The 114,630-nt window shown below is 72.8% G+C and carries 98 protein-coding genes, 2 tRNA genes and 1 riboswitch (2 of these 101 cut by a window edge); of the genes, 34 read left to right on the top strand and 66 right to left on the bottom strand.

The window, feature by feature from the left end; all coding sequences use genetic code 11:
* From ACZ518_RS27540 to ACZ518_RS27520, 5 genes are all read right to left on the bottom strand, one after another.
* On the bottom strand, window positions 1–478 hold the 5' portion of the coding sequence (locus tag ACZ518_RS27540) for an FtsB family cell division protein (protein WP_469115685.1). 11 nt of this gene lie to the left of the window's left edge; only the first 478 of its 489 coding nucleotides appear in the window; its start codon is at window positions 476–478; its stop codon lies beyond the left edge, outside the window.
* Window positions 479–603: 125 nt separating this feature from the next.
* A complete protein-coding gene (gene eno, locus ACZ518_RS27535) occupies window positions 604–1,890 on the bottom strand; it encodes a phosphopyruvate hydratase (protein WP_469115684.1) in 1,287 nt (428 codons plus the stop codon).
* A gap of 314 nt (window positions 1,891–2,204) precedes the next feature.
* A complete protein-coding gene (locus ACZ518_RS27530; RefSeq protein ID WP_469115683.1) occupies window positions 2,205–2,954 on the bottom strand; it encodes a transglycosylase family protein in 750 nt (249 codons plus the stop codon).
* Window positions 2,955–2,956: 2 nt separating this feature from the next.
* Window positions 2,957–3,129: riboswitch (cyclic di-AMP (ydaO/yuaA leader) on the bottom strand.
* Between the two features lie 275 nt (window positions 3,130–3,404).
* Window positions 3,405–4,436 (bottom strand): transglycosylase family protein, encoded by a 1,032-nt coding sequence (locus ACZ518_RS27525; protein ID WP_469115682.1) that lies wholly within the window; start codon window positions 4,434–4,436, stop codon window positions 3,405–3,407.
* Window positions 4,437–4,551: 115 nt separating this feature from the next.
* Window positions 4,552–5,844 carry a cytochrome P450 family protein gene (locus ACZ518_RS27520; protein ID WP_469115681.1) on the bottom strand — a complete coding sequence of 431 codons (1,293 nt, stop codon included), beginning with the start codon at window positions 5,842–5,844 and terminating at the stop codon, window positions 4,552–4,554.
* Between the two features lie 122 nt (window positions 5,845–5,966).
* Here ACZ518_RS27520 and ACZ518_RS27515 point away from each other — a divergent pair, with 122 nt between their 5' ends.
* Window positions 5,967–7,166 (top strand): globin domain-containing protein, encoded by a 1,200-nt coding sequence (locus ACZ518_RS27515; protein WP_469115680.1) that lies wholly within the window; start codon window positions 5,967–5,969, stop codon window positions 7,164–7,166.
* 57 nt (window positions 7,167–7,223) lie between these two features.
* Here the strand turns inward: ACZ518_RS27515 and ACZ518_RS27510 are convergent, their stop codons facing one another.
* Window positions 7,224–8,228, bottom strand: coding sequence for a nucleoside triphosphate pyrophosphohydrolase (locus ACZ518_RS27510; RefSeq protein ID WP_469115679.1), 1,005 nt, complete (start codon window positions 8,226–8,228; stop codon window positions 7,224–7,226).
* Window positions 8,229–8,256: 28 nt separating this feature from the next.
* A complete protein-coding gene (locus ACZ518_RS27505) occupies window positions 8,257–8,883 on the bottom strand; it encodes a SurA N-terminal domain-containing protein (RefSeq protein ID WP_469115678.1) in 627 nt (208 codons plus the stop codon).
* A 177-nt stretch (window positions 8,884–9,060) separates the two neighbouring features.
* On the opposite strand from ACZ518_RS27505, the gene ACZ518_RS27500 reads away from it, so the two are divergent.
* Window positions 9,061–11,469, top strand: a complete 2,409-nt coding sequence (locus ACZ518_RS27500) for a YfhO family protein (protein ID WP_469115677.1) — start codon at window positions 9,061–9,063, stop codon at window positions 11,467–11,469.
* A 27-nt stretch (window positions 11,470–11,496) separates the two neighbouring features.
* Here ACZ518_RS27500 and ACZ518_RS27495 read toward each other — a convergent pair whose 3' ends face one another.
* From ACZ518_RS27495 to ACZ518_RS27485, 3 genes are all read right to left on the bottom strand, one after another.
* On the bottom strand, window positions 11,497–13,011 hold the full coding sequence (locus ACZ518_RS27495; protein WP_469115676.1) for a protein kinase domain-containing protein: 1,515 nt from the start codon (window positions 13,009–13,011) through the stop codon (window positions 11,497–11,499).
* The gene (locus tag ACZ518_RS27490; RefSeq protein WP_469115675.1) at window positions 13,008–13,682 is read right to left on the bottom strand and encodes a hypothetical protein; all 675 of its coding nucleotides are present in this window, start codon (window positions 13,680–13,682) and stop codon (window positions 13,008–13,010) included. The genes ACZ518_RS27495 and ACZ518_RS27490 overlap by 4 nt, the downstream gene beginning before the upstream one ends.
* A gap of 106 nt (window positions 13,683–13,788) precedes the next feature.
* Window positions 13,789–15,879 carry an N-6 DNA methylase gene (locus ACZ518_RS27485; protein ID WP_469115674.1) on the bottom strand — a complete coding sequence of 697 codons (2,091 nt, stop codon included), beginning with the start codon at window positions 15,877–15,879 and terminating at the stop codon, window positions 13,789–13,791.
* A gap of 160 nt (window positions 15,880–16,039) precedes the next feature.
* Between ACZ518_RS27485 and ACZ518_RS27480 the strand changes: the two genes are divergently transcribed.
* Genes ACZ518_RS27480 through ACZ518_RS27470 form a run of 3 tightly spaced genes read left to right on the top strand, consistent with a single transcriptional unit; the run spans window position 16,040 to window position 18,511 of the window.
* Window positions 16,040–16,801 (top strand): hypothetical protein, encoded by a 762-nt coding sequence (locus ACZ518_RS27480; protein ID WP_469115673.1) that lies wholly within the window; start codon window positions 16,040–16,042, stop codon window positions 16,799–16,801.
* A 58-nt stretch (window positions 16,802–16,859) separates the two neighbouring features.
* On the top strand, window positions 16,860–17,615 hold the full coding sequence (locus ACZ518_RS27475; RefSeq protein ID WP_469115672.1) for a hypothetical protein: 756 nt from the start codon (window positions 16,860–16,862) through the stop codon (window positions 17,613–17,615).
* Window positions 17,616–17,647: 32 nt separating this feature from the next.
* Window positions 17,648–18,511: a hypothetical protein gene (locus ACZ518_RS27470; protein ID WP_469115671.1), complete on the top strand. Its 864-nt coding sequence runs from the start codon at window positions 17,648–17,650 to the stop codon at window positions 18,509–18,511.
* 13 nt (window positions 18,512–18,524) lie between these two features.
* Here ACZ518_RS27470 and ACZ518_RS27465 read toward each other — a convergent pair whose 3' ends face one another.
* Both ACZ518_RS27465 and mfd read right to left on the bottom strand, forming a co-directional pair.
* Window positions 18,525–19,079: a GNAT family N-acetyltransferase gene (locus ACZ518_RS27465; RefSeq protein ID WP_469115670.1), complete on the bottom strand. Its 555-nt coding sequence runs from the start codon at window positions 19,077–19,079 to the stop codon at window positions 18,525–18,527.
* A 10-nt stretch (window positions 19,080–19,089) separates the two neighbouring features.
* A complete protein-coding gene (mfd, locus tag ACZ518_RS27460) occupies window positions 19,090–22,626 on the bottom strand; it encodes a transcription-repair coupling factor (RefSeq protein ID WP_469115669.1) in 3,537 nt (1,178 codons plus the stop codon).
* 225 nt (window positions 22,627–22,851) lie between these two features.
* Here mfd and ACZ518_RS27455 point away from each other — a divergent pair, with 225 nt between their 5' ends.
* The gene (locus ACZ518_RS27455) at window positions 22,852–24,255 is read left to right on the top strand and encodes a DUF2079 domain-containing protein (protein ID WP_469115668.1); all 1,404 of its coding nucleotides are present in this window, start codon (window positions 22,852–22,854) and stop codon (window positions 24,253–24,255) included.
* A 144-nt stretch (window positions 24,256–24,399) separates the two neighbouring features.
* Here the strand turns inward: ACZ518_RS27455 and ACZ518_RS27450 are convergent, their stop codons facing one another.
* Window positions 24,400–26,973, bottom strand: a complete 2,574-nt coding sequence (locus tag ACZ518_RS27450) for an ABC transporter permease (protein WP_469115667.1) — start codon at window positions 26,971–26,973, stop codon at window positions 24,400–24,402.
* Entirely contained in the window at window positions 26,970–27,746 is a 777-nt protein-coding gene (locus ACZ518_RS27445) for an ABC transporter ATP-binding protein (protein WP_385764792.1), read from the bottom strand. Before ACZ518_RS27445 ends, ACZ518_RS27450 begins: the two co-directional genes overlap by 4 nt.
* Before the next feature lie 392 nt (window positions 27,747–28,138).
* Between ACZ518_RS27445 and ACZ518_RS27440 the strand changes: the two genes are divergently transcribed.
* Both ACZ518_RS27440 and ACZ518_RS27435 read left to right on the top strand, forming a co-directional pair.
* Entirely contained in the window at window positions 28,139–29,797 is a 1,659-nt protein-coding gene (locus tag ACZ518_RS27440; RefSeq protein WP_469115666.1) for an MDR family MFS transporter, read from the top strand.
* A gap of 238 nt (window positions 29,798–30,035) precedes the next feature.
* Window positions 30,036–30,881: a hypothetical protein gene (locus ACZ518_RS27435; protein WP_469115665.1), complete on the top strand. Its 846-nt coding sequence runs from the start codon at window positions 30,036–30,038 to the stop codon at window positions 30,879–30,881.
* A gap of 47 nt (window positions 30,882–30,928) precedes the next feature.
* On the opposite strand, the gene ACZ518_RS27430 is transcribed toward ACZ518_RS27435, so the two are convergent.
* The 3 genes from ACZ518_RS27430 to ACZ518_RS27420 all read right to left on the bottom strand — a co-directional run bounded on the left by ACZ518_RS27430 (window position 30,929) and on the right by ACZ518_RS27420 (window position 32,503).
* The gene (locus ACZ518_RS27430; protein ID WP_469115664.1) at window positions 30,929–31,453 is read right to left on the bottom strand and encodes a hypothetical protein; all 525 of its coding nucleotides are present in this window, start codon (window positions 31,451–31,453) and stop codon (window positions 30,929–30,931) included.
* 206 nt (window positions 31,454–31,659) lie between these two features.
* Complete coding sequence (locus ACZ518_RS27425; protein ID WP_469115663.1) at window positions 31,660–31,902, bottom strand: hypothetical protein; 243 nt, start codon at window positions 31,900–31,902, stop codon at window positions 31,660–31,662.
* A gap of 40 nt (window positions 31,903–31,942) precedes the next feature.
* A complete protein-coding gene (locus ACZ518_RS27420; RefSeq protein ID WP_469115662.1) occupies window positions 31,943–32,503 on the bottom strand; it encodes a CGNR zinc finger domain-containing protein in 561 nt (186 codons plus the stop codon).
* An 82-nt stretch (window positions 32,504–32,585) separates the two neighbouring features.
* On the opposite strand from ACZ518_RS27420, the gene ACZ518_RS27415 reads away from it, so the two are divergent.
* Window positions 32,586–33,446, top strand: coding sequence for an alpha/beta fold hydrolase (locus tag ACZ518_RS27415; RefSeq protein ID WP_469115661.1), 861 nt, complete (start codon window positions 32,586–32,588; stop codon window positions 33,444–33,446).
* Here the strand turns inward: ACZ518_RS27415 and ACZ518_RS27410 are convergent.
* The 5 genes from ACZ518_RS27410 to ACZ518_RS27390 form a co-directional block, all read right to left on the bottom strand.
* On the bottom strand, window positions 33,421–33,945 hold the full coding sequence (locus ACZ518_RS27410) for a hypothetical protein (RefSeq protein ID WP_469115660.1): 525 nt from the start codon (window positions 33,943–33,945) through the stop codon (window positions 33,421–33,423). The genes ACZ518_RS27415 and ACZ518_RS27410 overlap by 26 nt on opposite strands.
* Before the next feature lie 112 nt (window positions 33,946–34,057).
* Window positions 34,058–34,666 (bottom strand): DUF7691 family protein, encoded by a 609-nt coding sequence (locus tag ACZ518_RS27405; RefSeq protein ID WP_469115659.1) that lies wholly within the window; start codon window positions 34,664–34,666, stop codon window positions 34,058–34,060.
* 375 nt (window positions 34,667–35,041) lie between these two features.
* Window positions 35,042–35,896, bottom strand: coding sequence for a cellulose-binding protein (locus tag ACZ518_RS27400; RefSeq protein ID WP_469115658.1), 855 nt, complete (start codon window positions 35,894–35,896; stop codon window positions 35,042–35,044).
* 146 nt (window positions 35,897–36,042) lie between these two features.
* On the bottom strand, window positions 36,043–38,637 hold the full coding sequence (locus ACZ518_RS27395; RefSeq protein ID WP_469115657.1) for an SUKH-4 family immunity protein: 2,595 nt from the start codon (window positions 38,635–38,637) through the stop codon (window positions 36,043–36,045).
* 7 nt (window positions 38,638–38,644) lie between these two features.
* Window positions 38,645–39,640, bottom strand: coding sequence for an SMI1/KNR4 family protein (locus ACZ518_RS27390; protein ID WP_469115656.1), 996 nt, complete (start codon window positions 39,638–39,640; stop codon window positions 38,645–38,647).
* A 228-nt stretch (window positions 39,641–39,868) separates the two neighbouring features.
* Between ACZ518_RS27390 and ACZ518_RS27385 the strand changes: the two genes are divergently transcribed.
* Both ACZ518_RS27385 and ACZ518_RS27380 read left to right on the top strand, forming a co-directional pair.
* Window positions 39,869–40,432, top strand: a complete 564-nt coding sequence (locus ACZ518_RS27385) for a YwqJ-related putative deaminase (RefSeq protein ID WP_469115655.1) — start codon at window positions 39,869–39,871, stop codon at window positions 40,430–40,432.
* 5 nt (window positions 40,433–40,437) lie between these two features.
* A complete protein-coding gene (locus ACZ518_RS27380; protein ID WP_469115654.1) occupies window positions 40,438–40,947 on the top strand; it encodes an SUKH-3 domain-containing protein in 510 nt (169 codons plus the stop codon).
* A gap of 14 nt (window positions 40,948–40,961) precedes the next feature.
* On the opposite strand, the gene ACZ518_RS27375 is transcribed toward ACZ518_RS27380, so the two are convergent.
* Window positions 40,962–42,203, bottom strand: coding sequence for a sensor histidine kinase (locus ACZ518_RS27375; RefSeq protein ID WP_469115653.1), 1,242 nt, complete (start codon window positions 42,201–42,203; stop codon window positions 40,962–40,964).
* Window positions 42,204–42,386: 183 nt separating this feature from the next.
* Between ACZ518_RS27375 and ACZ518_RS27370 the strand changes: the two genes are divergently transcribed.
* The 5 genes from ACZ518_RS27370 (at window position 42,387) to pth (ending at window position 46,600) form a co-directional block, all read left to right on the top strand.
* Window positions 42,387–42,458 (top strand) — tRNA-Gln (locus ACZ518_RS27370).
* Window positions 42,459–42,566: 108 nt separating this feature from the next.
* Window positions 42,567–44,015, top strand: a complete 1,449-nt coding sequence (gene glmU / locus ACZ518_RS27365; protein ID WP_469115652.1) for a bifunctional UDP-N-acetylglucosamine diphosphorylase/glucosamine-1-phosphate N-acetyltransferase GlmU — start codon at window positions 42,567–42,569, stop codon at window positions 44,013–44,015.
* Between the two features lie 133 nt (window positions 44,016–44,148).
* Complete coding sequence (locus ACZ518_RS27360; RefSeq protein WP_362459180.1) at window positions 44,149–45,126, top strand: ribose-phosphate diphosphokinase; 978 nt, start codon at window positions 44,149–44,151, stop codon at window positions 45,124–45,126.
* A gap of 199 nt (window positions 45,127–45,325) precedes the next feature.
* Window positions 45,326–45,910, top strand: a complete 585-nt coding sequence (locus ACZ518_RS27355; protein WP_469115651.1) for a 50S ribosomal protein L25/general stress protein Ctc — start codon at window positions 45,326–45,328, stop codon at window positions 45,908–45,910.
* A gap of 99 nt (window positions 45,911–46,009) precedes the next feature.
* Complete coding sequence (gene pth, locus ACZ518_RS27350) at window positions 46,010–46,600, top strand: aminoacyl-tRNA hydrolase (protein ID WP_469115650.1); 591 nt, start codon at window positions 46,010–46,012, stop codon at window positions 46,598–46,600.
* Window positions 46,601–46,666: 66 nt separating this feature from the next.
* Here the strand turns inward: pth and ppc are convergent, their stop codons facing one another.
* Complete coding sequence (gene ppc, locus ACZ518_RS27345; protein WP_469115756.1) at window positions 46,667–49,360, bottom strand: phosphoenolpyruvate carboxylase; 2,694 nt, start codon at window positions 49,358–49,360, stop codon at window positions 46,667–46,669.
* Between the two features lie 397 nt (window positions 49,361–49,757).
* On the opposite strand from ppc, the gene ACZ518_RS27340 reads away from it, so the two are divergent.
* Both ACZ518_RS27340 and ACZ518_RS27335 read left to right on the top strand, forming a co-directional pair.
* Window positions 49,758–50,729, top strand: coding sequence for an acyl-CoA desaturase (locus ACZ518_RS27340; protein WP_469115649.1), 972 nt, complete (start codon window positions 49,758–49,760; stop codon window positions 50,727–50,729).
* Window positions 50,726–51,400: a TetR family transcriptional regulator gene (locus ACZ518_RS27335; RefSeq protein WP_469115648.1), complete on the top strand. Its 675-nt coding sequence runs from the start codon at window positions 50,726–50,728 to the stop codon at window positions 51,398–51,400. Before ACZ518_RS27340 ends, ACZ518_RS27335 begins: the two co-directional genes overlap by 4 nt.
* Window positions 51,401–51,495: 95 nt before the next feature.
* On the opposite strand, the gene ACZ518_RS27330 is transcribed toward ACZ518_RS27335, so the two are convergent.
* On the bottom strand, window positions 51,496–51,894 hold the full coding sequence (locus ACZ518_RS27330) for a VOC family protein (protein ID WP_469115755.1): 399 nt from the start codon (window positions 51,892–51,894) through the stop codon (window positions 51,496–51,498).
* Between the two features lie 2 nt (window positions 51,895–51,896).
* A complete protein-coding gene (locus ACZ518_RS27325) occupies window positions 51,897–52,754 on the bottom strand; it encodes a trans-aconitate 2-methyltransferase (protein ID WP_469115647.1) in 858 nt (285 codons plus the stop codon).
* A gap of 146 nt (window positions 52,755–52,900) precedes the next feature.
* Here ACZ518_RS27325 and ACZ518_RS27320 point away from each other — a divergent pair, with 146 nt between their 5' ends.
* A complete protein-coding gene (locus ACZ518_RS27320; RefSeq protein ID WP_469115646.1) occupies window positions 52,901–53,398 on the top strand; it encodes a MarR family winged helix-turn-helix transcriptional regulator in 498 nt (165 codons plus the stop codon).
* Here ACZ518_RS27320 and ACZ518_RS27315 read toward each other — a convergent pair.
* The 13 genes from ACZ518_RS27315 to rsmI form a co-directional block, all read right to left on the bottom strand.
* Window positions 53,357–54,136 (bottom strand): LuxR C-terminal-related transcriptional regulator, encoded by a 780-nt coding sequence (locus tag ACZ518_RS27315; protein ID WP_469115645.1) that lies wholly within the window; start codon window positions 54,134–54,136, stop codon window positions 53,357–53,359. The genes ACZ518_RS27320 and ACZ518_RS27315 overlap by 42 nt on opposite strands.
* 461 nt (window positions 54,137–54,597) lie before the next feature.
* Entirely contained in the window at window positions 54,598–55,557 is a 960-nt protein-coding gene (gene galE / locus ACZ518_RS27310) for a UDP-glucose 4-epimerase GalE (RefSeq protein ID WP_469115644.1), read from the bottom strand.
* Window positions 55,558–55,819: 262 nt separating this feature from the next.
* Window positions 55,820–56,533, bottom strand: a complete 714-nt coding sequence (locus ACZ518_RS27305; RefSeq protein ID WP_469115754.1) for a response regulator transcription factor — start codon at window positions 56,531–56,533, stop codon at window positions 55,820–55,822.
* A 133-nt stretch (window positions 56,534–56,666) separates the two neighbouring features.
* A complete protein-coding gene (locus ACZ518_RS27300; protein WP_469115643.1) occupies window positions 56,667–58,337 on the bottom strand; it encodes an outer membrane protein assembly factor BamB family protein in 1,671 nt (556 codons plus the stop codon).
* 53 nt (window positions 58,338–58,390) lie between these two features.
* Window positions 58,391–60,079, bottom strand: a complete 1,689-nt coding sequence (locus ACZ518_RS27295) for an outer membrane protein assembly factor BamB family protein (RefSeq protein ID WP_469115642.1) — start codon at window positions 60,077–60,079, stop codon at window positions 58,391–58,393.
* 187 nt (window positions 60,080–60,266) lie between these two features.
* On the bottom strand, window positions 60,267–62,066 hold the full coding sequence (locus ACZ518_RS27290) for an ABC-F family ATP-binding cassette domain-containing protein (RefSeq protein ID WP_469115641.1): 1,800 nt from the start codon (window positions 62,064–62,066) through the stop codon (window positions 60,267–60,269).
* A gap of 28 nt (window positions 62,067–62,094) precedes the next feature.
* Window positions 62,095–63,462, bottom strand: a complete 1,368-nt coding sequence (locus ACZ518_RS27285; protein WP_469115640.1) for an acyltransferase family protein — start codon at window positions 63,460–63,462, stop codon at window positions 62,095–62,097.
* Between the two features lie 130 nt (window positions 63,463–63,592).
* Window positions 63,593–64,492, bottom strand: coding sequence for a 4-(cytidine 5'-diphospho)-2-C-methyl-D-erythritol kinase (locus ACZ518_RS27280; RefSeq protein WP_469115639.1), 900 nt, complete (start codon window positions 64,490–64,492; stop codon window positions 63,593–63,595).
* Window positions 64,489–65,400: a 16S rRNA (adenine(1518)-N(6)/adenine(1519)-N(6))-dimethyltransferase RsmA gene (gene rsmA, locus ACZ518_RS27275; RefSeq protein WP_469115638.1), complete on the bottom strand. Its 912-nt coding sequence runs from the start codon at window positions 65,398–65,400 to the stop codon at window positions 64,489–64,491. The genes ACZ518_RS27280 and rsmA overlap by 4 nt, the downstream gene beginning before the upstream one ends.
* Window positions 65,397–66,872 (bottom strand): ubiquitin-like domain-containing protein, encoded by a 1,476-nt coding sequence (locus ACZ518_RS27270; RefSeq protein ID WP_469115637.1) that lies wholly within the window; start codon window positions 66,870–66,872, stop codon window positions 65,397–65,399. The genes rsmA and ACZ518_RS27270 overlap by 4 nt, the downstream gene beginning before the upstream one ends.
* Before the next feature lie 180 nt (window positions 66,873–67,052).
* On the bottom strand, window positions 67,053–67,964 hold the full coding sequence (locus tag ACZ518_RS27265; protein WP_469115636.1) for a TatD family hydrolase: 912 nt from the start codon (window positions 67,962–67,964) through the stop codon (window positions 67,053–67,055).
* A gap of 55 nt (window positions 67,965–68,019) precedes the next feature.
* Window positions 68,020–68,511, bottom strand: coding sequence for a hypothetical protein (locus ACZ518_RS27260; protein ID WP_469115635.1), 492 nt, complete (start codon window positions 68,509–68,511; stop codon window positions 68,020–68,022).
* 160 nt (window positions 68,512–68,671) lie between these two features.
* Complete coding sequence (rsmI, locus tag ACZ518_RS27255; protein WP_469115634.1) at window positions 68,672–69,568, bottom strand: 16S rRNA (cytidine(1402)-2'-O)-methyltransferase; 897 nt, start codon at window positions 69,566–69,568, stop codon at window positions 68,672–68,674.
* Window positions 69,569–69,635: 67 nt separating this feature from the next.
* Here rsmI and ACZ518_RS27250 point away from each other — a divergent pair, with 67 nt between their 5' ends.
* The 3 genes from ACZ518_RS27250 (at window position 69,636) to ACZ518_RS27240 (ending at window position 73,792) form a co-directional block, all read left to right on the top strand.
* Window positions 69,636–71,402, top strand: coding sequence for a dolichyl-phosphate-mannose--protein mannosyltransferase (locus ACZ518_RS27250; RefSeq protein ID WP_469115633.1), 1,767 nt, complete (start codon window positions 69,636–69,638; stop codon window positions 71,400–71,402).
* Between the two features lie 79 nt (window positions 71,403–71,481).
* Window positions 71,482–73,128, top strand: a complete 1,647-nt coding sequence (locus ACZ518_RS27245) for a penicillin-binding transpeptidase domain-containing protein (protein WP_469115632.1) — start codon at window positions 71,482–71,484, stop codon at window positions 73,126–73,128.
* Window positions 73,129–73,312: 184 nt separating this feature from the next.
* Window positions 73,313–73,792 carry a YbaK/EbsC family protein gene (locus ACZ518_RS27240; protein ID WP_469115631.1) on the top strand — a complete coding sequence of 160 codons (480 nt, stop codon included), beginning with the start codon at window positions 73,313–73,315 and terminating at the stop codon, window positions 73,790–73,792.
* Between the two features lie 34 nt (window positions 73,793–73,826).
* Here ACZ518_RS27240 and ACZ518_RS27235 read toward each other — a convergent pair whose 3' ends face one another.
* The 4 genes from ACZ518_RS27235 to ACZ518_RS27220 form a co-directional block, all read right to left on the bottom strand.
* Window positions 73,827–75,008 carry a serine hydrolase domain-containing protein gene (locus ACZ518_RS27235; RefSeq protein ID WP_469115630.1) on the bottom strand — a complete coding sequence of 394 codons (1,182 nt, stop codon included), beginning with the start codon at window positions 75,006–75,008 and terminating at the stop codon, window positions 73,827–73,829.
* Window positions 75,009–75,162: 154 nt separating this feature from the next.
* Window positions 75,163–75,966 (bottom strand): energy-coupling factor ABC transporter ATP-binding protein, encoded by an 804-nt coding sequence (locus tag ACZ518_RS27230; RefSeq protein WP_469115629.1) that lies wholly within the window; start codon window positions 75,964–75,966, stop codon window positions 75,163–75,165.
* Entirely contained in the window at window positions 75,954–76,715 is a 762-nt protein-coding gene (gene cbiQ, locus ACZ518_RS27225) for a cobalt ECF transporter T component CbiQ (RefSeq protein WP_469115628.1), read from the bottom strand. Before cbiQ ends, ACZ518_RS27230 begins: the two co-directional genes overlap by 13 nt.
* 1 nt (window position 76,716) lies before the next feature.
* Window positions 76,717–77,778 (bottom strand): energy-coupling factor ABC transporter permease, encoded by a 1,062-nt coding sequence (locus ACZ518_RS27220; protein WP_469115627.1) that lies wholly within the window; start codon window positions 77,776–77,778, stop codon window positions 76,717–76,719.
* 177 nt (window positions 77,779–77,955) lie between these two features.
* Between ACZ518_RS27220 and ACZ518_RS27215 the strand changes: the two genes are divergently transcribed.
* Complete coding sequence (locus ACZ518_RS27215; protein ID WP_469115626.1) at window positions 77,956–78,348, top strand: SsgA family sporulation/cell division regulator; 393 nt, start codon at window positions 77,956–77,958, stop codon at window positions 78,346–78,348.
* Between the two features lie 169 nt (window positions 78,349–78,517).
* On the opposite strand, the gene ACZ518_RS27210 is transcribed toward ACZ518_RS27215, so the two are convergent.
* Together ACZ518_RS27210 and ACZ518_RS27205 are read right to left on the bottom strand one after the other, a co-directional pair.
* A complete protein-coding gene (locus ACZ518_RS27210) occupies window positions 78,518–80,728 on the bottom strand; it encodes an MMPL family transporter (protein ID WP_469115625.1) in 2,211 nt (736 codons plus the stop codon).
* Between the two features lie 185 nt (window positions 80,729–80,913).
* A complete protein-coding gene (locus tag ACZ518_RS27205) occupies window positions 80,914–81,492 on the bottom strand; it encodes a TetR/AcrR family transcriptional regulator (protein ID WP_469115753.1) in 579 nt (192 codons plus the stop codon).
* Window positions 81,493–81,715: 223 nt separating this feature from the next.
* Here ACZ518_RS27205 and ACZ518_RS27200 point away from each other — a divergent pair, with 223 nt between their 5' ends.
* Window positions 81,716–84,979, top strand: coding sequence for a S41 family peptidase (locus ACZ518_RS27200; RefSeq protein ID WP_469115624.1), 3,264 nt, complete (start codon window positions 81,716–81,718; stop codon window positions 84,977–84,979).
* Window positions 84,980–85,218: 239 nt separating this feature from the next.
* On the opposite strand, the gene ACZ518_RS27195 is transcribed toward ACZ518_RS27200, so the two are convergent.
* The 4 genes from ACZ518_RS27195 to ACZ518_RS27180 all read right to left on the bottom strand — a co-directional run bounded on the left by ACZ518_RS27195 (window position 85,219) and on the right by ACZ518_RS27180 (window position 88,973).
* Entirely contained in the window at window positions 85,219–85,407 is a 189-nt protein-coding gene (locus tag ACZ518_RS27195; RefSeq protein WP_469115623.1) for a hypothetical protein, read from the bottom strand.
* A gap of 76 nt (window positions 85,408–85,483) precedes the next feature.
* On the bottom strand, window positions 85,484–86,368 hold the full coding sequence (locus ACZ518_RS27190) for an SDR family oxidoreductase (RefSeq protein ID WP_469115622.1): 885 nt from the start codon (window positions 86,366–86,368) through the stop codon (window positions 85,484–85,486).
* Window positions 86,365–87,336, bottom strand: coding sequence for an alpha/beta fold hydrolase (locus tag ACZ518_RS27185; RefSeq protein ID WP_469115621.1), 972 nt, complete (start codon window positions 87,334–87,336; stop codon window positions 86,365–86,367). Before ACZ518_RS27185 ends, ACZ518_RS27190 begins: the two co-directional genes overlap by 4 nt.
* The gene (locus tag ACZ518_RS27180) at window positions 87,333–88,973 is read right to left on the bottom strand and encodes a flavin-containing monooxygenase (protein ID WP_469115620.1); all 1,641 of its coding nucleotides are present in this window, start codon (window positions 88,971–88,973) and stop codon (window positions 87,333–87,335) included. The genes ACZ518_RS27185 and ACZ518_RS27180 overlap by 4 nt, the downstream gene beginning before the upstream one ends.
* Window positions 88,974–89,206: 233 nt before the next feature.
* Here ACZ518_RS27180 and ACZ518_RS27175 point away from each other — a divergent pair, with 233 nt between their 5' ends.
* The gene (locus ACZ518_RS27175; RefSeq protein WP_469115752.1) at window positions 89,207–89,995 is read left to right on the top strand and encodes a MerR family transcriptional regulator; all 789 of its coding nucleotides are present in this window, start codon (window positions 89,207–89,209) and stop codon (window positions 89,993–89,995) included.
* A gap of 49 nt (window positions 89,996–90,044) precedes the next feature.
* Here the strand turns inward: ACZ518_RS27175 and ACZ518_RS27170 are convergent, their stop codons facing one another.
* The gene (locus ACZ518_RS27170) at window positions 90,045–90,848 is read right to left on the bottom strand and encodes an exodeoxyribonuclease III (RefSeq protein WP_469115619.1); all 804 of its coding nucleotides are present in this window, start codon (window positions 90,846–90,848) and stop codon (window positions 90,045–90,047) included.
* A 38-nt stretch (window positions 90,849–90,886) separates the two neighbouring features.
* Between ACZ518_RS27170 and ACZ518_RS27165 the strand changes: the two genes are divergently transcribed.
* Window positions 90,887–91,393 (top strand): GNAT family N-acetyltransferase, encoded by a 507-nt coding sequence (locus ACZ518_RS27165; protein ID WP_469115618.1) that lies wholly within the window; start codon window positions 90,887–90,889, stop codon window positions 91,391–91,393.
* A 39-nt stretch (window positions 91,394–91,432) separates the two neighbouring features.
* On the opposite strand, the gene ACZ518_RS27160 is transcribed toward ACZ518_RS27165, so the two are convergent.
* From ACZ518_RS27160 to galU, 8 genes are all read right to left on the bottom strand, one after another.
* Complete coding sequence (locus ACZ518_RS27160; protein WP_469115617.1) at window positions 91,433–92,752, bottom strand: CoA transferase; 1,320 nt, start codon at window positions 92,750–92,752, stop codon at window positions 91,433–91,435.
* A 154-nt stretch (window positions 92,753–92,906) separates the two neighbouring features.
* A tRNA-Ala gene (locus ACZ518_RS27155) sits at window positions 92,907–92,980 on the bottom strand.
* A gap of 78 nt (window positions 92,981–93,058) precedes the next feature.
* Entirely contained in the window at window positions 93,059–94,087 is a 1,029-nt protein-coding gene (gene sepX / locus ACZ518_RS27150) for a divisome protein SepX/GlpR (RefSeq protein WP_469115616.1), read from the bottom strand.
* Window positions 94,088–94,240: 153 nt separating this feature from the next.
* Window positions 94,241–94,861 (bottom strand): GNAT family N-acetyltransferase, encoded by a 621-nt coding sequence (locus ACZ518_RS27145; RefSeq protein WP_469115615.1) that lies wholly within the window; start codon window positions 94,859–94,861, stop codon window positions 94,241–94,243.
* Window positions 94,862–94,878: 17 nt separating this feature from the next.
* Complete coding sequence (locus ACZ518_RS27140; RefSeq protein ID WP_469115751.1) at window positions 94,879–95,418, bottom strand: MogA/MoaB family molybdenum cofactor biosynthesis protein; 540 nt, start codon at window positions 95,416–95,418, stop codon at window positions 94,879–94,881.
* Between the two features lie 38 nt (window positions 95,419–95,456).
* Window positions 95,457–95,936: a cyclic pyranopterin monophosphate synthase MoaC gene (moaC, locus tag ACZ518_RS27135; RefSeq protein ID WP_125600577.1), complete on the bottom strand. Its 480-nt coding sequence runs from the start codon at window positions 95,934–95,936 to the stop codon at window positions 95,457–95,459.
* Between the two features lie 80 nt (window positions 95,937–96,016).
* A complete protein-coding gene (gene glp, locus ACZ518_RS27130) occupies window positions 96,017–97,360 on the bottom strand; it encodes a molybdotransferase-like divisome protein Glp (RefSeq protein WP_469115614.1) in 1,344 nt (447 codons plus the stop codon).
* A 4-nt stretch (window positions 97,361–97,364) separates the two neighbouring features.
* A complete protein-coding gene (gene galU, locus ACZ518_RS27125) occupies window positions 97,365–98,267 on the bottom strand; it encodes a UTP--glucose-1-phosphate uridylyltransferase GalU (RefSeq protein WP_469115613.1) in 903 nt (300 codons plus the stop codon).
* Between the two features lie 94 nt (window positions 98,268–98,361).
* Here galU and ACZ518_RS27120 point away from each other — a divergent pair, with 94 nt between their 5' ends.
* Window positions 98,362–98,988, top strand: coding sequence for a 5-formyltetrahydrofolate cyclo-ligase (locus ACZ518_RS27120; RefSeq protein ID WP_469115612.1), 627 nt, complete (start codon window positions 98,362–98,364; stop codon window positions 98,986–98,988).
* A 24-nt stretch (window positions 98,989–99,012) separates the two neighbouring features.
* Here ACZ518_RS27120 and ACZ518_RS27115 read toward each other — a convergent pair whose 3' ends face one another.
* Window positions 99,013–101,904 carry a penicillin acylase family protein gene (locus ACZ518_RS27115; protein ID WP_469115611.1) on the bottom strand — a complete coding sequence of 964 codons (2,892 nt, stop codon included), beginning with the start codon at window positions 101,902–101,904 and terminating at the stop codon, window positions 99,013–99,015.
* Window positions 101,905–102,185: 281 nt separating this feature from the next.
* Between ACZ518_RS27115 and ACZ518_RS27110 the strand changes: the two genes are divergently transcribed.
* The 7 genes from ACZ518_RS27110 to mscL all read left to right on the top strand — a co-directional run bounded on the left by ACZ518_RS27110 (window position 102,186) and on the right by mscL (window position 108,856).
* A complete protein-coding gene (locus ACZ518_RS27110) occupies window positions 102,186–103,646 on the top strand; it encodes a potassium/proton antiporter (protein ID WP_469115610.1) in 1,461 nt (486 codons plus the stop codon).
* Window positions 103,647–104,061: 415 nt separating this feature from the next.
* A complete protein-coding gene (locus ACZ518_RS27105) occupies window positions 104,062–105,381 on the top strand; it encodes an MFS transporter (protein ID WP_469115609.1) in 1,320 nt (439 codons plus the stop codon).
* A gap of 67 nt (window positions 105,382–105,448) precedes the next feature.
* Window positions 105,449–105,760 carry an FmdB family zinc ribbon protein gene (locus tag ACZ518_RS27100; protein ID WP_128636966.1) on the top strand — a complete coding sequence of 104 codons (312 nt, stop codon included), beginning with the start codon at window positions 105,449–105,451 and terminating at the stop codon, window positions 105,758–105,760.
* A gap of 87 nt (window positions 105,761–105,847) precedes the next feature.
* Window positions 105,848–106,681: an S-methyl-5'-thioadenosine phosphorylase gene (locus ACZ518_RS27095; protein WP_469115608.1), complete on the top strand. Its 834-nt coding sequence runs from the start codon at window positions 105,848–105,850 to the stop codon at window positions 106,679–106,681.
* 275 nt (window positions 106,682–106,956) lie between these two features.
* Window positions 106,957–107,514 (top strand): carboxymuconolactone decarboxylase family protein, encoded by a 558-nt coding sequence (locus ACZ518_RS27090; RefSeq protein WP_469115607.1) that lies wholly within the window; start codon window positions 106,957–106,959, stop codon window positions 107,512–107,514.
* A gap of 271 nt (window positions 107,515–107,785) precedes the next feature.
* Complete coding sequence (locus ACZ518_RS27085; protein ID WP_469115606.1) at window positions 107,786–108,223, top strand: hypothetical protein; 438 nt, start codon at window positions 107,786–107,788, stop codon at window positions 108,221–108,223.
* A 123-nt stretch (window positions 108,224–108,346) separates the two neighbouring features.
* Window positions 108,347–108,856 carry a large conductance mechanosensitive channel protein MscL gene (gene mscL, locus ACZ518_RS27080; RefSeq protein WP_469115605.1) on the top strand — a complete coding sequence of 170 codons (510 nt, stop codon included), beginning with the start codon at window positions 108,347–108,349 and terminating at the stop codon, window positions 108,854–108,856.
* A gap of 13 nt (window positions 108,857–108,869) precedes the next feature.
* Here mscL and ACZ518_RS27075 read toward each other — a convergent pair whose 3' ends face one another.
* The 7 genes from ACZ518_RS27075 to ACZ518_RS27045 form a co-directional block, all read right to left on the bottom strand.
* Window positions 108,870–109,091: a hypothetical protein gene (locus ACZ518_RS27075; protein ID WP_469115604.1), complete on the bottom strand. Its 222-nt coding sequence runs from the start codon at window positions 109,089–109,091 to the stop codon at window positions 108,870–108,872.
* 85 nt (window positions 109,092–109,176) lie between these two features.
* Window positions 109,177–110,604, bottom strand: a complete 1,428-nt coding sequence (locus tag ACZ518_RS27070; RefSeq protein WP_469115603.1) for a NarK family nitrate/nitrite MFS transporter — start codon at window positions 110,602–110,604, stop codon at window positions 109,177–109,179.
* Window positions 110,605–110,606: 2 nt separating this feature from the next.
* Window positions 110,607–110,975 (bottom strand): hypothetical protein, encoded by a 369-nt coding sequence (locus tag ACZ518_RS27065; RefSeq protein ID WP_469115602.1) that lies wholly within the window; start codon window positions 110,973–110,975, stop codon window positions 110,607–110,609.
* The gene (locus ACZ518_RS27060; RefSeq protein WP_469115601.1) at window positions 110,972–111,631 is read right to left on the bottom strand and encodes a QcrA and Rieske domain-containing protein; all 660 of its coding nucleotides are present in this window, start codon (window positions 111,629–111,631) and stop codon (window positions 110,972–110,974) included. The genes ACZ518_RS27065 and ACZ518_RS27060 overlap by 4 nt, the downstream gene beginning before the upstream one ends.
* Entirely contained in the window at window positions 111,628–112,227 is a 600-nt protein-coding gene (locus ACZ518_RS27055) for a 4Fe-4S dicluster domain-containing protein (RefSeq protein WP_469115600.1), read from the bottom strand. Before ACZ518_RS27055 ends, ACZ518_RS27060 begins: the two co-directional genes overlap by 4 nt.
* 7 nt (window positions 112,228–112,234) lie before the next feature.
* On the bottom strand, window positions 112,235–114,553 hold the full coding sequence (locus tag ACZ518_RS27050; protein ID WP_469115599.1) for a molybdopterin oxidoreductase family protein: 2,319 nt from the start codon (window positions 114,551–114,553) through the stop codon (window positions 112,235–112,237).
* Window positions 114,550–114,630, bottom strand: the 3' end of a protein-coding gene (locus ACZ518_RS27045; protein ID WP_469115598.1) for an MFS transporter. The gene runs 1,014 nt beyond the window's last position; the window shows 81 of its 1,095 coding nt (coding positions 1,015–1,095); its start codon lies beyond the right edge, outside the window; it ends in the stop codon at window positions 114,550–114,552. The genes ACZ518_RS27050 and ACZ518_RS27045 overlap by 4 nt, the downstream gene beginning before the upstream one ends.

The raw sequence follows: 114,630 nt of genomic DNA, 5'->3' as shown, positions 1-114,630 counted from the left end.
GGCGGTCGGCCTTGTCGACGCCGTCCCAGACGTTGGAGTACCAGGGGCGGTCGGAACCGTCCTGGCCGCCGCGGCGGCGCTCCGGGGCCGCGGCCCCGGGGTCGGTCATGATGTAGCCGATCTCCCCCGGGCGCAGGAAGTGCAGGTGCCTGCGCGCCTGCTGCTCCGCGTACGCGGGGTCCTGCCAGCGGGCCTTCTCGTCGCGGAGCTGTTCGAGCCGCTTGCGCGCGGTGTCGGCGGCCCGCTGCTGGTCCGTGATCTCCGAGCGCTGGGACACGTACTGGCGCATCGGATACGCGAGGGCGACGACCAGCGTACAGAGGACGAGGACCAGCAGTGCGGCGCGGCCGGTGAGCCGGCTGCGGCGGATGTGCCGGCGGGACTGCGAGCGGTAGACGTGGGCCGCGGTCCGCTCGCCGAGCTGTTTGAGACGGGTCGCCGTCGAGAAGGTGGAGAACCGATCCCGGTTCCCGGCCATGGCCCCGCCTCCCCTGTGCGCGCACTACGCAATACGTCCCCGCACACGGTACGGGACCGAGTGCGGGGACGTACGGAGGCTGGGGACCCAGGGGTGTCCCCCCGGGCCGCCGCCCTGAGGCGGTGTCAGCCCTTGAAGCGCGGGAAGGCGCTGCGGCCGGCGTACACGGCGGCGTCGTCGAGGATCTCCTCGATGCGCAGCAGCTGGTTGTACTTGGCGACGCGGTCCGAGCGGGCCGGGGCGCCGGTCTTGATCTGACCGCAGTTCACGGCGACGGCGAGGTCGGCGATGGTGACGTCCTCGGTCTCGCCGGAGCGGTGCGACATCATGCACTTGAAGCCGTTGCGCTGGGCCATCTCGACGGCGTCGAGGGTCTCGGTCAGGGAACCGATCTGGTTCACCTTCACGAGCAGGGCGTTCGCGGAGCCCTCCTCGATGCCGCGGGCGAGGCGCTCGGGGTTGGTGACGAAGAGGTCGTCGCCGACGATCTGGACCTTGGAGCCCAGGCGGTCGGTGATGGTCTTCCAACCCGCCCAGTCGTCCTCGAACAGCGGGTCCTCGATGGAGACGAGCGGGTACGCCTCGACGAGCTCGGCGTAGTAGTCGGTCATCTCGGCGGCCGAGCGGGACTGGCCCTCGAACTCGTACTTGCCGTCCTTGTAGAACTCGGACGCGGCGACGTCGAGCGCGAGCGCGATGTCCTTGCCCGGGGTGTAGCCGGCCTGCTTGACGGCCTCGATGATGAGGTCGAGCGCGGCGCGGTTGGACTCCAGGTTCGGGGCGAAGCCGCCCTCGTCGCCCAGGCCGGTGGAGAGGCCCTTGGTGTGCAGGACCTTCTTGAGGGTGTGGTAGACCTCGGCACCCCAGCGCAGCGCCTCGGAGAAGGACTCCGCGCCGATCGGGGCGATCATGAACTCCTGGATGTCGACGTTGGAGTCGGCGTGCGACCCACCGTTGAGGATGTTCATCATCGGAACGGGCAGCAGGTGCGCGTTCGGGCCGCCGAGGTAGCGGAAGAGCGGGAGGTCCGAGGCCTCGGACGCGGCGTGCGCGACGGCGAGGGAGACGCCGAGGATGGCGTTGGCGCCGAGCGAGCCCTTGTTGTCGGTGGCGTCGAGGTCGAACATGGCCTGGTCGATCAGGCGCTGCTCGGTGGCGTCGTAGCCGACGAGCTCCGGCCCGATCTGCTCGATGACGGCGAGGACGGCCTTCTCCACGCCCTTGCCCATGTAACGGTTGGGGTCACCGTCACGGAGCTCGATGGCCTCGAAGGCACCGGTGGAGGCGCCGGACGGAACGGCAGCACGGCCGGTGCTGCCGTCGTCGAGGCCCACCTCGACCTCGACCGTGGGGTTGCCTCGGGAGTCCAGGATTTCCCGGGCTACGACGACGTCGATGGACGGCACGAGCATCTCCTTCTGGGATGTGACGCTGGGTGTGCGGTGGCGTGTGGACCGTGGGACGGCCCTGCCGACTAGAGCCTAACCGGCTCCGGGGTGTGGGCTGCCCGACCGCCCGGGTCCTGGGACGAAAAAGGGTCCGAATACCCGTCTTCCGGGACATAGGGGCCTTGTTTTCCGGGGCCCACCGGGAGACCGGATGGCGGAAGGCGGTGCTCCGGTTCCGGAATGCGGGTACCGGCGGACGACACGCCGCCGCCCGGCGCGTTGGGATACGCGCCGGGCGGTGGAGATGCTGCGGGGTGCCGCGAGTGTTACGCGGAGGTTCAGCCGAGCTTCAGCTTCTGACCCGGGAAGATCAGGTCGGCGTCGGAGACGGTGTCCTTGTTGAGCTCGAAGAGCTTCTCCCAGCCGCCCTTGACCTTGTTGGCCTCGGCGATGGTGCCCAGGGTGTCGCCTTCCTTGACCGTGTAGGAGCCGTTGCCCGTCTGCGGGGCCTCGGTCTTCGGGGTCGACGGCTTGGCCGGGGTCCAGTTGCCGGCGCCGGAGCCGGAGCCCTTGGTCTCGGTCTCGGTCTTCGGCGTGGACGGCTTGGCCGGAGCGGGCTTCGCCGGGGCCGGCTTGGCCGGAGCGGGCTTGGCCGGGGCCGGCTTCGTCTCGGGCTTCGGCTTGGCCGGGGTGGTGGAACCGCCGCCGTTGTACGAGGAGTTGGACAGGCCGACGCCGCAGTGCGGCCAGGCGCCCTTGCCCTGGCCCTTGAGGACCTTCTCGGCGATGGCTATCTGCTGGCCCTTGGTGGCCTGGTTGGCCTGCGCGGCGTACGCCTTGCCACCGTACGCGGCCCACGTGGAGGACGAGAACTGCAGGCCGCCGTAGTAGCCGTTGCCGGTGTTGATGGACCAGTTGCCGCCGGACTCGCAGGCGGCGACCTTGTCCCACTCGGCCGAGGTGGCGGCGCTGGCGGTACCGGCGGCCATCAGCGGGGCGGCGACGGCGACACCGGCGACACCGGCGAGCGTGACGATGCGGACGGCCTTGGAGCCGCGGCGGTGCTTGCCCTTGCCGGAAAGCAGCATGGATTTCTCCTCACCGACGCCTTCGAGGTGAGCTGTCGGGTTCGGGCGGATGAGTTGCCCGGTCACGCGGCGCGGCGCGTGTCTTCACCCCTAGCCGGTACGCGGGCCGTCTCTCAACGGCCGTTCCCGGCGCCTACCTTGGTTCCCCCGCTCCTGCCTTCGGCGCTTGCGCGACGACTGTTCCCTCCGTCCGCCGGCAGGATTCGGCGATGCGGTCGAAGGAGCCCGCGGTGGCGAGCGATTCAGAAGGTAGACGGGTCTCTCCCCGATGTTCAACGTGTGATTTTGGGGAGAAACCGGCCTACTTGCCTTCCTCAAGAGCACGTTTGTGCAGGTGAGAGGGGGGTTTTCGGAAGTTCCGGAACGAGACACGCCAGTTGTCCGGAAGAGATGCATGTCTCATTTGGCGATAACGGACATTCAACTCTTAATGGATGCCCGAACTGCCCCCTATTTCTTGGTTAGATCCAGGTTCTGTCCGGGCTTGATGAGGTCCGCGTCCCCGCCGATGACCTGCTCGTTGGCTTTGTAGAGCTCGCCCCAGCCCCCCTTGACGCCCTTGGCGTTCGCGATGTCCGAGAGGCTGTCGCCCGGCTTCACGGTGTAGACGGGCTCCGCGGCGGGTGCTGACACCGTGCCAGGGGCCGCCGGTACCTCGACGGCGGCCGGGCCGCGGTGCTTGCCCGAGCCGTCGGCCGCCTCGGCGGACGGGGTGCCCGTCGGGGCACCCGGGGTGGCCGGGGCGGTGGGCGTGACGCCCGGGGCGGGGGTGGCGCCCGGGGTGGCCGGGGCCGTCGGGGTGCCCGGCGCGGCCGGGGTGGCCGGCGCCGTGGGGGTGCCCGGGGCGGGCGTGGGCGTGCCGGGCGTCGTGGGCTGGACCGTGAAGTCCGGCTCGGGCATGACGGGCAGTCCGCTGGAGGGGCCCAGCGGGTAGTCCGGCAGCCCGCTCGGGCTGGACTGGGTGTTCGGCGCCGGGGTCGGGGCCCCGAAGTCCGTGGAGGGCTTGCCCTTGCCCGTCTTCGGCACCGAGGCGTCGGGCCGGGTCGGTGTGGGCGCGACGGGCCCGGGGTTCAGCTTGTCGCCCGGGTCCACCTCGGGGGCGGGGCCCTGCTGGGTCAGCCCGGCCGAGGCGGAGCACAGCGGCCACGCCTGGGGGCCCTGGGAGGCCAGCACCCGCTCGGCGACCGCGATCTGCTGGGAGCGGCTGGCGAGGTCGGGGCGCTCCGCGTACGCGAGTCCGCCGGCGTTGCGCCACTGCTCCAGGGTGAACTGCAGGCCGCCGTAGGCGCCGCTGCCGGAGTTCGCGCTCCAGGTGCCGCCGCTCTCGCAGTCGGCGACCTTGTCCCACGTGGCGGTGTCGGCTGCGTTCGCACCTGTGGCGGCGAGCAGCGGCATGGCCAGCGCGGAGCCGGTGACTCCTGCGGTGACGACGATCGCGGGTACCTGGCGGGGGCGTCTGTGGCGGCCGTTCCCGGGAAGCATGAGACTGCACCTTTCGCATAACGGCGGGGTAACGGCAGAACCTAGCCGCCTTCGAACGGATGTCACAAGTTCGACGGTGGACTGACTTCCGGTCAGTTCGGCTTCGCTCCCGCCCTCATTCGTTCGGGACTGTGAAGCGGACGGGGAGGGTGCGCAGGCCCCGCATGATGAGCCCGCCGCGCCAGCGCAGGTCCGCAGGGGGAATCGCAAGTTCCAGATCCGGCAGACGCTTCAGCAAAGTTCCGAGCGCCGTCTGGCCTTCGAGACGGGCGAGCGGAGCACCGAGGCAGTAGTGGATCCCGTGGCCGTATCCGAGGTGCTGATTGTCACTCCGGGAGAGGTCCAGGGTGTCCGGGTCGGCGAACCGCTCCGGGTCGCGGTCGGCCGCCGCGAGGACCACGAGCACGGGGTCCCCGGCCGCGATGTCCTGCCCTCCGAGGGTCAGCGGCCCGGTGGCGAACCGCCAGGTGGCGAGCTCCACGGGGCCGTCGTAGCGCAGCAGTTCCTCGACGCCGGTCTCCAGCAGCGCGCTCTCCCCGGCCGCGAGGGAGGCCTGGAGGCGCTCGCGCTGGTCCGGGTTCATGAAGAGGGAGTGGATGCCGTTGCCGATGAGGTTCACGGTCGTCTCGAAGCCGGCGAAGAGCAGGATGAAGGCCATCGCCGTGGCCTCGGCCTCCGTCAGATGGTCTCCGTGGTCACTTGCCCGGATCAGATCGGAAATGAGGTCGTTGCCCAGATCATCCCGCTTGCGGTGGATGAGTTCCCCGAGATAGGTGCGCATCTGCTTCACCGAGCGGGCGACCCCGCCGCGCGGCCCGCCGCCGTGCCGGATCATCATCCCGGCCCAGTCGCGGAAGTCGTCCTGGTCCTCGCGCGGTACGCCGAGCATCTCGCAGATGGCGTAGATGGGGAGCGGGAACGCGAACTCGTGGATGAGGTCCGCCTCACCCTTCCCGGTGCCGGACTGCTTTTCGACGATCTGGTCGATGAGGTGGTCGGTCAGCTCCTGGACGCGCGGGGTGAACTCGGCCACGCGCCGCGGGGTGAACGCCTTCGACACCAGCCGCCGCAGCCGGGTGTGGTCCGGCGGGTCGATGTTCAGCAGGTGCGTCATCAGCTCCGCCTTGCGCTCCCCCGGGATCCCGGTCTTGCCCTTGGCGTGCGCCGGCTCCGCGTGGTGCGCCGGGTTCTTGCTCAGCCGCTGGTCCGCGAGGGCCTGGCGGGCGTCGGCGTACCGGGTCACCAGCCACGCCTCGACCCCGCTGGGGAGCCGGGTGCGGTGCACCGGGGAGTTCTCGCGCAGCCAGGCGTAGGCCGGATAGGGGTCGGTCGCGAACTCCCAGTCGAAGAGCGTCGGCCCCTCGGGGAGGGACGGGTCGGGCTGGGCGGCGGAGGTCTGATCGTGCACCCGTCGACCGTATCCCGGCTCGCCGCCGGCCATCCCTTATGGCCGCTTCGTCGCGGCTGTCCGTAGATCGGACATCACTTGACGTCAGGTTCTGCGACATTCCTACTTTCGGTTCTGTGGATGTGAGGATCTTGAAGAGCAGTTTCGCGGTGGTGGAGAGAAGGGCCGAGCACGCGGTCAAGTACTTCTACTCCCACCTCTTCTGGCACAACCCCGGGCTCCGCGAACTCTTCCCGGCCTCCGCCGAGGACATGGAACGCCAGCGCGACCGGCTCTTCGCCGCGCTCACCCATGTCGTCGCCCACCTGGAGAGCGGGACCCTCGTCCCCTATCTGCGCGACCTCGGACGCGACCACCGCAAGTTCCTCGTCGGCCCCGAGCACTACGCGGCCGTCGGCACCAGCCTGATCGCCGCCCTCGCCCAGACCTCCGGCGACGCCTGGACCCCGGCCGTCGAGAAGGCCTGGTACGAGGCCTACCAGGTCATCGCCGACGCCATGACGGCCGGCGCCGCCGACAGCGACGAACCTCCCTGGTGGGAGGCCGAGGTGGTGCGCCACCTCCAGTACGGCGAGGACATCGGCGTACTGACCCTCGCACCGCGCACCCCGCTGCCCTACCGGCCCGGCCAGTACGTCAGCGTGAGCAGCGACCGCGTCCCGACCACCTGGCGCACCTACTCCCTCGGCAACGCCCCCCGCCCCGACGGCACCGTCGACCTGCACGTCAGCCGGATCGACGGCGGCCGGCTCAGCACCGCCCTGGTCCGCGACGTCCTGCCCGGCGAGCTGCTGCGGCTCGGCGCCCCCGGCGGACAGCTCACCCTGCGCCGCGAGGACCGCCCCCTCACCCTCATCGCCGCCGGCACCGGCTGGGCACCCGTCCGGGCCCTGCTGGAGGAACTCCTCCAGCACCCTCCCGACCACGACGTACGGCTCTTCGTGGTCGCCCGGGACGCCGCGCACCTCTACGACCGGCCCCTGATCGACCGGCACGCCGCCGCCTGCCGCTGGCTCGGCGTCACCTACATCACCCCCGCCCCCGGGCAGCACCGCAACCAGGCCACCGACCGGCTGGCGACCGCCCTCGGCAACCGCGCCCTGTGGCGGGAACAGGACGTCTACCTCAGCGGGCCGGCCCTGTTCATCGAGGAGACCTCCTACCTCCTCCAGGAGCTCGGAGCCCGCCCCGACCGTCTCTTCCACGACGCGGTCCCCGTCGCCGGGTCCCAGCGCACCCGCCCGCTGGGCTTCGGCGAGTGGTTCCTGCACCGCCCGGCCCCGCACTGGCACAACCCCTCGGCCCGCGCCCCGCGCGATTAGGCCGCGCCTTGGCCGCGCCTTGGCGTGTCCTGGCCGTGTCTTCCGGGGTTGCTCCGGTTACTCCCCCACGCCCTCGGCCGCGCGGATCGCGTCCCGGTAGACCCGGGCCGCCGCACGCAGCGCCGTCTCGGGGTCGGTCCCCGACGCCTCGGCGCGCGCCGCCAGCTCCAGCAGCTCGTACCCGATGCCCTCGCCCCGGGGCAGCTCCACGGCCACCCCGCCCGTGCGGGCCCGCCCGGCGAGCTTGGCCGCCAGCGCCAGGCCCGGCTGGCCCAGCGGGATCCCGTCGGTGACCGAGTCCCGCTGCTTCTCCACCGCCTTGGTGGCCTGCCAGTGGGCGCTGACGTCCTCCGGGGAGTCGGCCGTGGCGTCCCCGAACACATGGGGGTGGCGCCGGATCAGCTTGTCGACCAGGTCGCCCGCGACGTCGTCGATGGAGAAGGGCTCCGCCCCGTCCTCGCCGCCGCCCTCCTCCTCGGCGATCCGCGCGTGGAAGACCACCTGGAGGAGCACGTCGCCGAGCTCCTCGCGCAGCGCGTCCCGGTCGCCGTCCTCGATCGCCTCGACCAGCTCGTACGCCTCCTCGATGGCGTACTTCACCAGCCCCTCGTGGGTCTGCCGCGAGGTCCAGGGGCAGTCCCGGCGCACCCGGTCCATGACCTGCACCAGGTCCAGCAGCCGCGCCCCCGGCAGGTCGTACGAGCCGGGCAGCAGCTCCAGGTCGGGCATGGCGACCCGGCCCGAGCCGGCCAGCCGGGCCAGCCCGTCCGTCAGCCGCTGGTCGCCCTCGCCGGCCGGCAGCACGACGATCGTGCGACCCCCGGCGCAGGCCTCGACGAGCGCGTGCGCGTCCGGTACCTCGTGCGACACCTCGACCCCCGCCTCGCGCAGGTACGGCAGCTGCGGGTGGCCCGGGTCGGCGCACAGCACCCGGTCCGCGGCGTGCAGGGTCTGCCAGGCCGGCCAGGACAGCAGTCCGGGGGCGACCCGGTGGCTGGCGGTCAGCAGGACGATCCGGCCCGTGGGCTCGGCGGCAGCGGGAGCGGAGGAGGTGTCGTTCACCCCCCGAACCTACCCCCGCCCGCCGCGCTCAGGCTCCGGCGGGTGCCGCCTGCTCGGGGCGGGTCCGCTGGGTGATCCACGGCGTCTCCTGGTCCCCGAGCAGGATCTGCTGCGCGTCCCAGTGGCCGTAGCGCGGGTTGACCTCGATGTGCAGCGCCTTCGCCGCCTCCGCCAGCTTGACCAGTGCCTTGTCCTGGCTGCCGTAGTGCGCGAAGACCTTGTCCCGCAGCAGCTTGAAGCGGGTGTCCGCCTCGATCTGCCCCGGCGCCAGCTGCGCCTGCTGGAGCGCCGCGTCCCGCAGCGCCTTCTCCCCGCCGAGCTGCTCGATCTGCGCCTTGCGGACGTCCTGGACCTCCTTCGGGCTCACGCTCAGCCCGGCGTCCTCGGCGGCCCGCTCCAGGACGGCGCTCTGGATCATCTTGTTCAGCTTCAGCCGCTCCAGCCCGGCGGTCGCGCCGATCAGCTGCGTGCCCTGCTCGGACTTGTTCTGGGCGGCGCGCACGTCGCCGACCTGGGCCTGGAGCGCCGAGGTGGTGATGCGCTCACCCCCGACGACGGCGGCGGTACCGGGCCGGGTCCCACCCGAACACGCGGTCAGCAGGGGGGCCGCCGCGAGCAGGGCGGCGGAGACGGAGAGCGCAGTGCGACGGTGCAAAGGAGCCTCCAGGGCCGGGAGATTGTGCTTCGGTGCACAAGGGCCTTGCGGTGATCGATGGTATGCAGTCAGGGTGGCCCGAGCCACCGGTTCGACCAACGATTCCGGTGGTGTTGGGGTACGAGTTCACCCCCCGGTCACCGCGGAGTCCTTCCTTCCTGAGATCGTCGGTGCACCATGCCGACATCTCAACTCGCCCAGCGTCAGATTCCGGACCGGCCCGCGACACGGGCCCCGCGGGGCTCCGGGCGGGGGGCGGGGGTGCTCGGGGCGGTGTTCGCCTCGCTCGTCACGGCCGTCGCCGTGTGCGGCGGGGACGCCGTCGCGCGGGTGTTCCCGTACGGGCCGCGCCACCGCAGCGTCAACGACCTCGGCAACCAGTTCGTGCCGTTCCACGCGCACCTGTGGGACCTGCTGCACGGGCGGGCCCGGGGCGGTCTCCTGTTCAACTGGCAGTCCGGGTACGGCACCAGCTTCCTGCCCGACTTCGGCACGTACCTGACGAGCCCGTTCGCCGTGCTGGTGGCGCTGTTCCCGCGCGAGGACATCGACCTCGCGGTGTACGTGGTGACCGTGCTCAAGACGGCGGCCGCGGCCGCCGCCATGGCGTGGCTGCTGCGGACCCAGCGGCGCGGGCCGTGGTGGGCGGCGGGGCTGCTGGGGGCCTCGTACGCGCTGTGCGGGTGGTCGGTGATCGAGGCCGCCTACAACCCGATGTGGCTGGACGGGCTCGTCGCCTTCCCGCTGCTGTGCCTGACCGGCGAGTGGGCGCTGCGCGGCCGGCGGCCGGTGCTCGGGGTGCTGGTCGTCGCGGTGGGGTGGACCGCCAACTTCTACACCGCGTACATGGCCACGCTCGGCGCGGCGCTGGTGCTGGTGGTGCGGGTGGTGCTGACCCGGGAGGGGGCGCGCGAGCGGGCCGTGGTGGTCGGGCGGGCGGCGGTGACCACCCTGCTCGGGATCGGGCTGGCGACGCCGGTGCTGGTGCCGCTGTTCCTCAGCACGAAGCAGGCGTACCCGGGCTGGTCCAAGGAGTTCGGGCCGGTGCCGTGGTCCGACTTCTTCGCCCGGCTGCTCCCGGCCACGTACTCCTTCAACTCCCCCGCCGTGTTCGTGGGCACCGCGACCCTGCTGCTGGTGGCGGCCCTGCCGTTCCACCGGGCGCTGCCGGTCCGTACCCGCTGCTGGTGGGCGGGGCTGGTGGTGGCGGTGACGCTGTCCCTGCAGTGGGAGCCGACCCATCTGCTGTGGCACCTCTTCGCCACCCCGAACGGCAGCGCGTACCGGCAGACGTTCGTACTGGCCGGCATCGCGGTGATCGCCGCCTGGACGGGGCTCGCCGCGGGCGTGCCCGGCGTACGGGCGCTCGCGGCGGGCGCCGGTCTGCTGACGGCGGCCGCGCTGTGGGCGGGCGGCAGCCCCCTGGTGACGGCGTGGGGGTACGCGCTCTTCGCGGGCGGGCTGCTGCTGGGCGCCGCCGCCTGGCGGGCGCTGGGCCGGCGGCGGCTGCGGCCGGCGGCCGCGGGGCTGCTCGCGGCGGTGCTGGTGGCGCAGGCCGCGGCGGCCACGGCGTACGGGCACAAGGGCAAGCTGGCCGGGCTGGACGACTACCCCTCCTGGAACCGGGCGCACACCGCGCGCGCCCGCGCCCTGGCCGGGGCCGAGGGCTGGCCGGAGTACCGGACCGACGCGGGCCGGCCGGCGCTGTCGGGCAACGACCCGATGCTGCTGGGCGGTGAGGGCGGCGCGTACTACAGCAGTCACACCCCGGACGTGTTCACGCGGACGATGACGGCGCTCGGCGCGGGCTCGACCTCGCGCGGGCGCAGCGTGCAGAGCCTGGACAACCCGGTGACGGACGCGCTGTTCGCGGTGGGTGCCCGGCTGAAGCCCGACGGCACGGTCGCCCGCGCCGAGGCCCTGCCGCTGGTCACCGTCCGCCCGGCGGGGGAGCCCGGGGCGTACGGGGACTCGCCCTTCGCCAACCAGGAGCTGCTGCTGGGCGCGAAGGTGTACGAGGACCCGGTCGCGCCCGGCATCTGCCGGGCCGGGACGGAAGCGTTCCTGTGGGCGCCGGAGTACAACGCGACGGCCCGTCTGGCGGGCGGGCGCTCCTTCAAGCTGAACGGCAACCCGCCGAAGAACCGGGCGGCGCTCCAGTCGCTGGGGCTCTCGCGCGGGCCCGCCTCGAAGCTCGTCTTCGACCGCCCGGCCCCCGCGCGGTGGGCGCTGTCCTGCCTGGACGGGGCCCGGCTGGGCGCGGCGGTCGCCGAGCTGCGGGCGAAGGCCGCCACCGGCGTCCGGGTCACCTCCTCGGGGCTGACCGCCACCCTGCCCCGGGGCAGCGCCGGCACGGCGGTGGTGGCGGTGCCGGCCATCGCGGGCTGGAGCTGCGACGGCCGCCCGGGGCGATCCCGCCTCGGCCTGCTCGCCGTCCCGCTGGACGGCCGCACCACCACGGTGACCTGCGAGTTCAGCCCGCCTGGCCTGCCGGCCGGGGCGGCCGTGGCGGGGGTGTCCGTACTGGTGTCGGCCGGGCTGGCGCTGCGGCGCCGTCAGCGGGGCGCGGGCGCGGTGGTGCAGTAGCCCGCGGCGTCCGGGCCACCGAACCGGTCACCGCACCTGGCCCAGCCATTGCAGGGTGCGGCGGACCTCCACCGGGAGGGGGTGCGCCGGGCCGTGCACGCGGTCGGCGTCGTAGAGGAGGCGGACCAGGGTGTCGTGGGCGGCGGGCCGGTCGCCGAGGGAGAGCAGCAGGTGCGCTATCCGGCGGCGGACCTCCAGCGGCAGGCCGGGGTCCGGGTTGGCGTAGTGGTTCTCGAACAGGGGCAGCAGCGAGCGGTACTCCGCCAGGGCCGCCGCAGGTTCGCCGAGCTGCTCCAGGCACTGCGCGGCGTCGTAGCGGAAGCGCAGCGACTGGGGGTCCCCGGCCGGGAACTGGTCGGCGAGGCGTCGCAGTTCGGGCAGGGCGCGGCGGTACTGGCCGTCGTCCATCAGGGTGGCGGCGTACTGCTTGCGCAGGCTGCGGACCACCGGGGAGTGCTCGCCGTGCTCGGCTGCGGCCGCCGGGAGGATGTTGCCGAGGATGTCCACGGCCTGGGTGAGCCGGCCCTGGTCCAGCAGCTTGCGGGCCTCGTCGACCGCGCCGGGGATGTCGGGGCGGGGCGGCGCCGGGGGTGCGGTGGGGCGCGGGGGCACGGCGGCGGCCCGGTCGGGCCAGGGGGCCTGGGGGCGGAGGAAGGGCCGGGTGGGGTCGAGCGGGCCGGAGGGGAGGCGGCTGCCGGGGGCCGGGAGCAGCGGCACGAGTGCCTCGTAGACCTCCTGGGCGGAGGCGGGCCGGTCCTGCGGGTCCTTGGCGAGGAGGCGCAGCAGGACCGCTTCCAGCTCCGCGGGGATCTCGGGGCGCAGCGGACGGACCGGGGCGGGGGGTTCGTAGAGGTGGCGGTGCAGGACGCCGAGGGCGGTGGTGCCGGCGAAGGGGACGCCGCCGCTGAGGAGTTCGTACAGCAGCACGCCGAGGGCGTACAGGTCGGTGTACGGGCCCACCGCGCCGCCCATGGCCTGTTCGGGGGCCATGTAGGCGGGGCTGCCGATGGGGGAGCCGGTGCTGGTGAGGCGGGTGGTGTCGGTGTCCATCACGGAGGCGACGCCGAGGTCGAGGACGAGGACGGTCCCGTCGGGGCGGATCATCACGTTGCGCGGCTTGAGGTCGCGGTGGACGATCGGCACCGCGTGCACGGCGGACAGCACCGCGCACAGCTGCGCCACGACCGCGACGGCCCAGGGCCAGGGGTAGGGGTCGTGTTCGGCGAGGTGGTCGGCGAGGTCGGAGCCCTCGACGTAGCCCATGACGAGGTACAGCTCGTCGCCGTCGCTGCCCGCGTCGTGGACGGTGACCAGGCCGGGGTGGTCGACCTGGGCGGTGACCCGGCATTCGCGCACGAAGCGGCGGCGCAGCTCCTCGGCGACGGTGCCGGGGCCGGCGACCTTGTCGGGGCGCAGCAGCTTGACGGCGACGCGGCGGTCGAGGCGGCGGTCGTAGGCCGTCCACACCTGGCCCATGCCGCCCTGGCCGAGGACGGTGGCGAGCTGGTAGCGCTCGCCGATGAGGCGTTCAGGCTCGGTCACCGCTGCGGGTCCTGGAACGCCGTGGTGTTCGGGTCCTGGTAGGGGCCGCCGGGCTGCGGGGGCCGGGGCGGGTTCTGCTGGCGCAGGAGTTCGCTGAGCTCGTCGAGTTCGGCGCGGACCTGCCCGAGGCGCGGGGGCTGGGCGGGCTGCTGCGGGGGTACGGGCGGCTGGGCGTTCTGCGCGTTCTGCTGTCCGGTCGGCGGGTAGCCGTAGCCCGGCGTGGTCTGGTGCGGCGGCTGCGGCTGGTGGTGCTGCGGCTGGTGGTGCTGGGCGTACGGGGCCTGCGGCGCGGGCGGGTACCAGGGCGCCGGGGCCAGGGCCTTGGCCTCGTGGTGCTTGATGTCGGCGACGAGGTAGTACACGCAGATCGCGAAGCCGGTGAAGATCGAGCCACCGGCGCCGAGGTTGCCCTGCCAGCCGTCGGTCTTCTCCGTCGGGTCGAGCCCGATGAAGGTGATCCACGCGACCGACAGCACCAGGCTGAGCACGAGCAGCGCCCAGTCCCGGGCCTTGCGGGTGAGGATCGCGAGCCGCAGCATCGAGCCCCAGGCGAAGAAACCGCAGCTGAGGACGGGCAGCGCCGTGAACAGCACGCGCAGCGTCATCGCGGCCCCGGAGAGGGGCCGGTGGCCGTGGGGGCCTTGCTGCGGCGGGATGCCGGGGCCGTGCATCGGTGCTCCTGACGGGCCGTGCGGAAAGGTGACGGCTCGAAGCGTATACAGCGTTTCCGGCCGTTCGTGAGGGGATGGACCCAACCGTTGCAGGGTCGCAGCACGGTCAGTCCGGTGTGACGCTGCCGTCCGACAGCCCGTCGTAGAGGCCTTGTACGAGCTGCTCCCCCAGGCGTCCCGCCAGCCTCAGCGCGTCCTCGAACTCGGCGAGCGCCCGGAAGCGGGCCCCGTAGCGCCGCTGTTCGGCCGGGGGCAGCCGGGGCAGCTGGAGCCGGCGCACGTCGAGGCGGGTGGCGGTGGAGGCGTGGCTGCTGGCGCGGCGGGCGTTGGCGGTGCCGCGCAGGAACCCGGCGAGGAACCAGGGGTCGAGGGCGGCCGGGTCGGGGCGCAGCAGCTGGAGGTTGCGGCCGATGACGGCGCCGGCTCCGCTGGCGGGGTCCCCGGTGACGACGCGGGCGGCGGAGAGGGCGCCGACGACGGGGACGACGACGTCGCCGGGTTCGGCGACCAGGGTCTCGCCGGTGTCGGGTCCCGGGGTGGCCACGGTGCCGGAGGGGGCGGTTCCGGCGTAGACGTCGTACTCGGTGAGGACGGGCAGCTCGCCGCTCCCGGTGCCGGTGCCGGCGCGCAGCAGCAGGGCTCCGGCGCGGGCGAGCTCGCCGACGGTGGTCTGCGGGAGCGGGGCGGCCGCCGGGGCCGCGGATCCGGCGGATCCGGCGGATCCGGCGGCGGAGCGTCCGGCGGGGAACGCGGGCGGCGGGTTGAGCCGGGCCGCGCGGGCGAGGGTGGCGTCGAGCCGCTCGCGTACGGCGGCCAGCTCGGCGAGGCCGCCGCCGGCGGCGGGCGGGGGCAGGTGGCGGGCGGGGGTGAGGTCGACGTCGTCGTCGAGGAGTTCGATGACGGGCACGACGCGGCTGACGCCGGGGGCCTCGGGGGTCGCGCCGGTGCGGTCGTAGGCGGTCCAGGTGGCGAGGACGGCGTCGCGTACGTCGGGCCAGGCGGCCCGCGCCTGCGCCGGCCCGTCGGGGTCGAGGCCGGCGGTGTCCACGAGCAGCAGCCCGGCCGGGGCGGCGGCGCCGGGGGCGGGCTTGCGCAGCACCCACAGCTGGAGCGGGATCCCGTACGGGGGCGCGGCGCCGGCGGGGAGGGAGACGACGGCCCGCAGGGCGCCGCGGCGCAGCAGGTCGGCGCGGATCCGGCGGCCGGAGCGGCGGGCCGCGGCGGCTGGCGGCATGAGCAGCACGGCGGTGCCGCCCTCGCGCAGTCGGGCCAGGGCGTGCTGGATCCAGGCGAGTTCGGATTCGGTGCGGGCGGGGAAGCCGTACTCCCAGCGGGGGTCGTAGGCGAGTTCCTCGTGGCCCCAGTTGCGTTCGTTGAACGGCGGGTGGCAGAGCACGGCGTCGACGGCGGCGTCGGGGAACGCGTCCGCGCGCAGGCTGTCGGCGGCGGCCGCGCGGACCTGGGCGGAGCCGTGCAGGGCGAGGCGGAGCGCGGCGAGCGCGGCCAGTTCGGGCGAGGCGTCCTGGGCGTGCAGGACGGCGGCTCCGGTGAGGGCGCGCAGCGGGCTGCCGGTGCCGCAGGCGGGGTCGAGGGCGGTGCGGACGCCGGGTCCGGCGAGGCCGGCCATCAGTTCGGCGCAGCCGTCGGGGGTCAGCGTGTACTGGCGGGGGTTGGCCTCCAGGTGGCGGCCGAGGAGGAACTCGAAGGCCTGGCGGGCGCCGAGTCCGGCGGCGAGTTCGGCGACGGCGCGCAGCAGGGTCACGGCTCCGGCGGCGGGCCGCACGGTCACCGGGTGGCCGGCTCCCAGCCGGGCGGTGAGCGCCTCGTCCCGTACGGCGGGCAGCCGCTCGGCGAGCCGGTCGTCGGGGAGGGCGGCGAGCTCCAGCCACCGCGCGGGGCGGTCGCGTACGACGAGCAGCGCGGCGCCGGCTTCCACGAGCGCGGCGACGGCCCCGCCGGGGTGGGCGGTGATCTGCTGCCAGACGCGTTCGCGCAGCGGGACCTCGGCGAGTTTGCCCTGGGCCCGCAGCCACTCCTCGACTTCGGGCAGCGCGAAGGAGGGGCTGGTCTCGGTGCCGCCGACGGGCTTGGGGAAGTCGGGGTGGCGGCGGCGCCAGTTGCTCACGGCGGCCCGGCCGACCCCGGCCAGGCGGGCGATCTCGGCGGCGGTGACCTCGGGGACGTTCTCCTCCAGCATGCCGGGAGCATACCGGTACACAGCCGGGAATCCACTTCACAGCGTGAATCCAATCAATCCTGTGAATCGTGTTGACTCGGTTCACAGGCTCTGTTGTGATGTTCCCGTCAACAGCGGAGAACGCCGGCCGCACCGAGAGATCCGAGACAGGAGCACACCCATGTCCCAGTCCTCCACCCCGCGCCACAGCTGGATCGCCCGCCACAAGGTCCTCACGGGCACCGGCGCGCTCGTCGCCCTCGTCGCGGTCGGCGCCTGCACCGGGGGCGGCGGCACGGGCGGCTCGAAGGACTCCGGCGCGAAGAAGCCGGCCGCGTCCGGCAGCAGCAAGCCGGGCAGCGGCAAGCCGGGCGGCGGCCAGACGAGCGGCGGCAAGACGAGCCAGAAGCCGTCCGAGCCGAAGAAGGACGGCACGAAGGCGGCGATGCGCGGCAACGGCACCTTCCAGGCCGGCTCCGGCCTCCAGCCCGGCACCTACCGCACCACCGGCAACAAGGGCCTGGGCTGCTACTGGGAGCGCGCCAAGGACGCCTCGGGCGAGGTCGAGTCGATCATCGCCAACGACAACGTCGTCGGCACCAGCTACGTGACCATCGAGGCGGGCGACAAGCTCTTCAAGTCCAGCGGCTGCAACGACTGGGAGACCGTCGACCCGAAGGCCGTCTCCGACGCCCCGAAGACCGAGGCCGCGGGCGACGGCGGCATGTTCAAGGTGGGCCTCGACCTCGCCCCCGGCACCTACAAGTCGAGCGGCCCCGCCGAGGGTTCGGCCGGATGCTACTGGGAGCGGGCCAAGAACGCCGCCCACGACGTCGACTCCATCGCCGCCAACGACAACCCCACCGGCCCGGCCGTCGTGACGATCTCCGCGCAGGACGGCTACTTCAAGACCACGGGCTGCGCGACCTGGAAGAGGTCCTGACTCCAGCGCGGCCGGATACCCTCCGGGCTCCTGAACGATCCCAGGGGGGGACCAGCTCATGCGCACCACCATGCCCGCGACCATGTCCGCGACCGCGACCGCACTCGCCTGCGCGGCCCTGCTGACCGCCACCGGCTGCGGCCCCGGGACCGGCGCGGCGGCCGGGTCCCCGGCCTCCTCCGCGGCACCCGACCCGCTCGCGGGCAAGGACCCGGCCGCCGTCCTGCGCGCCGCGTACCAGGAGACGGACGGGGCGGCCTCCAAGTCCGCCGTGGTCCAGCGCACGATCGGCGACCGCGAGATCACCGCGGAGCTGACCTTCGAAGGGGAAAGCGGCTGCTGGGGCAAGGTCACGGTCGCGCGCGCCGGAGTGGGAGAGGTCCTCATCGACGACGGCAGGCTCTCCTTCAGGGGGGACGAGGGCTTCCTGAAGAACCAGTTCGGGGACGCGCCCGTCACGTCCCCGGACACCGACGAGGGCTGGATCGACGTGCGTCCGAGCGACCCTTCGGTCGCCCACCTCCTCGCCCTGTGCGAGGAGGGGTACCCCGCCGACACCTTCCCCTCCGCGCTCACCGGCATCCGGCGGGAGGCGGACACCTCCCAGAACGGCAAGCCGGTGGCGGTGTTCAGGTCGAAGGCGCCCGGCGGCGCCGACATCACCGACCACGTCCTGCTGGACGCGGTGCCGTACCTGGTCAAGCACCGGCAGCAGGGACCTGACCCGCGCTCGGTCGAATACCGGGGCGTGCGCCCGCCCGCCGCCTCCCCGTCCCGGGCGGTGTCGGACGCACCCCCTACCCTCGGGTCCTGAGTCCTGATCACCAGTCCACGGGGGGAATCCACATGCGCAGCCGTACGAAGACCACCGCGTCGGCGGTCGCCGCCGCGGCCCTGATCGGCGTCGGGCTGGCGGCGTGCGTGCCCGCCGACGGCCGGGCCTCCGACGTCGGGAGCCGCGCCCGCGCCGCCCGGACGCCCGCCGCGTCCGCGTCCCCGTCCGGGCCCGCGTCGCCCTCGGTCCCGTCGGACGCCAAGGGCGAGCGGGCACTGGCCGACCTGTCGGGGGCGGAGGTCCTCACCCGGGCCGGTGAGGCCACGCGCAAGGCGCAGTCGCTGCACGTCACGGCCACGGTGGAGTACGAGGCCAAGCCGATGAGGATCGACCTCTCCCTCGACAAGAAGGGCAACTGCAACGGCGCCGTCCGCCTCGACGGGATGGGCCGGCTGGACATCATCAAGTCCGCCGAACTCGTCCACTTCCGGGGCGACGCCGCCTACTGGCGGGGCGCGGCCAGGCAGAAGCACGCCCCGCAGAAGCAGGCGGACCAGATGGTCGCCACGCTCGCGGACCGCTGGGTGAAGATCCCCGCCACCGACCCCCGGGCCGCCCCGATGACCGGCAGCTGCGACCTCGGCAAGCTGACGGGGGACCTGGGCAAGAGCAGCCCGCTCGCCCGCAAGGGCGCGACCGGCGCCATAGACGGCAAGCCGGCCCTGTCGATCACCTCCCCGGCCCGGCAGGGCACCCAGACCGACTGGGTCGCCACGCAGGGCGAGCCGTACATCCTCAAGTCGACCGTCAGCGGCGACACCACGGGCGAGGCCCTGTTCTCCGCCTTCGGCGTCCCGGTCGACACCGCCTCCCCGAAGGACTCCGACGTCCTGGACCTCTCCAAGATCGGCGGCCCGGCGGCCGAAGCGGTCTGACCGGGCCCGCCGCTCAGGCCCCGGCGGACCGCACGTGCAGGTGGCCGCTGAGCGGGAACTCGGGCGGGGCCGCCGGGAGGGTGGTGCGGAAGGCGTAGCCGCTCTTCTCCGCCACCCGGCAGGAGGCCGCGTTGTCCTCCTGGTGCAGCAGTTCGAGGCGTTCCAGTCCGGAGCCGGCGAAGGTCTCGAACGCCCAGGCCGTGAGGGCCTCCAGGGCGCGCGGGGCGACACCCCGGCCCCGCGCGCGGGCGGCGGTCCAGTAGCCGACCTCCGCCGAAGGGCCGTCCGGCACGGGCCTCTTGAGGACCGCTCCGCCCACCAGCCGGCCCGGCTCCCCCTCCAGTACCGCGAACCCGAACCGCAGGCCCGCCTCCCAGTCCCGCAGCTGCTCCGCCACCCGGCGCAGCCCGTCCGCCGTGTCGTCCGGGGGCTCCGCGGTCCAGCGCCGCAGGGCGGGATCCGCGTACGCCTCCACGAGCGCGGGGACGTCGCCCTCGCGCCAGGGGCGCAGCGACAGGGCCGGGAAGTCCGCCGTCGCGGCGGACCGGAGGGTCGTCGGCTTGATCATCACTGGTCCTTCAGGAGCCGAGGATCGTGGTGAGGAACTCACCGGTCCAGGCCAGCAGTTCACGGCCGACCAGCGGCTTGCCGCCGACCTTGGCCGTCTTCGGCCGCGGCACCAGCACCTGCGAGGTGGCCGGCTTGAGGACCGTCCCCGGGTACAGGCGCTTGAGGCGCAGCTCCTGCGACTCCCGCAACTCCACCGGCCCGAAGCGGATGTTCGGCCCCTGGAGGGTGATGTCCCCGACCCCGCAGGCCCGCGCCAGCATCCGCAGCCCCGCCACCAGCAGCAGGTTCTCCACCGGCTCCGGCAGCTTGCCGTAGCGGTCCGTCAGCTCCTCCCGCACGGCCTTGATGTCGGCCTCGGAGTTCGCCGCCGCGATGGACCGGTACGCCTGCAGGCGCAGCCGCTCGCCGGGCGCGTAGTCGTGCGGGACGTGCGCGTCGACCGGCAGCTCGATCTTCACCTCCAGCGGCGGCTCCTCCTCCGCACCGCCGCCCTCGACGGCGGCCCGGTAGTCGGCCACCGCCTCGCCGACCATCCGGATGTACAGGTCGAAGCCGACGCCCGCGATGTGCCCGGACTGCTCGCCGCCCAGCAGGTTGCCCGCGCCGCGGATCTCCAGGTCCTTCATCGCCACGTACATGCCGGCGCCCATCTCGGTGTGCTGGGCGATGGTGGCCAGCCGCTCGTGCGCGGTCTCCGTCAGCGGCTTCTCCGGCGGGTACAGGAAGTACGCGTACCCGCGCTCGCGGCCGCGCCCGACACGGCCGCGCAGCTGGTGCAGCTGGCTCAGGCCGAAGTTGTCGCCGCGCTCCACGATCAGGGTGTTGGCGTTGGAGATGTCGATGCCGGACTCGACGATCGTCGTCGAGACCAGCACGTCGAACTTCTTCTCCCAGAAGTCGACCACGACCTGCTCCAGGGCCTGTTCCGACATCTGGCCGTGGGCCGTCGCGATCCGCGCCTCGGGCACGATCTCCCGCAGCTTCGCGGCCGCCCGGTCGATGGACTCGACCCGGTTGTGGATGTAGAAGCACTGGCCCTCGCGCAGCAGCTCGCGCCGGATGGCCGCGCCGATCTGCTTCTCCTCGTACGGGCCGACGAAGGTGAGCACCGGGTGGCGCTCCTCCGGCGGGGTGGTGATCGTCGACATCTCGCGGATGCCGGTCACCGCCATCTCCAGGGTGCGCGGGATCGGGGTCGCGGACATCGTCAGCACGTCCACGTTGGCGCGCAGCTTCTTCAGCTGCTCCTTGTGCTCGACGCCGAAGCGCTGCTCCTCGTCGACGATGACCAGGCCCAGGTCCTTGAACTTGGTCTCCTGCGAGAACAGCCGGTGCGTACCGATGACGATGTCCACCGAGCCCTCCTTGAGGCCCTCCAGCGTGGCCTTGGACTCGGTGTCGGACTGGAAGCGGGACAGCGCCTTCACGTTGACCGGGAACTGGCTGTAGCGCTCGGAGAAGGTCCCGAAGTGCTGCTGCACGAGGAGGGTCGTGGGGACCAGGACGGCCACCTGCTTGCCGTCCTGCACCGCCTTGAAGGCGGCCCGGACCGCGATCTCCGTCTTGCCGTAGCCGACGTCGCCGCAGATCAGACGGTCCATCGGGACCGACTTCTCCATGTCCTCCTTGACCTCGGCGATGGTGGTGAGCTGGTCGGGCGTCTCCGCGTACGGGAAGGCGTCCTCCAGCTCGCGCTGCCAGGGGGTGTCCGGGCCGAAGGTGTGGCCGGGGGCCGCCATGCGCGCGCTGTACAGCTTGATGAGGTCGGCGGCGATCTCCTTGACCGCCTTCTTCGCCCGCGCCTTGGTCTTCGTCCAGTCGGCGCCGCCGAGCCGGTGCAGGGTCGGGGCCTCGCCGCCCACGTACTTGGTGACCTGCTCCAGCTGGTCGGTCGGGATGTACAGGCGGTCGCCGGGCTGGCCGCGCTTGGCCGGCGCGTACTCGACGAGCAGGTACTCGCGGGTGGCGCCCTGCACGGTGCGCTGCACCATCTCGATGTAGCGGCCGACACCGTGCTGCTCGTGCACGATGTAGTCGCCGACCTCCAGGGTGAGCGGGTCGACGGACTTGCGGCGCCGGGTCGGCATCCGGCCGAGGTCCTTGGTGGCGGTGCGCTGCCCGGTCAGATCGGTCTCGGTGAGGACGGCCAGCTTCAGCGCCGGGTCCACGAAGCCGTTGTCGATCGAGCCGCAGGCGACGTGGACGATCGAGGGCTCCAGCGCCCCCAGCCGCGGCTCCAGCCGGGCGGCGATGCCCTCGCCGCCGAGCACCTCGACGGTGCGGGCGGCCGGGCCGTGGCCCTCGGTGAGGTAGACGGTGTGCCAGCCGTCGGAGATCCAGCCCTTGGTGTCGGCGAGCGCGCGGGCGGTGTCGCCCCGGTAGGCCTCGGGGGCGTGCATGCCGAGCTTCAGCACGTCACCGCCCACCACCTCTTCGCCGGCCGCGAAGGGGGACACCGACCACCACATCATGCCGATCTCGCGCGCGTGCTCGCGCACGTCCGCGATCCCGCGCAGCGAGGCCGCGCCGACGTCGATCGGGGCCTCGCCGCCGCCGGCGGTGGCCGCCCACGAGGCCATCAGGAACTCCTGCGAGGTGGCCACCAGGTCGGCGGCGCGGGTGCGCACCCGCTCCGGGTCGCAGACCACGGCCATCGCCCCGGCGGGCAGGACGTCGATCAGCAGCTCCATGTCGTCGACGAGGACCGGGGCGAGGGACTCCATGCCCTCGACCGCGATCCCCTCGGCGATCTTGTTCAGCAGCTCGCCGAGCTCGGGGTGCTCCTCGGCCAGCGCCGCGGCCCGCTCGCGCACCTCGTCCGTGAGCAGCAGCTCCCGGCAGGGCGGGGCCCACAGACCGTGCTCGGCGATCTCCAGGGAGCGCTGGTCGGCGACCTTGAAGTAACGGATCTCCTCGACCTCGTCGCCCCAGAACTCCACGCGCAGCGGGTGCTCCTCGGTGGGCGGGAACACGTCGAGGATGCCGCCGCGCACGGCGAACTCGCCGCGCTTCTCGACCAGCTCGACACGGGCGTACGCGGCCGCCGCCAGGGCCTCGGTGATCACGCCCAGGTCGGTGGTGTCGCCCTGCCGCAGACTCACCGGCAGCAGGTCCCCCAGCCCCTTGACCTGCGGCTGGAGCACGGAACGGATGGGGGCGACGACCACCGAGACGGGCCCGGCCGCCGGGTCCTCCTTGCTCGGGTGCGCGAGCCGGCGCAGCACCGCGATCCGGCGGCCCACGGTGTCGCTGCGCGGGCTGAGCCGCTCGTGCGGCAGCGTCTCCCAGGCCGGGTAGTCGACCACCTCGTCGGGGGGCAGCAGGGAGCGCAGGGCGGCGGCGAGGTCCTCCGCCTCCCGCCCGGTGGCGGTGACCGCGAGCACGGTCCGCTCGGTACGGGAGGCCAGCGCGGCGATCGCGAAGGGCCGGGCGGCGGGCGGGCCGACGAGGTCCACGTGCATGCGGTTGCCGTCCCCGGCCGCGGTGACCGCCTCGGCGAGGGCGGGATCCCGGGTGACGGCGTCGAGCAGTCCGTGCAGGCTCATGAGACAGGCTTTCCATCCGGTGAGGGGTACCGAGGGCAACGCGAAGGACCCGACACGTGAACGGGCCGGGGGTTCCCACCCTATGACGCCGCTCCCCCGGCCGCGCGGGGCATTGGAGGGTGTGGCGGGGGACGGACGGTGCGGGAGTGCACGGAGAGTCGCGCGCGGGACCGGGGCCAGGGGGCCGGAGGGAGGCATTCCGGTCGGGGGTGAGAATCTGTCCGGATGCCGATATCCGGAAGCACCCCGAGCGCCGGCGACCGCGCCGGGCGGGCCGCGCGCCGGGCCCCGTACGCGCTCACCGCCGCGCTGTTCCTCGCGTACGCCGTGCTCTCGGTGACCCGCTACCGGCGGATGGAGGAGACCTCCTGGGACCTCGGGATATTCGAGCAGGCGGTCAGGGCCTACGCCTGGCTCCGGCCGCCCCTGGTGGACCTGAAGGGCCCGGGCTTCAACATCCTCGGCGACCACTTCAGCCCGGTCATCGCCCTGATCGCCCCGCTCTACCGTATCTTCCCGACGCCCGTCACCCTCCTCGTCGTGCAGGCGGCCCTGCTCGCGCTGTCCGCGCTGCCCGTCACCCGGGCCTCGGCCAAGCTCCTCGGGCAGGCCCGGGGGCTCGCGCTCGGGGCGGCGTACGGGCTGTCCTGGGGGATCCAGCGGGCCGTGGAGTTCGACTTCCACGAGATCTGCTTCGCCGTACCGCTGCTGGCCTTCGCCCTGGAGGCGCTGCTCGCCCGGCGCTGGCGGGCCGCCCTCGGGTGGGGGCTGCCGCTGCTGCTGGTCAAGGAGGACCTCGGGGTCACCCTGGCCGCCCTGGCCCTCGTCACCGCCTGGCGGGCCCGGCGCGCCGACCCGCGGGCCGCGCGGCTCGCGGCGGCCGTCGCCGTGGCGGGAGCGGCCGCCGCGGCACTGGTGTTCACCGTGGTGATCCCCGCCTTCGCCGCCGACGGCTACGCCTACTGGGAGAAGCTCGGCGGCGGCGAGGGCGGCGGCGGCCCGCTGAGCGGCCTCGGCACGAAGCTGACCACCCTCGGCTGGGTGCTCGTCCCCACCACCGGGCTCCTCGCGCTGCGCTCCCCGCTGCTGCTGGTGGCCGCGCCCACCCTGGGCTGGCGGTTCCTGTCGGGGGACCCGTACTACTGGTCCACCTCCTTCCACTACAGCGCCGTCCTGATGCCGGCCGTCGCCCTGGCCCTGGCCGACGCCCTCGACACCGCCCGGCGCAGCCCCCGGCCGCGGGTGCGGGCGTACGCCCACCAGCTGCCCGGCGCCGTGCTCGCGGCGGCCCTCGCGCTGAGCGCGACCACCCTGCCGCTGGCCCGGCTCGGCGAGCGGTCCGCGTACGAGAAGCCCGCGCGGGTGGCCGCCGTCGAACGGCTGCTGGCGCAGATCCCGGACGGGTCGCGGGTGGAGGCGGTCTACGGGCCGCTGACCCGGCTGACCTCGCGCTGCCAGGTGTACTGGCTCGGCGCCGCCGAGGGGGTGCCGCCGGCCTTCCTGGTCTTCGACAACTCCGCGGGCGGGGTCGGCGACCCCGTCGCCTACGCCGAGGGGCTGCACCCGGGGTCGCGCTGGGCGCCGGGGGGCGAGGCCGGCGGGTACGTCCTGCTCCAGCGGGTGCTGTGAGCCGCTGACGTACGACGACGCCGGCCCCGGACCGTCCCTGCGGACGGTCCGGGGCCGGCGCGTTCCCCCGTACTGCTCCCCCGTGGTTCCCCCGTTGCTTCCCCCGTTCTCTCCCCCGTTGCTTCCCCCGTACGACCGCCCCCGCTATTCGCTGGCGATCGCGTTCAGAACGTTCATCCGCCCCGCCCGGAAGGCCGGGACCAGTGCGGCGAACAGGCCCACCAGGGCCGAGCCGGCGAAGACGCCGATGATGGTCGGCCACGGGATCTCCAGCACCTTCAGCCCCTGGAGGGCGAGGAGCTGCTGGGCGGTGGCGCCCCAGCCCATGCCCAGGCCGAGGCCCAGCAGGGCGCCGAAGAGGGCGATGACCACCGACTCCAGGCGGATCATGCGGCGCAGCTGGCGGCGGGAGAGGCCGATGGCGCGCATCAGGCCGATCTCGCGGGTCCGCTCGACCACCGAGAGGGCCAGGGTGTTCACGACACCCAGCACCGCGACGATGATCGCGAGGGCGAGGAGCCCGTAGACCATGTTGAGCAGCTGCCCGACCTGGTCCTCCAGGTCCTTCTTGTAGTCGGTCTGGTTGAGCACCTTGTACTGCGGGTACTCGGCCATGGCCGCCTTGACCGCCGTGTACGCGCTGTCGGCCTGCCCCTTCTCGGCCTTGGCCAGCAGCATGAACGGGCGGGCCAGCCGGTCGGCCGGGATGTTGGCCTCGGCGGTCGCGGTGCTGATGTACTTCACGCCCTTGTCGAGGTTGCCCTCGTCCGAGGTGATCGCGGCGACCTTCAGCCTGACGGTCTTGCCGCCGTTGAAGGCGACCGTCAGCTCGTCGCCGACCTTGACGCGGTGCTTGTCGGCGTAGAGGGAGCCCACCGCCATGGAGCCGGCCGCGTACGCGTCCTTGTGCTCGCCCGCGGTCATCTTGCGGCGCACGTCCTGGGCGTAGGTCGGGTCGGTGGCGCTGAGGCGGTCCTGGGCGGACGTGCCGTCCGGAGCGGTGATCTTCGCCTCGACCTCGCGGTACGCGGTGACGTGGTCCAGGCCCTTGGTGGCCCGCATGGCCTGCTCGGCCTGCGGCATCATCGGCTGGCCGCCCTGCGAGGCGACGATGTAGTCGGCGCCGACGGTGCGGTCGAGTTCGTCGGTGGCGGAGGCCACCATGGAGGAGCCCACCACCGAAAGGCAGGCGACCAGCGCCAGTCCGATCATCAGCGCGGCGGCCGTGGCGCCGGTGCGGCGCGGGTTGCGCAGCGCGTTGCGCTCGGCGAGCCGGCCGACGGAGCCGAAGGGCCGCAGCACCGGGGCGGCGAGCACCCGGACCACGACACCGGCCAGCAGCGGGCCGATCACGATGAAGCCGATGAGGCTGAACAGCACGCCGACGGCCAGCCACAGCGAGCCCACGGAAGCCTTCTCGGCGGACCCGGCGAGGAACAGGGCCGCACCGCCGATGCCGGTGAGGACGAGGCCCAGCACCGCACGGACCGTACCGGCCCTCTTGTCGCCGGGGGTTCCGGCATCGCGCAGGGCGGCCATCGGGGAGACCTTGCCGGCCCGGCGGGCCGGGACGTAGGCGGCGACCACGGTGACGACGACGCCCAGGACCAGGCCGACGACCGGGGTCGTCCACTTGACCGTCAGATCGGCGGTGGACAGCTCCATGCCCATCTGGCCCATGAGCTTCATCAGTCCGACGGCCAGGCCCACGCCCGCCGCGACTCCGGCGAGCGAGCCGACGACGCCGAGCAGGAAGGCCTCGATGAGGACCGAGCGGTTGATCTGGCCCCGGTCGGAACCGATGGCGCGCATCAGGCCGATCTCGCGGGTGCGCTGGGCGACCAGCATCGAGAAGGTGTTGAAGATCAGGAAGATGCCGACGAGGAAGGCGATGCCGGCGAAGCCGAGCATCACGTACTTCATGACGTCGAGGAAGCCCATGTCCTTCTTGTTGGCGGCCGCGGCTTCCTTGGCGGTCTGCAGCTTGTACGTGTCGGCGCCGACCGCGGCCGCCACGTTCTTCTTCAGCTGCTCGTGCGTCACGCCGTCCTTGGCGGTGACGTTGACGTGGGTGAAGGTGCCGGCGGCGCCGAGCAGCTTCTCCTGGGCGGTGGCGGTGTCGAAGTAGACGATGGCCGCGCCCGGGTTGGTCACGGTGAAGGAGGCGATACCGCTGATCTTCGCCCGGATGTCACCGGTGACGGCGATCGTGCGCAGCTCGTCCCCGAGCTTCAGGTGGTGCTTGTCGGCGGTGTCGGCGTCGACCATCACCTCGGTGGGGCCGCGCGGGGCGTGACCGGAGGTGATCTTCATCGACTTGAGCTCGTTGTCGTTCCAGCTGCCCGCGATGGTCGGGGCTCCGGTGGTCGACCCCATGTTCTCGTTCTTGGCGTTGACGACCGTCACGGCCATCGAGACGACGCCGCCCTCGGCGGACTTGACGCCCTCGGCGCCGCGCACCTTCTCCACGACCGAGCCGGGCAGCCCCTCCGGCCTGCCGCGGCTGGAGATCTCCTCCCCTTCCTCGGCCTCCTTGGGGCTGACGGTGACGTCGGAGCTGGTGACGGCGAACAGCTTGTCGAAGGTGGTGTTCATGGTGTCCGTGAACACCAGGGTTCCGCAGACGAAGGCGACCGAGAGCAGCACGGCGACGGCGGAGAGCGCCATCCTGCCCTTGTGCGCGAGGAAGTTTCTCCGCGCGGTCTTCATGACGGTCACGAGGTCCGCCCGCGCGCGTCGAAGTCCTTCATCCGGTCGAGCACCTGGTCGGCGGTGGGCCCGTACATCTCGTCGACGATGCGGCCGTCGGCGAGGAAGATGACGCGGTCCGCGTAGGAGGCGGCGACCGGGTCGTGGGTGACCATCACGATGGTCTGGCCCAGCTGGTCGACCGACTGGCGCAGGAAGCCGAGGACCTCGGCGCCGGCGCGGGAGTCCAGGTTTCCGGTCGGCTCGTCGCCGAAGATGATCGCCGGGCGGGCGGCGAGGGCGCGGGCGACCGCCACGCGCTGCTGCTGGCCGCCGGACAGCTCGGTCGGGCGGTGCTTGAGGCGGCCCGCGAGGCCGACCGTCTGGACGACCCGGTCCAGCCACTGCGGGTCCGGCTTGCGGCCCGCGATGTCCATGGGGAGGGTGATGTTCTCCAGGGCGTTGAGCGTCGGCAGCAGGTTGAACGCCTGGAATATGAAGCCGATCTTGTCCCGGCGCAGCTGCGTGAGCTTCTTGTCCTTCAGGCCGGTGATCTCGGTGTCCTCCAGGTGGATCTGCCCGCCGGTCACCGTGTCCAGCCCGGCCAGGCAGTGCATCAGCGTGGACTTGCCGGAGCCGGAGGGGCCCATGATCGCGGTGAACTGGCCGCGGTGGATGTCCACGTCCACGTGGTCGAGGGCGACGACGCGGGTCTCGCCGGAGCCGTAGGCCTTGACGACCTGGCGCGCCCGGGCCGCGACGGAGTTCTGTCCCCCGCCGCTCCCGTGCCTGGTCTCGGTCATCGCCGTTGTCACGGTGCTGTCTCCCCTGTTGGTGTGCGTGTGCGTTGCGCCGCCCTGGGCGCGGGTGGCTCTGTCGTACGCGTACGGGCGCGTCCGCTCCGGTACGTGCGTCGCCGTCGAAGTCTGCGGTGCGGGAGGTGCCGGGCGCGCTGGTGCCCATCGCCGTATCCACCGGGGGGTTAACCCCACCCCGCCCCCCGGCGGTCCCGCTCGTATGAACCAGTTAAGGACCTCGCGGGCCTTCGGTCCTCCTCCCCCGGGACGAACGTCCCGTGGGCCCAAATGCTGAGTCTCCCCTAGGGGTTGTCCACCCTCCGGCGGACCAGGGGTAGGGGGCACGGACGGACCGGGCGCCCGTGAGACGGGGATTCCGCCCGGAGCGGCCCGGTGAGATGGTGTTCCCCGCAGACGAGGGGAACGTGGTGGAAGCAGGAGAAAACGGGGCGAAAGGCTCCGCCGAGGGGACGGCTGAACCCGCCCGCCCCACCGGGGGAAAGGCTTCCGCCGGCGGCCCCGGGCCCGGAACGGCCTCGGGGCCGGACGCCGGGGCCGACGGGGGCGGGCGCGGGCGGCCGCCCACCCGGGTGGTGGTGTCGCTGATGCTGAGCATGGCCCTGGTCGCGCTCGACAGCACGATCGTCTCCACCGCCGTCCCGCAGATCGTCGGGGACCTCGGCGGGTTCTCCGTCTTCTCCTGGCTGTTCTCCGGCTACCTCCTCGCCGTCACCGTCACCCTCCCCGTCTACGGCAAGCTCAGCGACACCTTCGGCCGCAAGCCCGTCCTGCTCTTCGGCACCGCCCTCTTCCTCGTCGGCTCCCTGCTGTGCGCGTCCGCCTGGAACATGGCCGCGCTCATCGCCTTCCGGATCGTCCAGGGGCTGGGCGGCGGGGCCCTGCAGAGCACCGTGCAGACCCTGGCCGCCGACCTCTACCCGCTGCGCGACCGCCCCCGCATACAGGCCCGGATGACCACCGTGTGGGCGAGCTCCGCCCTGCTCGGTCCGGCGCTCGGCGGAGTGCTGGCCGGGTACGCGGGCTGGCGCTGGACCTTCCTGATCAACGTGCCGCCGGCCGGACTGGCCCTCTGGCTGACCGCCCGCCACCTCGTGGAACCCGTACGCTCCCCCGGCCGCCGGGGCCCGGTGGACTGGGCGGGGGCGCTCGCCGTCTTCGCCTGCGGCGGGCTGCTGCTGTTCGCGCTGGTGCAGGGCGGGGTGGCCTGGCCCTGGCTGTCTGCGCCCTCGCTGGGACTGCTGGGCGCGAGCGCGGTCCTGGCGGTGGTGGTGGTCCGGGTCGAGCGCCGGGCCGCAGAACCGATCCTGCCCGGCTGGGTGTGGCGCCGCCGCACCATCGCCGCCGTGAACCTGGCGATGGCGGCGCTGGGGCTGCTGATGGTCGCCCCGATGGTGTTCATGCCGACCTACGCCCAGTCCGTGCTCGGGCTCGGGCCGGTCGGGGCCGGGCTCCTGACGGCCCTGATGACGCTGAGCTGGCCGCTGTCGGCCGCCTGCTGCCAGCACGTGTACCGGCGCATCGGCTTCCGCGACACCGCCGCCCTGGGCATGGGGCTGGCGTCCGTGGTCCTGTTCGCCTTCACCCTGCTGCCGTACCCGGCGCGGCCGTGGCAGCCCGCGCTGGTGATGCTGCTGCTGGGCGCCGCCCTCGGGCTGTTCCAGCTGCCGCTGGTGGTCGGGGTGCAGTCCACGGTGGGCTGGGCCGAGCGGGGGACCACGACGGCCTCGGTGCTGTTCTGCCGCACCGTCGGGCAGAGCGTGGGGGCCGCGCTGCTGGGGGCGGTGGCCAACGCGACCGTCGCCGGCCGGCTGGCGGGGACGCCGCTGCCGGGGCTGCCGGAGCGCCTCGACGACGTGTCGCGGGCCCTGGCGGAGCCGGGCGGCCTGGCGCCGGCCGCCTCGGAGCACCTGCGGGGGGCGGTGGCGGCGGCGGTGGAGCACATCTTCCTGGGCGCGACGGCCGCCGGGGTGGCGGCGGTGCTGGTGCTGCTGCTGGTGGCGCCGCGCAGGTTCCCGGTGCTGCCGGAGCACGAGTAGCCGGGGGCGCGGGGGCGTGGGCGGGGCGGCGGCACGGGGGGCGGGGCCGCGGCACGGGGGGCGGGGCGGCGGTACGGGGGGCGGGGCGGCGGTACGGGGGGCGGGGCGGCGGCACGGGGGCGGGGCGGCGGTACGGGGGCGGGGCGGCGGTTCCGTCCGCTCCGGCCCGCGAGCCGGGTTGTCATGTTCGGGCCCAGTGGGTGACCCTCTTGCCCAGGACCGATTCCGGGGGGACGACATGGCATCCGCACTCTTCGCGCTCGCGTTACTGGCCGCCCTGGCCGGACCGGTGGCCCTGCGCCTGCGCCGCAGGCCGGGCTTCGTCACCGGCCGCGACGGCCGACTCTCCACCTCCACCACCCTCGCCCTCGCCTGGACGGTGGTCCTGGTCTGGCTGCTGCTCACGATCCTCGCGTACGGGCTGACGGCCGGCGGCGGCGTCTCCTACTTCCGCGGCACCGGCCCCGACGGCCCGCTGTCGTCCCTGACCTCGGTGTACCTGCCGCTGCTCGGGGGCCCGTACGCGGCCCTGATCGCGGCGAAGGCGGTCGTCGGCTTCCGGGTGGAGAACGGCAGCATGGCCAAGCCGGCCCCCAAGCCCACCTCCGGCGGGCGCCGCCCGCTGCGGGAGCTGATCGCGAACGACAGCGGCCGGACCGATCTGGTGGACCTCCAGTACGTGGTCCTGAGCGCGGTCACGATGCTCTACGTCGTCCTCTTCTTCCTCTCCGACGTGGGCGGCGGGCTCCCCCGGCTGCCGTCCGAGATCTGGGCCCTGACCGGCGCCCCGGCGGGGGCCTACCTGGTGAACAAGATGGCCACCCGCGCCAACCCGGTGATCACCGACGTCACCGTCTCCCCCGACGGGCAGCTCCGGGTGGAGGGCGGCGGCTTCACCGAGCCCCGCCTCACGGTGGACGGCACCCTGCTCGAGGTGACACCGGATCCGGCGACCGGCGCCCTGACCGCCCGGCTGCCGGAGGCGGCGAAGCCGCCGTTCACGGTGGTGGTCGTCTCGCGCGGGCTGCGGAGCGACCCGTACCGCTACGAGGCCGCGCCCGCGGTCCCGGCCCCGCGGGCATGACAGGGGCCCGGCACCCTCGGGTGCCGGGCCCCCTCGTCAGGGAAAGATCAGCCCAGCGTGCGGAACGGGGACTCGAAGTAGTCGGACTCCTCGTCGTCGGAGGCGTCGCTGCTGTCACTCTCGGCCGGGGCCTCGACGGGGGCCTGGGCGGCCTCCTCGCGCTTGTCCTTCTGGCCCTCCTCGGCCTTCTGCCCCTCCTCGGGCTTCTGTCCTTCCTCGGCCTTCTGTCCTTCCTCGGCGGCCTCGAAGACGACGGCGATGGCCTGGAGGTCGCCCGCCTTCTCGCCCGGGCCGGCGGCCGCGACCGGCTCGCCCGTGCAGTCCTTGTTGTCGAAGAGCAGGGCCACCTTGTCGGTCTCGTTGGCGACCTCCTCCAGCGAGGAGGCGTCGGTCACGGCCAGCGGGTGGCACTTGCCTTCGGCCAGGTCGCTCACCTGCCCGGTCTTGCTTTCGCCGTTCTGGACGAAGCTGTAGCTGAGGGCCTGGCCGTCGTCCGCGAGCGCGGTGGCGGCGGTCGGCAGGACGAGGGTGAGGGCTCCGGCGAGGGCTACGGCGGTGGTGCGAAGACGCATGAGGGGGTTCCGTTCTTCTCTTCCACGGGCGGATGCCGGTCCGGTGGCATCCGGGAGGGAGCGTAGGAGCGCGACGCGTTGGCGAAACCTTTCCTCACCGGGAGCGCGCCCCGAGGTTCACCCACCCTGCCCCCCACGGGCTCATCCCGCCCCCTCCTCCTGGGCGATCCGGCCGACCCGCCGGCCCTCGGGGGTCCCGGTCGGCTTCAGGGCCCCGATCCAGCCCGTTCCGCCCTCGGGGTACTCCCCTTCGGCCGGGTCCGCCGGCACCTCCGGCAGCCCTCGCGCCCGTCGGGCGCGAGCCACGGGGCCACCCCGCGCACCTCGCCCCCCCGGTCGACGAGGTCGAGCAGGATCGGGGCCGGCCCGGCCGCCGGCAGCTCCTCGTCCTCCTCGGCCAGGCCGCCCCGGACGCCGGGCAGGATGCCGACCCCGAAGGCGTTGATCATGAAGGCCCGCCGGCTCTCGGTCAGCGACTCCCCTCGCGGCTCACGCGCCCTCCCCCTTGTGCCGGGCGTAGTAGCGGGCCACCCGGGCCCGGTTGCCGCAGGCCGAAGCCACGCACCAGCGGCGGCGCGGGTGCGCCGGCAGGAAGAGCAGCACGCAGTCCTGCGCCTCGCACTCGCGCACCGCCGTCACCCGGGGGTCCGTCAGCAGCAGCACCACGGCCTCCGCGAGCTCCGCGGCGAGCCGCTGCGCCGGGGCGGCCTCCCGGTACGGGGCCGCCGTCATGCCGGTCAGCGCGGTCCAGGCCAGCTCGGTGCGGGCCGGGGCGGCGGCGAGGATCCCGTTGAGCGCGGCCAGCTCGCCGGCCGGGGGCCGCTCACCCCGCCGGACGGCGGCGAGCAGCGGCCCGGCCGCCTCCCGCACGGCGTGCACGGCGGCCACCTCGGCCTCCCCGACCTCCGCGACGTGGCTCAGCCGGCCGGGCTCCTCGGCGAGCCAGGCGGCGAGTCCCGCCCGGTCGGCGATGAGGTCGCCGGCACCGGCGGGCCGGGTGTTCAGCAGGTCGAGGGCGAGGGGCTCGCCCAGCAGCGGAAAGACGTTCACGCCGCTAATGCTAGCAATCCCTCTTGACCCATTAGCCACACATCCCGCAGACTAATGCCACCGAAGCCCAAGGAGGCATGTGATGATCGCTCACCGCACCGTCGACGTGGACGGCGTGACCGTCGCCTACCGCGAGAGCGGCCCGGCCGACGGCCCGGTCCTGCTGCTCCTGCACGGCTTCCCCACCGCCTCGCACCAGTTCACCCGCCTGATGGACGCGCTCGCCGGCACCCCCTACCGGCTGATCGCCCCCGACTACCCCGGCTTCGGCCGCACCACCGCCCCGCACGGGTTCACGTACACCTTCGACCGGCTCGCCGACATCGTGGAGGGGTTCACCGACGCCCTCGGCCTCGACCGCTTCGCGCTGTACGTCTTCGACTTCGGCGCCCCCGTCGGGCTGCGGCTCGCCACCCGCCGGCCGGACCGCGTCACGCACCTGATCGTCCAGAACGGGAACGCCTACGACGAGGGCCTCTCCGACGCCGCCCGGGAGTTCGCCGGGCTACGGCGCGAGGTACCCGGCAACGAGGAGCGCGTCCGCGCCCTTTTCACCGAGGAGGGCACCCGCTTCCAGTACGAGACCGGCGTCGCGGACCCCGCCCTGCTCTCCCCCGACAACTGGACGCTCGACGTCCACTACCTCGGTCTGCCCGGCCGCGCCGACGCCCAGGCCGACCTCGCCTTCGACTACGCCTCGAACTTCACCCACTACCCCGCCTGGCAGGCCTGGCTCCGCACGGCCGCCGTCCCGGTGCTCGTCGCCTGGGGCGCCGGCGACCCCTTCTTCACCCCGGCCGGCGCCAAGGCGTACCTCCGCGACGCGCCCCACGCCGAGGTCCACGTCTTCGAGGGCGCGGGCCACTTCGCCCTGGAGACCCACCTCCCCGAAATCGCCCCGCTGATCCGCGACTTCCTCACCCCCACCGCCGCCGGCCGGTGACGCTCCCCGGGCGACGCACCGCGTGCACCCCCGCCCCCGCCTGATACGACGCGGCGACGACAGCGACGCTGTTGTCCAAGGCCAGCGCGGTGAAGCCGGGGCGGCCGGCGCCCACCCCAAGAACCGTTTCCGCACCGGCCCCCATGAGGTCCCACCGCTCCGACAACCGCACCCGGTGCCAGCGCCGCTCCCCACCGGGCAGCATCAGAAGGAACTCACGGTCCTCACCGAACAGCCCCTCGGCCACGGCGAGGCGGTACCAGCACTCGTTGAGCCCCTCCACGAGCCGCGGATCCGCGTACCGGACGTAGACGCCGCCGAACACCTCCCCCGGCCCGTACCCGTCGACGGACGCGACCACCGGCTCCGGCACCCCACCGGACACCACCTCGACGCCGACCCCCCTCAACACCTCGCGCACCCCAGGGGGTGTCTCGTGGGTCATGCCGGGGTCGCGGCGGCCGGCGCCGCGCCTCGCCGCGTTCTCGTCGGTCGCCAACGTCCCCCAGCTACCGCTGGGAGGTGCCCCGACCGCGTTGACTCCCTCCTCGGCCTTGGGTGCACGGCACCAGCCGCCGTTCCCTGATCCGTCCTGACCCACGGCACACCCCCTAGGACCTGAACCCCACGATCCCGAACCCGGGCCGCGCCTCGACCTGCCGCAGCCACCCCAGCACGTCCTGGACGGCCTCCGCCACCTCGCTGTCCAGCAGCGGAACGCTCCCCTGCCGCTTGGTCTCCTCGAACTGCTCCAGCGCCTTCACGCACTGCTCGTACGTCCACTCGCCGCAACCCGGCGTGTACGTGGACGGCAGCCCGCCGGGCAGATCCGAGAAGTCGAAGTCCTCGACGGAAACGGCGTCGACCTTCAGGGCGCGCAGCCCGGCGTCGACCATCGACAGCCAGTCGCCGCGGTACGGGGAGAAGGAGGAGTTGTCGAGGAACGACCCGGTCAGGTCGCAGAGCCGCTTGTAGGCGTAGGCGTACTGGAAGGCGTGCTCCCGGTCCTCACTGAACGGACCGCCGTACACCACCGCGCGCAGCGCCTCGTACGCGCTGGGCGCGCCGTTCTCGATCTCGGAGTCGAACCAGTCGTCGTCGTGCGCGAGGTCGGCGGCGAACCTCTCCCGGACGATGTCCAGGAGCGCATCGTCGCGGGAGCCGACGAGGGCGTGGACGGCGTTCAGATCGAGCAGGTACACACTCAGCGAAGAACTCATACCGCGAGGCTAACGCCGCCCACTGACAACCCACTTGGCACCGCCATGAGGTGTGGGAAGGGCAGCGGCCCTTCGGGGGCCGGGTCCGGCTGCGATACGTGAGGGGTCGGGGGCGGGGTGGGGTGCCGGCCGGGACCAGAACGAGATGATTTCGGCGCGCGGTACCGCTCACCAACCGGACCCGGAACAGGCGCCGAACATCGAAGCCCGTCCCGGACGACACCCCACCCCGCCCCCGGCCCCGGCCCCGGCCCCCGCAGCACGCACCCCGCGACCCCGCCCAGCAGGGCAACGCCCCGAACCGACAACCGCCCGGCCCGGCCCGGGCAACGGCAACGGCAACGGCAACGGCAACGGCAACGGCAACGGCAACCCCTACCCCTCCGCCGGCGCCGCCCGCCCCGTCAGCGCCGCCAGGCTGGAGCGGACGTGGCTCATGTGGGCCCGCATCTCCTCCTGCGCCTCCTCGTGCTCCCGCAGGATCCGGTCCGTCTCGCGCGCCGTCCGCTCCTCCAGCACCCGCGCCTGCGCGACCAGCTCCTCCGCCCGCGCCTCCGCGTCCTCCTGGCCGTGCCGCGCCGACTCCTCCGCCTCCGCGTAACCCCGCCGCGCCTCCGCCAGCCGCGCCTCCGCGTACCGCTCCAGCTCCGCGTACCGCGCGTCCTGCTCGTCCGCCCGCGCCGCCAGCTCCCGCCCCGACGCGTCCCACCGCTCGACCTGCTCCTGCTCGCGCTCCGCGAGCAGCGCCCGCGCCCGGCGCCCCGTCTCCGCCAGCGCGGCCTGCGCCTCGGACCGCCAGCCCGCCGCGTCCTCCCGCGCCTCCGCCCGGAGCCCGTCCGCCTCCCGCTGGGCCCGCAGCAGCCCCTGCCGCGCCCGCACCTCGGTCTGCTCCCGCACCGCCTCCGCGTCGTGCCGCGCCAGCTCGGCCACCCGGCCGGCATGCGCCTCGGCCGCGCCCGCCGCCTCCGCCGCGTCCGCCCGCGCCTCCTCCCGCAGGACCTCCGCCTCCTCCTGCGCCAGCTGCAGGATCCGCCGCGCCCGCTCGCTCAGCTCGTCGTACGTCTGCGGAGCCAGCGCGGCCACGACCGCCCGCAACCGTTCGGCCTCCGCCTCCATCTGACGGGCCAGCACGGTCAGCCGCGCCACCCGTTCCCAGGCCTCGTCCCGGCTGCCGGACAGCCGCGCGAGATACCGGTCGACTTCGTCCGTCCGGTAGCCACGACCGCGCACAGTCGCAAAGGGTGCAGTCATCCTGGGAGCGCCTCTCTCGCGGGGATTGCTGTCAAGGATGCGTCATTTGCTCGCAGAAGCCGGAATGGCCGGGCCGGGTCCCCCACACGAGGAGACCCGGCCCGGCCACGCACACGGTCATACCGTCAGAGCAGTCCGTCCCACATCTGCTCCAGCAGCACCGACCACCAGCTCTCCGGCGAGGCCAGCGCCGCGCTGTCGAGACCGGCCAGATTCGCCTGGAAATCGACGGTCCAACGCCCCGCCTGCTCCGGCGTCAGATGCTGGCGCAGCCGCCACATGTGACCCAGCATCGCCAGCGAACGCGCGAACTGCGGCAGGCTCGAATTCACGAACTGCGGCGGCACGGGCGCCCCGCCGGGACCGGCCTCCACCGGCACCGCCACTATGTGCGCGGTCCCGTACTGGACGCACAGCGCCTTGCCGAAGTCGCTGCCGACGACCAGGTACGAGCCCGCGTCGGACGCCGGCTGCACCCCGCGCTGCGCGGCCAGCTCGGCCAGCGTCGGCACCGGCTGACCGGGCACCGCCTGCGCCCAGAAGAACGGCCCGAAGTCGACGGGCAGACCCGCCCACATCAGGGTCTGCGCCACGATCTCCGGCACGCCCTGACGCGACACCGCCCGCTGGTCGTAACGGAACACGCCCTGCGGCCCGAAGGCGCCCGCCAGCTCCTGCGCGATCGCGTCCATCGGGATCGCCGGCTGCAGCGGGACCTGCGGCAGCGGCGCCCGGACCGGCGCGGGGCGCGCGGGGCCGTCCGCCACCTGGTGCAGCTCACCCTGATGGGTGAGCAGATGGCGCATCCCCTGCTGACGGCCCGCGTGGTCGGTCCCGTACGGGGCCACGCTGGTGATCCGCACCTGCGGCCAGGTCTCCCGGATCATCCGGGCGCAGTAACCGCCGGGCAGCTCACAGGAGGCCAGCTCCGTGTGCAGCTCCAGCACCTGCTGCGGAGGCACGTTCATCGCGCGGAGCTCGTACAGGATCTGCCACTCGGGGTGCGGCGTACCGGGCGCCGAGCGACGGATCAGCTGCTGCTCGGAGCCGTCGGGCGCACGGTAGCGGAGCACGGCCTGGTAGCCGGGGCCGACCGTGGGCGCGCCGGACGGGGCCTGCGGCTGCCCCACGGGGCCGGGCGGCGGGCCGGGGGGCGTGCCGGGCGGACCGGGCGGCTGCACCGCACCGGGACCGGCCAGCATGGTCGCGGCATGGTGCGCGCCGGCGCCGGGAGCACCGGGAGCACCAGGCGCACCAGACGCACCAGGCGCACCAGGAGCACCGGGAGCGCCGGGAGGCCCGGGCGGCTGCACGACGGCGGGACCGGCGAGCATCGTCGCGGCATGGTCCAGCCCCCCGCCCAGCGAACCGGACGCACCGGGAGCACCGGGAGCCCCCGGCGGGCCAGGAGGCGTCGGCGCACCGGGCGGACCGGGCGGACCGGGCGGCTGCACCACACCCGGCGCCGCCAGCATGGTCGCGGCATGGTGCGCACCGGCACCCGGAGCACCGGGCGCACCGGGCGCACCAGGAGGCGCCGGCGGAGCCGGAGGCCCGGGCGGCCCGGGCGGACCGGGAGGCGCAGGCGGGCCGGGCGGCTGCATTACGGCCGGACCGGCGAGCATCGTCGCGGCATAATCCAGCCCCCCGCCCAGCGAACCGGACGCACCAGGAGCCGCGGGAGCACCCGGAGCCCCAGGGGCCCCGGGCGGACCGGGAGGCGCCGGCGGCGTCCCCGGAGGCACCGGCGTCACGCCCGGCGCGGCCAGCATCGTGGCGGCGTACTGCGCCCCACCACCGGGCGCACCGGGCGCACCAGGCGCACCAGGCGCACCAGCCGACGGGACCGGCGGTGCCTGCGGAGGCTGCGGTGCCTGCGGAGGCTGCGGAGGCTGCGGAGGCTGCGCGACCCCGCCCGGCGGGGAGACGCGGGCCCGGCTCGTCGGCGCGTCGGCGATGGCCGCGGCATCCGCCGGAACCGCCAGCGCCGGAGCCACGGTCGTCTTCGGCAGCTGGCTGCCACCCGCCATCAGCGTGGTCTTGGCCTCCGGGGCCACCCCCGAGGCGGAGGGCGCGTCGTCCAGGTCGGAGCCCGACAGCGGCGGCGCGAACACGGTGGCGGGCAGCGGCACGGAACCGTCGTCGGCACCGGAGTTCACGTCCGTCCCGGCCCACGGCGTGGACCCGGCCGGCACCCCGTCGTTCGCGGTCGGCTCGTAGGGCACCTCACCCCCACGACCGAGCGGAACCGGACCCCCCGAACCAGGAGCCGAACCCGCACCGGCACCCGCACCGGCACCCGCACCCGCACCGGAAGAACCCGGAGCGGCACCCGCCGGCGGGATCCCCGCCCGGTCCGCCGCCTCCTGCAGCCACTGCGGCGGCGTCAGCATGAACGACGTCTGCTCCGAGTCGATCCGCGGCGGCGGAACCGAAGCCTCCGAAGCCGCCGACGCGGCAGCGGCCCCGTACTCCTCCTCGTACCGCCGGATCACCTCACCCACCGGCAGCCCCGGCCACAGCGTCACCTCACCGCTGTCCCGCGCGATGACCAGCCGCTGCCGCCCACCGCCGGACACCGGACCGGCCGTCCGGTCCTCGGCCCACACCACGAACCCGAGCCCGAACTCCCGTACGCGCACCTCACGATGCTGGTACGCGGGCACGTCTCCGTTGATCCACTCTTCGGCGCGCTCCTGCGCCTGCGCAAACGTCACCACGACGCCGTCACCCCTCACCCATACCGGCGCCGGACACTGCAACCGAACGCGCGAATCCGCCGTCCACCATCAGACCGGCCACCGTCTCCAGCTCCGGCGGATTACCCGCCAACCGCTCCAGGAAGGCATCGAAATCGGCACCGCACGGCAGCAACAGACGCTCCACCCGCTCCTGCACCGACCAGCCGTCCCGGTCGCGCGCGTCGTCGTACGGGGAGAACCAGACGGAGCCCACGCCCTCGCCCTTCACCTTCACCGCGAGCAGCCCGCCCTGCACGAAGGCCACGCACAGGTAGTCCTTCGTCAGGTGGTCCCGCAGACACTTGTTCACGTACACCAGGTCGTTGACCGCCGCCTCCTCACGCACCGTGAAGAACGGCTGGTCCACCAGCAGCCCCAGCTCCACCAGCAGCCCCGCGCCCACCGGCGCGCAGCCGCCCGCCGCCTTCAGGAAGGACCGGTACGCCTCCGGCAGCCGGTAACCGAGGTCCTCCTCGACGCCCTGCACCTGGAGCTCCGACACCGACACCAGGGCCTTCGGCAGCCCCAGGTGCGCCGGACGCGCCTCCTGCAGCGGCCGCGCCCCGCGCTTGTCGTGGTCCACCGGGGCCGTCGCCAGACCCGCGTGGTGCCGCAGCAGCGCCTTGACCTCGACCGGGACCAGCTCCATCCGCCGCGAGCCCGCGACGTGGTGCCAGGTCCAGCCGTGCGGGGTCGCCACCGGACCCACCGTGTCCCACAGCGGGTGCGCGGCGGCGCGCATCGCCGCGTTGGCGGACACGAAGTCCGTCAGGCGCAGCTCGTCCACGCCGAAGCCCTCCGGCGGCTCGGCGATCTCCACGGCCGCGCGCGCGTAGCGCGAGAAATCGGGATGACCGTTGCCGTCCATCCGCACCCCGTGGGGATGCCGAGCAGCCCGGACCGGGTCCGGGAATTGCACGACCTGCCCCGAGTAAGCGGCGTTGGGTGGCGCGGCCTGCTGCCCGAGCCGACCTGTCGTCATGGCGGTAGCCCCCTGCTGGATCTGGCTGGTTCACCACAGCCTATGTGCTCCGGCAAGACCCTCACCCGCCCCCGAGCCCCGCGTGCGCCGACGGGGCGGGAACATCCGAATTGATACGAATATTCGACCCCGCTTCCGCGCGACAGGTGACATTTGACAGGCTGTCCCGCAGCACGGGGGCGTGCGCGACAGCGACCACCACCGCCGCCACGGGAGGGAAGAGCAACCATGCAGACCGCGACCACACGGACCGCGACCACACAGAACGCGGCACTCGGCACCGGCCGCCCGCAACCGGCCGACGCCGGCCCCGTCGGCGACCCCCGCCTGCGCTGGAGCAGCACCGGCACGGCCCAGACCACGCCCGTGCTCCGCTTCCGCCGGGACGGCATCCTGCCCACCGTCGCCGCCGCCCTCTCCGTCCGCGGCGAAACCCTCACCGGCACCGCCGGCAAGGGCGACCAGCCGCCCGCCCTGCACCCCCTCGTCCAGGACTTCCTCGACACCCTCACCAGCGGCCAGCGCGAACGCTTCACCGGCCGGTGCCCCGAAGCGATCCTGCTCTCCCGCCACCTCGCCGCCGTCGAGGGCGCCCGCAGCAAGCGCGCCTCCCGCAAACCCCTCTCGGCGAGCGAAGCCCGCCGCTCCCTCAAGCACGCCCGCATAACCGCCCGCCACATCCGCGAGGACGGCGACCCCCTCCACGGCATCTACGCGCCGCCCTGCCGCTCCTGCGACGCGCTCCTCAACCACTTCGGCGTACGCCCCGTCGACCTCACCCACCCCGAGTAGCCACCATGACCGCGTCCTCCGCCTCCTACGACCGCTCCTCGGCCACCCGGTTCCCCGGCCCCGTGGACTCCGCCCTGCGCACCGCCGGATGGGAACCCGGCCGCTGGGACATCAAGCAGGCCGAATACTGGGCCGACGCCCTGCGCGACCACACCACCCCCGCCGGCCACCGGCACACCGTCTTCCCCGCCGCCGTCGAGGCCTGGGCCGAATTCGGCGGCCTCACCCTCATCGCCCCGGGCCCCGGCCGCCAGATAGCCCCGACGCCCGTACGCGTCGACCCGCTGACCGGCCTCCACCTCGCCCGCACCTTCGCCGACCTCGGCCGCGCCCTGTCCACCCAGCTCTGCCCGCTCGGCGCCGGCACCGACGGCGGCTCCCACCTCGCCATCGACCGCGAGGGCCGCGTCTACCTCGTCGACCACACCGGCGACTGGTACCTCGGCGCCGGACTCGACGAGGCCCTCACCCTCCTCCTCACCGGCCTCCAGCCCGCCCGCCTCACCACCGGCTGACGGACCCGCCGCCACTACCGGGCCGGCAGCACCGCCGACACCTTGAACCCGCCCCCGTCCGTCGGCCCGGACACGAACACCCCGCCCAGCCCCAGCACCCGCTCCCGCATCCCGACCAGCCCGTTCCCCCCACTGGGCAGGTCGGCACCCCGCACCTCCCCCTCACACGGCCCGTTCTCCACCTGCATGGCCACCTCCCCCTCCCGGTGCGCCAGCCGTACGACGACCCGCGCGCCCGGAGCGTGCTTGTGGCAGTTGGTCAGCGCCTCCTGCACCACCCGGTACGCCGTCTGCTCCACCTCCGGCCGGTAGCCCCCGCCCTCGCCCTGCACCAGCACCTCCACGACCATCCCGGCCGCCCGCGACTGCCCCACCAGCGCCTCCAGCTCCCCGAGCGAAGGCCCCTCCTCCAGGGCCACCGGCGCGGACACCTCCCGCACCGGCTGCTTCTCCGGAGCCCGCAGCACCCCCAGCATCTCCCGCAGCTCCGTCAACGCCTGGCGTCCCATGTCACCCACCAGCGCCGCGTTCCGCACCGCCTTCACGGGATCCTTCGCCGCCACCGCCTGCAGCGCCGCCGCGTGCACCACCATCAGCGACACCCGGTGCGCCACCACGTCGTGCATCTCCCGCGCGATGCGCGTCCGCTCCTCCTGGCGCGCCCACTCGGCCCGCTCCTCCGCCCGGTCCGCCAGCAGCGACAGCTCCCGCTCCAACGAGTCCGCCCGCTCCTGCAGGCTCTCCATCAGCCGGCGCCGCGCGCCCACGTACAGCCCGAGCAGGACCGGCGGCACCGTCAGCGCCACCGCCATGAACACGGACAGCACGATCACGAGCGTGCCGTCGGCCTCCACGTCCCCGCGGGTCTGCACGTACGTCACCACGAACGTCCCGGCCAGCGACATCGCGGCCAGCGTCGCCAGGATCCGCCGGGGCACCTCGCAGGCCGCCAGCGTGTACAGCCCCACCACACCGAGCAGGAAGCCCATCGTGGCCGGCGTGACGGCGATCCCGACGAGCACCACCGCCACGGGCCGGCGCCGGCGCAGCACCAGCGCCGACCCCGCCAGCGCCCCGAACACCACCCCGGCCCACACCGGCAGCCCGGCCTCACGCGCGGTCGGCACCCCCTCGAAGGCGCACTCCACGGCCGAGGCCACCCCGAGCCCCACGTCGAGCACGGCCCCCCGCCGCCGCTCCCACCACCAGGGCCCGTCCCGGCCCGTCCCCTCGCGCTCATCCCCCGTACCGGTCATGCCGTCCAGCGTACGCAGCGGCCCCAGCACGCCGGCCCGCCCTTTCCGGAGAAACGCCGGCCTCCGAAGACGCCCGCCGGCACCGCCACATTGACCGTCGCATTGAGGGGGCAGGGTGCGGCATAGTAGGAGCGATCAACTTGGAGCGGCAGGGCTTGATGTCCGATTTAGGTTGATTAGCTATCCCCTGTGGTGTAATTGGCAGCACTGAGGCTTTTGGTGCCTTATGTCCGGGTTCGAGTCCTGGCGGGGGAGCTCGGCACGCACGGGTCCTGACCTCACGGTCGGGACCCGGCCTCGTTTTCGGACTGTGGCCCCCCGCTATCCTTCACGGGTCCACCCCCGAAGCCGAAGGGCCCACCCGTGAGCGCAACCCGCCCGGCAGCCGTCGTCGTACTCGCAGCGGGTGAGGGCACCCGCATGAAGTCGGCCACACCCAAGGTTCTGCACGAGATCGCCGGGCGCTCGCTCGTCGGTCACGTGGTCGCGGCCTCCCGTGAGCTGGACCCGACCCACCTCGTGGTCGTCGTGGGCCACGCCCGCGAGCAGGTCACCGCGCACCTCGCCGGCGTCGACGCCGGCGTCCGCACCGCCGTCCAGTACGAGCAGAACGGCACCGGCCACGCCGTCCGCATGGCCCTGGAGGAGCTCGGCGGCCAGCTGACCGGCACCGTGATCGTCGTCTGCGGCGACACCCCGCTGCTCACCGGCGAGACCCTGCGGGCCCTCGCGGCCACCCACGAGGCCGACGGCAACGCCGTCACCGTGCTCACCGCCGAGGTCCCCGACTCCACCGGCTACGGCCGCATCGTCCGCGACCCGGCCACCGGCGCCGTGACCGCCATCGTCGAGCACAAGGACGCCACCGACGCGCAGCGCGCGATCCGGGAGATCAACTCCGGGGTCTTCGCGTTCGACGGCGCGCTCCTCGCGGACGCGCTCGGCAAGGTCCGTACGGACAACAGCCAGGGCGAGGAGTACCTCACCGACGTGCTCGGGATCCTGCGCGAGGCGGGGCACCGCGTCGGTGCGGCGGTCGGCAGTGACCACCGGCAGATCCTCGGGATCAACAACCGCGTGCAGCTGGCGGAGGCGCGGGCGCTGCTGAACGCGCGTCTGCTGGAGCGGGCGATGCTGGCGGGCGTGACGGTCGTGGACCCGGCGGGGACGTTCGTGGACGTGACCGTGACGTTCGGGCAGGACGCCGTGATCCACCCGGGTACGCAGCTGCTCGGCGCGACGCACATCGGCGAGGGGGCCGAGGTCGGCCCGAACACCCGCCTGAAGGACACCCGCGTGGGTGCGGGGGCCCGGGTGGACAACGCCGTGGCGGACTCGGCGGTGATCGGGGACCTGGCTTCGGTGGGTCCGTTCGCGTACCTGCGTCCGGGTACGAACCTGGGTGTGAAGTCGAAGGCCGGCACGTACGTCGAGATGAAGAACGCGACGATCGGCGAGGGCACGAAGGTGCCGCACCTGTCCTACGTGGGTGACGCGACGATCGGCGAGTACTCGAACATCGGCGCGGCGAGCGTGTTCGTCAATTACGACGGTGAGCACAAGCACCACACCACGGTCGGCTCACACTGCAAGACGGGTTCGGACAACATGTTTGTGGCTCCCGTCACCATCGGGGACGGTGCCTACACGGCCGCCGGCTCGGTGATCACGAAGGACGTGCCGCCCGGCGCGCTGGCCGTGGCCCGTGGCCAGCAGCGGAATATCGAGGGTTGGGTGGCCCGCAAGCGTCCCGGCAGCGCGGCGGCGACGGCCGCGCAGTCGTCGGCGGAGAAGGACTCCGGCAGCCATTGAGGTGAACTGACCGGAAACAGGTACGCCCAGGACGGCGTACCGTGATAGGTGCACGCAATTCGGCTGGCTCACCGTGTGCGGGACGGACGCACACGGGGGCGAGCAGCTTTCACACGTCTGAGGAGACAGTGCTGTGACCGGGATCAAGACGACCGGCGAGAAGAAGCTGATGCTCTTCTCCGGCCGCGCCCACCCCGAGCTGGCCGAGGAGGTCGCGCACCAGCTCGGTGTCGGCCTCGTGCCGACCAAGGCTTTCGACTTCGCGAACGGCGAGATCTACGTCCGCTTCCAGGAGTCGGCTCGCGGCGCGGACTGCTTCCTGATCCAGAGCCACACGGCTCCGATCAACAAGTGGATCATGGAGCAGCTGATCATGATCGACGCGCTGAAGCGCGCGTCGGCACGCTCCATCACCGTGATCATCCCGTCCTACGGGTACGCCCGCCAGGACAAGAAGCACAAGGGCCGCGAGCCGATCTCGGCCCGCCTGGTGGCGGACCTGCTGAAGACCTCGGGTGCGGACCGCATCCTGACGGTCGATCTGCACACCGACCAGATCCAGGGCTTCTTCGACGGTCCGGTGGACCACCTGTCGGCCCTGAACGTCCTCGCGGACTACGTGGGCGCCAAGGTGGACCGCTCGAAGCTGACGGTCGTCTCCCCGGACGCCGGCCGCGTGCGCGTGGCCGACCGCTGGTGCGACCGTCTGGACGCGCCGCTGGCGATCGTGCACAAGCGCCGTGACAAGGACGTCGCCAACCAGGTGACCGTCCACGAGGTCGTGGGTGAGGTCAAGGGCCGCGTCTGCGTCCTGGTCGACGACATGATCGACACGGGTGGCACGATCTGCGCCGCCGCCGAGGCGCTCTTCGCGCACGGCGCGGAGGACGTCATCGTGACGGCCACGCACGGCATCCTGTCGGGCCCGGCGGCCGACCGCCTGAAGAACTCCAAGGTCAGCGAGTTCATCTTCACGAACACCCTGCCGGACCCGTCCGACCTGGAGCTCGACAAGATCACGGTCCTGTCGATCGCCCCGATGATCGCCCGCGCGGTGCGCGAGGTCTTCGAGGACGGTTCGGTGACGAGCCTGTTCGAGGAGCAGCAGTAGGCCTGACGGCCCTGCGCCGGCCTGCGGGCTAGATCCTTTTGGGAGCGGCCTCCCTCCCGGGTACACTCGACGAGTTGCTCGGCGAGGGAGGCCGTACCTGTTTTCCGGTACGGATGCTCCGTTATCGACGCGCTCTTCGTAGCAGGCCGTTTCGGCCGGGTGACCTCTGTCCGTTTTCGTCACCCCACGAGGAGTGAACATGTCCGAGATCAAGCTTTCCGCGAAGCTCCGCGACTCTTTCGGCAAGGGCTCTGCCCGCCAGTCCCGCCGCGACGCCCTGACCCCGGGTGTCATCTACGGCCACGGCACCACCCCGAAGCACGTCGGTGTCGAGTCGCACGCCCTGATGATGGCGCTGAAGACCCCGAACGTGCTGCTCTCCCTGGACATCGACGGTGACAGCACCGAGCTGGTCATCCCGAAGGCCGTCCAGCGCCACCCCCTGCGTCGCAACATCCTGCACGTCGACTTCCTGATCGTCCAGAAGGGCGAGAAGGTCACGGTCGAGGTTCCGGTCGTGACCGAGGGCGACCTGGCCGCCGGCGGCAACCTGCTGGAGACCCTGCTCTCGACCATCACGGTCGAGGCCGAGGCCACCCACATCCCGACCGAGGTCACCGTCTCCATCGCGGGCCTGGAGGCCGGTGCCTCCATCCACGCCAAGGACCTGGTCCTGCCGGCCGGCACCACGCTGGCCGTCGACGGCGAGACCGCCGTCCTGCAGGTCGTCGCCCCGCAGGCCGAGGAGCCGGCCGCCGAGGCCGCCGAGGGCACCGAGGCCTGAGCCTCGCCCCACCCCCTCAGCAGTTGCTGACCGACCGCCGTCCGGCTCCACTGGAGCGGGACGGCGGTCGTTCTCGTTCACGGGCTTAAGGAGCTTTTGATGTCGGACGACGCGGCGCCGTGGCTGATCGTCGGTCTCGGTAACCCGGGGGCGGAGTACGCCGGCAACCGCCACAACATCGGATTCATGGTGGCGGACCTGCTGGCGGAGCGGATCGGCGGGAAGTTCAAGGCGCACAAGGCGCGGGCGCAGGTGGTCGAGGGCCGGATGGGGCCGCCGGGGCCGCTGAACCGCCGGGTGGTCATCGCGAAGCCGATGTCGTTCATGAACCTGTCGGGCGGGCCGGTGACGGCGCTGCGGGACTTCTACAAGGTGCCGCTGGAGCGGATCGTGGCGGTCCACGACGAGCTGGACATCGACTACGCGACGCTGCGGCTGAAGCTGGGCGGCGGCGACAACGGCCACAACGGGCTGAAGTCGATGACGAAGTCGATGGGCGCCGACTACCACCGGGTGCGGTGCGGCATCGGCCGGCCGCCGGGCCGGATGCAGGTCGCGGACTTCGTGCTGAAGGACTTCTCCTCCACGGAGCGCAAGGAGCTGGGCTGGTTCGTGGACCGGTCGGCGGACGCGGTGGAGTGCCTGGTCCAGGAGGGCCTGGAGCGCGCCCAGTCGGCGTACAACTCCTGACGTACGAGGAAGCCCCCGCCGGACGGCGGGGGCTTCCTGCGTTCTCGGGACGGCGTACGGGGCCGGTCAGCCGGTGTTGCGCAGGCCGGCGGCTACGCCGTTGACGGTGAGCAGCAGGGCCCGGGCCAGCAGCGGGTCCGGGTCCTCGCCTCGGGCGGCGGCCTGGCGCTGGCGGGCCAGCAGGGAGACCTGGAGGTAGGAGATCGGGTCGAGGTAGGCGTCGCGGACGGCGAAGGTCTGCTGGAGGACGGGCTGGGAGTCGAGGAGCTGCTTCCCGCCGGTGATGCGCAGGACCTCGCGGACGGTGAGCTCGTGCTCGGCCTGGATGCGGTCGAAAACGTGCTTGAGTTCGTCGGGGACGAGGGTGTCGACGTAGTGGCGGGCGATCCGCAGGTCGGTCTTGGCCAGCGTCATCTCGACGTTGGACAGGAAGTTGCGGAAGAAGTGCCAGCGGTCGCCCATCTCGGTGAGGACGGTGTCCTGGCCGGCCTCGCGCAGGGCCTTGAGGCCGGAGCCGACGCCGTACCAGCCGGGGACGATCTGGCGGGACTGGGTCCAGCCGAAGACCCACGGGATGGCGCGCAGGCCGTCGAGGCCGGCGCCGGAGTCGGGGCGGCGGGAGGGGCGGGAGCCGAGGTGCAGGTCGGCGAGCTGGTCGACGGGGGTGGCCGCGAAGAAGTACGCGGGCAGGTCGGGGTCCTCGACGAGTTCGCGGTAGGCGCCGTGGGCGGCGTCCGAGACGATGTCCATGGCCGCGTCCCAGCGGGTGAGGGCGTCGTCGGACTGGCGGGGGGCGGTGTGCAGGGCGGAGGCCTGGAGGGTGGCCGCGACGGTCAGTTCCAGGTTCTCGCGGGCCAGGGAGGGGACGAGGTACTTGTCGGAGATGACCTCGCCCTGTTCGGTGACCTTGATCTCGCCTTCGAGGGTGCCCCAGGGCTGGGCGAGGATCGCGTCGTGGGAGGGGCCGCCGCCGCGGCCGACGGTGCCGCCGCGGCCGTGGAAGAGGCGCAGGCGTACGCCGTGGCGGTGGGCGACGTCGCGGAGCCGGCGCTGGGCGCGGTGGATCTCCCACTGGCTGGTGGTGATGCCGCCGAACTTGCTGGAGTCGGAGTAGCCGAGCATGACCTCCTGGACGTCGCCGCGCAGGGAGACGAGGCGCCGGTAGGAGGGGTCGGCGAGCATCTCGTCGAGGATGACGTCGGCGGCGCGGAGCTCGTCGGTGGTCTCCAGGAGCGGGACGATGCCGATCTTGGCCCAGCCGCCGTGGAGGTCGATGAGGCCGGCTTCGCGGGCGAGGACGGCGGCGGCGAAGACGTCGTCGGCGCCCTGGCACATCGAGATGATGTAGGACTCGATGACCTCGGGGCCGAACTTCTCGAAGGCGTCCTTGATGGCGGTGAAGACGCCGAGGGTCTTCTGGCCGGCCGCGTCGAGGGGGGCGGGGGTGGGCGCGAGGGGGCGGCGGGAGCGGAGTTCCTTGGCGAGGAGCTTCTGCCGGTAGTCGCGCGGCATGTCGGCGTAGCGCCAGGACTCCTCGCCGAGGCGGTCGAAGAGCTGGCCGAGGGCGTGGTGGTGGGCGTCGGCGTGTTCGCGTACGTCCATGGTGGCGAGCTGGAGGCCGAAGGCGGCCAGGGTGCGGATGGTGCGGTCCATGCGGCCGTCGGCGAAGAGGGCGCCGCGGTGCTCGCGCAGGGAGGTCTGGATGAGGGTGAGGTCGGCGAGGAGCTCGGCGGTGCCGAGGTAGTCGCGGCCTTCCTCGTGGGGGGTGCCCTTGGCGAGGCGCTCGCGGGTGTTGAGGAGCTTCTGCCGGATGCAGGTGGCCTTGAGGCGGTACGGCTCTTCGGCGTTCAGCCGCTTGTAGCGGGGGCTGATCTCGGGGAGGCGTTCCAGGTCGGCCTGGAGGGAGGCGAGGAGCTCCTCGGTGGCGCCGGCGATGCGGATGGAGTTGGAGAGCAGGCTGCGCAGGAAGTCGACGAGTTCGAGGGCGTCGGTGATGCCGTGCTCGTGCTGGAGGATCAGGACGTCGCGGGTGACCTGGGGGGTGACGTTGGGGTTGCCGTCGCGGTCGCCGCCGATCCAGGTGCCGAAGGTGAGGGGTCGGGTGCCGGCGGGCAGTTCGACGCCGACGCGCTGGAGCTCGGCGGCGAGGTCCTCCAGGACGTCGCCGACGGCGCCGGCGTGGAGCTCGTCGAGGTAGTAGATGGCGTTGCGGGCCTCGTCGGCGGGCTCGGGGCGGACGACGCGCAGTTCGTCGGTCTGCCAGACGAGGTCGATGTTCTCGGCGAGGCGCAGGTCGTGGCGGCGGCGTTCGCCGGCGCCGGAGACGGGCTCCTCCAGCAGGGCGGCGATGCGGCGCAGCTTGTTCAGGACGCTGCGGCGGGCGGCCTCGGTGGGGTGCGCGGTGAAGACGGGGCGGACGTTGAGGTTCTTGACCGTCTCGCGCAGGTGCTCGGGGTCGGCGTCCTTGAGCATGTCCGCGGTGCGGGCGAGGAGCCCGCCCTCGGCGGCGCGGTGTGCGCGCAGTTCCTTGCCGCGGTGCACCTGCTCGGTGACGTTGGCGAGGTGGAAGTAGGTGGAGAAGGCGCGCACCAGCTTGGCGGCGGTCTCCAGGTCGATGTCTCCGAGGAGGGCCGCGGCGGCCTCGCCGTCGGTGCGGGTCAGGGCGCGGACCCGCTCGACGAGGTCGAGGAGTTCCTGGCCTTCCTGGCGGACGAGGGTTTCGCCGAGGAGGTCGCCGAGGCGGCGGATGTCCGCGCGCAGCTCCGCGTTCGCCGTCTCCGCCGTCCGCGTCGCGGCGGAGGGGTCGGCGGGCTGGGTGACGGGGGCCTGGGCGGCCTGGTCAGCACTGCTCACAGGTGCGGCTCCTTGCAGTGTTCGAGCGCTACTGGGCTGTGGGCTCCCGGGGGGTGCGCGGCCATGCCGGTCGTGCTGCGCAGCCCGGGCTGCCCGTGCGGACCGCGCTGTCCGACGACACCAGGATAGGTGGCGAGTCCCTGTGCCCTGGCAGAGCGCCCGCTCTTTGGACTCGGGTCGCGCGGGTGGCGTCGTCCTGTTGCCGCGCGGGCCGTGTTTGCCATACTTACGATGCCGTAGGTTACGGATCCGTAGGTCCGTGCCCCGGCGCCTGCCGGCTTCTCACCCCCCAGGGGACCCCACCATGGCCATCAGTCCCGAATTGATCGAGGACTCCTCGGCGCCCTCGGCGCCCACCGCGACGCGCGGTGGTGAGCGGAAGCGCTCCGTGGAGCAGATCGCGCTGCTGCTGTTCATCACCGTGCCGTTCCTGGCGCTGCTGGCGGCGGTGCCGCTGGCCTGGGGCTGGGGGGTGACCTGGCTGGACCTCGGCCTGATGGTGTTCATGTACTTCCTGGCGTGCCACGGGATCACCATCGGCTTCCACCGCTACTTCACGCACGGTTCCTTCAAGGCGAAGCGGCCGCTGCGGATCGCGCTGGCGGTCATGGGGTCGATGGCGGTGGAGGGGCCGCTGGTGCGGTGGGTCGCCGATCACCGCAAGCACCACAAGTACTCCGACCACGAGGGCGACCCGCATTCGCCGTGGCGGTTCGGGGAGACGGTGCCGGCGTTGATGAAGGGCCTGTGGTGGGCGCACATCGGCTGGTTGTTCGACGAGGAGCAGACCGATCAGCAGAAGTACGCCCCGGACCTGATCAAGGATCCGGCGATCCGGCGGATCAGCCGTGACTTCGTCTTCTGGACGATGCTGTCGCTGGCGGTCCCGCCGTTGGTGGGCGGTCTGGTGACGATGTCCTGGTGGGGTGCGTTCACGGCGTTCTTCTGGGGTTCGCTGGTGCGCGTGGCGCTGCTGCACCACGTGACGTGGTCGATCAATTCGATCTGCCACGCGGTGGGCAAGCGGCCGTTCAGGTCGCGGGACCGCTCGGGCAACGTGTGGTGGCTGGCGGTGCTGTCGTGCGGGGAGTCGTGGCACAACCTGCACCACGCGGACCCGACGTCGGCGCGGCACGGGGTGCTGCGCGGCCAGGTGGATTCGAGTGCGCGGCTGATCCGCTGGTTCGAGCTGCTGGGGTGGGCCTCTGACGTGCGCTGGCCGTCGGGGGCGAGGATCGAAGCCCGGCGCAGGGAAGAGACGCCGAACGCGGCATGATGGGGGACGTGGCGATCGACGGCAGCAGTTCCAGCAGCGACAAGCCCAGGCGAGGACGCCGGGTCCGGATGACGGGCGCCGAACGGCGCCAGCAACTGCTGGACATCGGCCGCACCCTGTTCGCGGAGAAGGGGTTCGAGGGCACTTCGGTGGAGGAGATCGCGGCGAAGGCCGGGGTGTCCAAGCCGGTGGTGTACGAGCACTTCGGCGGCAAGGAGGGCCTGTACGCGGTGGTCGTGGACCGCGAGATGCGGCAGCTGCTGGAGGGGGTGACGGGCGCGCTGACGGCCGGGCATCCGCGTGAGCTGCTGGAGCAGGCGGCGTTCGCGCTGCTGGACTACATCGAGAACTACACGGACGGTTTCCGGATCCTGGTGCGGGATTCGCCGGTGGCGCAGTCGACGGGCACGTTCGCTTCGCTGATCAGTGACATCGCCACGCAGGTGGAGGACATCCTGGGGCTGGAGTTCAAGGCCCGGGGCTTCGATCCGAAGCTGGCGCCGCTGTACGCGCAGGCGCTGGTCGGGATGGTGGCGCTGACGGGCCAGTGGTGGCTGGAGACGCGGCGGCCGAAGAAGGCGGAGGTGGCCGCGCACCTGGTGAACCTGGCCTGGCACGGGCTGGAGAACCTGGAGGCGCGGCCGCGGCTGGTGGGCCACCGCAAGAGCTGAGGTCCGCAGGGGCCGCGCGGCGGCGCCCCGTCACCGGTGTTCCGGTGGCGGGGCGCCGCCGCGTCGTGCGGGGCCGTGCGGGGCCCGTCGGTCCGTCAGCCGGCCGTCGGGCCGCCGGCGACGGGGGCGTGGGTGGCGTGGGGCTCCAGGAATTCGAGCCGGTTGCCGACGGGGTCGTGGGAGTAGAAGCGCCGGTGGCCCGGCAGGTTGTCGTCCCAGACGACGTCGGCGCCGCGTTCACGGAGTCTGTCGGCGTACTCCTCGATGCCGGTCACCCGCAGCCCGGGGTGCGCTTTGCGGGCCGGCCGGAAGTCTTCTTCCACGCCCAGGTGCAGCTGCACGCCTCCGGCGGTGAACCAGCAGCCCCCGCGCGCGGCGAGGACGGGAGGTTTGGAGATCTCCCGCATGCCCAGGACGTCTTGGTAGTAGGCACGCAGCTTGTCCTCCGATCCGGGCGGCGCGGCGAGTTGGACGTGGTCGACTGCGGTCAGCACGGTCATGCCTCCTTGTGGGCGACGGCGAAGATGCGGCGAAACGGGAAGACGGTACCCCGGGGGCCCGGCGGGTAGGCGGCGCGCAGGGCCTCGCGGTATTCGGAGAGGAAGCTGTCGACGGCGTCGCGGTCGTCGCCGAGGGCGGTGAGGACGGGGCGCAGGGCGGTGCCCTTGACCCAGTCGAGGACGGGGTCGGCGCCCTGGAGGAGCTGGGAGTACGTGGTCTCCCAGACGTCGACCGCGCAGCCGAGTTCGGTGAAGCGGGCCAGGTACTCGGCGGGTTCGAGGATGTGGATGTAACGCGCGCCGTGTCCGGCGAGGCGGTCGCGCCAGCGCGGGGTGTCGCACAGTTCGGCGAGGAGCCGGTGGCTGGGGGCGGTGAAGTTGCCGGGGATCTGGAAGGCGAAGGTGCCGCCGGGGCGCAGGCCGTTGATCCAGGCGGCGAAGGAGCCGGGGTGGCTGGGCACCCACTGCAGGGCCGCGTTGGAGACGATCAGGTCGTACGTCTCCTCGGGCATCCAGTCGGCGAGGTCGGCGTGGCGGAAGTCGAGCAGGCCGCCGCCGGGGGTGGGTCCGGCGTACTCGGCGGTGGCGCGCTGGAGCATCTGCGGGGAGAGGTCGAAGCCGGTGATGCGGGCCTCGGGCCAGCGGTCGGCGAGGAGCGCGGTGACGTTGCCGGGGCCGCAGCCGAGGTCGGCGATGCGTGCGGGCCGGTTGGGGAGCTCGGGTATGCGGTTCATCAGGTCGAGGAAGGGGCGCGTGCGGTGGCCGGCGTGGCGAAGGTACTGCTGGGGGTCCCAGACGGGTGCGGAGCCGTCCAGGGCGTGGGGGCGCACGGCCGGCGCGATATCGGAATGCATGTTCGAGCCTCCCTACTGGTGGGGCGGTCGGAAGTGGAAGCCGTTCCGGCCACCTCCATGCCCCATGCTCGTCCAGACTATATCTCGACGTCAAGATTCTCGATTTGAAGAGACTTCATGTCGACAGACCCCGTACACTGATCGGCATGGAGGACGAGGTCGACCGACTGGTCGCGGCATGGCGGCGAGAGCGCCCTGACCTCGACGTGGAACCGCTCGAAGTGCTCAGCCGCGTCAGCCGGCTCGCGCGCCACCTCGACCGGGCCCGCAGGCTCGCCTTCTCCGAGCACGGCCTGGAGCCGTGGGAGTTCGACGTCCTGACCTCGCTGCGGCGCGCGGGCGCGCCCTACCAGCTCTCCCCCGGACAGCTGCTGACGCAGACACTCGTCACCTCCGGCACCATGACCAACCGCATCGACCGGCTGGCCAAGAAGGGCCTCGTCGAGCGGCTGCCCGACCCCAGCGACCGGCGCGGGGTGCTGGTCCGGCTGACGCCCGAGGGGCGCGACCGGGCGGACCAGTCCCTGGCGGGACTGCTGGCCCAGGAACGCGCGATCCTGGCCCAGCTCTCCGCGATGCAGCGGGGCGAGCTCGCCGGGCTGCTACGCCAGTTGACCGCTCCGTTCGACAACGTCCCCGGCTAGCTCGGCGGGGCGCACTCCGGCCCGCCGGGCCAGTGCCACGGCGGCCAGGGTGGAGTGCACCCCCAGCTTGCCCAGCACGTTCTGCATGTGGGTGCGGACGGTGTGCGGGGACAGGAACAGCCGCGCGGCCACGTCCTTGCGGCCCAGCCCCGCCACCATGCAGCGCAGCACCTCGTGCTCGCGCGGGGTGAGGGACTCCACGAGCCGCTCGCTGTCCGTACGGTGCTTGCGGGCGGCGGTCAGCTCCCGCAGCACCCCGGTGAGCAGCGCGGGCGGCAGGTGGGTCTCCTCGCGCAGCACTCCGCGGATGACGGCCAGCAGCCGTGAGAGCGAGCAGTCCTTGGCGACCCAGCCCGAGGCACCCGCCTGGAGGGCCAGCGCGGCCCGGCGGGGGTCGTCGCGCTCGGCCAGGACCACGGTGCGCACGCCGGGGTGCGCCACCCTCACGCCCGCGACGAGGGCGATCCCGTCGGCCGGCGGCGGGGCCGGGCCGGAGCCCGGTTCCCGCTGGCCGGGCACGGCCCCCGACGCGGCCGCCGCGCCGGTGCCGAGGTCGGCGTCGACGAGCAGCACGTCGTAGCGGCGGCCTTCCGCCACCGCGCGCTCCAGGCAGCGCGAGGCCGCGGGACCGCTGCCGGCCGCGGACACGTCCACGTCCGGCTCGGCCGCGAGCGCGGCTGCCAGAGACTCGGCGAAGATGCGGTGGCCGTCGACCACCAGGACCCGGATACGAACCACAAAACCCCCAAGGGTCGGGGAACGGACGACTACGGGTACGGCGCCCGGCCGGGTGGCCCACAGCCCCCGCGGCCGCCGCCGCGACATCTGTGCACTACCCCGGACCGGACGCCGTACCCGGCGTGTCTCGACCCCTGAATCAACACCGGCCCCCACCGGTGTCACGCATCAGCGTAGAACGGGCGGAGTCTCGCGGTTGGCCGAATAGCAGAAGTTTTTCGAGCAGTTTTCCGGTGGGACGGTCCGCAACGGCTGTCGCGGTGGCTTGTTTTCAACCCTTCCGGCGGCCCCGGAGGCGGATTTCCGACCAGCGTGTGCCGCGGGCAGTTGCACGGGGGGCATTTCACCCGGCGTACGCACGCCGGGCGCCCGCGCGCGGCGCCTGCCCGCCGCGCCCGGCCCCAACGCGCGCGCCCCCCGCACCTTCTGGTGCGGGGGGCGCGCGACGGGGAGCCGGGGCGTCAGGAACGCTGCTCGCGGGCGAAGTTCCAGGCGTCCGTCACGATGTTGGTGAGGTCCGAGCGGGTCGGGGTCCAGCCGAGGCGCTCGTGCGCCGTCCGGGCGGAGGCGACGAGGACCGCCGGGTCCCCGGCGCGGCGCGGGGCGACGACCTCGGGGATCTCCCGGCCGGTGACCTTGCGGACCGTCTCGATCACCTCGCGGACCGAGAAGCCGCTGCCGTTGCCGAGGTTGCACACCAGGTGCTCGCCCTCGGCGGCTACGCGCAGCGCGGCCAGGTGGGCCTCCGCGAGGTCGGCGACGTGGATGTAGTCGCGGACGCAGGTGCCGTCGGGGGTCGGGTAGTCGTCACCGAACACCGAGATGGACTCGCGCTCCCCGAGGGCGACCTGGAGCACCAGCGGGATCAGGTGCGTCTCAGGGTCGTGGCGCTCGCCGAACTCGCGGTAGGCGCCGGCCACGTTGAAGTAGCGCAGCGAGACGGCGGCGAGGCCGTGCGCCGCGCACTCCCCCGCGATCATGTGGTCGACGGCCAGCTTCGAGGCGCCGTACGGGTTGGTCGGCGCGGTCACCGAGGTCTCCGTCAGCACTCCGCTGGAGGGCTCGCCGTAGGTCGCGGCGGTGGAGGAGAAGACGAGGCGTCGGACCCCGGCCTCGCGCATCGCGGTCAGCAGGGCGAGGGTGCCGCCGACGTTGTTGTCCCAGTACTTGCCGGGGTTCACCACGGACTCGCCCACCTGCGAGGAGGCCGCGAAGTGCAGTACGGCGTCGTAGGAGGAGTCCAGGTGGTCGGCGGCGTCCTGGATCCGGCCGTCGATCAGGGTGGCGCCCGCGGGGACGCCCTCGGTGAAGCCGGTGGAGAGGTTGTCGAGGATGGTCACCTCGTGTCCGGCCTCCAGCAGATGGGCGGCCACGACGCTGCCCACGTATCCGGCACCACCGGTGACCAGGTACTTACTCACTCGCACTCCTCTTTCTCGCGCAGGCACGCGAATGCGCGTGCTCTGGTGACTGGCTTACCGGATTCCGCGCTTCCGAGGAAATCGCGTCCTCCGGGCACGGTACCCGCCCGCCCGGACAGGACTTCGCGGGCCTTGCCCGCGGCGGCCCGGGCGCGGGGCGTGCCCGGCGGGGTCAGTGCCCGGGGCCAGTGGCAGGCGTCACTGCCCGGCGTCAGGGCCCGGCGTCAGGGCCCGGCTCAGTGCCCGGGGTCAGTGCCCGGGGTCAGTGCCCGAACGGCTCGGCCCCGGCCTCCTGCGGCCGCTGCCGCACGGGCAGCGCCGCCCGGTCCAGGAGTCCGGTACGCGCGGCCAGCGCGGCGGCCTCCAGCCGTGACCCCACGCCGAGCTTCATCAGTACCCGCTGCACATGTGTACGGGCTGTGCTCGGCGCGATGGCCATGCCGGCCGCGATCATCCGGGTGTCCTCGCCCTCCGCGACCCGGACCAGCACCTCGACCTCCCGCGGCGTCAGCAGCCGCAGCAGCCGGCTGCCCTCGTCGTCGGGCTGCGCCGAGGGGTTCAGCAGCTCCGCGAAGGCCCCCTGGAGGAGCTGGGGGGCGATGGCGACCTCTCCCGCCCGGGCCTTGGCCAGGGCCCTCTCGACGCCCTCGATGCGCTCGTCCTGGCGTACGTACCCCGAGGCGCCGGCCGCGAAGGCCGCGGCTATCCCGCGCGGGCTCGGCACGGGGCCCAGCACCACCACGGCGATCTGCGGGCGCTCCCGCTTGATCCGCACCACCGGCTCGAAGACCCCGGGCTCCGCCGGGGCGGCGGTACCGAACAGGCACACCTCCGGGGCGCGGCCGATGACCAGTTCGGCGGCTCCGGCCGCCGGCGCGGCCGCGGCGAGCACGCGGTGCCCGCGCAGCTTCAGGGCCGAGGCGAGCGCCTCGGCCAGCAGACGGTGCTCGTCGACCACCATGACCCGTACGCCCATCAAGGCTCCCACCCCAGATCCTTCTGACCCGGCAAGCTACACGCTTGTTCGACGGGGCGTGCCGGATACCGCGCGAAAGCCCCCGATCGGTGGGTACCGTCCGGGGGCTCTCGGCGTCGGGGAGGGGCGGGCGTCAGCTCGCCGCGAAGGAGACGAAGAGGAACTCGGGGTCGGACTTCTCCGAGTACGGCTTGCGCACCGTGGTGCGGGCGATGAACAGGCGCCCGTTGTGGTAGCGGAACTCCGAGTGGTCCAGCGAGAAGGCGGTCTCGATGCGCTGGCTGGCCTTGTCCACCGGGTTCTGCATCAGCAGGGTCTCCTTCATCGTCTTGCCGTCGATGCTGACGACCTGGCCGCCGCCGTCGTACGGGGGCACCTTGTAGGCGATGATGTTGGACCCGTCCATGCGCAGCGGGTACATGGTGTACTTCTCGCCCGCGTCGGCGCGGTCGCTGGTGGCCTTGCCGGTCTCCAGGTCGAAGGAGACGATCTCGTTGGTGCGGCCGACGGAGGACGTGCCCTGGTGCTCGTACGACGGCAGGTAGACCTTGCCGTTGCCGACGACCATCTTCGAGCACTGCTCGACCTCGGTGGCGGGGCACTTGGGGGCGTAGCTGCCGGCCGAGAGGCCGATGCGGGTCTTGAGCTGGCCCGCGTCGTCGACGACGAACAGGTCGCTGACGTTGGTGGCGTTCTTGGCGGTGTTGCCCACGTTGGCGGCGATGATGAGCGGCTTGGTGGAGATGATGCCGGCCCATTCGATGCCCGCGGACAGCTTGTACTGGTACTTCGGCGCGCCGGTGGCCGGGTCGAGGGCCTGCGCGTACAGGGTCGGGCTGGAGCCGCGGCCGCACTTGCGCAGGACGGCGAGGGCCTCGCCGCCGGCGTAGCCCATGTCGTAGCAGCCTTCGCCGTCGGTCTTCGGGGTCCACAGGGACTTGCCGTCGGCGAGGTTCCAGGCGGCGCCGCCGGAGAGACCGCCCGCGGCGACGGTCTGGCCGCTGATGGTGACCTCGCTGAAGGAGACCGGCTTGTCGCCGCCGGTGGCGGACTTGGCGTTGGCGGACCAGAGGAGCTTTCCGGTGTTCAGGTCGATGACGCCGACCTGGGTGCACTGGGGGTACTTCTTCTCGTTGGTCGCCATGCCCTCCTCGAAGAGGATGGCGGTCTTGTTGTCGCTGATGTGCTTGGTGGCGCCGCAGACGTTGGCGGGGAGCGGGAGCTCCCACTTCTTGCCGCCGTCGACGAGGTTGTAGCCGACGACCTTCGCCAGGTCGGACTTGACGTAGGTGGTGTCGGTCAGCCAGGAGCCGTCGACGGAGACGACGTCGGCGGGGGCCGGGCTGGGGACGTTGACGAGCGACTTCGACTTGGGGTTGGACGGGACCTTCTCGCTGCCGGGGGTGCCGGCGGGGGCCTTGTCGCCGTCGGGGGAGCCACTGGCGCCGTTGGCCGTGGGCTGTCCGGAGCCGCCGTCGTCGCCGGAGACGTACCAGAAGCCGCCGCCGATGATGAGCGCCATGGCCAGGACGGCCGCGCCGACGATCGCCAGCTGGTTGCGCTTGTCGTTGCTGCCGCCGCCCGCGGGTGCGGGGTACTGGGGCTGCGCCGGGGCCTGGAGCGTGCTGGGCTGCTGCTGCGGGTAGCCGTAGCCGGGCTGTGCCTGGGGCTGCGGGTAGCCGTAGCCGGCCTGGGGGGCCGGGGCCGCGGGCGGCTGGGCCGGGGGCTGCGGGGGGCCGGGCGGCGGCGGGGGGCCGCCGAAACCGCCGGAGGGCGGCTGGCTGGGGGGCGGCGGGGTACTCATCGGTTGCTACTGCCTCTCGGTGGGGCGCTCGGTGGGACGCTCGGTGGGCTCGTTCACTTGCCGAAGGCCATCAGGAGCCGCTCCTCCGTGTTGTTGCCGTTCAGCCTGGTGGTGGAGGTGAAGTACCGGCCGTCCTCGAAGGCCCGCACCTGGAAGGTGACCATCGAGCTCTCGATGTTCGCGGAGGGGCCGGAGGGCATGCGCAGCAGCGTCTTGGGCTGGCCGCCCGCGGCCGCCATGGAAACGATCTCGCCGGGTTCGCGCAGGGCTCCGGCGCGGTAGGCGATGAGCTGGCCGTTGCCCGCCTTGACCGGGTACCAGTTGCGCTTGTCGCCGGCCTTCTGGCGCCACTTGGCCTTGCCGGTGCCGAGGTCGAAGGCGACGACCTCGTTGTCGAAGCCCTTGCTCGTGGTGGTGCGCAGGTAGAGGGTGTCGCCGTCGACCACGGAGTTGCCGCAGCCCTGGAGGTTGTCGGAGCTGCCGGCGTTGCAGTTGGTCTCGAAGGAGCCCTCGGCGGACATGCTGGCGCGCTTCTTGCCGTCGGGCGTCAGGGAGATGATGGCCCGCTTGGTGTCGTCCGCGTTCTCGAGGTTCCGGTTGGTGATGTCGAGGACGATCGGGGAGACGGACAGGACGCTGCCGACGCGCCAGCCCTTGGGCAGCCGGTAGGACCAGGTCTTCTTGCCGGTGACCGGGTCGGCGTCCTGGATCTCGATGGTCTTGTCGTCGTCCATGCACAGGGCGACGGCGAGCAGCTTGCCGTTGCCGGCGGCGTACTGGCTCGGCTGGCAGCCCTCGGGGGTGTTGCCGGAGAAGAGCTTGTCGCCGGTGCCGAGCTTGTGGACGGTGGTGTTGGCCATCCGGTTGACGACGAAGACGTCGCCGGTGAGGGCCATGGAGACGGAGCCGCCGCCGTCGAAGAGGTTCTCCTTGGCGAGCTCCTTGGTCCATCCCTCCTTGCCGGCCTTCAGGTCGACGAGCTTCATCTGGTTGCAGGTGGCGTTGGAGCCCTCGCCGTCCTTGATGGTGAGGACGGTCTTGCCGTCGGGGGTGGTCTGGTCGGCCCAGCCGCAGATCTCCGTCTTGAAGTCGAGCTTCCACTTCTCCTTGCCGTCGGTGACGGCGTAGGCGATGACGGACTTGTCGACGGTCTTGACGACGGTGTCGCCGGCCACCCACATCGCCGGGGTGGAGATGCCCGTGTCGCCGCCGGCCAGGAGCTTGGCCGTCTTGAGCCACAGCGCCTTGTCCTCGCCGGGCTTGCGGCCCGCGTTGAGGTCGGTCTGCTCGCCCATGCCGTTGCCGCTGCCGTCGCCCTTGTCCACGGACGGGGAGGCCGCGGGCTTGGGGTCGGCGGGCGCGGAGCCCTGCGCGGCGGGCTTCTTGTCACCCTCGTCGTCACTCAGGAAGGTGAAGTAGGCGCCCGTGCCGAGTACGAGGACACCCGCGACGGCCGCCGCGACGACGACCGCGCCCTTGCGCCGGCCCCGTCCGCCGGGTGCCGGCGGGCCGGGGGGCATGCCCGGCCCGGGCGGCGGGAAGCCGTACCCGCCCTGCTGGGACAGCGGCTGCGGCACCGTCGCCGGCTGCTGGACGGGGTGCTGCGGCACCGTCGGCGGCTGCTGCGCGTACGGGTTGGCGCCCTGCGGGGGGTACCCGTAGCCCTGCTGCGGCGGCCCGGGCAGGTGCCCGTAACCGGAAGGGGACGGCGGCTGGTTCGGCGGCTGGGGCGGCTCGGTCATCAGCGCATACCTTCGGGTTCGAGCGGTGGGGGCGGTCCGGGAGATCGAAAAGAACCGACCCTTTCTATCACTCGTGGCCGGTACGCACCGGGCCGGTCGCACCCCTGTTCCCAAGGGAGGACCGGCCCGTGACACGGCCGTTATCCACCCGGCCCCCGCTTTTCGGGGCCCCCGCGGCCCCCTGGACTCAGGCCTCCTCGGCCAGTTCCAGCCAGCGCATCTCCAAGTCGTCGCGCTCGGAGATCAGTTCCCGCAGCTCCGCGTCGAGCTTGGCGACCTTGTCGTAGTCGGTGGAGTGCTCGGCGATCTGCGCGTGCAGGTTCGTCTCGCGGTCCGACATCTTGTTGAGCTGCCGCTCGATCTTCTGGAGCTCCTTCTTCGCGGCGCGCGAGTCCCCGGAAGAGGTCGACTTGGCGGCGGCGGCCGGGGCCGGCGCCGGGGCGGCCGCCTCGATCATCCGCTGGCGGCGCTCCAGGTACTCGTCCAGGCCGCGCGGCAGCATCCGCAGGCTCGCGTCGCCGAGCAGCGCCATCACCGTGTCGGTGGTGCGCTCGATGAAGAACCGGTCGTGGGAGATCACGATCATCGACCCCGGCCAGCCGTCGAGGAGGTCCTCCAGCTGGGTGAGGGTCTCGATGTCGAGGTCGTTGGTGGGCTCGTCGAGGAAGAGGACGTTGGGTTCGTCCATCAGCAGGCGCAGGATCTGCAGCCGGCGCCGCTCACCGCCGGAGAGGTCGCCGACCGGCGTCCACTGCTTCTCCTTGGTGAACCCGAACTGCTCGCACAGCTGGCCCGCCGTCATCTCGCGGCCCTTGCCGAGGTCGACGCGGTCGCGGACGCGCTGGACGGCCTCCAGGACGCGCAGTGACGGGTCGAGCTCGCCGACCTCCTGGGAGAGGTAGGCCAGGCGCACGGTCTTGCCGACGGTGACGGAGCCCTCGGCGGGCTGGGTCTCGCCCTGGGTGCGGGCGGCCTCGGCGAGGGCCCGCAGCAGGGAGGTCTTGCCGGCGCCGTTGACGCCGACGAGGCCGACGCGGTCGCCGGGGCCCAGGTGCCAGGTGAGGTGCTTGAGCAGGGTCTTGGGCCCGGCCTGGACGGTGACGTTCTCCAGGTCGAAGACGGTCTTGCCGAGGCGGGCGTTGGCGAAGCGCATCAGCTCCGACTTGTCGCGCGGCTCCGGCACGTCGGCGATCAGCTCGTTGGCCGCCTCGATGCGGTAGCGGGGCTTGGAGGTCCGGGCGGGGGCGCCGCGGCGCAGCCAGGCCAGCTCCTTGCGCATCAGGTTCTGCCGCTTGACCTCTTCGGTGGCGGCGATCCGCTCGCGCTCGGCGCGGGCGAAGACGTAGTCGCTGTAGCCGCCCTCGTACTCGAAGACGTCACCGCGCTGCACGTCCCACATGCGGGTGCAGACCTGGTCGAGGAACCAGCGGTCGTGGGTGACGCAGACGAGGGCGGAGCGGCGGACCTGGAGGTGGCCGGCCAGCCAGGAGATGCCCTCGACGTCGAGGTGGTTGGTGGGCTCGTCGAGGACGAGGAGGTCCTGGTCGGCCATGAGCAGCTTGGCGAGGGCGATGCGGCGGCGCTCGCCGCCGGACAGCGGGCCGATGACGGTGTCCAGGCCCTGGGCGAAGCCGGGCAGGTCCAGGCCGCCGAAGAGACCGGTGAGGACGTCGCGGATCTTGGCGTTGCCGGCCCACTCGTGGTCGGCCATGTCGCCGATGATCTCGTGCCGGATGGTGGCGGCCGGGTCGAGGGAGTCGTGCTGGGTGAGCACGCCCATCTGCAGGCTGCCGCTCTGCGTGACGCGGCCGGAGTCGGGCTCCTCCAGCTTGGCCAGCATCCGGATCAGGGTGGTCTTGCCGTCGCCGTTGCGGCCGACGACGCCGATCCGGTCTCCCTCGGACACGCCGAGGGAGATGCCGTCGAGCAGGGTACGGGTGCCGTACACCTTGCTGACTGCCTCGACATTGACCAGATTGACGGCCATCAGACGCGCTCCAGGGAAAGGGTGTGGATCAGCCCCTCAGCCTAACCCTCCGGGCCGACGCGGAACGTTCCACCAGCCAGGCGCCCCCCACTGCCATGCCGATGGCGGCGGGCGCGGTCACCGGGAAGGCGATCAGGACGGCGGTGTGGCCCTCCAGGAGCCCGCCGAGGCCGGTCATGGACAGGCCGAGGATCCCCAGCAGGCACAGGGTGGTGCCCAGGGCGGCGGCGGGCCCGCTGCCGGGGGCGGCCGCCGTGGTCCGGGGCGGTCCGCCCGCCGGGGCGGCGGGCACGGCCCGGGCCGCGGCGGGCGCCTCGAAGCGGCGGAAGCAGGCCACGAGCGCGGCGGTGAGGGCGGCCGCGAGCAGGATCCGCGGCGGTACCTGCGCCCACCAGGCGGCGGTGGCCGGCTCGGGCAGCGCCAGGCCGGCGCCGAGCTGGGCGGCGTACACGCCGAGCATGGCGGTGAGGTGCCACAGGAAGGCGGTCATGGCGACGCCGTTGGCGGCGACGACCCCGCGCCACACGCGCGGCCGGGCCAGCCACGCCGTCGCGGGCCGCACGAGCAGCTGGACGGCGCCGACCAGCCACATGCCGTGGCAGAGCAGGGCGAGGGTGGGCGGGGCCATGTTGGAGACCTTCTCCCCGGGCATCCCGACCATGGACAGCGGGTACGGTCCGGCCGCCACGAGCAGCACGGCCCCGGCGAGGCCGGCGGCGCCGAGGAGCGCGGGACGGGTGATGCGGCCGTCGGCGCGCAGGAAGCCGAGCTGGTGCACGGCGAGCCAGACGAAGGCGAAGTTCAGGAACTCCGCGTAGGGGACGCCGAGCGCGAAGCGCAGTACGTCGACCAGGGCCGCGGCGCCGGCCAGGGCGGCGAAGGCCCCCCACCCCCAGCGGGCGTGCAGCCTCAGCAGCGGCGGGGTGAGGGCCACCATCGCGAGGTAGATCCCGATGAACCACAGCGGCTGCGTGACCATCCGCAGCGCGGCACCGGCCAGCCGGCCGCCGTCCGCCCCGGCGAGCTGCACGAGCAGCGCGAGTGCGGCCCAGACGAGGACGAAGACCAGGGTGGGCCGCAGCAGCCGCTGGAGCCGGGCGCGCAGGAAGGCCGCGTAGACGGGCCGGCCCTCGCCGCGGCGTTCCAGCGAGCGGTACGACAGGGCGTGCGAGAACCCGCCGACGAAGAAGAACACCGGCATGACCTGGAGCCCCCAGGTGAGCAGCTGGAGCGGGGGCACCAGCGCGAGCAGGTTCCCTATGCCGTCGGTGCTGACGGCGGCCATCAGCCAGTGCCCGCACACGACGGTGGCGAGCGAGGCGACCCGGAGCAGGTCCACGTACCGGTCGCGGGAGGCGGGCGTGGCGGCGGCCATGGCGCGTGCGCTGACTGTCATGCCCACTACGGTCGCGGCCGCACCCCGTGCCGCGACAGGGTGCGGATACTCATCCCGCGCCTAGGTAGCCGGGCACGGAGACCCGCCGCCCCGCTGGCGGCCCGCTGCCGGCCCGCCGCCGCCCCGCGCCTCAGGAGACGGCCGTGGCCCCCGGGGCCGGGGAGGAGGTGACCCGGGTGGCACGGCAGGTGCCGGAGGCCTCCAGCGCGGCGGCGACCTTCGCGGCGGACTCCGCGTCCCGGACGAGGAACGCCGTCGTCGGCCCCGACCCGGACACCAGCCCGGCCAGCGCCCCCGCGTCGGCGCCCGCCGCGAGGGTGGCGGCCAGCTGCGGGCGCAGCGACAGCGCGGCGGCCTGGAGGCCGTTGGAGCCGGGCAGTACGGCGGCCAGCGCGTCGGCGTCGCCCGAGGCGAGGGCCGCGAGCAGCGCCGGGGAGGCCTCGGGCGCGGGCACGTCCGTACCGGCGGTCAGCCGGTCGAACTCCCGGAACACCGCCGGAGTGGACAGGCCGCCCTCGGCGACCGCGAACACCCAGTGGAAGCGGCCGGCGTCCACCGGGGTCAGGAACTCGCCGCGCCCGGTGCCGAGCGCGGCGCCGCCCACGAGGCTGAAGGGGACGTCGCTGCCCAGCTCCGCGCAGATCTCCAGCAGCTCCCCGCGCGGGGTGTCCAGCTTCCACAGCAGGTCGCACGCCAGCAGCGCGCCCGCCCCGTCGGCGCTGCCGCCGGCCATGCCGCCGGCCACGGGGATGTTCTTCGCGATGTGGAGGTGGACGGCCGGCTCGATGCCGGCCCGGGCCGCGAGGAGCTCGGCGGCGCGGGCCGCGAGGTTGCTGCGGTCCAGCGGCACCTGGTCGGAGTCGGGGCCCTCGCAGGTCACCGTCAGCCCCTCGGCGGGGGTCGCGGTGACCTCGTCGAACAGGGAGACCGCCAGGAAGACGTTGGCGAGGTCGTGGAAGCCGTCGGGGCGGGCCGCGCCCACCGCCAGCTGGACGTTGACCTTCGCGGGGACGCGTACCGTCACGCTCACAGCGCGGGCCTCTCGATGGCCGGCTTGTGCTCGGCGATCGCCGCGAACTGCTCCACCGTCAGCGACTCGCCGCGCGCGAGCGGGGCGATACCGGCGGCGACCAGGGCCTGCTCGGCGGCGGCGGCCGAACCGGCCCAGCCGGCGAGCGCGGCACGCAGGCCCTTGCGGCGCTGGGCGAACGCGGCGTCGACGACCGCGAAGACCTCGGCCTTGGAGGCGGTGGTCTTCACCGGTTCCGAACGCCGTACGAGGGACACGAGTCCGGAGTCGACGTTCGGCGCGGGCCAGAAGACGTTGCGGCCGATGGCCCCGGCGCGCTTGACGTCCGCGTACCAGGCGGCCTTGACCGAGGGGACCCCGTACACCTTGTTGCCGGGGCGGGCGGCGAGCCGGTCGGCGACCTCGGACTGCACCATGACGAGGGTCCGCTCGATGCTCGGGAAGCGGTCGAGCATCGTCAGCAGGACCGGCACGGCCACGTTGTAGGGGAGGTTCGCGACGAGCGCGGTCGGCGCCGGGCCGGGCAGCTCGGTGACGAGCATCGCGTCGGAGTGGACCAGCGCGAACCGGTCCTTCTTGTGCGGCATCCGCGCCTCGATGGTGGCGGGCAGCGCGGCGGCGAGGACGTCGTCGATCTCGACGGCGGTCACCCGGTCGGCGGCCTCCAGCAGGGCGAGCGTCAGCGAGCCGAGGCCCGGTCCGACCTCCACGACCACGTCGTCCGGACGCACCTCGGCGGTGCGCACGATCCGGCGCACCGTGTTGGCGTCGATGACGAAGTTCTGGCCCTTCTGCTTCGTCGGGCGGACGCCGAGGACGGCGGCCAGCTCTCGGATGTCGGCCGGCCCGAGGAGGGCGTCGGAAGGGACCTCGGAGGTCTCGTGGGGCTGCTGCTCTGCGGTGCTCACCGCTCAAGCCTACGGCCGCAGTGCGGCCACGGACTCGCCCCCCGCTGCACGTAGAGCTTCTTCGCCCGGTACGTCTGCTCCGAGGCCGGTGCGTCCTGCGGGCGGCCGCTGCCGCCGAGGGCCTGCCAGGTGCTGACGTCGAACTGGTAGAGGCCCCCGTAGGTGCCCGAGGGGTCGGTGGCGGAGGGGCGCCCCCCGGACTCGCACTGGGCCAGCGCGGACCAGTTGAGGCCGTCGGCGCCGACGACGGAGGTGGGCAGCGGCTTCGTGCCGACCAGGACGCGCTGGCTGACGGGCTCCCGGACGACCTCCTCGGCGATCTTCCGGGGCTGCTGGCGGACCCCGTTGACGGTGCGCAGGGCGTACGTGACCCGGCGCGCCCCGGGCCGCCCGACGCGCTCGACGACCTCGGTGCCGGCGAAGAGCCCGTCGTCCTCGACGCGTTCGGTCTCGTAGGGGATGCGCTCCTCGCGGACCTCGCGGGTGCCGGTGATCCGCAGCACGGTGACGGTCTGGCCGTCGCGGGGGAAGGAGTCCGGGGGGACGGAGGTGGTGTCCTGGCCGTGGAGGGTGATGCCGGCCTGGTCGAGGGCCTCCTGGACGGTGGCGGCGTTGGTGCGGATGGTGCGTTCGCGGCCGTCGGCCATGAAGGTGACGCCGCGTTCGGTGCGTACGCCGAGGGTGAGGCCGGAGCGGGGGACGGGGGCGGTGCGGGGCGTGGAGAGGTAGGCGCCCTCGACGCGGACGCCGAGCTGGCGCAGGGCGCCGTCGACGGTGCGGGCGGTGGTCCACATCTGGCGGGTGGTGCCGTCGAGGGTGAGGCGCAGGGGGCGGCCGTAGCGGACCACGACCTGCTGGCCGTCGTCGAGTGCGGAGCCGGGGGCGGGGGCGACGAGGTCGTGGGGGCCGACGCCGAGGCCTTCGGCTTCGAGGAGTTCGTCGATGCTCCCGGCGAAGGTGTGGAGGGTGCGGGGCACTCCGTCGACGGTGAGCCGGACGGCCTTGTCGGCGGCGACGAAGGCGGTGGTGCCGCCGGCCAGGAAGGCCACGACGAGGGCCTGGGGGAGGATGCGCCGCCAGCTGTCGCGGGCGGTGGCGGTGGCGCGGCCGGCCGGGGCGGGGGCGGAGCGCCTGCGGCGGCCGGAGCCTGCGCCGGACGGGCGGCCGGGGGCGGGGTCGGCGCCGGGGGCGGGCGGGGGTGGCGGGGGCGGGGGTTCGGCGGTGGTGGTGCGCCGGCGTCCGCCGGCGGGGGCCGCCGCGCGGCGCCGGCCGGCCCGGCGGCCCTCGCCGCGGGGGGCGGGGACCTGCGGCTCGGGGGCGGCGGGGCCGTGCTGGTCGGCGTACGGGGCGGCGTGCTGGTCGGCGTACGGGTCCGCGTACGGGGCGTCGTACGGCGTCGTGTCGTAGGGGCCCGGGTCCGGCGCGGTGTCCGGCCAGGAGGCACGGCGGTGACTGCCCTGCGTTTCACTCACGTCGCTCGCTCCACTGGTCCGGCCCCCGGCTGCTCGGGCACGGCACCCTAGCGGCACGGGGCATCACGCACCAAAGCCGTTCGACTACTCAGCGTGTCGGGCGAACGGCTGCGCGAACCCGCGCGGGGCGGGCCGGGGTGGGGGCAGGACAGGGCTGGGGCGGGGCGGGCGAGCGGCGGGTCAGTAGTCGAAGGCGCGCGCCGTGTTGGCGGCGAGGGCGGTGGCCATGGCGTCCTCGTCGATGCCGCGCACCGCCGCCATGGCCCGGACCGTCAGCGGAATGAGGTACGGGGCGTTGGGCCGTCCGCGGTAGGGCGCCGGGGTGAGGTACGGGGCGTCGGTCTCCACCAGCACCAGTTCCAGCGGGGCCACCGCGAGGGCCTCGCGCAGCGGCGCGGCGTTCTTGAAGGTGACGGTCCCGGCGAAGGACATGTAGTAGCCGGCGGCGGCGCACTCGCGGGCCATCTCGGCGTCGCCGGAGTAGCAGTGGAAGACGGTGCGCTCGGGCGCGCCCTCCTCGCGCAGCACGCGCAGGACGTCGGCGTGGGCGTCGCGGTCGTGGATGACGAGGGCCTTGCCCTGCCGCTTGGCGATCTCGATGTGGGCCCGGAAGGAACGCTCCTGCGCGGCCATCCCCTCGGGGCCGGTGCGGAAGTAGTCCAGGCCGGTCTCGCCGACCGCCTTGACGTGGTCCAGGGCGGCCAGCGCCTCGATCTCGGCGAGCGCGTCGTCGAGCGCCGCCTGGCCGCCGCCGGGCCGGGCGCCCTGCCGGGACCAGCCGTCGGGGTCGCCGTGAACGATGCGGGGGGCCTCGTTCGGGTGGAGCGCGACGGCGGCGTGGACATGGGTGTGTGCGGCCGCGGTCTCGGCGGCCCAGCGCGAGCCCTTCACGTCACAGCCCACCTGGACGACGGTGGTCACCCCCACGGACGCGGCCTTCGCGAGGCCCTCCTCGACGGTGCCGGACTGCATGTCGAGGTGGGTGTGCGAGTCGGCCACCGGCACCCGGAGCGGCTCGGGCAGCGGGGGCGGGACGTCCTTCGACGCGGCCTTGGCGGCGGCGGCCGGGGAGGAGGAAGGGCTGGGGCTCATGAGCCGATCTTATGACCGCTCCCGCGGCCGCTCCTACGGCTGTCTACGGCTGTTCCTACGACCGCCCGAACAGCCCGAGGAGGCGGGAGAGGAGCCCGCGGCGCCGCTCGGACGCGTCCACGGCCACCGGTCCGGGCGAGTCGTGCGCCGGTACCCGGCGGGGCATCGGCGGGCGGGGGGCGTTCTCGCCGGCCGGTACCGGTCCGGCGATCCCCGGGGCGATGCGGTGGTGGTAGAGCCGGTCGATCGTGCCGAGCACCGTGGAGACCTGGCCCGCGCGCATGATCCGTACGACGTGTCCGCCGCAGTTGAGGCAGGTCGGGTTCGACAGCGGGGAGGGCACCCGCTCGCCGTTCACCATGTACATGATGAACGGCTCGCCCTTGCCGTCGACGTGGTGCTCTATCGCGTACGCCTGCTCCCAGCCGTAGCCGCACTTCATGCACGCGAAGGAGTACGCCTCGTGCACGGTCTGTACGCCGGAGGTGGGAACAGGGGCCGGTCCCGCGGCCGTGACGGGTACCGGGGTGTCTGCGATCTCACTCATGCCAGCTCCTCTTGTTCCACTGGTGCCATTGCCAGTGGACGCCTCTTCGGGCGGGAGCGCATCAGGCCCTGTCCAGTAATGGACGGCCTTTGGCCGAGTCATGCCCAAAGGGGCCGGTGCGCGGTCTGAGCTTTGCTTTTCAGGTTAGCTCTTTACCGACTTACGGCATCTTTTGTGTCGCATTCTTTGCCGCGACCACCGCGTCGAAGACCTCGCGCTTGGGTACCCCGGCTTCCGCCGCGACCGCCGCGATGGCCTCCTTGCGGCGCTCGCCGGCCTCCTCGCGCACGCGCACGCGGCGCACGAGCTCCTCGTCGTCCACGTCGCCGGGCGCGGCCGCGGGAGCGCCCTCGACCACGACGGTGATCTCGCCGCGCACACCCTCGGCCGCCCACTCGGCGAGCTCGCCGAGTCCGCCGCGCCTGACCTCCTCGTAGGTCTTGGTCAGCTCGCGGCACACGGCGGCCCGCCGGCCGGCGCCGAACACCTCGGCCATGGCCGCCAGGGTGTCGTCCAGCCGGTGCGGGGCCTCGAAGTAGACGAGGGTGCGCCGCTCGCCCTCCACCTCGCGGAGCCGGCCCAGGCGCTCGCCCGCCTTGCGCGGCAGGAAGCCCTCGAAGCAGAAGCGGTCCACGGGCAGCCCGGACAGGGCGAGCGCGGTGAGCACGGCGGACGGCCCGGGCACGGCCGTGACCTTGATGTCCTTCTCGACGGCGGCGGCCACCAGCCGGTAGCCGGGGTCGGAGACCGAGGGCATTCCGGCGTCGGTCACCAGCAGCACCCGCCGGCCGGCCTCCAGGGCCTCGACCAGTTCGGGGGTGCGGGCGGACTCGTTGCCCTCGAAGTACGACAGGACGCGCCCGGTGGTGTGCACGCCGAGCCCCTGCGTGAGCCGGCGCAGCCGCCGGGTGTCCTCGGCGGCGATCACGTCGGCCCGCTCCAGCTCGGCCGCGAGCCGGGGCGGGGCGTCGGCGAGATCACCGATGGGGGTCCCGGCGAGGACGAGTACGCCGTGGGAGGAGGGGGCTTCGGCACCGCGGGGCTGGTCTGCTGTCACCGGCTCATCCTCTCATTGGGGCTCGTGGGGGCTGGGGCTCCACAGGGGCGTTCCCTACGATGATCCGGTGACCAGTACCGCGACGCCGCCGCCCAGCCCCGCGGGGGCCCCGCCCGTCCCTCCGGGCGGAGGCGACTCCGACTACGAGCCGCCCGTGTGGCTGCGCCGCCTGCGCGGGTTCGGCTACGCGCCGGCCGCGCCGGTGGCCGACGTCCGCACCCGCCTCGTGCCCCCGTACGCACGGCCCTCCGCACAGCTGTGGACGGCGCTCGGGATCCCCGAGGAGGGCCGGCGGACCTGGCAGCGGGTGATGGCCTGGGCGGGGCCGCTGCTGATCACCCTGGTGGCGGGGGTGCTGCGGTTCACGCACCTGGGCAGCCCCAAGGCGGTGATATTCGACGAGACGTACTACGCCAAGGACGCGTGGGCCACCATCAAGCAGGGCTACGAAGCCAGCTGGCCCAAGGATGTCGACAAGTCGATCCTCTCGAATCCCGACGCGGTACCGCTGCCCCTGGACCCCGGCTACGTCGTGCACCCGCCCGTCGGCAAATGGGTGATCGGCCTCGGCGAGTGGATGTTCGGATTCACCCCCTTCGGCTGGCGGTTCATGACGGCGGTGCTCGGCACCCTGTCGGTGCTGATGGTGTGCCGCATCGGCCGGCGGCTGTTCCGCTCCACCTTCCTCGGCTGCCTCGCGGGCGCGCTGCTGGCGGTCGACGGGCTGCACCTGGTGATGAGCCGGACAGCGCTGCTCGACCTGGTGCTGATGTTCTTCGTCCTGGCGGCGTTCGGGGCGCTGGTCGTCGACCGGGACAAGGCGCGCGCCAGGCTCGCCGCCGCCCTGCCGGTCGACGAGGAGGGCCGCGCCCACCCCGACGTGAGGGTCGCGGAGACCCTGCGGCTGGGCTGGCGCCCGTACCGGCTGCTGGCCGGCGTCTGCCTGGGCCTGGCCTTCGGCACCAAGTGGAACGGCCTCGTGGTGCTGGCCTTCTTCGGGATCCTCACCGTCCTGTGGGACGCCGCCGCCCGCCGCACCGCCGGCGCGGGTGCCCCGTACGCGGCGATGCTGCGCCGCGACGCGCTGCCCGGCTTCCTGTCGACGGTGCCGGTGGCAGTCGCCGTCTACCTGGCCTCCTGGACGGGCTGGATCCTCAGCCCGGACGACGGCAAGGGCGGCTACTTCCGCGACTGGGCCGCCAAGTCCGACCAGAACAGCGCGCTGTCCTTCCTCCCGGAGTGGCTGCGCAGCCTGTGGCACTACGAGACGGAGGTCTACAAGTTCCACGTGGGCCTGACCTCCGGCCACACCTACGAGTCGAACCCGTGGAGCTGGCTGGTCCTGGGCCGCCCCGTCTCCTACTTCTACGAGTCCCCCTCGCCCGGCACCGACGGCTGCCCGGCGTCCGCGGCCGGCAAGTGCGCCCGCGAGGTGCTGGCACTCGGCACGCCGCTGCTGTGGTGGGCGGGCTGCTTCGCACTGCTGTACGTGCTGTGGCGGTGGTTCTTCCGCCGCGACTGGCGGGCGGGCGCGATCGCGTGCGCGCTGGGCGCCGGCCTGCTGCCCTGGTTCAACTACCAGGAGCGGACCATCTTCTACTTCTACGCGGTGGTCTTCGTCCCGTACCTGTGCCTGGCGGTGGCGATGATGGCCGGCGCCCTGCTGGGCCCGGCGGGCTCCTCGGAGCGGCGGCGCGCGGTGGGCGCGATCGGCGCGGGCGTCCTCGTCCTCCTCATCATCTGGAATTTCATCTATTTCTGGCCGATCTACACCGGTCAGACCCTGCCCATGGACTCGTGGCGCGGCCGGATGTGGCTGGACAGCTGGATCTGAACCGTTACTGAGCGGTAAGGTCCCCTCACAGGTTCTTTGAACATGTTCAGAGAACGGGGGTTCCTGGGGAGGGGACGCAGTGAACGGGGCAGCGAAGGGTGCCATCGTCGGCGGGGTGTTCCTCGCGATGGTCGGCGGCACCGCGTACGGGGTGTACGCACTGGTCGGGGACAGCGGTGACGGCGGCTCGGGCACCCGCGGCGCGGCGAACAGCGCGTCACCCGCGTCGAAGGGGAGCGGGCCGGTCACGGACAAGGAGGCGGCCGCCACCGCGAAGGCCTTCCTCGCGGCGTGGGCGGCCGGCGACGACCGCACGGCCGCCGAGCTCACCAACAACGCGCAGGCCGCGCAGACCGCGGTGGCCGACTACCGGGCCAAGGCGATGGTGTCCAAGGCCGTCATCACCCCCGGCACCGCGGAGGGCACCGCGGTGCCGTTCAAGGTCGAGGCGGAGATCAGCCACCAGGGCACGACCAAGCCCCTCGTCTACGACTCCCGCCTGACGGTCGTCCGGGGCATCGACAGCGGCAAGCCGCTCGTCGACTGGCAGCCCTCGGTAATCCACCCGCAGCTCCAGAAGGACGAGAAGCTGCGCGCGGGCACCCCGGCGAGCCCGCCGGTCAAGGCGGTCGACCGCAACGGCAAGGAGCTGACGCCCGAGCAGTACCCGTCGCTGCGGCCGGTGCTGGACTCGCTGCGCAAGACCTACGGGGAGAAGAGCGGCGGCACGCCCGGCGTCGAGCTGTGGATCGAACCGGCGGCCCAGGACGCGCCGAAGCGGAGCCTGCTGACGCTGGTGGAGGGCAAGCCGGGACGGATCCAGACCGTGCTGGACGCCGACGTGCAGGCGGCGGCGGAGAAGGCGGTCGCGCAGCACCCCGAGGCGTCCGTGGTCGCCGTCCAGCCGAGCACCGGCGACATCCTGGCGGTGGCCAACCACCGCAGGGACGGCTTCAACGCGGCGATGCAGGGCCGGCGGGCCCCGGGCTCGACGATGAAGATCGTGACGGCGGCGATGCTGCTGGAGAAGGGCCTGGTGGCGGCGGACCGCCCGGCGGACTGCCCGCAGAGCGTCTCGTGGGACGGCAAGGTCTTCCACAACCTGAACAACTTCTCGCTGAAGGGCCAGCCCTTCTCGACCAGTTTCGCCAAGTCCTGCAACACGGCCTTCATCGGCCTGATCAACGAGGTCGGCGACAACGGCGCGCTGCCGAGGGTGGCCAAGGAGGCCTTCGGCATCGGGCTGGACTGGAAGACCGGCATCCCGTCCCAGGACGGCAGCGTGCCGGTGACCTCCGGTCCGGCGGCGGCCGCGGAGTACATCGGCCAGGGCGCGATCCAGATGAACCCGCTGAACGTCGCGTCGATCACGGCGACCGCCCGGACCGGGATGTTCCGGCAGCCGGTGCTGGTGAAGGCCTCGCTGGACGGCCGCACCCTGGCCGCCGCCCCGCGCTCGCTGGCGCCCGGGGTGTCGGCGCAGCTGGTGCGGATGATGAAGCAGGCCGCCGGCCCCGGCGGCACCGCTGCGGGCGCCATGGCGTCCGTCGGCGGCTCCGACAAGGGCGCGAAGACCGGCTCGGCGGAGGTCGACGGCGCGGCGGCGCCGGACAGCTGGTTCACGGGCTTCCGGGGCGACGTGGCGGCGGCCGCCATGGTCGAAGGCGGCGGCCACGGCGGCGACTCGGCGGGGCCCATCGTCGCGACGGTCCTGAACGCCTCCTGACGGGGGCGGGGGCCGACGGCGGCCGCGCCGGTAGGGGGCGCGCCGGTACGGGGCGAGGTACGGGGCGAGCGGTACGGGGCACGGCGTGCGGGGGCGGGCCCGGCCCGCGCTGGCCCGGCCCGCCCCGCCCGGCGCCGGGCAAAAGGCGTGGCCTCCGGGCCCCGCGCGGCGCTAGCGTCCGGGCATGACGACCAGCACCCCGCACCCCCTCTTCGCCCGGGCCCTCAACGAGCTGGGCCTCGACCTCGACGTCCGCGCGTTCCCCGAAGGGACCCGGACGGCCGCCGACGCCGCCGCCGCGATCGGCTGCGAGCTCAGCCAGATCGTGAAGTCGCTGATCTTCGCGGCGGACGGGGTCCCGGTCCTGGTCCTCATGGACGGCGCCTCACGGGTCGACGTCGAGGCCGTACGGCGTCAACTCGGCGCCGCGAAGGTCACCCGCGCCGACGCCACGCTCGTCCGCGAGACCACCGGCTACGCCATCGGCGGTGTCCCGCCCTTCGGCCACCGCACCCGCACCCGGGTACTGGCCGACCGCTCGCTGCTGGAGCACGACGTGGTCTGGGCCGCGGCCGGCACCCCGCACACCGTCTTCCCCATGGCCCCGAAGGAGCTCATCGAGCACGCCGCGGCCGCACTGGCCGACGTACGCGAAGGCGCCTGACCGCGCCCGGCCTGCCCGGAGCCGCCGCAAGGCGTCAGAGGCAGGACCGCAGCGCCCGCACCAGCGCCTGCGCACGCGGGTCGGCGGTGACCGACTTGGCGTGGGCGTTGGTGACGTAGCCGAAGCCGATCCCCGACTCCGGGTCGGCGAAGGCCAGGGACCCGCCCCGCCCGGGGTGGCCGAAGGAGGCCGGGGACAGCAGCGGGGACGCCGGCCCGTGCAGCATGTAGCCCGGGCCGAAGCGGGTGTTCACGACCAGCACCCGGTCCGGCCCGGACGCGAACTCGGTGCCCGCCAGCGCGGTGGTGGCGGGGGTGAAGATCCGGGCGCCGTCCTCCACCACGCCGATGGTCGCCCCGTAGAAGCGGGCCAGGGCCCGGGCCGTGCCGATGCCGGCGGAACCGGGCAGCTCGGCCGCCTGGTAGACGGGGTCGTTCTCGTCCGGGATGGGGTCGATGGCCGCGAAGGCGCGCCGGGTGAGGGAGTCCGGGTCGGCGTATGCCTCGGAAACGTTCCTCCTCGGCCGGGTCTTCAGCAGCCCCGCGCTCGCCGGCGGCTCCACCGGCGCCACCCGGCCCACCCGCGGCGCCTCGCTCTCCGGCAGGCCTATCCAGAAGTCCAGCCCCAGCGGCTCGGCTATCTCCTCCGCCAGGATCCCGCCGACGGTGCGGCCCGTCGCCCGCAGCACCAGCTCGGAGACCAGCCAGCTGAAGGTCTGCGCGTGGTAGCCGTGCTCGGCGCCCGGCTCCCAGAAGGCCCGCTGCGCGGCGACCGCGCGCGCCCCGCTCACCCCGTCGGCGGCCTGCGCCGTGGTGAGCCCCCGGTCCAGCGCGGGCACGCCGGCCTGGTGGGCGAGAAGGTGGCGGACCAGCGTCTTCTCCTTGCCGCCCGCCTTGAACTCGGGCCAGTACGAGCCCACCGGCGCGTCCAGGTCCAGCAGTCCGCGCTGGTGCAGCAGCAGCGGGACGGCGGCCGCCACGCCCTTGGTGGCTGAGCGCACGATGGTCACGGTGTCCTCGGTCCAGGGCCCGGCGGCGTCGCCGTCCGCGTCCTTCGTGCCGGCCCACAGGTCGACGACCTTGCGGCCGTCCCGGTACACGGCCACGGCCGCACCACGGTCCCCGAGGACCTCGAAATTGCGCGCGAAGGCGTCTCTGACGGGCTCGAAGCCCTCGGTCACCACACCCTGGATGTTCACGAGCCGTCCAACAACCATCGGCCGCCCCTTATGCCGCCGACCACGCACCTTCCGTGCACCCCGCCGGCCAGCGCCGCCGCCCGACACCACCGGCTAATGCCACATCCCCACTCTGTGGCATTAGCCGACCGCATTGCGTCACCGCCGGCGCCGTCCGCCCGGCGCCGCCTCCCTACGCGGCCGCCACCGACCGCGGGTCGAAGCCGAACGGCAGCTCCAGCCGGTGCTCCCGCATCAGCGTGTCGTCGCACAGCAGGTCCCGGGTGCGCCCGTCGGCGGCGATGACCCCCTCGCTCAGGATCACCGAGCGCGGGCACAGCTCCAGCGCGTACGGCAGGTCGTGGGTCACCATCAGCACGGTCACGTCCAGCGACCGCAGGATGTCGGCGAGCTCGCGCCGCGAGGCCGGGTCCAGGTTGGAGGAGGGCTCGTCCAGGACGAGGATCTCCGGCCGCATCGCCAGTACGGTCGCCACCGCCACCCGTCGGCGCTGTCCGAAGGACAGGTGGTGCGGGGGCCGGTCGGCGAAGCCGGCCATGCCGACCAGTTCGAGCGCCTCGCGGACCCGCTCCTCCAGTTCCGCGCCCCGCAGACCGGCCGCCGCCGGGCCGAAGGCCACGTCCTCCCGCACGGTCGGCATGAACAGCTGGTCGTCGGGGTCCTGGAAGACGATGCCCACCCGGCGCCGGATCTCGGCGAGGTTCCGCTTCTCCACGGGCAGCCCGGCCACGCTCACCGAGCCGACCCCGCCGCCGAGGATGCCGTTGAGGTGCAGCACGAGAGTGGTCTTCCCCGCGCCGTTGGGGCCGAGCAGCGCGACCCGCTCCCCGCGGCCGACGGTGAGGTCGACCCCGAAGAGGGCCTGGTGCCCGTCCGGGTATGCGTAGGCGACCCCGGACACCTCAAGCGAGGGCGCCGAGGAGGAAGGGGAGGCGGAAGGGGAAGAGGAAGCGGAAGGAGACGTCACAGCGTCCATCCCATCAGACAGACGGCGAGGGCCGTCACGGGCAGCACGGCCGAGTACGCCCACTGGGCGCGGGTGGCCGTGACGTCGTCGATCACCGGCATGGAACCGGCGTAGCCGCGGCTGACCATGGCGAGGTAGACCCGCTCGCCGCGTTCGTAGGAGCGGATGAAGAGGGCGCCGGCCGTCTTGGCCAGCACCCCCCAGTGCCGGACACCGCGCGCCTCGAACCCGCGCGAGCGCCGGGCGATGGACATGCGCCGCAGCTCGTCGGTGATGACGTCGCCGTACCGGATCATGAAGGAGGCGATCTGCACGAGCAGCGGCGGCAGCTTCAGCCGCTGGAGTCCCAGCAGCAGGGCGCGCAGTTCGGTGGTGGAGGCGAGCAGTACGGAGGCGGCCACGCCGAGGGTGCCCTTGGCCAGGACGTTCCAGGCGCCCCAGAGGCCGGACACGCTCAGGGACATGCCGAGCACCTCCACCCGTTCGCCCTGGGACACGAAGGGCATGAGCACGGCGAAGAGCACGAACGGCACCTCGATCAGCATCCGCCGCAGCATGAAGCCCGCGGGGATCCGGGCCGCCGCCGCGACGGCGGCGAGGAGGACCGCGTACCCCGCGAAGGCCCACATGGCCTCGCGCGGGGTGGACACGACGACGACCACGAACGCGAACGTCGCGGCGATCTTGCAGTGCGGCGGCAGCTCGTGCACGGGCGAGTGCCCGTGCCGGTAGAGCTTGTGCGCGTGGCCGGCCCCCATGTCAGCCGGCCGTCGGGGCGGCCGTGGACGTCGCGGTCAGCTCCTGCGCGCGGCGGCGGCGCACGGCCCAGAACACGCCGGTGCCGACGGCCACGGTCGCGCCGACGCCGATGACGCCCGCGAGGCCGCCGGACAGGCGGGCGTCGGAGACGTCCTTGACACTGTAGTCGGCGAGCGGGGAGTCGGCTGCGGCATGTTCCTCGACCTTGGTGTCGATGCCCTTGTCGGCGGCGACCTTCTCCAGGCCGTCGGGGCTGGCGGAGGCGTAGAAGGAGACGAAGCCGGCCAGGACGAGGGCGGTGGCCAGGCCGGTCAGCCAGAGCGTGCGGGTGGAGCGGGCGGCGGCCGGCACCGGCGTGGCGGCGGGCGCGGGGGCGTCGACCAGCTCACCGCCGACGCGCAGCTTCAGCGGGGCGGTCAGGCGGCGCGCGCCGTGCACCAGGTCGGGGCGTACGGCGATCACGGCGCCGACGGTCGCGGCGGTGATGGCGGCCTCGCCGATGCCGATGAGGACGTGGACGCCGACCATGGCGGTGACGACCTTGCCGATCGGGACGTCGGTGGTGCCGCCGAGGGCGTAGAGGACCGTGAAGGCGGCGGCAGCGGCGGGCACGGAGAGCAGGGCGCCGGTGAAGGCGGCGACGGTGACCGAGCGGCGGCCGGCGGGCAGCAGCTTGAGGAGCCCGCGGAAGACGGCGTAGGCGACGACCACGGTCACCACGGCCATGTTGAGGACGTTGACGCCGAGGGCGGTGAGGCCGCCGTCGGCGAAGAGGATGCCCTGCATCAGCAGGACGACGGAGACGCACAGCACGCCTGTGTACGGGCCGACGAGTATGGCGGCGAGGGCCCCTCCGAGGAGGTGGCCGCTGGTGCCGGCGGCGACCGGGAAGTTCAGCATCTGCACGGCGAAGATGAAGGCGGCGACGAGGCCGGCCAGCGGGGCGGTGCGCTCGTCGAGCTCACGGCGGGCGCCGCGCAGGCTGACCGCGACAGCGGCGGCGGCCGCTACTCCTGCGGCAACCGAGACGGGTGTGTTGATGAATCCGTCGGGCACATGCATGGAGAAGCTCCGCTTCCTCTTTCTCGCACAAGTCTTTAGCCGTTCAAGAGTAGTGCCCAGTTGCAAACCGTTGGCAAGAGCAGCCAGGTCACAAATAGATCCGTGCGATTTCGTCGGAATGTGCGAGGCTGGACGGACAAACGGACGCAAATGTTCCGATTTAGAGGAGTCTTGTCGATGTCAGCCACCGCCGAGAATCCAGCAGCCACCGCCACCCCGACCGCCGTCGAGGAGCGGGTGCGCGCCCGCGTGATCACCGACGACCCCCTCTACCGGGCCATTCCGGTGGCCCTGCGCTTCACCCCCGCCGAGCCGCTGGCCATGCGCGTGGTCTTCCCCGCCGAGCTGTCCCCCGAGGACACCGACAACGAGTGGGTCTTCCCCCTGGCCCTCCTGGAGGCCGGCCTGCTGGCCCCGTCCGGGAGCGGGGACGTGCGCGTCTGGCCGTGCGGGCGCGTCCAGGCGGTGGTGGAGTTCCACTCGCCCGAGGGGGTCGCCGTCCTCCAGTTCGACAGCGCCGCGCTGCGCCGCTTCCTGCGCCGTACGTACGCCACCACCCGGACGGCGTAGCGGAACGCCACCGGCCCCGCACCTGGGGTTCCAGGTACGGGGCCGGCGTTCAGCAGGTGTGACTTTCCGGGCCTGATGTTGACCCGGGAAGTTGACCGGGCGGTGGCCCGGGCTGCGGCCCGGACCGTGGCCCAGGCCGTGGCCCAGGCCGTGGCCCTTGCGCGCGACGTCAGGCGTTGACGAGCTCGCGCTGCTTGTCGGGGTCCTCCGGCGAGCCGGCCTCGGACCCGGACTCGCCCAGGTGCTTGCGCAGGCTCTCGCCCTCCACGTCCACGTTGGGCAGGATCCGGTCGAGCCACTTCGGCAGCCACCAGGCCTTGTGGCCGAGCAGCGCCAGCACTGCCGGAACGATGGCCATGCGCACCACGAAGGCGTCGAAGAGGACGGCGACGGCCAGGCCGAAGCCGATCATCTTCACCATCGAGTCGCTGGCGCCGAGGAACCCGGAGAACACGGCGATCATGATGACGGCGGCGGCCACGACCACGCGGGCGCTGTACTGGAAGCCGGTCACCACGGCCTGCCCCGGCCGCTCGCCGTGGACGTACGCCTCACGCATGCGGGTGACCAGGAAGACCTCGTAGTCCATGGCCAGGCCGAAGACCACGCCCACCATGAAGATCGGCATCATCGACATGATCGGACCGGTCTGCTCCACGCCGAAGAGCGAGCCGAGCCAGCCCCACTGGAAGACCGCGACGACCGCGCCGAGGGCCGCGACGACCGACAGCAGGAAGCCGAGCGCCGCCTTGAGCGGGACCAGGACCGAGCGGAAGACCAGCATCAGCAGCAGGAAGGCGAGGCCGACCACGAGCGCAAGGTAGGGCAGCAGCGCGTCGTTCATCTTCTGCGAGAAGTCGATGTTCATCGCGGTCTGGCCGCTGACGAACACGTCGTTGCCGTTGCCCTCGCGGATCGCGTGGACCAGGTCCTCGGTCTCGGTGGAGGACGGCCGGTCCTTCGGGATCACGCTGACGATCGCGGCGTCCTTGGCCTCGTTCTGGAGCGGGGGCATCACGGCCGCCACCCCGTCCAGGCCCTTGATCCGGTCGGCGGTGCTGTCGGCCAGCGCCTTGTCGCCGTCGACGACCACCATCAGCGGACCGTTGAAGCCGGGGCCGAAGCCCTCGGACAGCATGTCGTACGCCTTGCGCTGGCTGGTGGAGACCGGCTTGGCGCCGTCGTCCGGCAGGCCCATCTCCAGCTTGCTCGCCGGGATCGCGATGGCGCCGAGGCCGATCACACCGGCCAGCAGCACCGTCACCGGACGGCGCAGCACGAAGCGGGCCCAGCGGGTGCCGCCGTTGGCCTTGGGCTCGGCGCCGGCCGGGCGGCCCTTGCCGAACAGCTTGCTCTTCTGGCCGGCGGGCAGCACCTTCTTGCCCGCGAAGCCCAGGATCGCCGGGACCAGCGTCAGGGCGACGAGCACCGCGATGACCACCGTTCCGGCGGCGGCGACACCCATCTTCGTCAGCATCGGGATGTTGACGACGGCCAGGCCCACCAGGGCGATGACCACGGTCAGGCCGGCGAAGACCACGGCGGAGCCGGCGGTTCCGGCGGCGCGGCCGGCGGCCTCGTCGCGCTCCCGGCCCTCGGCGAGCTCCGCGCGGTAGCGGGAGACGATGAAGAGCGCGTAGTCGATGCCGACCGCGAGGCCGATCATCATCGCGAGGGTGGAGGTGGTGGAGCCGAGGTCCAGGACGTTGGCGAGCGCGGTGATCGAGGAGACGCCGATGCCGACGCCGATCAGCGCGGTCAGCAGCGGCAGCCCGGCGGCGATCAGCGAGCCGAAGGTGATGACGAGGACGATGCCGGCGATCAGGATGCCGATGGCCTCACCGGAGCCCGTCTCCGGGGCCTCCATCAGCGCGTCGCCGCCGATCTCCACCTGGAGGCCGGCCTTCTGGGCCGCGTGGCCCGAGTCCTTGAGCGCCTCTCGGGTGTCGTCCTTCAGCTCCATGCCGCTGACCTTGTACTTCACGCTGACGTAGGTGGTGGAGCCGTCCTGGCTCACCGCCTTCGTCTGGTACGGGTCGTCGACGGTGGCGATCTGGGCGGCGCCGTCGCCGCTCTTCAGGCCGGAGATGAGCTTCTCGACCTCGGCCTTGGGGCCCGGGTCGGTGACCTTGGCGCCGGCCGGGGCCTTGACGACGATGCGGGCGGTCGCGCCGTCGGCGGACATGCCCGGGAACTTCTCGTCCAGCAGGTCGAAGGCCTTCTGGGCCTCCGTGCCGGGTATCGAGAACGAGCCGGAGGTGGGCGCGGAGGCCGTCGCGGCGCCGAAGCCCGCGGCGACGAGCAGCGCCACCCATACGAGGGCGACCAGGCCGCGGCGCCTGAAGGCGCCGCGGCCGAGCCGGTAGAGGAAGGTGGCCACGTCGTGGTTCTCCCGTTCAGGTCGTGGGATGGATCCGGGACGGATCAGGGCGTGGAAAGCCGGCCCGACGACGAGAGCGGCGTGTCAGGAGCAGCAGGTAGGACGTTCTGTACTTCTGGGGAGCTGTACTTCGCACGGTCGTGCGGCCGGGGAGCCGGCCTCGGGCGAAGTACCCGGGCGGGACGTCAGACGCCGAGGGCGGGGAAGACCACGGCGTCGATGAACTGGCCGAGGAAGGCCCGGTCGACGGACCGGTCCTCGATCAGCGGTAGTGCGATGAACGCCCCGATGAGCATGTGCGGCACGAAGTCCAGGGCCGGGCAGTCCGGCCGGATCTCGCCCCGCTCGACGGCGCGCTGCAGCATCACCTGGAGACCGTTGATCTCCGGGTCGACCAGCAGGTCGCGCAGTGCCCGGTGCAGCTCCGGACTCGCGTGGACGGCATGGGCCAGGCCCCGAATCAGCGCGGTGTCCTTGGCCATCTGCGCGTCGTCGGAGCACTCGACCATCATCGCGAAGTCCCCGCGCAGGGTGCCCGTGTCGATCTCCCGGAGGGAGACCGGCTGGGTACACCGCAGGGCCTTGGCGACCAGCTCCGGCTTGCTCCCCCACTGGCGGTAGAGGGTGGCCTTGCTGGACTTCGTACGGGCGGCGACGGCGTCCATGGTCAGCGCCTCGTAGCCGACCTCGCGCAGGAGGTCGAGGACCGCCTCGTGGAGTTCGGCTTCCCGTTCGGGGGTGATCCGGCTGCGGCGGGCCGACATGACGTCGGTCACCATGCAACTCGCCTTCATCGTGACCTCCTCCGAACGAAACGGTTCCGTACTCTTCAGAGCCTACCTCCCCGACTAACGAAACGAAACCGTTCCGTTTCGTTAGCGCAGTGGCGTGGGTCACGCCGCCCACCCGCCGCACATCACCCGCACGAGCGCCACTTGGTCACCTGTACGAGTTGCCGGGCCCCCTCGGCCCGGAAAGCATTGGGGGGTGAGTCACGACGTCGCGTACCTCCGCTTCCCGCACCTGCACGACGACCTGCTGTGTTTCGCCACCGAGGACGACCTCTGGGTCGCCCCCCTGGTTCCCGAGGGCCAGACCCCCGGCCGCGCCTGGCGCATCACCGTCGACCGCACCCGGGTCGGCCACCCGCGCTTCTCCCCCGACGGCCGGCACATCGCCTTCACCACCTGGCGCAGCCTCGACCCGGAGATCCACCTCGCCCCCGTCGACGGCGGCCCCGCCCGCCGGCTCAGCCACTGGGGCTCCACCGACACCCGGGTCTGCGGCTGGGACCCGGACGGCAACGTCCTGGCCGTCTCCTCGCACGGGCAGCCCTTCTCGTACTACTCCTGGGCGTACAAGCTGCCCACCGACGGCAGCCCCGGCGGCCGCCTCCCCTGGGGTCCGGTCTCCGACATCCAGGTCGCCGACACCGGCGGCGAGCACCGCAGCCTGCTGCTGACCGGCAAGCCCCCGCACGAGCCCGCCGCCTGGAAGCGGTACCGGGGCGGCGCCACCGGCCGGCTCTGGCTGCACGGGCAGCGGCTCCTGGAGGACATCGAGGGCCACCTCGAATCCCCGATGTTCGTCGGCGGCCGGATCGCCTTCCTCTCCGACCACGAGGGCATCGGCAACCTGTACTCCTGCCTGCCCGACGGCACCGGACTGCGCCGCCACACCGACCACGACGAGTTCTACGCCCGGCACGCCTCCAGCGACGGCTCCCGCGTGGTCTACCAGTGCGCGGGAGACATCTGGCTCGTGGACTCCCTCGCCGAGGGGGCCTCGCCGCGCAAGCTGCCGGTCCGCCTCGGCGGCCCGCGCGCGGGGCGGCGTACGTACCAGGTGCCGGCCGCCAGCAACGTCGACTCGCTGTCCGTGGACACCACCGGCCGGGCCAGCGCCGTCGTCGTACGCGGCAGCCTGTACTGGCTCACCCACCGCGACGGCCCGGCCCGCACCATCGCCGACACCCCCGGCGTACGGGTACGGCTGCCCGAGATGCTCGGCAGCGGCGGGCAGGTCGCCTACGTCACCGACGCCGAGGGCGAGGACGCGATCGAGATCGCCTACCTCCCCCGCGCCTCCGGCGACCGCGAGCCCCGCCGGCTCGCCTCGGGCGAGCTGGGCCGCGTCACGGAACTGCTGTCCGACCCCGACGGCGAGCGGCTCGCCATCGCCTCCAACGACGGACGGCTGCTGCTGCTCGACGCGACGGAGGAGTCCAACGGCGAGGTCACCGAGCTCATCCGGTCCATCAACGGACCCGTCACCGACCTCGCCTTCTCCCCCGACGGCTGCTGGCTGACCTGGTCCCACCCGGGCATCGGACGCTCCCTGCGGCAGATCAAGATGGCGAAGATCTCCGGGCCCGGCGCGCGCGTCGTCGTCGACGTCACCAACGGCCGCTTCGAGGACGAGAACCCGGTCTTCACGCGGGACGGGCGTTACCTCGCCTTCCTGTCCTGGCGCGGCTTCGACCCGGTGTACGACGTGCACACCGGCGACCTCTCCTTCCCGCTCGGCTGCCGCCCCTACCTGGTGCCGCTGTCCTCGGCCACCCCCTCCCCCTTCGCCTTCTCCCCCGACGGCCGGCCCGCGGCGGGCGGGCTCGACCCGGTCGAGAGCGAGCCCGGCGAGGGCGACGGAACGGTCACGGTGGAGGTGGAGGGCCTGGAGAACCGGGTCACGCCCTTCCCCGTCGCCGCGTCGAAGTACTCGGCCCTCCACCCGGTGCACGGCGGCGGACTGGTCTGGCTGCGCTGGCCCATCTCGGGCGCGCTCGGCGAGACCTTCGCCAACCCGGCCGACACCAGCGGCAAGCCGACGCTGGAGCACTTCGACATGACCAAGGCCCGCAAGACCGAACTGGCGTCCGGGCTGGACTGGTTCGCGGTCAGCGGCGACGGCACCCGGCTCGTCGTCAACGACGACGGTGACCTCCGCGCCGTGCCGGCCACCGAATCGGGTGACGGCGACTCCACCGTCTACCTCGACCTGCGGCGCATCCTGCACGAGGTGGACCCGGCCGCCGAGTGGCGCCAGGCCTTCGAGGAGGCCGGCCGGCTCATCCAGGCCTACTTCTGGGAACCGAAGATGTGCGGCATCGACTGGGACGGCGTGCTGCGCCAGTACCGCCCGCTCGTCGAACGCGTCGCCTCCCCCGACGAGTTCGCCGACCTGCTGCGCGAGGTCCTCGGCGAGCTCGGCACCTCGCACGCGTACGTCTCCCCCGCCCGGCGCAACGAGGGACCGCCCCACTACCAGCGGGCCATCGGGCTGCTCGGCGCCAACCTCGTGCACCGGGAGGAGGGCTGGGTGGTCAAGCGGATCCTGCCCGGCGAGTCCTCCGACTCCAAGGCCCGCTCCCCGCTCGCGGGCACCGGCATCCGCGAGGGCGCGGTCCTCACGCACGTCGACGGCCGGCCGGTGGACCCGGTCGCCGGCCCCTACCCGCTGCTGTCGGCGGCCGGCGGCACCACCGTCGAACTCACCTTCCAGCCCGCCGAGGGCGAGGGCCGGGCGCGGCGGGTCGCGGTCGTGCCGCTGATCGACGAGCGTCCGCTGCGCTACCAGGACTGGGTCTCCAAACGCCGCGCGGTGGTCCGCGAGCTCAGCGGCGGCCGCTGCGGCTACCTGCACATCCCCGACATGGGCGGCTCCGGCTGGGCGCAGTTCAACCGCGACCTGCGCATGGAGATGTCCCGGCCCGCCCTGATCGTGGACGTACGCGGCAACGCGGGCGGGCACATCAGCGAGCTGGTGGTGGAGAAGCTCACCCGTTCGATCCTCGGCTGGGACCTGACGCGCAACGCGCAGCCGGTCTCGTACGCGTCCAACGCGCCCCGCGGCCCGATCGTGGCGCTGGCCGACGAGGCGACCTCCTCCGACGGGGACATGATCACCGCCGCGTTCAAACTGCTGGGCCTGGGCCCGGTGGTGGGCCAGCGCACCTGGGGCGGGGTGGTCGGGATGACCGGCCGGCACACCCTGGGCGACGGCACGGTGATCACCGTGCCGATGAACGCGGCCTGGTTCCCGGAGTACGGCTGGTCGGTGGAGAACCACGGCGTGGAGCCCGACCTCGCGATCCTGCGCACCCCGCTCGACTGGGCGGAGGGGCGGCACGCGCAGCTGGACGACGCCGTGCACCTGGCGCTGGAGCTGCTGGAACAGGACCCGGCTGCCGTGCCGCCCGGCTACACCGACGTACCGGACCGCCGGCGTCCGAAGCTGCCGCCGCGGGGGTAGGCGTACGGGGCTGCCGCCACGGGAGTAGGCGTACGGGCGGCAGGCGGTGTGCGGGCGGCATGTGGGTGGCGTACGCGGAAACGCGGAAGGGGCGCGGTCCGTACCTCCTCGGTACGGACCGCGCCCCTCGGCGCTGTGTGCTGTGCGCTGTGTGCGACGGCGCCGTGTGCGTCGGCGCCGGATGCGCCAGGGCCTGGTAGCAGTCAGGCCCGAAGGTTCGTTCCGGTCACTCCCGGACCTCAGGTCCGGTCGTCGAGTTCGCCCCTGATGTCGTCGGCCGACTGCTGGGACTTGGACTTCATGTCCTTCTTCTGCTGCTTGGCCTTCGCGCTGCGCTCGGACATCTCGTCCTTGGCGCCCTGCTTGGCCTGGTCCGCCCGTTCCTTGATCTCGTTGGCCTTGTCCTGGAACTGGTCCTTGATACCCATGCTTCTCACTCCGTACGGGGTGTCGGTGGTTGGGCCTCGACCAGACTGACACGGGGGAACAAAGCACGCATTTCGATCAGCGACGCCCGGAACGCTCCTGTTCGTCGGCCGCCCCGCCGGCCCCCACGAGCCCCTTGGAGACCTCGGCGAGCCTCGGTTCGAAGCGCTTCATCTCGCGCTTCCCGGCCGCCGCGATGACCGCCGGCAGGTAGCCGCGGGCACCCTGCATGCCGCGCAGCCACCACTGCGCGTACACGTGCGCCGAGCGCCGTTCGATGCCGGCCACGATCCGGTCGACCGCCGGCCCCAGCGGGTAGGTGCGGTTCGAGGGCCAGGGCAGCCGCCGGCGCAGCTCGCGCATGACCTCGTCCTGGTCGGCGCCGCGCACCATGTCGGTGTCGGTCCAGGAGAGGTAGCCGACGCCGACCTTGACGCCCTTGTAGCCGACTTCGGCGCGCAGGCAGTGCGCGAAGGCCTCGACGCCGGACTTGGAGGCGCAGTACGCCGTCATCATCGGCGCCGGGGTGATCGCGGCGAGCGAGGCGATCTGGAGGAAGTAGCCGCGGCTCTCCATGAGTACGGGCAGGAAGGCGCGGGCGGTGACGGCGCCGCCGATCAGGTTGACCTCGATGACGCGGCGCCAGGCCACGGGGTCGGAGTCCCCGAACGGACCGCCGGCGGCGACGCCCGCGTTGGCGACGACGATGTCGACTTTTCCGAAGCGCTCCTTGACCTCCCGCGCGACCCTGGCCATGGCCTCGTGGTCGGTGACGTCCGCGTGCCAGTGGTCGCTGTCGGTGTGCAGCCGGCCGGAGACCTCCTTGAGCGCCTCCGGCTCCAGGCCCACCAGGGCGATCCTGGCGCCGCGCGCGGACAGCTTGCGGGCGAGCAGTTCGCCGACCCCGCGGGCTGCGCCGGTGACCACGGCGACCTGCCCTTCCAGACTCCTGCGAGCGCTCACGCGGTCTTCTCCTTCTCTGCCTCTGCGACGGATGAGGCTGGTGTGCCGGACGGTTCGGAGGTGGTGGCGACGAGGTAGCGGCCCGTCAGCTCGCGGACGGCGGCGGTGACGGCCTCGGGGGCCTCCACGGGGGTCATGTGCCCCATGCCGGTGAGTTCGGTCAGGCCCACGCAGTGCGGCAGCGCCACCGCGAGCCGCCGGGCGTGGGCTACGGGGGTGAGCCGGTCGTCCCGGCCGGCGATGACGGCGGTCGGCACGGTCAGCCGGGCCAGTTCGGCGTCCAGGTCCAGCCCCGCCAGCACCTCGGACCAGGCGCGGCGCACCCCCGCCGGGCAGGCGTGCACGATGCGGGCGCAGGCCTCCACCCGGTCCGGTGCGGACCCGGGGCCCATGGTGGCGTACTTGAGCACCGCGCGGGCGACGGGCGTGACGGGCCCGAGAGGGGCGCGCGAGCCGAGCACGGCGCGGGTCGTACGGGTCCTCGCGCGCCCGGCGCGCAGCGGCAGTACGGTCGCCTCCGCGACCAGCCGCGAGCTGCCGGTGCTGCACAGCAGGGCGGCCGCGGCGTGCTCGGCGAACTCGGGGCGGCCGGCGGCGGCCATGACGGTCATACCGCCCATCGAGTGCCCGGCGACCACGGCGCGCTCCCCGGGGGCGAGGGCGGCCTTCAGCACGGCGGCCAGGTCGTCGGCGAGGGCGGAGGTGCTGTAGGCGGCGGCCGCCGGGCTGCGGCCGTGGCCGCGCTGGTCGTAGGCGACGACCCGGTGGTCGCGGGCCAGGTCGCGGATCTGCGCCGCCCAGAAGGCGGTGGAGCAGGTCCAGCCGTGGGAGAGGACGACGGCCGGGGCGCCTTCCGCGCCGTGCACCTCCACGTGCAGCCGGGACCCGTCGGCGGATACGGCGACCAGCTCACGGGCGGCGGCCGGGGGCGCGTACCGCCCGGCGGTGACGTGCCCGGGCCGGCTCACGCGGCCCCCTCCGCGGCGGAAGCGGGGGCAGCGGCGGAAGCGGGGGCGGAAGCGGGGGCGGCGCTCGACGGAGCGGCCGCGGCGACGGGGGCCTGGACCCGGCCGCGCTCGCGGTCGCGTCCGCGTACGACCTCGTACTCGGCCAGGTCGACCGTGCGCGTCTCGCGCCGGAACTCCCCGGTCGTCCCCGGCCAGACGGTGGTGTTGCGGCCCTGGGAGTCCAGGTACCAGCTGGTGCAGCCGCCGGTGTTCCACACCGTCCGTTCCATCCGCGCCTGGACTCGCCGGTTCCACTGGTTGACGGCGGACGGCCGGGCCGCGAGCGCGGTGCGCCCGCCCGGGCCGCCGCCGTCGAGGAGGGAGAGCTGGCGCAGGTAGTCCGCCATGTAGTTCAGCTGGGACTCGATCATCAGGATCATCGAGCTGTTGCCGAGGCCGGTGTTCGGTCCGATGATCGTCATCCAGTTGGGGAAGCCGGCCGCGGTCGCCCCGCGCAGCGCCTGCATCCCGTCCTTCCAGGAATCCGCGAGGGTCTGTCCGTCGGCCCCCACCACCCGGTCGGCGACCGGCAGTTCCGTGACGTGGAAGCCGGTCCCGAAGATGATCGCGTCCACCTCGGTCTCGGTCCCGTCGGCGGCGACGAGCACCGAGCCCCTGATCTCCTTGAGCCCCGAGGCGACCACGTCCACGTCGGGCCGGGCCAGCGCCGGGTAGTACTCGCTGGAGAGCAGGATCCGCTTGCAGCCGATCCGGTACGAGGGCGTGAGCTTGGCCCGCAGCTCCGGGTCCTTGATGGAGCGCGCCATATTGGCCTTGGCCAGGGATTCGATGAGCCCGAGCTGGTTCGGCCGCTTGGTGAACGCACTGACCTGGAGCTCGCGGATCCCCCACAGCAGCCCGCGGCGGGCCGACCGGGTGAAGGGCAGCTGCCGGTGCAGCCAGCGCTCGGCGGTGCTGATGGCGCGGTCGGTGCGCGGCATGACCCACGGCGGGGTGCGCTGGAAGAGCGTCAGGCGGGCCGTCCGGGGGGCGATGGCCGGCACGATCTGGATCGCGGAGGCGCCCGTACCGATCACGGCGACGCGCTTGCCGCTCAGGTCGTAGTCGTGGTCCCAGCGGGCGGAGTGGAAGACCTTGCCGGGGAACTCCGCGAGTCCGGGGATCTCCGGCATCTTGGGGTCGGACAGCGGACCGGTCGCCGAGACCACGACGTCGGCGGTCAGGTCGCCCGCCGAGGTCTCGATCTCCCAGCGCAGCTCCTGCGCGTCCCAGCGCATCATCAGGACCTCGTGGCCGAGCCTGATGTGCGGGCGCAGCCCGAAGGTGTCGGCGACGTGCTCCAGGTAGGCGCGGATGGCGGGCTGTCCGGAGAAGGTCCGCGGCCAGTCGGGGTTGGGGGCGAAGGAGAAGGAGTACAGGTGCGAGGGCACGTCGCAGGCGCACCCGGGATAGCTGTTGTCGCGCCAGGTGCCGCCGACGGAGTCGGCCCGTTCCAGTACGACGAAGTCGGTGATCCCCTCGCGCCGCAGCCGGACGGCCGCGCCGAGCCCGCCGAAGCCGGACCCGACCACCGCCACCCGTACGTGCTCGCGCGCGCCCTTGCCGACCTTCCTGCCCTTGCCGACCGTGCCGCCCATGCCCGCCGCCTTCCGCACCGCAATCCGAACCGCAACGTTGCCAGCAATCACTGGCACAATCGGGAGGGTAGAGCAGCTCCGTACCCATGGGTAGGGGTCGCGCCCGGAAAGTTACCGCGAGTACCCCCTACGGACGCCCCGCGGATCGAACCCGGCGTGATCCACAGGGCACCCCCTAGGCTGCGGGTGTGGACAGACCGGTGACGAGAGGAGCGCGGCCCGCCGTGGAGCCCGTGGAGCACGAGTGCCGGCGCGAGTACCGGACGGAGGAACTGGCCGTGGCGGCCGGCATCCCGGTGCGCACGCTGCGCTTCTACCGCGAGCGCAAGCTGCTCCCGCCGCCGCGCCGCGAGGGCCGTATCGCCTGGTACGACGAGCGCCACCTGGCCCGGCTGCGCACGATCGCCGCCCTGCTGGACCGCGGCCACACCCTCGGCGGCATCGCCGAGCTGACCGCCGCCTTCGAGAAGGGCCGCGACGTCGGCCAGCTCGGCGAGCTGCTCGGGATCGGCGGGTCGGAGGAGACGCCGGTCCGGCTCTCGCCCGAGGTGCTCGCCGACTACTTCGAGGGCGAGGTCACCCCCGAGAACCTGGAGGCCGCACTCGACCTGGGCTACGTCGCCACCGACGGCGAGGAGATCGTGCACGTCAGCCGACGCCTGCTGGACGTCTCCTCGGCACTGGTACACGAGGGCGTGCCGCTGTCGGCGGTGCTGGAGACGGGCCGCCGGGTCCGCGAGCACGCGGACGCGCTGGCGGAGCTGTTCACCGGGCTGATCTCCGCCCACCTCGGGCAGGAGGCCGTCACGCGGCTGCGCCCGCTGGCCAAGAGCGTGGTCGAGGCGGAGCTCACGATGGCGATGGACCGCCTGCACCAGCAGCGCGCCCAGGCACCCGGGCCCGAGCAGCCCCAGGATGCCCGGGCACAGCAGGCACCCCAGGCGCCTCACGCGCCGCAGGCACCGCAGCCGCCTCACGCACCGCACGCACCGCAGCCGCCGCACGCACCGCACGCGCCGTAGCCGCCACAGGCACCGCAGAGGCCGCAGACGCCGGAGCCGCCGAAGCCCCTCAGACGCCGAGCTCGTAGGCCACCGTCACCGGCGCGTGGTCCGACCAGCGCTCGGGGTGCGTCTCGGCGCGCTCGACGAACGCCTTCACCGCCTTCGCCGCCAGCCCCGGGCTCGCGACCTGGAGGTCGATCCGCCAGCCCGCGTCGTTGTCGAAGGCCCGGCCCCGGTAGGACCACCAGGAGTACGGCCCCTCCGCGTCCGGGTGCAGCCCGCGCACGACGTCGACGTAGCCGGCCTCCGCGTACACCTTCCCCAGCCACTCGCGCTCCTCGGGCAGGAAGCCCGCGTTCTTGCGGTTGGTCTTCCAGTTCTTGAGGTCGGCCTCCTGGTGGCAGATGTTCCAGTCGCCGCACACCACGACCTCCCGCCCGTCGGCGGCGGCCCGCGCCTTCAGCTCCCCGAGGTAGCCCAGGAACTCCTCCATGAACCGGTACTTCTCGTCCTGCTTCGCGGTGCCGGCCTCCCCGGAGGGCAGGTACAGGCTGGCGACGGTGACACCCGGCAGGTCGGCCTCGATGTAGCGCCCGGAGGCGTCGAACTCGTCACTGCCGAAGCCCACCCGCACCCGCTCGGGCTCGCGCCGCGTGTACAGCGCGACACCCGCCCGGCCCTTGGCGGCGGCCGGCGCGAACACGGTGTGCCAGCCCTCCGGCATCCGGGCCTCCGCCGGAATCTGCGCCTCCTCGGCGCGCACCTCCTGGAGGCACACGACGTCGGCGTCGGATCCGGCGAGCCACTCCACGAACCCCTTCTTGGCGGCGGCGCGGATCCCATTCACATTCACGGAGGTCACGGTGAGCATCCCTGCACCATAGCGGGATGGATCCGTACGATATTCGAATGTCTCACGGTATAAACATCCGCGCCGTGCCGTACGACCACGCGGACGCGGCGGCGCTCGACGCGCAGGTCCAGGTCGAGTACCAGCAGCGCTACGACGGCGAGGGCGACGCCACCTTCCTCGACCCGGCGATGTTCCTCCCGCCGAACGGCCTCTACCTGCTCGCCTACGACGCCGCCGGCACCCCGGTGGCCAGCGGCGCCTGGCGCTGCCAGGAGAAGAACGAGGAGGGCTACTCGGACGGCGACGCCGAGATCAAGCGCATGTACGTCGTCCCGCAGGCGCGCGGCCTGGGCCTGGCCCGCCGCATCCTGGCGGAGCTGGAGGCCGACGCCCTGGCGGCGGGCCGCACCCGCATGGTCCTGGAGACCGGCGACAAGCAGCCGGAGGCCATCGCCCTCTACCTCTCGTCGGGCTACGCCCTGTCCGAGAAGTTCGGCTACTACCGCGACTACCCGTCCAGCCGCTGCATGGCGAAGCCGCTGCGGGCCACCGTCAGCTCCTGACCGGCGCCTCCCGACCCCCCGCGGGGCCGTTCCACCAGGTCAGCGGCCGAGCCAGACGGCTCCGTCCGTACCCCACCGGGACGGCCCCCGCCCCCAGTCCCCGAACGGGCTCGCGGCGTACCGCAGCACCCCGTACCCGGACTCCGCCTCCCGCAGCCACGGCTCCGGCGCGTACCCCGGCACCGCCGCCCCCGCCGCCGGCACCTCCCGCACCAGCCACGACGCCGTCCCGGCCAGGGAGAACCGCAGCGCCCGGCCGCCGCCCTCCGCCAGCGCCCGCAGCACACCCGCGGCCACCAGGTACCCCGTGCCGTGGTCCAGCGCCTGCGCCGGCAGCACCCCCGGCTTCCCGTCGTCCCCCGCGCACCGCGCGGCGATCCCGTACCCCGCCTGCACCAGCGAGTCGAAGCCCCGGCGCCCCGCCCAGGGCCCGCTCCACCCCCATGCGCACAGCTGCGCCACCACCAGCCGCGGGAACCGCTCCAGCAGTTCCCCGGCGCCCAGCCCGAACCGCTCCAGCGCGCCGGGCCGGTACCCCGTCACCACCACGTCGGCGGTGCCGAGGAGCCGTTCCAGCGCCTCCCGGCCGGCCGCGTCCCCGAGGTCCAGCAGCGCGGAACGCTTCCCGAAGCCGGTGTCCGCGTGCGCGTCGTCCGCCTCGCGCAGTGCCGGGGAGTCGATCCGCAGCACGTCGGCGCCCAGCAGCCCCAGCGTCCGGGTCGCGACGGGCCCGGCGATGACCCTGGTCAGGTCCAGCACCCGCACCCCGGACGCGGGCAGCGCGCCCGGGCCCGGCGGCCGGCCGCCCCCGGGGCCCCGTACCCACTCCACCAGCGGCTGCGGCTCCCCGTACTCCGGCGCGACCGCGACGGCGAGCCCGCCCTCCGCGTAGACCGCCTCCTGCGCCCCGGCAGCGCTCCGGCCCGCGAGCGCCTCCCGTACCGCCTCCGGGGTCCCGGGCACGCCGAGCGCCCGCACCAGGGCCGCCTGGTGGTGCGGGTAGTTGGCGTGGGTCCGCACCCACCCGTCGGCCGCCCGCCAGAACCCGGACAGCGGCGCGAAGCTCACCGGCGCCCGGCCGTCCACCCGCAGGTGCCGCTCGCTGACGAAAGCCGTGGCCACGGCCCCCTCGTCCACCACGACCGGGGCCGCGTCCAGCGCCGTGCCCCCGGCCCGTACGGCGGCCAGCTCGGCCGCCGCCAGCCCGCACGCGCCGACGCAGGCCCGCGCCAACTCCCGCACCGGCAGCGGGCCCTCCAGTCCGCTCGGCCCCCGGAATCCGACCCGCCCCGCCAACTCGCCGTCGCCGCCCAGCGCTTCCCACGCCTGCGCGACGGCCCCGTCCCCGTTCTGCACCATGCGGCCCATTGTCGCGAAGTCCGCGTGCCGCCCCACCGGCCGGGTTCCCGGCGGGTTTCGGCGACGACCCCGAAAACGCCGAGATCCCGCCCGGTCTTTCGACCGGACGGGATCTCGTGACGATTCCCGGTAGCTATCCGAGAACTGTCGTCTGTGGACCTGTGGGGATTTGAACCCCAGACCCCCTCGATGCGAACGAGGTGCGCTACCAGACTGCGCCACAGGCCCTTGCGACGTGTGAAACATTAGCATCCCCGCGCGGGTGCTCCAAAACGCGTTGTCCGGAGGGTCCGCGCAGGTCACCCGTCACTCGTTCGCGGCGCGCGGGCGGTCGTCGCTCTCGTACTGGTCGAAGAGCGGCGTGCGGCCGAGGTCGCGGCCCCGGGGGCGGGGCGCGGTGGGCTGCGGGCCCGGGTCGGGCCTCGGTACGGCCGGCTGGGCGCGCAGGCGGGGGTCGGTCGGCTCGGCGGTGCTGGAGCGGGCCGCGCTCCAGCCGTCCGGGTTGACCGGGCCGGTGGCCCGGGGGGCGACCGGGGCCGTCACGTACGTCGGCAGCGGGACCGGTACCGGCTCCCAGCTGTCGCCGCGGGCCGGTCCGCGCTCGCGCTCGCGCTGCTGGTCCACCCACTCGGCGTGGTCGGTCTGCTCGACGAGCGCCCGGCGCCCGGCCTCCTGCGGGGAGACCGGCGGAGCGGGGTCCGGTTCGGCGCCACCGACGGCGGCGGCGGGCTCGGGCTGCTCGCGGTGGCGCTGGGGGCGGTTCTCGCGCAGGCTGCGGGCGGCCGCCTCGGCGCGCCGCCGGTCCATCGTGAACTCGTAGCGCCGCCGCTCCTGGACCCGCAGGTGCACGATGTAGGCGCTCAGCAGCAGGGCCGGGACGGCCGGGGCCCACAGGTAGCGGATCCCGCCGACGGCCGCGGCGACCGCGCCGCCGCTGAAGACGAGGAAGAGGAGCGCCGTGGTGCGCCGGCGGCGCGCGAGCACCTGGAGGCGCTGCTGCCGGCGGACCCGTTCCACCTCGATGGATCTCGGTTCGGCCCTGGTCGGGGACACGCCGATGGCCCGGGCGTCGGCGTCCACGGAATTAACCGTTTCCGTCGCCGCGTCCGGGTCCGCGTGGGGCTGGGCCTCCGCCTGATCCTCACCGCGCTCACGCAGCCCCTTGGCGTAACGGCGCTCCATTCCCGCCCGGCCGGAAAGCAGCCGGATGGCGGTGGAGAAGCGTTCCGTCGGACGCGCTTCGTTCAGCTCGTCCTGCCTCCGGAGCCACATGGGCACCAAGTAGGCGGCCCAGGCCCCGACAATGACTGCGTAGATGAGGCCGCTGCTGCTCACACCCACACCGTAGAGGGGCGCGCCCGGGAGGATCAGCCAATTGGGCCGGTGTGTCGCACGATCCGGCTGATATCACCGACTTTTTTTGTGATTCTTCGGATCAGGTTATGGGCGAATCGGCCAGAAATTCGAACGCTTTTTCGATTACCTGCTTTACGGCGCGTTCGCCGGCGGCGGACTTTCCCGCTTGCGCGTGCGGTGCCAGCGGCGCAGCAGCCCCTGCGGGACCTCCTCGGCCGTCAGCGCGAAGACCAGATGATCGCGCCACGCCCCGTCGATATGCAGATAACGCGGCCGCAGCCCCTCCTCGCGGAAGCCGAGCTTCTCCACGACACGGCGGCTGGGGCCGTTCTCGGGACGGATGCACACCTCGATCCGGTGCAGCCCGACCTTCTGGAAGCAGTGGTCCACGGCGAGCGCGACCGCTGTCGGCATCACCCCGCGGCCGGCCACGTCCCGGTCCACCCAGTAGCCCACGTGGGCGGCGCACATCGAGCCCCAGGTGATCCCGGCGACCGTCAGCTGACCGACCAGCCGCCCCTGGTACTCGATGACGAAGGGCAGCATCCGGCCCGCGTTCGCCTCGGCCCGCAGGTGGCGCACCATCTGCCGGTACGTCGGCCGGTGGATCACCGGCCCCCACGGCGCGGGCGGCGGGATCGTGGCCTCCCACGGCCGCAGCCAGTCGCGGTTGCGCTGGTTGACCTCGCGCCAGGCGCCCTGGTCCCGCAGCTTTATCGGCCGGAGCGTGACATCGCCGTCCGCCAGTACCACCGGCCAGGAGGGGCCGTTCAGCTCGGGCTCCCGGGCGCCGCGTCAGGTCTGGGGTGGTCGCCGCCCCGGAGCTGGTCGACGGCGTGGGGCAGGATCCGCGACAGCACCGCCAGGCCGTCCTTCACCCCGCCCGTGGAACCGGGCAGGTTCACGATCAGGGTGCGGCCGGCCACGCCCGCCAGGCCCCGCGACAGGGCGGCGGCGGGTACCTTCGCCAGGCCCTCCGCGCGGATGGCCTGCGGGATGCCCGGAACCTCGTAGTCCAGTACGCGGGCGGTGGCGTCCGGGGTCCGGTCGGTCGGCGAGATGCCGGTGCCGCCGGTGGTCAGGATGACGTCGTAGCCGCCGGCCACGCCCTCGCGCAGCGCCCGCTCGACGGGGTCGCCGTCCGGCACCACGCGCGGGCCGTCCACCGTGAAGCCGAGCTTCTCCAGCGCCTCGGCCAGCAGCGGGCCGCCCTTGTCTGCGTACACGCCCTGCGAGGCCCGGTTCGAGGCGGTGACGACCAGGGCGCGCCCCACCGGAGGCTGCGGGGCCGTGTCCGCCGACGCGGTCACGTGGCTGTGGCTGTGGACCTCGCCGCCGCGCGGGGGGTTCACGCGCGGGTCCAGTCGCCCGACTTGCCGCCGGTCTTCTCCTCCACCCGCACGTCGGTGATGACCGCGCCCTTGTCGACGGCCTTCACCATGTCGATCACGGTGAGGCCGGCGACGGCGACCGCGGTCAGCGCCTCCATCTCGACGCCCGTGCGGTCGGCGGTCTTGACGGTGGCGAGGATCTCGACGGCGTCGTCGGCGACCTTCAGGTCCACCTTCACCCCGGAGACCGCGAGCGGGTGGCAGAGCGGGATCAGGTCGGGGGTCTTCTTGGCCCCCATGATCCCGGCGATCCGCGCGGTGGCGAGGGCGTCGCCCTTCGGCACGCCCTCGCCGCGCAGCAGCTCGATCACCCGCGGCGAGACGAGGACGCGCCCGCTGGCGCGCGCCGTCCTGGTGGTGACGTCCTTCTCGGAGACGTCGACCATCCGGGCCGCGCCGGCCTCGTCGATGTGCGTCAGCCTGCTCTGCGTACTCATATCTGCGTGCCGCTCCCGCTCCGGGCCCCCTGGAGCCTGGGGCCTGTGTGATGCAACACGCTACCCGCACCGGGCGCCGCTCAGCCGAGCAGGATCACTTCCAGCTCGGCCCCGGGCTCCACCGAGGTGACGTCCTCCGGTACGACCATCAGCGAGTCGGCGTGCGCCAGCGCGGCGATCAGGTGCGAGCCCGATCCGCCGACCGGGGTGACGGTGCCGGCCTCGGCGTCGTACTTGCCGCGCAGGAACTGGCGGCGGGCCGCCGGGGAGCCGAGCGGCTCGTCGGCCTTGAGCACGGCGCGCACGCTGGGCCGGGACACCTCGGACTCCGGCAGGCCCATGAGCGTGCGGATCGCGGGGCGCACGAACAGCTCGAAGGAGACGTACGACGACACCGGGTTGCCGGGCAGGGCCAGCAGCGGGGTGTGGTCGGGGCCGACGGTCCCGAAGCCCTGCGGCTTGCCGGGCTGCATGGCGAGCTTGCGGAAGTCGACGCCGCCGCCGGAGAGCTCGTCGCCGTCACCGGAGCCGGCGGCGGCCAGGGCCTCCTTGACCACGTCGTACGCGCCGACGGAGACCCCGCCGGTGGTGACGAGCAGGTCGGCCCGGATCAGCTGGTCCTCGATGGTGGAGCGCAGGGTGTCGGCGTCGTCGGCGACCGCGCCGACGCGGTAGGCGATGGCGCCGGCGTCGCGGGCGGCGGCGGCCAGCGCGAAGCTGTTCGAGTCGTAGATCGTCCCGGCGGTCAGCGCCTCACCCGGCTGGACCAGCTCGCTGCCGGTGGACAGGACGACCACGCGCGGGCGCGGCCGGACCCGTACGGTGCCGCGTCCGATCGCCGCCAGCAGCGCGATCTGCGGCGGGCCGAGGACGGTGCCGGCGGCGAGCGCCAGGTCGCCGGCCTGTACGTCGCTGCCGCGCGAGCGGACGTGCGCCCGGGCCTCGGCCGCGCGGTGGACGCGTACCTCGCCGGCCGCGCCCTGGGGCGCGGCGCTGGCCGGGGTCATGCCGGAGGCGGCGCCGCCGCCCGTGCCGCCGTCGGTCCACTCGACCGGTACGACGGCCTCGCTTCCCGGAGGCAGCGGGGCGCCGGTCATGATGCGGGCGGCCTGGCCGGGGCCGACGGTGGGCAGCTCGCCGCTGCCCGCCGCCACGTCGCCGATGACGGCGAGCACCGCGGGGAACTCCTCGCTCGCACCTTGGACGTCGGCCGTGCGGACGGCGTACCCGTCCATCGAGCTGTTGTCGAAGGGCGGCAGGGCGACGGGCACGGTGACGTCCTCGACCAGGACACAGCCCTGGGCGTCCAGCAGCTGGAGCTCGATGGGTTCCAGCGGCCGGACGGCGGCGAGTACGTCCGCGAGGTGCTCGTCCACCGACCACAGACGGTGCCGGCCGGTGTCCTGCGGTGCGGAACTGCTCAAGGTGCTACATCTCCTCCGTGACGTAACGGCGAAGCCAGGTGCGGAACTCCGGGCCCAGGTCCTCACGTTCGCACGCGAGTCGGACGATGGCCCGCAGGTAGTCACCCCGGTCCCCGGTGTCGTAGCGGCGGCCGCGGAAGACCACGCCGTGCACCGGGCCGCCCACGCTCTCGTCGGCGGCCAGCTTCTGCAGGGCATCGGTGAGCTGGATCTCCCCACCGCGGCCCGGCTCGGTCTCCCGCAGTATGCCGAAGATCGCCGGGTGGAGGACATAGCGTCCGATGACCGCGTAGTTGCTGGGCGCCTCGGCCGGCTCCGGCTTCTCGACGAGTCCGGTGATCCGGACGACGTCGTCCTCGCCGGTCGGCTCGACGGCGGCGCAGCCGTAGAGGTGGACGCTGGACGGGTCGACCTCCATCAGTGCGATGACCGTGCCGCCGGTGCGCGCGTGGACGTCGACCATCTGCCGCAGCAGCGGGTCGCGCGGGTCGATCAGGTCGTCGCCGAGGAGGACGGCGAAGGGCTCGTCGCCCACGTGCGGCTCGGCGCACAGGACGGCGTGGCCGAGGCCGCGCGGGTCGCCCTGGCGGACGTAGTGCATGGTTGCCAGGTCGCTCGATTCCTGGACCTTCTTCAGCCGGTCGTCGTCACCCTTGGCGATCAGAGCCGATTCGAGCTCGTAGTTCCGGTCGAAGTGGTCCTCCAGCGCCCGCTTGTTACGGCCGGTGATCATCAGTACGTCGTCCAGGCCGGCGGAGACGGCCTCCTCGACGACGTACTGGATGGCCGGCTTGTCCACGACCGGGAGCATTTCCTTGGGGGTCGCCTTGGTCGCCGGGAGGAACCGAGTGCCGAGCCCCGCAGCCGGGATGACGGCCTTCTTGATCACTGGGTGCGACTGAGTCATGGGCAGAACGATAGTGGGTCGTACACGAGACCCAACGGGGTTCCGGTGAATATGCCCGACTTGATCCATATGCGAAAGGAATTGTGACGAGACTGTGGTAGAAAATCCGCCCGAAAACCACCCCTTCGCACCCGAAAAGGCCTCCCTGCGCCGGGAACTCCTCGCCGCCCGCCGGGCCCTGTCCCCCGGGGCCCGCGACGCCGCGGCCCGCGCGCTCTCCCGCTCCGCCCTCACCCTGCCCGAGCTCGACGGCGCGCACACCGTCGCCGCCTACGTCTCGGTCGGCGCCGAACCGGGCACCCGCGAACTGCTCGACGCGCTGAAGGCGGCCGGCAAGCGGGTGCTGCTGCCCCTGCTGCTCCCGGACAACGACCTGGACTGGGCCGCGTACGAGGGCCCGGACAGCCTCGCCGAAGCCGCGCACCCGGGGAAAATGCGGCTGCTGGAGCCCTCCGGCACCCCGCTCGGCCCGGACGCCGTGACCGGCGCCGACGCCGTGCTGCTGCCCGGGCTCGCGGTGGACGGGCGCGGGATGCGGCTGGGCCGCGGCGGGGGCTCGTACGACCGGGTGCTCGCACGGCTGGAGCGGGCCGGCGCGCATCCCGCGCTGGTGGTGCTCCTGTACGACGAAGAGGTGGTCGCGCGGGTCCCGGAGGAACCGCACGACCACCCCGTCCAGGCGGTGGCCACCCCGTCGGGGGTGGTCCGCTTTACCGCGTGACCGGGCGGCCGTCCGGCGCCGCTCTCACGGCTTGAGCGTCAGGGTGTCCACTGTCGACTTGTCGACGGCGCCCTTTCCGAAGGGCCACTCCAGCAGTTCGCCCTTGGCCCACATCTCCGTCTGGTCCGTGTACGTGCCCGCGTACGCGTGACCCGAGGCGCCGGTCAGGTTGATCCACCGGGACTTGTCCAGGTCGCCGAGGTTGACGACCATCCGCATCGACGGCACCCAGGTGACCTCGTAGCCGCTGGAGGCGTTCCAGCCGGTCGCGTTGACGGTGGCCTCGCCGCCGCCCACGTTCCACGGGCCGCGGTTGAGGAGCCACTGCATGAAGCCCGGGCCCTCCTTGCCGATCGTCTGGTTCTTCAGGGTCAGCTGGTGCAGCCGGCCCCAGCTCCACGTCGACTGGTCCTTGCCGAGCTTGGCCGTCAGCTCCCAGCGCGCGTCCTCCATGGCCCGGGCGAAGAGCTCGTCACGGGTCTTGATCGGCTTGTCGTGGACGGTCTTCGGGGTGGCGGTCCACCACGGCGACTTCTCGTCCTTGACCAGCCGGCGGACCACCTCGAACCAGCGGTCGCCGCCGTCCGGCTGCGCCGAGTCGGGGCCGCGCGTACCGCACTCGCGGACCGTCTTGGTGAGGTCGTCGTTCGGGCCGGTGCTCTCCTCGCTGACGTTCATGCAGCTGCCCTCGACCCGCAGCTCCTGCGGCATCTTGTCGCCGAAGGCCAGCTTGAGGATGTTGCGCCAGACCGCGTTGAAGTACGCGGCCGCCGCGGAGTCGGGCTCCTGCGTGTAGTTCCAGCCTTCGAGCAGCTTCTGCGCCGAGCGCACGTCCGGGTCCGAGACCTGGATCTTGGCCAGCATCGGGGTCAGCAGCGCGGCGATCTCGCTGCTGTTGTCCATCTGCATGGTGCGCATGTCGTCGGTGGAGATCTTGCCGTTGTCCTTGGTCTTCGCCTCGATGAGGTCGTTGATCCGCTGGCTCCGGGCGCCGTAGCCCCAGTCCGTGGTCAGGACGTACGGGTACTTGCCGGCACCGGTGCCGGACTCGGTGACGGCCTGGTTCGCGGTGACGATGTAGCCGCGCGCCGGGTTGAGCTCCCAGGGCATCTCGTTCTGCGGGATGTAGCCGGCGTTGCCGTCGCGGCCGCCCTTCCAGGCGTACTTCGGGTCCCAGCCGGGCGCCGGCAGGCGTCCGTCGCCCTGGTTGCGGATCGGGATGCGGCCCGGGGCCTGGTAGCCGATGTTGCCGTTCGCGCCCTTGTTGTCGGCGTAGATCAGGTTCTGCGAGGGGACCTCGAAGTCGGCCGCCGCGGCGCGGAAGCTGCTGAAGTCCTTGGCCCGGTCGAGCTTGAAGACCGCGTCCATCGACTTGCCCGGGTCCAGGGCGGTCCAGCGCAGGGCGACGGCGTAGCCGTTGCCGCGGTCGGGGGCCGAGCTGGGAACGGGGGCGCGGGAGCCGACGGTCTCCAGCTCGTCGCTGCGGTCGGAGATCAGCGGCCCGTTGTTGGTGGTGCGGACGGTGATCTTCTTGCTCTTGCCGCCCGCCACCTTGATCTCCTCTTCACGGGTGGTGAAGGGGACGACCTTGTTGTCGTAGACGTAGCCCTCGGGACGGACCTGCTCCAGGTAGAGGTCGGTCACGTCGGCGCCGAGGTTGGTCATGCCCCAGGCGATGTCGGCGTTGTGGCCGATGACCACGCCGGGCATGCCGGAGAAGGTGTAGCCGGCCACGTCGTACTGGCACTGGGGCGAGACGGCTCGGCAGTGCAGGCCCATCTGGTACCAGACCGAGGGCAGCTGCGGCGAGAGGTGCGGGTCGTTCGCGAGGAGCGGCTTGCCGGTGGTCGTGTACTGGCCGGAGACGACCCAGGAGTTCGATCCGATGCCGCTGCCGTTGGGGCCGAGGATGGCCGGGATCTCGTCCAGGGTCTTGGCGAGGGAGCCGAGCTGCGTGCGCAGGCCGACGGTCGCTCCCTGGGCGGTGGCGTTGTCGGCGAGGCCGGTGGCGGTGCCCCCGTTGGGAGTGGCCTGCGAGCCGGCGCCGGGGGTGGTGCCCGCGCCGGTACCGGTGCCCGCGCCCTGGGCGGTGCCGTTGCCCGTACCGGTGCCCGTGCCCCTGCCGGTGCCGGTCGAGCCGGCGCCGGGGGTGCCCTGGGGCGCGTACTTGCCGCCGGCGACGGTGCCGCCCTCGACGATCGGCTTGTTCCGGTCGAACGGGTACGGCGGGTAGAGCTCGTCGATCTGCGCCTGCGAGAGCTTGTTCGTCATCAGCGAGCGGTCGATCTCGTCCTGCATGTTGCCGCGCAGGTCCCAGGCCATCGCCTTGAGCCAGGCCACCGAGTCCACCGGCGTCCACTGCTCCGGCTTGTAGTCGTCGGTCAGCTTGAGGGCGGCGTGCTCGACGGAGAGGCCCTTGCCGGACTTCCCCTTCAGGTACGCGTTGACCCCGTCGGCGTAGGCCTGGAGGTACTTCTTCGTCTCCGGCGAGAGCTTCTTGTCGTACTCCTCCTGCGCCACCTGGCGCCAGCCGAGGGTGCGCAGGAAGGCGTCAGTCTCGACCTGGCCGGAGCCGAACATCTCCGACAGCCGGCCGGAGGTCATGTGGCGGCGGACGTCCATCTCCCAGAACCGGTCCTGGGCGTGCACGAAGCCCTGGGCGCGGAAGAGGTCCTCGTCGTTGTCGGCGTAGAGCTGCGGAATGCCGTGCTCGTCGCGCTTCACATCGACCGTCCCGGTCAGGCCTGGGACCTTGAGGGAGCCGGTCGTCTGCGGGAAGGAGGCGCGCACGGTGTCCACGCTCCAGTACGCGCCGTAGCCGAGGCCCGCCAAGAGCGCCAGGACCATGACGAGCACGAGCAGGCGTGCGCGTCGTCCCTTCTTCTTGACGGAAGGTCCGGATTCATTGGCGGGCATCGCTGTCCTTAGAGGGGCAGGGTGGTCCTGGGATTGCTGGGAGCAACCATAGGCGCAGGACCGCCTTCGTTGATCCGCCAGGGGTCGAGGTCCGTAGGACAGGCGGGAACCGGCGTTTCACAATGTGGTTATCGCGTAAAGAGTCCGTCAAAGATTAGGTAAGGTAACGAAGTACTTGCCGAATGCGCCGCCGGAGGAACGATCCACCAGGCGCGCTCTGAGGAAAGGGCCGCCCGCTGACTGTCCACACGCTCAATGAGCTCCTGCTGGTCTGTTCGCTCGTGCTGCTCGTCGCCGTGGCGGCGGTGCGCATCTCTTCACGCAGCGGCCTCCCCAGCCTGCTCATCTACCTCGGCATAGGCGTCGCGATAGGCCAGGACGGCATAGGCAACGTCGTATTCGACAACGCCGAACTGACACAGGTCATCGGTTACGCGGCGCTGGTCGTCATCCTCGCCGAGGGCGGTCTGGGCACCAAGTGGAAAGAGATCAAGCCCGCGCTGCCGGCGGCGGTGGTCCTGTCGCTGGTCGGCGTCGCGGTCAGCGTGGGGGTCACGGCGGCGGGCGCGCACTACCTGGTGGGGCTGGAGTGGCGCCAGGCGCTGCTGATCGGCGCGGTCGTCTCCTCGACCGACGCGGCGGCCGTCTTCTCCGTACTGCGCAAGGTTCCGCTGCCGTCGCGGGTCACGGGTGTGCTGGAGGCCGAGTCCGGCTTCAACGACGCCCCCGTCGTGATCCTGGTGGTCGCCTTCGCGGCGGTCGGACCGGTGGACGAGTGGTACGTGCTGCTCGGCAAGATCGCGCTCGAGCTGGCGATCGGCGCCGCGATCGGCCTGGCGGTGGGCTTCCTGGGGGCGTACGGGCTGCGGCACGTGGCACTGCCCGCCTCCGGCCTGTACCCGATCGCGGTGATGGCGATCGCCGTGACCGCGTACGCGGCCGGCGCGATGGCGCACGGCTCCGGATTCCTCGCGGTGTACCTGGCGGCGATGGTGCTGGGGAACGCGAAGCTGCCGCACTGGCCGGCCACGCGCGGGTTCGCGGACGGGCTCGGCTGGATCGCCCAGATCGGCATGTTCGTGCTGCTGGGCCTGCTGGTCACCCCGCACGAGCTGGTGAACGACTTCTGGCCCGCGGTGATCATCGGACTGGTGCTGACCATGGTGGCGCGGCCGCTGGAGGTCTTCGTCAGCCTGCTGCCCTTCCGCATTCCCTGGCAGGAGCAAGCCCTGATGTCGTGGGCCGGCCTGCGCGGCGCCGTGCCCATCATCCTGGCGACGATCCCGCTGGTGACCGGGATCGAGGGCAGCGACCGGGTCTTCAACATCGTCTTCGTGCTCGTGGTCGTCTACACGCTGGTGCAGGGGCCGACCCTGCCGTGGCTGGCGCGCAAGCTGAACCTGCGCGACACCGACGAGGCGGCCGCCGACCTCGGGATCGAGTCGGCGCCGCTGGAGAAGCTGCGCGGACACCTGCTGTCCTTCGCGATCCCGCCCGCCTCGCGGATGCACGGCGTGGAGGTCGGCGAGCTGCGGCTGCCGGCGGGAGCGTCGGTGACGCTGGTGGTCCGGGACGCGAAGAGCTTCGTGCCGGCGCCGTCGACCGTGCTGCGGCACGGGGACGAGCTGCTGGTCGTCGCCACGGATCCGGTGCGGGACGCGGCGGAGGCGCGGCTGCGGGCGGTGGCGCGCGGCGGCAAGCTGGCGGGGTGGCTGGGTACCGGTGGCGGAACGTCACTCTAGGTGGCGGAGGGTGCCCGGAGCGCCGCTCGAATGATCATTTTTAGTTAGAGTGGCACTCTAATTCGGCCATTTTCGCTGGCTTGTGACCGTGCTTGCACCCATTTCATCGGGCGCGGAATGCAAAGTTCCAGTTAATCGCAGGTGAAGACATGTCTTGTCACCGTAATCACAGGGCGTGGTAGTGGATTCCCCTGTACGATGAAGGCACACCAGATCGAACCAACTCTGCCTGACGCAGAGCTGGCGCGACCGCAAAGCGGCCGTGGCTCCCTCCCGCAGTGGGCGCCCAGGTATCACTCGGTTCTGCGCAAGAGGACAGCTCTCGGGGCTCCCACATGTACGGGTGCGGTCGCTCACAAGGCGGCGCACCGTCCGCAGACGGGGACGCTCTACCAGGCAGCGGAAAGGCCAGGCCGTGACATCCGCGGTCACGACCGACACGTCCGCCCGACCCGGCTACGGGCAGCTGCTGCGCACGCCCGGCGCCCTCTCCTTCGTCCTCCCCGGCTTCGCCGCCCGTCTGCCGTTCGGCATGCTGACCATCAGCATCCTGCTGCTCGTCCAGCACGCCACCGGCTCCTACGGCGACGCGGGCATCGTCGCCGCCGTCACCGGCGTCTCCATGGCCCTCTTCGCGCCGGTCATGGGCAAGTTCACCGACCGCCGCGGCCAGAGCGCCGTCCTCGTGCCGGTCGTCCTCGCCCACGCCGCCGCGGTCTCCGCCCTGACCGCGCTGGCACTCCTCGGCGCCCCGCTGTGGGCGCTCGCGCTGGCCGCCGTCCCGGCCGGCGCCTCCGTCCCGCAGGTCGGCCCGATGGTCCGGTCCCGCTGGGCGGCCAAGCTGGAGGGCTCCCCGCTGCTGCCGACGGCCGCCGCGTTCGAGTCCGTCACCGACGAGTTCACCTTCGTCGTCGGCCCGGTGCTCGCCACCGCGCTGTGCACCGGCGTCCACCCGGCCGCCGGTCTGGCGACCGAGGCGGCCCTGACCCTGCTCGGCGGCCTGTTCTTCGCCGCGCAGCGCGCCACCGAGCCGAAGGTCACCCCGCTCTCGGCGGCGGGCGGCAAGCACCAGTCCGCCCTGTCCTTCCCGGGCCTGCGCGTCCTGATCGTCGCCTTCATCGGCATCGGCGCCGTCTTCGGCGGCATGCAGGTCTCGCTCGCCGCCTTCTCCAACGAGATCGGCAACCCGGGCGCCAACGGCCTGCTGTACGGCATCTTCGCGGCCGGCAACATGGTCGCCGGCATCACGATGGGCGCCGTCGCCTGGAAGATCGGCCCGCGCCGCCGCCTGATCCTGGGCTACGTCGGCCTGACCGCCGCCGCCTCGGTGCTGTGGGCCGCGCACTCGATGATCCTGCTGGGCGCGCTCGGCCTGGTCGTCGGCCTGTGCATCGCCCCCGCGCTGATCACCGGCTACACGATGATCGAGCAGCTGGTCCCGGCCGCCTCGCGGACCGAGGCGTTCACCTGGCTGACCGGAGCGGTCGCCTTCGGGCAGGCCGCCGCCGTGACCCTGGCCGGCCGCCTGACGGACGCGCACGGGTCCTCGTACGGCTTCCTGGTGCCGCTGGTGGCCACGGCCCTCGCCCTCGTCACGCTGGTGGCGCTGCGTGCGAAGCTGGCTCCCAAGGCCCCGAGCCGGATCGTGAACTCGTCCGCGCCCGCCGCGCCGGCCGCCCCCAACGGGGCGAACGAGCGTGGGATCGGTCACCGGACGCCTGTGACGGTGGACTGATCCGCCGGAATACGTCACCATGGAGCGTCGTTAGCACTCATTGAGTGAGAGTGCCAGGAGGAAATTCGTGCCGACCTACCAGTACCAGTGCACCGAGTGCGGTGAGGGCCTTGAGGCCGTGCAGAAGTTCACCGATGAGGCACTGACCGTGTGCCCGAGCTGCGACGGACGCCTGAAGAAGGTGTTCTCCGCGGTCGGCATCGTCTTCAAGGGCTCCGGTTTCTACCGGAACGACAGCCGTGGTGCCTCGTCGAGCAGCACGCCTGCCTCGAAGTCGTCCTCGTCGTCCACGACGACGTCGACCGCTGCCGCAGCCCCTGCCGCTTCGACCTCCTCGGCGACCTCGAGCACGGGCAGCAGCTCCACCTCGGCCGCCTGATCCCGTAGTACGTCTTCTGCTTTCCGCAAGGCCCCGCCGCCCTACTTGGGCGGCGGGGCCTTGTGCGTCCCCCGTTAGGGTGAGGCCATGGTGAACGCAGAGATCGGTGTAATCGGCGGGTCGGGCTTCTACTCCTTCCTCGAGGACGTCTCCGAGATCCAGGTGGAGACGCCGTACGGGCCCCCGAGCGACTCCCTGTACGTGGGTGAGCTGGCCGGACGCCAGGTCGCGTTCCTGCCGCGGCACGGGCGCAGCCACACCGTGCCGCCACACAAGATCAACTACCGGGCCAACCTGTGGGCGCTGCGCTCGGTCGGCGTCCGCCAGGTGCTGGGCCCCTGCGCGGTCGGCGGCCTGCGGGCGGAGTACGGCCCCGGCACGCTGCTGGTGCCGGACCAGCTGGTCGACCGCACGAAGACCCGCGTGCAGACCTTCTTCGACGGTGAGCCGCTGCCTGACGGGACCGTCCCGAACGTCGTGCACACCACCTTCGCCGACCCGTACTGCCCGGTGGGCCGGTCGGTCGCGCTCGCGGCGGCGCGGGGGCGGGAGTGGGAGCCGGTGGACGGCGGCACCATGGTCGTCATCGAGGGGCCGCGGTTCTCGACGCGGGCGGAGTCGCGGTGGCACGCGGCGGCCGGCTGGTCGGTGGTCGGCATGACCGGGCACCCGGAGGCGGTGCTCGCTCGCGAGCTGGGGCTCTGCTACACCTCGATGGCCCTGGTCACGGACCTGGACGCGGGCGCCGAGACGGGTGAGGGCGTTTCCCACACGGAGGTCCTCAAGGTGTTCGGCGAGAACGTCAGCCGGCTGCGCGAGGTCCTCTTCGACGCGGTGGCGGCGCTGCCTCCGACCGAAGCCCGCGACTGCCTGTGCACCCACGTCCACGACGGCTGGGACCTGGGCATCGAACTGCCGTAGCGGCGGCTGAGGGCCGGTGGAGCCCCTGCGTGGCCCATCCGTGCCGCCTACCGGGCTTGCCCGGCCCCTCGCCGGCCCCTGACCGCCCCGCCGGCCCCTCCCGCCGACCCGCGACGGGCCGGCGGGGCGGTCCCGGGTCCCCCGTTTCGGCCGCCTGCCGGGCGCGCGGGCAGCGCCCAGCGGAAAAAATTCCGGGGCGGTGTCACATTCCGCGGGGCTGGCCTGTCTCCAGGGCGAAGGGGTCACCAGGACCCCCGAGCCGGAAGAGGCCAGTCATGCCGCGCATCTCGCTCACCCCGCCCCGCACCCTTCTCATGCGCATCGGCGCCTGGTACTCGCGCCGCACCTACGGCAAGGTGCTGGACCCGGGCCAGGCGTACGGGCACAACTCGCGCGTGTTGTTCTCCTACGTGCGCCTGGAGCAGCAGGCGGCGAAGTGGAACAAGCTCGACGCCGGCCTCAAGCACCTGGCGGTGATGGCTTCGGCCGCGCGCATCAACTGCTCGTGGTGCATGGACTTCGGCCACTGGGAGGGCCGTGAGAAGGGGCTGTCGCCGGAGAAGATCGAGCGGGTGCCGCGGTGGCGGGAGTCGCGCGAGGTGTTCACCGAGCTGGAGCTGCTGGTCATGGAGTACGCCGAGGCGATGACCGAGACCGAGCCGTCGGTCACGGACGAGCTGGCCTCCGAGCTGATCGCCCGGCTCGGTGAGGCGGCGTTCGTCGAGCTCACCGCCATGGTCGCGCTGGAGAACTGGCGCTCGCGGGTCAACAGCGCCTTCGGTCTGACCAGCCAGGGCTTCTCGGAGGCCTGCCAGGTGCCGGCGGGGCGCTGACGCCTGAGGGTGACGGCGTTGTCCACAGGCTGGGGATTGTCCACAGGTCGGAGCGGGCCCTGGCGGGGCGGCGGATCGTGAGGGAGGTCCGGGCATTGGGCCCGGACCCCGGATCACGACCAGCTTGGCGGTGCCCATCATGTCCAGGACCTCTCCCCCGTCTCCCGTTTCCAACCCGTCCTTCGCTTCCCCCGCTGCCGCGGGCTCCCGCCCCGTCTGCTCTTCCACGTGTCCCCCCGCACGCCCCGTGCCTCCCTTTCCCCCGCTCCGAGTGGGTCGTGCCGGAGGCCGGCTGCGGCGCGCGGTGCGCCGCAAGCGGCGGGTCGCCTCGGCCGGGCTGGCCGTGGTGGCGGCCGCCCTGGCGGTCGGTGGAGCGGAGGCCCAGGCCCCCCGGGGTGCGCCCCCGTCCCCGCCGCCCGTGGTGAAGCCGGCACCCGCGGCGGTACGGATGGTGTCGGCACCCGTGCGCATCGCGGATGCCGGGACGGTGCGGCTGTTGCGTCCCGGTGACCGGGTCGACGTGGTCGCGGCGGAGCGCACCGGGCCGCCCCGGGTGGTGGCGACGGGTGCCCGGGTGGCTGAAGTGCCCGCTGTGGAGGCGGGTATCGGGGACGGTGGGGCGCTGGTGGTGCTGTCCGTACCCCGGGACACGGCGCGTGCCCTGGTGGGGGCGGGTGCCGTGGCGCGGCTGGCGGTGACGGTGTGCTGATTCGCACTGAGGAGCAGTCAAGTCGCCCTGGAGTGGGCACTGACTGGACACGCCGTGCTGTGCCTGCCGTAGCTTTCGGAACCGTTGGCTCCGTCTACAGCAGGCACAAAGAAAGGCTCAGTGGTGAGCGAGAAGAAGAAGGAGAGCGTACTGGCGGGCTTCAAGGCCTTCCTGATGCGCGGGAACGTGGTCGACCTGGCCGTGGCCGTGGTCATCGGCGCGGCGTTCACGAACATCGTGAACTCGATCGTCAAGGGCATCATCAGCCCTCTCGTGGGCGCCATCGGCACCAAGAACCTGGATGTCTACACCTCGTGCCTGAAGGCACCTTGTGGGGTCGACGCGAAGGGCGAACCGACCGGCGTCAACATCATGTGGGGCTCCGTACTGAACGCCGCGCTCAGCTTCCTGATCACCGCAGCGGTCGTGTACTTCCTGATGGTCCTGCCCATGGCGAAGTACCTCGCCAGGGTGGAGGCGCGCCGCAAGGCCAAGGAGGGCGTGCAGGAGAGCATGGAGATCACCGAGCTGGAGGTGCTCAAGGACATCCGCGACGTCCTGGTCGCGCAGCGGAGCGGGAACGGCGAGGGCATCCGGGCACAGGGGACGCCAGGGGCGCGCGACGCCTTCTGACGGCCGCGGAGGGTCAGATGTGGTGCGGGGGCTTCTCGTCGAGGAAGCGGGCCAGGTCGGCCGCGCCCCCTCCGGCGGGCGGCCGCTCGCCCCAGCCCCGGTCGGTGTCGTCCGAGGACTGCTGGTCGAGCGGATCGTCGAAGACGAGCTTCGGCCTGGGCTTCGGCTTCGTCTCGGGCTTCGCCCCGGCTTCGGGCTTCGGGGACTGCGGGTCGGAGGCGGGGGCGGTGCTCATGCCCCAAGGGTACGGCCGCCCGCGCCCCCGGCCCCGGTCCCTGCCGGTGCCGGTGGCGCTGCCGCTGCCGCTGCCGCTGCCCGGGTCAGCTGGGGGCTTCCGCGCCCTTGCGGGCGTAGAACCACCAGCAGACCGCGAGGCAGGACGCGTAGAAGCCGATGAACAGCCACAGCGCGTGGGTGACGGCCATGGCGGCGAACATCGCGGGGATGAAGAAGAAGCCGTAGGCGGCGATGGCGGAGGAGAAGCCGGTGACGGCGCCCGCCTCCATCTCCGACTGCTTCAGCGCGGCCGCCTGCGCCTGGGGGCCCTGGCCCTCCGCCTGGCGCATGTGCTGATCCCGGAAGATCACCGGGATCTGCCGGAAGGTCGAGCCGTTGCCCAGTCCGGAGAAGGCGAAGGCCGCCAGGAAGCCGATGAAGAACGCCCAGAAGCTTCCCTGGTCGCCGCCGGACGGCAGCGCGAAGATCACGAACACCAGGGCTGCCGCCATGCCGACGAAGGACAGCATGGTCACTCTGGCGCCGCCGATCTTGTCGGAGAGCCAGCCGCCGGCCCAGCGCATGAGCGCGCCGATGAAGGGGCCGATCCAGGCGTAGGTGGTGGCCTGGTAGCCCTGCGTCTCGAAGTTGTTCTTGATCAGCAGGGGCAGGCCGGCGGCGAATCCGATGAAGGATCCGAAGGTGCCGACGTAGAGCCAGGTCATCAGCCAGTTGTGCTTGCGCTTGAAGATGACCTTCTGCTGGCTGAAGGGGGCCGCTGCCACCTTGAGGTCGTTCATCAGGAACCAGGCGAGCAACGCCATGATCACCAGCAGCGGCACCCAGAGGAAGGCGCCGTTCTGGAGCCAGATGTCCGTGTTCTCCTTCGCGTCGTGCTGCGGGCCGCCCGCCGGGGCGCCGAGCACGGCGGCGGTGACCACCAGCGGCGCGACCAGCTGGACGACGCTCACGCCGAGGTTGCCGAGGCCGCCGTTGAGGCCGTTGGCGCTGCCCTTCTCCCGCTTGGGGAAGAAGAAGCCGATGTTGGCCATGGACGAGGCGAAGTTCGCGCCGCCGATGCCGCAGACGGCCGCGATGAGGGCCAGCTCCCAGTACGGGGTGCCGGTGTCCTGGAGCGCGAAGCCCAGCCACAGCATGGGGCCGATCAGGATCAAGGTGCTGAAGGCGGTGAACTTCCGCTCGCCGAAGATCGGGCCGATGAAGGTGTAGAGGATCCGGAAGGTGCCGCCGGTAAGGCCGGGGATGGCGGTCAGCCAGAACAGCTGCGACTTGGAGAAGCCGAAGCCGACGTCGTTCAGCTTGACCACGGTGACCGACCAGACCTGCCAGACCACGAACCCGAGCATCAGCGCCGGGATGGAGACCCAGAGGTTGCGCTGGGCGACCCGGCGGCCGGTGGCCTGCCAGAAAACCTCGTCCTCGGGACGCCAGTCGCCGATGACGGCGCCGGGCTTGTAGGTCTCCGCACGGTGCGAGCGCACCGCGGACGGGGTGGGCGTGGGTATCGACATGGTCATCGGTCCTTCGGGTCGAGGAGCCACAGGGCGATCACGACGAGGAAGGACAGGACCAGGAATCCCGCTCCCCACCAGGCCGTGGCGGTGTTTCCCTTCATCCACTCGTTGACGGTGACGGTCAGGGCCCAGAGCTGTCCGATCACGACCGTGAGGGCCAGGGCGAGGCGGGCGTTGAGCTTGGAGGAGCGCTCCGGCTCCTGTTCGGTGCCGGCGCCCGGGCCGGGGCCGGTGTGCCGGATGCGCGGGTCGCCGTAGCCGCTGGTGGAGCGGATCTGCGGGTACCGCTCGTGGACCGGCCGGTTCAGCCGGGGCTGGGCGCTCCCCGGGTGGTATTCGGGGCGGGGAGGGAGCTGGGCGTCGCTCATGTCCGCCTGCTTTCGGTGGCGCGGGCCGCGCCGGGGCAGCCCAGACGCTGGGCCGTCTCGGGCCGGGAGTCGCCGAACTGGCGGCACAGGGCTTCCTTGGCGGGCTCCCCGGAGCGGGCGGTGGCGATGGCCCAGACGCTGCCGTCGGCCTGCTCGGTCAGGAAGATCCTCGGGAGTGGGCGGGGTGGCGGGCCCGCGGTCACCTCACCGGTGCGGGCGTCGAAGACGCCTTCGTGGCAGGGGCAGTACAGCTCCCCTTCGGGGCCGCGGTCCTCACGCCAGAGCACGGCGCAGGCCAGGTGGGTGCAGACGGCGGAGTAGGCGACGAGGCTGCCGTCGCCGAGCCGGACGGCGAGGGCCCGGTCCTCGTCGCCGGGGAACCTGAAGGCCACGGACTCGCCCGGTGCGAGCTGGTCGGTGACCTTCTTGGCCTCGGGCATCGTCTCGCTGTCCCCGTGCCGGTGGAGGATGCCGGAGGCGACTCCGACCCCTCCGATGGCCAGGCCGCCGGAGACCGTGGCGACGATCCGCAGGTAGTCGCGCCGGGTGGTGAGGGAGTCGGCGCTGATCCGGTCGCGCAGCTGCTCGGCGGCGGCGTCGCCGCCGGCGCCCGGGCCCGGTCCGGAGCCGGGTGCGGGCTGCTGGGTCACGCTCATCGGACATCCACCCCGTTCACCTCCACGACGGGCAGGCCGCCGGGAACGGGCCACTGGACCTTGTCTGCGGGGACGACCATCGCCACGCCGGTGGAGACGACCACGTCGCCGAAGGCGAAGGAGTCGGCGACCTGGACGCCGGGGCGCTCGGCCTGGAGCTCTTCGAGCGTTCCGTAGAAGAGGGCCCCGGTCGGGCAGACCGTGGCGCACATGGGGGCCAGGCCGTAGGCGGTGCGGTCGTAGCAGAGGTTGCACTTCATCTGGAGCTTCGCCTGGAGGTCGATCTTCGGGACGCCGAAGGGGCAGGCGTTGACGCAGTTGGCGCAGCCGATGCAGCGGGTGGTGTCGGCCTGCTGGACCACGCCGTCCGCGGTCACCAGGATGGCGTCGGCGGGGCAGACCTCGGCGCAGGGCGCCACGGGGTCCTCGCAGTGCATGCAGACGGTGGGGAGAGAGGCGACGGACTGGCCGGGGTCGATGTAGTCCAGGTGGATCATCGATTTGCCGCGGTGCGAGTCGCATTCGCGGCAGGCGGATACGCAGGCCTGACAGCCGATGCAGCGGCCGGGGTCGATGAAGATCGTGCGGCCCATCATGGCGGCGTCAGCTCCTCTCCGCCGTGCCACGGCCCTGCGAGGACGTGGGGGGCAGGGGGTCGGTGCGGGAGACCTGGGTCTCCGGGTAGGCCTCGCGGCCGGGGGCCGTGGGCGGTGCGGGGACCTCGTCGACCCGTTCGGCCGCCTCGATCCGGGCGGCGCAGACCTTGTACTCGGGGATCTTCGAGCGGGGGTCGAGGGCGTCGATGGTCAAGGCGTTCGCGGCCGCCGGGACGGGCCAGTGGTAGGGGATGAAGACGGTGTCGGGGCGGATGGCCTCCGTGACCAGGGCCGGGAAGACCTCGCTGCCGCGTCGGGTGACCACCCGGACGGGGTCGCCGGCGCGGAATCCGTGGGAGGGGTGCACCTCCACCCACGGGCGCGGGGTCTGTTCGACGAGGGCGCCCAGCCGGCGGGTCTGGTTGCCGGACAGGAAGTGCGCGACGGTGCGGCCGGTGGTGAGGGAGAGCGGGAACTCCTCGGTGTAGGCGTCCATGGGCGGGTGCCATTCGACGACCTGCATGTGGATCTTGCCGTCGGGGTGGTAGGTCTTGCCGCCCTCGAACAGCCGGGGCGTGCCGGGGTGCTCGGTGGACGGGCAGGGCCAGGCGATGCCCCCGGTCGCTTCGAGCCGCTCGTAGGTGATGCCGTAGTAGTCGTTGACGGTGCCGGCGGAGGCGATGCGGAGTTCCTCGAACACCTCCCGGGAGCCGGGGAAGTCGAACTTGTCGCCGACGCCGAGGCGTCTGGCCAGTTCGCACATGACCCAGGTGTCGGTCCGCACCCCGGCGGGTGGCTCCTGTGCCTTGTTGTGCTTGACCACCCGGGCTTCGGTGTTGGCCATGACGCCCTCGTCCTCGGCCCAGACGGTGACCGGGAAGACCACGTGTGCGTTGGCGGCGGTCTCGGAGAGGAAGAAGTCGAACTGCGCGTGGAAGTCGAGGGTGTCGTAGCCGTGCTTGACCGCCCCGTAGTTGGGGAGTGAGACGAACGGGTTGTTGCAGATGCCGATCAGGCCGCGGATCTCCTGCCGCTGTATCTGCCAGACCATTTCCATCATCGAGGTGCCGGCGGGCGGGAGGTCGGCCTCGTCGATGCCCCAGATCCGGCAGATCTGGCGGCGGTGCTCCTCGTTCATGATGGAACGGCCGCCGGGCAGGAGGTCCGCCTTCTGGCCGTGTTCGCGGCCGCCCTGGCCGTTGCCCTGGCCGGTGATGGTGCCGTAGCCGGCTCCCGGTTTGCCGAGGTTGCCGGTGGCCACGCACATGTTGATGACGGACAGGCAGTTCTCGACGCCCTGTGAGTGGTGTTCGATGCCGCGGGCGTGGAAGGCCATCGCCTTGTCCGCGCCGGCGAACATGCGGGCGACCTGGACGATCTGGGATGCGGGGATTCCGCAGATCTCGGCGGACCGGGCGGGCGGGTATTCCTGGACGGTCTTCCTGACCTCGTCCCAGCCGGTGGTGTGGGCGGCGAGGTACGCCTCGTCGGCGAGGCCCTCGGCGACGATCACATGGAGCACGGCGTTGAAGAAGGCGGAGTCGGTGCCGGGTTTGATGGGGACGTGGACGTCGGCGGTGCGGGCGATGGCCGTCTCGCGCGGGTCGATGACGATCAGTGACGCGCCCCGGTCGCGGGCGCCCCAGAGGTACTGGGTCATCACCGGGAAGCACTCCCCCACGTTCGACCCGGCGATCAGCAGGCAGTCGGTGAGGAGGATGTCGGAGAAGGGGTTGGCGGCGCGGTCGATGCCGAAGGCGAGCTTGTTGGCGCCTGCCGCGCTGACCATGCAGAGGCGGCCGTTGTAGTCGACGTGGCGGGTCTTGAGGGCGACCCGGCCGAACTTGCCGACGAGGTAGGTCTTCTCGGAGTAGAGGCTGGCGCCGCCGAGCAGTCCGAAGGCGTCGTTGCCGTGGGCGGCCTGGATGCGCCGGATCTCGGAGACGGTGAAGTCGAGGGCCTCGTCCCAGGAGACTTCCCTGAACTCCTCGTCGCGGGAGCGGCGCATCAGGGGCGCGGTCAGCCGGTCGGGGTGATTGACCTGCTGGTAGGCGTTGATGCCTTTGGGGCACAGCCGCATGCGGTTGATGTCGTGGTTGCGGGGTTCGACGCCGAAGACCTTGCCGCCTTTGTCGACACGGAGGTACATGCCGCACTGCACGCCGCAGAAGCAGCAGTGGGTGGGGACGAGGGTCTCGCCGTTCTGGTCGGCATGCCACCGGTCGGCGGGGATGCCGCCGGCGTCGCGGAAGTTGCGGGTGCCGGGCGGGGCGATGGACGGGTCGAGGGGCAGGGGTGCCGGCGTGGCGGGGTCCGTCGCGGTCACTTGAAGCCCTTCTTGACGTGGGTCAGGTAGGCGTTGCCGCGCAGGGCCCGCTTGCAGCGGGGGCAGTATTCGGCGAA

The organism is Streptomyces sp. NPDC033966 (assembly GCF_055575955.1).
This window is presented reverse-complemented; position numbering and strand designations above follow the sequence as displayed.

Bases quoted from the DNA above. Each gene is read 5' to 3' on its own strand.
- eno (WP_469115684.1), bottom strand. From the start codon at position 1,890: ATGCTCGTGCCGTCCATCGACGTCGTCGTAGCCCGGGAAATCCTGGAC.
- ACZ518_RS27530 (WP_469115683.1), bottom strand. From the start codon at position 2,954: ATGCTGCTTTCCGGCAAGGGCAAGCACCGCCGCGGCTCCAAGGCCGTC.
- ACZ518_RS27525 (WP_469115682.1), bottom strand. From the start codon at position 4,436: ATGCTTCCCGGGAACGGCCGCCACAGACGCCCCCGCCAGGTACCCGCG.
- ACZ518_RS27500 (WP_469115677.1), top strand. From the start codon at position 9,061: ATGCCGACATCTCAACTCGCCCAGCGTCAGATTCCGGACCGGCCCGCG.
- ACZ518_RS27490 (WP_469115675.1), bottom strand. From the start codon at position 13,682: ATGCACGGCCCCGGCATCCCGCCGCAGCAAGGCCCCCACGGCCACCGG.
- ACZ518_RS27485 (WP_469115674.1), bottom strand. From the start codon at position 15,879: ATGCTGGAGGAGAACGTCCCCGAGGTCACCGCCGCCGAGATCGCCCGC.
- ACZ518_RS27480 (WP_469115673.1), top strand. From the start codon at position 16,040: ATGTCCCAGTCCTCCACCCCGCGCCACAGCTGGATCGCCCGCCACAAG.
- ACZ518_RS27475 (WP_469115672.1), top strand. From the start codon at position 16,860: ATGCGCACCACCATGCCCGCGACCATGTCCGCGACCGCGACCGCACTC.
- ACZ518_RS27470 (WP_469115671.1), top strand. From the start codon at position 17,648: ATGCGCAGCCGTACGAAGACCACCGCGTCGGCGGTCGCCGCCGCGGCC.
- ACZ518_RS27465 (WP_469115670.1), bottom strand. From the start codon at position 19,079: ATGATCAAGCCGACGACCCTCCGGTCCGCCGCGACGGCGGACTTCCCG.
- mfd (WP_469115669.1), bottom strand. From the start codon at position 22,626: ATGAGCCTGCACGGACTGCTCGACGCCGTCACCCGGGATCCCGCCCTC.
- ACZ518_RS27455 (WP_469115668.1), top strand. From the start codon at position 22,852: ATGCCGATATCCGGAAGCACCCCGAGCGCCGGCGACCGCGCCGGGCGG.
- ACZ518_RS27445 (WP_385764792.1), bottom strand. From the start codon at position 27,746: ATGACCGAGACCAGGCACGGGAGCGGCGGGGGACAGAACTCCGTCGCG.
- ACZ518_RS27440 (WP_469115666.1), top strand. From the start codon at position 28,139: ATGGTGTTCCCCGCAGACGAGGGGAACGTGGTGGAAGCAGGAGAAAAC.
- ACZ518_RS27435 (WP_469115665.1), top strand. From the start codon at position 30,036: ATGGCATCCGCACTCTTCGCGCTCGCGTTACTGGCCGCCCTGGCCGGA.
- ACZ518_RS27430 (WP_469115664.1), bottom strand. From the start codon at position 31,453: ATGCGTCTTCGCACCACCGCCGTAGCCCTCGCCGGAGCCCTCACCCTC.
- ACZ518_RS27425 (WP_469115663.1), bottom strand. From the start codon at position 31,902: ATGATCAACGCCTTCGGGGTCGGCATCCTGCCCGGCGTCCGGGGCGGC.
- ACZ518_RS27415 (WP_469115661.1), top strand. From the start codon at position 32,586: ATGATCGCTCACCGCACCGTCGACGTGGACGGCGTGACCGTCGCCTAC.
- ACZ518_RS27405 (WP_469115659.1), bottom strand. From the start codon at position 34,666: ATGAGTTCTTCGCTGAGTGTGTACCTGCTCGATCTGAACGCCGTCCAC.
- ACZ518_RS27390 (WP_469115656.1), bottom strand. From the start codon at position 39,640: ATGACGACAGGTCGGCTCGGGCAGCAGGCCGCGCCACCCAACGCCGCT.
- ACZ518_RS27385 (WP_469115655.1), top strand. From the start codon at position 39,869: ATGCAGACCGCGACCACACGGACCGCGACCACACAGAACGCGGCACTC.
- ACZ518_RS27380 (WP_469115654.1), top strand. From the start codon at position 40,438: ATGACCGCGTCCTCCGCCTCCTACGACCGCTCCTCGGCCACCCGGTTC.
- ACZ518_RS27375 (WP_469115653.1), bottom strand. From the start codon at position 42,203: ATGACCGGTACGGGGGATGAGCGCGAGGGGACGGGCCGGGACGGGCCC.
- ACZ518_RS27355 (WP_469115651.1), top strand. From the start codon at position 45,326: ATGTCCGAGATCAAGCTTTCCGCGAAGCTCCGCGACTCTTTCGGCAAG.
- pth (WP_469115650.1), top strand. From the start codon at position 46,010: ATGTCGGACGACGCGGCGCCGTGGCTGATCGTCGGTCTCGGTAACCCG.
- ACZ518_RS27340 (WP_469115649.1), top strand. From the start codon at position 49,758: ATGGCCATCAGTCCCGAATTGATCGAGGACTCCTCGGCGCCCTCGGCG.
- ACZ518_RS27335 (WP_469115648.1), top strand. From the start codon at position 50,726: ATGATGGGGGACGTGGCGATCGACGGCAGCAGTTCCAGCAGCGACAAG.
- ACZ518_RS27325 (WP_469115647.1), bottom strand. From the start codon at position 52,754: ATGCATTCCGATATCGCGCCGGCCGTGCGCCCCCACGCCCTGGACGGC.
- ACZ518_RS27320 (WP_469115646.1), top strand. From the start codon at position 52,901: ATGGAGGACGAGGTCGACCGACTGGTCGCGGCATGGCGGCGAGAGCGC.
- ACZ518_RS27305 (WP_469115754.1), bottom strand. From the start codon at position 56,533: ATGGGCGTACGGGTCATGGTGGTCGACGAGCACCGTCTGCTGGCCGAG.
- ACZ518_RS27300 (WP_469115643.1), bottom strand. From the start codon at position 58,337: ATGAGTACCCCGCCGCCCCCCAGCCAGCCGCCCTCCGGCGGTTTCGGC.
- ACZ518_RS27295 (WP_469115642.1), bottom strand. From the start codon at position 60,079: ATGACCGAGCCGCCCCAGCCGCCGAACCAGCCGCCGTCCCCTTCCGGT.
- ACZ518_RS27290 (WP_469115641.1), bottom strand. From the start codon at position 62,066: ATGGCCGTCAATCTGGTCAATGTCGAGGCAGTCAGCAAGGTGTACGGC.
- ACZ518_RS27285 (WP_469115640.1), bottom strand. From the start codon at position 63,462: ATGACAGTCAGCGCACGCGCCATGGCCGCCGCCACGCCCGCCTCCCGC.
- ACZ518_RS27265 (WP_469115636.1), bottom strand. From the start codon at position 67,964: ATGAGCCCCAGCCCTTCCTCCTCCCCGGCCGCCGCCGCCAAGGCCGCG.
- ACZ518_RS27260 (WP_469115635.1), bottom strand. From the start codon at position 68,511: ATGAGTGAGATCGCAGACACCCCGGTACCCGTCACGGCCGCGGGACCG.
- ACZ518_RS27240 (WP_469115631.1), top strand. From the start codon at position 73,313: ATGACGACCAGCACCCCGCACCCCCTCTTCGCCCGGGCCCTCAACGAG.
- ACZ518_RS27235 (WP_469115630.1), bottom strand. From the start codon at position 75,008: ATGGTTGTTGGACGGCTCGTGAACATCCAGGGTGTGGTGACCGAGGGC.
- ACZ518_RS27230 (WP_469115629.1), bottom strand. From the start codon at position 75,966: ATGGACGCTGTGACGTCTCCTTCCGCTTCCTCTTCCCCTTCCGCCTCC.
- cbiQ (WP_469115628.1), bottom strand. From the start codon at position 76,715: ATGGGGGCCGGCCACGCGCACAAGCTCTACCGGCACGGGCACTCGCCC.
- ACZ518_RS27220 (WP_469115627.1), bottom strand. From the start codon at position 77,778: ATGCATGTGCCCGACGGATTCATCAACACACCCGTCTCGGTTGCCGCA.
- ACZ518_RS27215 (WP_469115626.1), top strand. From the start codon at position 77,956: ATGTCAGCCACCGCCGAGAATCCAGCAGCCACCGCCACCCCGACCGCC.
- ACZ518_RS27205 (WP_469115753.1), bottom strand. From the start codon at position 81,492: ATGTCGGCCCGCCGCAGCCGGATCACCCCCGAACGGGAAGCCGAACTC.
- ACZ518_RS27195 (WP_469115623.1), bottom strand. From the start codon at position 85,407: ATGGGTATCAAGGACCAGTTCCAGGACAAGGCCAACGAGATCAAGGAA.
- ACZ518_RS27180 (WP_469115620.1), bottom strand. From the start codon at position 88,973: ATGGGCGGCACGGTCGGCAAGGGCAGGAAGGTCGGCAAGGGCGCGCGC.
- ACZ518_RS27170 (WP_469115619.1), bottom strand. From the start codon at position 90,848: ATGCTCACCGTGACCTCCGTGAATGTGAATGGGATCCGCGCCGCCGCC.
- ACZ518_RS27165 (WP_469115618.1), top strand. From the start codon at position 90,887: ATGTCTCACGGTATAAACATCCGCGCCGTGCCGTACGACCACGCGGAC.
- ACZ518_RS27160 (WP_469115617.1), bottom strand. From the start codon at position 92,752: ATGGTGCAGAACGGGGACGGGGCCGTCGCGCAGGCGTGGGAAGCGCTG.
- moaC (WP_125600577.1), bottom strand. From the start codon at position 95,936: ATGAGTACGCAGAGCAGGCTGACGCACATCGACGAGGCCGGCGCGGCC.
- galU (WP_469115613.1), bottom strand. From the start codon at position 98,267: ATGACTCAGTCGCACCCAGTGATCAAGAAGGCCGTCATCCCGGCTGCG.
- ACZ518_RS27115 (WP_469115611.1), bottom strand. From the start codon at position 101,904: ATGCCCGCCAATGAATCCGGACCTTCCGTCAAGAAGAAGGGACGACGC.
- ACZ518_RS27095 (WP_469115608.1), top strand. From the start codon at position 105,848: ATGGTGAACGCAGAGATCGGTGTAATCGGCGGGTCGGGCTTCTACTCC.
- ACZ518_RS27090 (WP_469115607.1), top strand. From the start codon at position 106,957: ATGCCGCGCATCTCGCTCACCCCGCCCCGCACCCTTCTCATGCGCATC.
- ACZ518_RS27075 (WP_469115604.1), bottom strand. From the start codon at position 109,091: ATGAGCACCGCCCCCGCCTCCGACCCGCAGTCCCCGAAGCCCGAAGCC.
- ACZ518_RS27070 (WP_469115603.1), bottom strand. From the start codon at position 110,604: ATGTCGATACCCACGCCCACCCCGTCCGCGGTGCGCTCGCACCGTGCG.
- ACZ518_RS27065 (WP_469115602.1), bottom strand. From the start codon at position 110,975: ATGAGCGACGCCCAGCTCCCTCCCCGCCCCGAATACCACCCGGGGAGC.
- ACZ518_RS27060 (WP_469115601.1), bottom strand. From the start codon at position 111,631: ATGAGCGTGACCCAGCAGCCCGCACCCGGCTCCGGACCGGGCCCGGGC.
- ACZ518_RS27055 (WP_469115600.1), bottom strand. From the start codon at position 112,227: ATGATGGGCCGCACGATCTTCATCGACCCCGGCCGCTGCATCGGCTGT.